Source organism: Stenotrophomonas indicatrix, assembly GCA_041545745.1.
Lineage (GTDB): Bacteria > Pseudomonadota > Gammaproteobacteria > Xanthomonadales > Xanthomonadaceae > Stenotrophomonas > Stenotrophomonas indicatrix_A.
Genome location: CP168152.1, coordinates 370,001 through 483,632, shown reverse-complemented (window position 1 = coordinate 483,632; position 113,632 = coordinate 370,001). Strand labels below are relative to the sequence as shown.

The window sequence follows — 113,632 nt, the reverse complement described above, 5'->3', positions numbered from 1 at the left end:
CGTCCATCCGCAGAAGAATCCGGCCCACGGCCCGAGCAGATCGGTGGAGAAATCGATGAAGGATTTGTACTGCAGGTTGGACAGCAGCAGCTCGCCCATCGCCCGCATCACGAAGAACAGCATCGCACCGATGATCAGGTAGACCACTACGATGGATGGGCCGGCCAGGCTGATGGTCTTGCCCGAGCCCATGAACAGGCCGGTACCGATTGCACCGCCGATGGCGATCAGTTGCAGGTGGCGGTTGGACAGGCTGCGGCGCAGGTGCTCGGGGGGCGTGGCGGGCTCGGTCATGGGCGCGGGAAGGGGCGGGGGAAGCGTTCGACGGTAGTCCTCCCGCTGCCACAACGCCAGCACCGGCCGGCCCAGACCCGTCAGCAAGTGTCACTTTCACCACAATGTGATCCATTACCGCCCTTGTCCCATTCCGTCCGGCCCGGCGCCGTGTTCATATACCGCCATCGCCCAAGGACCGGCCCCGCCCATGTGCCCAGCCCTGCACACCTCTCTGGAGCCCCGGTCATGAGCCGACTGCGGGTCATCATCGGCGGCACCGTCCTGGCCGTGTTGGCCGCTGCTCTGCCGATCGCGGTCATGGTCTATGCCACCTGGGACCGTGCCGTAAGTGTCGAGCAACAGCGACTGCATGCCATCGCCGAGCGCAGCCTGCGCCGTACCGACGTGTCCTACCAGGAAGCGCTGGCGGCATTGAAGTCCGCCGAGGCCACTGTGTTGCCGCCCTGCGGGGCCGAACACATCCAGCGCATGCAGACCCTGGTGATGACCACGCCGTCGTCCGACCAGATGGGCTACTTCGAGGGCGGCAAGCTCCGCTGCACGTCCTGGGGGCCGTTCCAGCAGGATGTGGACCAACCCACGCCGGACCACGTCACCAGCGATGGCGTCGGCATCACCGTGGACGTGCGCCCCGAGGCATCCGGCCGGCGGCCGATGCTGTCCATCATGTACGGCTCCTACGACGTGCTGGTCGACCCTCGGCGCTTCGTCGATGCCATCGTCGATCCGGACGTGCGGCTGGCCCTGGCAAGTCCGGATGGACGGCTGCTGACCCAGCAGGACGGCATGGACCCGACCCTGTTGCAGCATCTCCTGCGTGAGCCCGGCGAGGGTCTGGACCGCGACACCCTGTATGCCAGCGCGCGCAGCGGTGAATGGCTGGCAATCGCCACGGCGCCGCGTACCGCGCTGGCGGCCACCTTCCAGCAGCAGGCGTGGTTGTTCGTGCCATTGGGGCTGCTGATGGCCGCCGCCGCTGTCGGCCTGGTGATCTGGCTGTCACGACGACGGCTGTCGATGCGCGGCGAACTGCGCATCGCCATCCGTCGTCGCGAACTCTACCTGCACTACCAGCCGATCATCGAACTGGATACCGGCATCTGCGTCGGCGCCGAAGCACTGGTGCGCTGGCAGCGACCCGACGGCACGCAGGTGCGTCCGGACCTGTTCATTCCCTTGGCCGAAGAGGCCGGGATGATCGCCGCCATCACCGATCTGGTGATCGAGAACGTGGTTGCCGACATGCGTGAACTGTTGGCCGAGGATCGCAGTGCACACATCGCGATCAACCTGGCGGCCGAAGACATCAGCAGCGGGCGGGCGCTGAAGGTGATCTCCCAGCGCATGGCCGGCAGCGGCATCCTGCCGCAGCAGATCTGGCTGGAGGCCACCGAACATGGCTTCCTCGATATCGACCGTGCGCGCACCATGCTGGCGGCGGCGCGACGCGCGGGCCACAGCGTGGCCATCGATGATTTCGGTGTCGGCTATTCCAGCCTGCAGTACCTGCAGCAGCTGCCGTTGGATGCACTGAAGATCGACAAGTCCTTCATCGATGCGATCGGCACCGAGAGCGCGACCAGCCCGGTCACGCCGCACATCATCGGCATGGCCCGCGAGCTGGGCCTGTGGGTGGTGGCTGAAGGCGTGGAAACCGAAGCGCAGCTGGCCTACCTGCACAGCCAGCACGTGCAGTTCGGCCAAGGGTGGTTGTTCTCGCGGCCGTTGCCGCGCGATGAGTTCATCGCCTTCCACCGCAAGCGCCAGCAGCAGTACGGCGCAGCGCGGGAGCACATGCAGAATCCGCGCAGTGTGCCGTTCGAGCGCGAGCAGGCGGGGTAGTAGTAGTCGGCGAACGGCGCAGCCCCTCGTGGTGGGTCGCTAGGAGCGGTTTCTGGGGTTGGTCGGGCGCGGTGGATACGCGGGGGACGCCGTGAATCCATCCCTGGAGGCTTGGCCGCGGCATCCATGCCGCGGACACCCCCGCGTACCCACCGCGCCCGACCCGGGACAGATCTCTGCGGCGTTCCACCACGTAGAAGAGAAAGAAAAAGCGAAAGCGAAAGCAACAGCGGGTCGTTGCGCTCGCACGTTCTGCTCTCTGTAGTGCCGGCCGCTGGCCGGCAACCCCGGCAACCCCGTCACCGTTGGTCGATGCCTACGCCCAGGCCTTCGGCCGGGCCCACAGCCAGGCTGCACACACCGCCAGCAGCAGCAACGGCAACCAGGCCAAGTGCTGTGCGCCGCTGGCCTGCAGCATCAGGCCGCCGCCGACGCCGCCGGCGGCGATGGCCAGGTTCCAGCCGGTCACCAGCATCGATTGTGCGAGGTCGGCAGCGGCGCCGGCGCGGCGGGCCAGTGCGGTCTGGAACAGGGTTGGCACGGCGCCGAATGCTACGCCCCACAGGATCGTCACCAGCAGCAGCACGCCCGGCACGCCTGGCCACAGCAGCAGCGAAACCACCGCCATCACGAAGCCGATTACGCTGGCCCATACCAGCGCGCGCAGATGGCGGTCCACGCCCCAGCCGGCAATGGCGATACCCACGATCGCGGCGATGCCGAACGCCAGCAGCAGCCGGTCCAGCCAGCTGCCCGCGCCGGCCTGCACCGCCAACGGCTCGATGTAGGTGTACAGCACGTTGTGCGCCAGCACGTACAGCGCCATCACCAGCAGCGTGCTGCGGATGCCGGGCATGCGCCAGACCGAACCCAGCGACATGCGCCGGCCCGCGCCGGCCGCCGGCAATGCGGGCAGCGCCCAGCGCGCGTAGCCGAGCAGCAGCACCGCCAGCACGCTCATCAACGCGAACGCCCAGCGCCACCCGATCTGCTGGCCCAGCAAGGTACCTGCCGGCACCCCCAGCGACAGCGCCAGCGGCGAGCCGATCATCGCCACCGCGATCGCCCTGCCCTGCAGTTCCGGTACCACCATGCGCGCGGCATAGCCGGCCACCAGCGACCACAGCAGGCCCGCACCCACGCCTGCCAGGAAGCGCGCCACCAGGGTCAACACGTAGTCGTGGCTGAGCGCGGTCACGGTGTTGACCACCATGAAGCCGGCAATTGCCGCCAGCAGCAGCGGACGGCGCGGCAGGCGCTGGGTCAGTGCGGTCATCGGCAACGCAGCCAGTACCGAGCCCAGTGCATACACGCTCACCAGTTGCCCTGCGGCCGCATCGCTGACGCCGAGACTCTCGCCCATCGGCCTCAGCACGCCGGCGGGCAGCGTTTCGGTCAGCAGGGTGATGAAACCACCACCGGCCAAGGCCAACAGGCCACGCCACGGCAAGCGCGTTGCCTCTCCGGCCGGTGCCCCGGCGTCGATCGCGTGGCCGCTCATCGCGCCGTCTCCAGATCGGCGTATACCGCATCGCGCAGTTCATCCACGAACGCACCATGCATGCCTTCATACAGCGTGTTGGTCAGGGCGACCACGCTCAGGCCGCGCGTCGGGTCGACGAACCAGCTGTGGCCATAGGCCCCGCCCCAGCGCCATGTGCCCACGGTCTGCGGTGTGCCGCTGGCTGCGGCATCACGCAGCACGGCAAAGCCCAGGCCGAAACCCCAACCGGGCGGATCGACCGGTCCCAGCTCGCCCAGCTGAGGCGTTCCCATCTGTGCCATCACGCTGTCCGGCAGCAGCTGTGAGGCACGCGAATCGCGCAGCGCCTCCAGCACGGTCATCACCTCATCAGCGGTGCCCACCAGACCCGCGCCGGCTGACGGATATCGGTGCGGATCGGTCGCCCGCGCCAGGCTGTATTCGATGCCTACCGAGCCCTCGAACGCAGGCACCACCTCGCCCTCCTGCAACCGATGCGGCTGCGGCAGGTCACTGACATATGGCGTCGCCAAGCGGCTGCCCTCGCCGGTAGCGAACGCGGTGTCGCGCAGGCCCAGCGGCTGCGCCAGCAGCCGGTCGAACAAAGTCTGCAATGTCTCGCCTGTCGCCGCCTCGGCCACGGCGCCCGCTACATCCACGCCCAGCGAGTACAGCCACTGGCTGCCCGGTGCGAACAACAGCGGCGCCTGTGCGATGCGCTGCACGTTCTGCTGCAGCGTCACCGCGTTCGCGTCCATGCCATCGCTTACGCCCGCCTGCGCGTAAGGGCCCTCGGCATCGGCTTCCAGGAAGCGGTAGCCCAGTCCGCTGCTGTGACTGAGCAACTGGCGCAGGCTGATCGATGGTTGGCTGCCATCGGCCAGTGCCGGGCGGAACGCCGGCAACCAGCGCTGCACCGGCGTATCCAGGTCGAGCACGCCCTCGGCTACCAGACGCAGGATCACCGTGGTCAGCAGCGGTTTGCTCACCGAAGCCAGCCGGAACAGGTGGTCGCGGCGCATCGGCGTGTTCGATTCACGATCGGCCAGGCCGCTGGCGCTGGCGTGGCGCAGCACGCCATGCTCGCGAACCAGTACCACCGCACCGACCAGGCGCTGCGGATGCACGGCCTGCAGCAGCGTGCTCACCGCGGGCAGCGCCGGTGCAGTATCAACAGGGAGGGCGAGTGTCATCGGGGTGATCCGTGGGGAGAAGCCCGCCACGGTAGGCAGCTCCGGCGCCGGCAAAAAGCGGGGCGGGGCTCCGGGCATCATGGACCACAAGGTCCGTAATCGGCATGATGCCCGGAACCATTGGACCGCATCGACCCGCCAAGCACCCGCACCGCACTGTTGCACCGGCTGCGTCACCAGGCACGCCGGCCGCCACCTACCCTGCCCTCTTTCGCAGCGACCCTCCCCATGTCCGTCCTCGACAACCTGGCCAACCTGCAGACCTTCGTCCACGCCGCGGACACCCGCAGCTTCGTCGAAACCGGCCGCGTACAAGGCATCTCCGCCTCGGCCGCCGGCAAGTGCGTTGCCCGGCTTGAACATGCACTCGGCGTGCGCCTGTTCCACCGCAGCACGCGCAGCATCACCCTCACGGCCGAAGGCCAGCTGTTCCTGGCGCGCTGCCGGCGCATCCTCGACGAACGCGATGCCGCACGCACCGAACTGGCCCAGCAGCATGCAACCCCCAGCGGCACCCTGCGCATCAGCCTGCCGCTGGTGGGCGACCTTACCCTGCCGCTGATGGCCGAGTTCATGGCGGCTTACCCGGACATCCGGCTGGAGCTGGATTTCTGCGATCGCCTGGTCGATGTCATCGAAGAGGGGTTCGACGCCGTGCTGCGTGTTGGCGAACCCAGCGACTCACGCCTCACCGCACGTCGCCTCGGTGTGTTCCCACGCCGCGTGGTTGCATCGCCGGCCTACCTGCAACGGCACGGCACGCCGCACGTACCGGCCGATCTGCTGCAGCACCGCCTGCTGCATTACCGCTTCCCCAGCACCGGCAAACTCGAACCGTGGCCCATTCTCTGGCCAGGGGGCCAAGCAGCGCAGGAACTGCCGGTGCACATGGTTGCCAACACCATCGAAGCGCGGGTGGCACTGGCGCTGCGCGACGGTGGCCTGGCATTCGTGCCGGTGCATTCGGTGCGCGATGTGCTGGCCGATGGCCGGCTGGTCACGGTGCTTGATGAGCACGTACAGTCTTGCGGGACGTTCCACCTCTTGTGGCCCTCCGGCCGCCACGTACTGCCGAAGCTGCGGGTATTCATCGAGTTCTTCAGCGCACGGCTGGATACGGTGCCGTAACGCAGAGCACCGGCCGCGACCATTCAGCTCACGGCGCTATACTGCCCGCTCATTCCCCCCCAGAGGCTCGCGACCAATGCGCCAGTGATGCCGCCGTCTTCGCACTAGACGGCCCGACTCTTCCCGCCCCTGCGCGCAGGGGAGAACCAGGCATCCATGGAGGTCGCATGACTTCGCATTCCCTCACGCTCGATCGCGTGTCGTATCGGTTGGCCGATGGCCGACCGTTGTTTTCCGATCTATCCTTTTCCTTCGAACCGGTGGCCACCGGACTGGTCGGCGCCAATGGCGCCGGCAAGAGCGTGCTCGCGCGCCTGCTCGCCGGCCAGCTGTCACCCGACGATGGCCGCGTACACCGCAGTGGCCAGGTGTTCCTGTTGCCTACGCCGGGCTATCCGCCACGTGGCACGGTAGGCGAACTGGCCGGCGTAGGCGCCGAACTGGCGGCACTGGCACGTATCGAAGCAGGCAGCGTCGATGAAGCCGATTTCGCCTGCGTGGGCGACCACTGGGACCTGCGCGAACGCCTGCAGCAGCAGTGGCAGGCAATGCAGCTACCGGCCGACCTTGATCCGGCGCAGCCCGCCTCCCGGCTCAGTGGGGGCCAGTCGATGCAGGTAGCGCTGTCCGGCGCGTGGGCCAGCGGCGCGGATTGGCTGATCCTCGACGAGCCGAGCAATCATCTCGACGCCCGCCATCGCCACCAGCTGTACGCACAGCTGCAGCAGTGGCAGGGCGGCCTGCTGGCCATCAGCCACGACCGTGGTCTGCTCGCGCAGATGGCGCAGATCGTCGAACTGGATGCGCACGGCCTGCATCGTTACGGCGGATCGTGGCAGCACTATGCCGACACGCGCACCGCCGAACGCGAGGCCGCCGCCGCCCAGCTGGAGCATGCCCGTGCCCAGCATCGGCAGCAGCAACGCAGCGCGCGCGAACAGCACGAGCGCCAGCAGCAGCGGCAGGCACGTGGCAACCGCGAAGCGCGCGAGGCCAACCAGGCACCGATCCTGCTCGGTCGGCAGAAGCAGCGCGCCGAAGCCAGCCACGGCCGTGCGCAGCAGATCCAGAGCGACCGCCTGCAGGCTAGCGCGGCACAGGTGCGCGCCGCCGCTGCGGCGGTACACGTGGCACCAGAGCTGGCGTTGTTCAGTGGCGAAGGCGAGCGTGGTCAGGCCCGCCTGCTGCAGGCGCACGATCTGGTGCTGCCGCATGGCTGCAACGCGGTGCTGCGGCTGGAGATCCGGCGCGGCCAGCGCATCGCTGTAGTTGGCGACAACGGCAGCGGCAAGTCGACGCTGTTGCGCGTGCTGGCCGGCGAGCTGCCCGCAGATAGTGGACAGGTACATCGGCACGCGCCGTTGGCCCTGCTCGACCAGCAGCTGCTGAATCTGCGCAGCGAAGAGAGCATTCTCGACGCGGTGCAGGCTGCCCATCCCACGGCCGATCCGGCTGAGCTGCGCACGCGGTTGGCGTTGCTGGGCCTGGATGCACAGCGCATCCAGCGCCCGGCCAGCAGCCTCAGCGATGGAGAGCGGGTGAAAGGTGCGCTGGCCAGCGTGCTGTATGCCGACCCTGCCCCGCAGCTGCTGTTGCTGGACGAGCCGGGCAACGCGCTGGACCTGGCCGCGCTGCAGGCGCTGGAAGAGCTGCTGGCGGCATGGCCGGGGGCATTGTTGATGGTCAGCCATGACACCCACCTGCTGCAGGCCCTGCGGCCAACGCAGGTGCTGCAGGTCGGTGATGCAGGTTGGCAGTGGCGCGATGCGTTGTAGAGCGGAGCCCATGCTCGGCTCCTGCCGGCTGGCATCCACGCATGGCGTGGATCTACTGGCTGGCCGAGCATTCATCCACGCATGGCGTGGATCTACTGGCTGGCAATGCGTCCACGTCCATCGGAAGCGATGAGCTGTAGAGCCGAGCACGTGCTCGGCTCCTGCAGCCTCTCATCCACGCATGGCGTGGATCTACTGCCAGCCGAGCATTCATCCACGCATGGCGTGGATCTACTCATCCACGCTTCCACACCGGGAATACCTGCGGCATCTGCTGCCACAGCAGGGGCCCGGCCTGCAGTTCGTCGTCGTTGAGCAGGCATGCATCCAGTACCGAGCGCACCGCGCGCTCGTCCATGTGCACGCCGATCACCACCAGTTCCTGCCGGCGGTCACCCCACAGCGGGTGCCACAGGCGTGCCATCGCCGAGTGCGCTTCCGCGTCCGGGAATTCCTGTACATCGGGCAACGGTGCGCTCCAGCAGTCAGCCTGCTGCCGGGCCCAGCCCAGATCGCTGTAGGGCAGTGGCGTTGGCGGCAGCAGCGGCGTGGTGTCCTCCTGGCCGGCGCGCACACGCTCGCGCGCCGCATACCAGAAGCCCGCCGCTTGGGTGCGTGTGGCCGCGCCCACACTGTTCAACTCACCCACCCAGTCCATGCGGTTGGCCAGCCAGAACCAGCCCTTGCTGCGGATCACCCCGGGCATGCCCTGCTGCAACGTGCGCGCGAAGCGGGCCGGGTGGAACGGCCGCCGCGAGCGGTAGACGAAGCTGGCAATGCCGTACTCCTCGGTTTCCGGCGTGTGCTCGCCGCGCAGCTCCTTCACCCAACCCGGCGCCTGCTGCGCGCGATCGAAGTCGAAGCGGCCGGTATCCAGCAGCTCGGCAAGCGGTACATCGCCGAAGCGGGACAGCAGCAGCTTCGCGTCGCGGTTCAAGCCGCGCAGCACGGCCAGCGTGTCCTGCAGCACTTCATCATCGACCTGGTCCACCTTGCTGACCACGATCACATCGGCGAACTCGACCTGCTCGCACAGCAGGTCGACCACGCCGCGATCATCATCCGGCCCCGCCTGCTGGCCACGCTCGGCCAAGCGCAGTGTCGAACCGAAATCGGCCAGGAAGGCGCTGCCGTCCACCACCGTCACCATCGTGTCCAGCCGCGCGATATCGCTCAGGCTGAAACCGTGTTCATCGCGTACTGCGAAGGTGGCCGCCACCGGGATCGGCTCGCCGATCCCGGTCGATTCGATCAGCAGGTAATCGTAGCGGCCGCTGTCAGCCAGGCGCCGGACCTCCTGCAGCAGATCATCGCGCAGCGTGCAGCAGATGCAGCCGTTGCTGAACTCCACCAGCGTCTCTTCGGTGCGACGCAGCTCCGCGCCGCCATCGCGCACCAGCTGCGCATCGATGTTGACCTCGCTCATGTCGTTGACGATCACCGCCACCCGCAGGCCATCGCGGTTGCGCAGTATCTGGTTGAGCAGGGTGGTCTTGCCGGCCCCGAGGAAGCCGGAGAGCACGGTGACCGGAAGGCGACGGTCGGCGCGGGAAACAGTGTTCATGTCGGAGCGGGTTGGCTGCAGAACGGAAATGTTACTGTATAACAATTGTCGCGCAAGGAACCTCCCCCGCATGAAGTCACCCTCCGCTGCCCTGCTTGATGCCGGCGCCGTCGCCCTGTCCAGCCTGTGCCTGCTGCATTGCCTGGCCCTGCCCCTGCTGGCGGCCGCGCTGCCGCTGTTCGGCGTCTGGGCCGAAGCGGAGTGGGTACACCTGGTGTTCGTGGCCATTGCGCTGCCGATCACCGGCGTGGCCCTGTGGCGCGCCGAACGCCGCCAGCCGCTGCCTGCACTGGCGTGGCTGAGCGCGGGCACGGGCCTGGCGCTGTTGATGGCCGGGGCGCTGGCACTGCCCTCTCACGCGTGGGAGACCCCGCTGACGGTCACCGGCAGCCTGCTGCTGGCCGCCACCCACATCTGGAACGCGCGGCACCGGCACCAATAGCGCCGCAGGGGTAGTGCCGGCCGCTGGCCGGCAACCTCATGAACTCCGGAAGCAACATGCAGTTGCCGGCCAGCGGCCGGCACTACCCGGCTATTTGCCGTAACGCCGCAGCAGCTCCACCAGCACCTCGGCTTCGGCGGCCCGCTGGGCCGGGTCTTCCGCACCCACCACGTGTTCCTGCAGGTGCTCGTGCAGCAGTTCCATCAACAGGCTGTGGGCAGCGCCACGCACGGCCGCCACCTGCACCAGCACGTCGGCGCAGTCGCCTGCCTCGCTCTCGGGCGTGTTCAACGCCTGCTCCAACGCCGCCACTTGCCCGCCGATGCGACGGACCCGGGTCAGCAGCTGCTTTCGATTCCTGTGTACATGCGCCATGAGTGGATCATATACCCTATGGGGGTATCCATCCATCATTGCCGCCATGCACCTGGACGCCCTCGCCGCCGCCCGCCGCCACGAACACCGCTTCGACGACGGCAACCCGCTGGCCGAACGCAATACCCGTCGCGCGATGTGGCTCACCGTCAGCATGATGCTGGTCGAGATCGTCGGTGGGTGGTGGTTCAACTCCATGGCCGTGCTCGCCGACGGTTGGCACATGAGCTCGCACGCATTGGCGCTGGGCCTTTCGGTGTTCGCCTATCGCTGTGCACGCCGCTATGCACACGACCCGCGCTTTGCCTTCGGCACCTGGAAGATCGAGATCCTGGCCGGCTACACCAGTGCCATCGCCCTGCTTGGCGTTGCGGCGCTGATGGCCGTGCAATCGCTGGAACGGCTGTGGGTGCCCGCGCCCATCCACTACAACCAAGCCATCGCCATCGCCGCGGTCGGCCTGGGTGTGAACCTGCTGTGCGCGTGGTGGCTGCACGACAGCCCGGGCCACGCGCATCACCATCATGGCCACGGACACGACCATGGCGATCATGGGCATGACCACGATCACGGCCATTCCCACGGTCACGACCTCAATCTGCGTTCGGCCTACGTGCACGTGCTGGCCGACGCCGCCACCTCGGTGCTGGCCATCGTCGCCCTGCTGGGCGGCAAGCTGCTCGGCCTGACCTGGCTGGATCCAGTGATGGGCCTGGTCGGCGCGGTGCTGGTCACCGTATGGGCAATCGGCCTGCTGCGCGACAGCGGCCGCATCCTGCTGGACGCGCAGATGGATGCGCCGGTGGTGGCCGAGGTACGCGAAGTGATCGAGCAGGGTCCGTGGCCGGCACGCTTGGCCGACCTGCACGTGTGGCAGGTGGGGCGCGGTAAGTACGCCGTCACCGCCAGCGTGGTCACCAGTGACGCCACGCTCGATCCGGACACCGTACGTCAAGCGCTGGCGATCCACGAAGAACTGGTGCACATCACGGTGGAGATCCACCGCAGCCGCTGAGGTCAGCAGGGCGCCGGTTCTTGCCGAAAATCTGTACCGGCCATCGCCGCGAGCTGCCTACACTGGCCGCACCTGCCCCGTCGGGACATCCCATGCGCGCGCTCCGCCTGCTGCTGCCCGGTGCCCTCCTGCTGCTGGTGGCCTGTTCCGGTGACACCCAGCTGCCGTTCTCCTCCGACCCGATGCTCGGCTGCTTCGCCACCCGCCCGCGCAAGTCCGCCGAGTTCCGCATCGAAAAGGAAGGAGGCCAGTACTTCGTGTCGTTCGAGCGCGACGGCCAATGGCAGCGCGAACCCAATGCGCTGTACAAGGCCAGCCGCAGCAACATCCAGCAGTACTTCCGCGATGACGCTGACCAGATCGACAGCGCGCTGATCCGGATGGCCGGCGGCTTCGGCATCTTCCACGTCAAGGACGGCGCCACGTTGAAGGCCCGCGCACGCGACAGCGACTACATGGCGCTGCTGCTGATCGGCGCCGGGCCGGTGTATGCGGTGAAGTGCCAGTAGCGGCCAGATTGCAATTCTTCCCATGGCGTCAGCGATGCCGCTGGCACACGCTGCCGGTTTCGAGGAGGAATACCCATGCTCTCTCTCTTCTCCTGCTGGCCGCTGGCACCGCAAAGACCCAGGGTGCCTACGACGAGGTGCGTGAGACCGATGACGGCAAGGTCGTGGTGATGCGCACCTTCAACTGGGAAATCGAAGGGGAACGCGCCAAGCGTGTAACCGTGCACTGGTTGCTGCAGGAAGACGGCAGCATGCGCTACGACTTCGACTGGCAGCCAGCCGCCACCCAGGATGCCCATCGCCGTTCGTGCGCGTTGCAGGGCATGCAGCCCACACGAGGCGTCGGCATGATCTCAGGAGAAGGAACCATCCACGGATTCAGCTGCACCGACCTGCGGTAGCGCCGCGCCCATGCCCGGCTCGGCTGCACAGCGCCTGCGGTACCATGCCCTCCCCCGAGCCACCCTGCGCTACCCACCGTGCCCCATTACTCCGGCCCCCTGCTGACCCGCGACAGCGCTGACACCCTGCGCCGTGCCCATGACAAGGGCGCCACCGAATGGCAGGGCTCGCTCGATCTGGGGCGCAACGAAGCGGCGGTGCAGCTGGATGCCGAGGGTTTCACCTTCCGTGGCCAGCACTACCCGTGGCCGGGCAAGCTGAAGGACCGCACCCTGTACTACTGGGACGGCGAGGAGTTCTGCTCCATCTCCCGCTTCAGCGGCTCGCTGATCAAGCTGGTGCCGACCGAGTGGGGCGCACCGACCTTCGAGATCGACGGCATCAAGATGCTGCCGACCTCCAAGCTGTCGCCGTTCGAGGACGCGCGCCGCAAGGTCGAACTGGTCGCCCCGGCCGGCAAGATCATCCTCGATACCTGCGGTGGCCTGGGCTACTTCGCCGCGTGCGCATTGGAGGCGGGTGTCGGCCAGATCCGCTCGTTCGAAAAGAACGCCGACGTGATGTGGCTGCGCACGCTCAATCCGTGGTCGCCCGATCCTGATTCAGCCGCCGCGGGCGGTCGCCTGCACTTCAGCCACGGCGACGTCTCGCAGCAGATCGAACAGGTGGCCAGCAACAGCGTCGACGCGATCCTGCACGACCCGCCGCGCTTCGGCATCGCCGGCGAACTGTACTCGCAGGTGTTCTACGACCACTTCGCCCGCGTCATCCGCAAGGGCGGCCGTCTCTTCCACTACACCGGTGCGCCAAACAAGCTGACCAGCGGCCGCGACGTGCCCCGCGAAGTGGCCAAGCGCCTGGAAAAGGCAGGCTTCAAGGCCGAGCTGGCGCTGGACGGCGTGCTGGCCGTCAAGCGCTGAACCTCACTCGCCATCCACCTTGGCCAGCTTCATCACCCACTTCGGCACTTCCGGCTCGCCAGCATAGAATTCCTTGGGCTTGTTCTCGGCCATCGCCCAGCGGTGCAGCCAGCTCGGTCCGTAACGACCGCTGTAGCCCTCGGCACCGCGCGCATAGACCGGGTCGCGCACGGCCTCTTGCAGTGACACAAAGCGATAGCCACGACGCTTGGTGGCCGCCACCAGCTCGGCGAACGTCGCCGCGTTGAGTTCGTTGGCATGCATCAGCCACACCTGCGGCAGCGCATACCCCAGCAGCGCCAGCGACTGCTTCTCGTAGTAATTCACCTTGTTCAGCATGTACGGCACATAGCCCTTGCGCAGGCTCGCCAGCGTCGCCTCGCGCTGCGGTGAATCGGGCTGCTCGTTCATCACGTTGGCATAGGCGAAGGCCCACACCCACTCACCGTTGTCGACAGTCACCGGCGCAACGCGGTAGCCATGCTGCTTGAAGAACACGTCCATCGCCGCGCGATCTTCCGGCGTACGCCCCGCACGCAGATACGGATGACGCATCCACTGTGGCGTCTGCCCGCGTTCGGCCAACAGCGGCCGCAGTACCTGCTCGCCGTGCAGGAAATCCTGCTGGAACGCCGCTACGCCTTTGGCGTTGAGGTCCATGTGCGACCAGGTATGGTTGCCGAGTTCGTAGCCCGCATCCAGCCAGTCGCGCAGCATCTGCACCCGCGCCGGCTGCACCTGGCCATCCACTTCCAGCTTGTTTTCGTTGACGAAGCCCACCACCGGCACATCGGCATGGCGCAGCTGCGCCATCAGTGCGGCATGGCGCGCCTGCAGATCGGCCGGCACGATTTCATCCAGGCGCGCCCACGGCAGATCGTCAATGGTCACCGCGATGCGCCGATCGACTTCGGCAGCGTGGACGGTCAGGGACAGCAGCAGCAAGGGCAGTGCATGCAGCAATGAACGCATCAGGTCGGCCCTGGGAGAGAAGGTGTCCGCGACTCTAACCCAGCTTCTGGATATCGTCCCAGCCCCGCCTCCAGATTCGCCCTCACATCACAAGCATCATGAGTATCAGCGGGACAATCAACAGCGGAATGACCGCAAGATCAACGCACGTCGACGCAAGCGATGACCCATAAAGCTCAACGTGTGCCGCTCTTCTATTGCGCCAGCCGACGAAATTGGCGATTCCAAAAACAGTCAATAGCGCAGCAAACCACGGCGATACCACAACGCTCTCGACGAGTGCGCGGTGTTCAACACCATAGCGCTGGACCAAGCCGAACAGCACTCCTGCAATGCCATACAGGAACGCCGTTGATGACGTGGAAACGAGAAAGTACTTCCTGGGAATGACCGGCCCCGGCACCGAAAATCGCGCAACCACGCTCCGCACCAGAAGGTAATAGCCGTGACGGATGTAGGAAGAAGCGACTACCATCACCAGGATCAGCAGCGCCGTTTCCCACTTCACCAGGCTGTTGAGAAGGTTCATGCGGCGATAGGCTGCTATCTCGCCAAGTGTCTCATTCAGTCGTGGAACCAGTTCAGTGGCGACGCCATCAAAAAACAGGATCATGGCATAGACCCAGATGCCTGCTGCCGCAAGGGGCAGCGCGACTGTACCGAATCGCGCCGATGCATAGCTCCTGCGGCTTTCCCCTGCTACAAAGTGCAGCGGCCGGCCGAACATCGGAAACGCCAGCAGAAGCAGATACTTGGCCACGCCAGTGCTGCGTGCCCATTTCCAAAGCGTTTGAATCATTCCTGCTCCTGGTATCGCAGTTTCGTTCTCGTTGAACATCAACACGCAGACAGTCTTCTGACCTGATGCAGCACGATTGCGGCATTCCGCAGGACGCGCTACACAGCCTTTCGGGTCTGTACCCAGTTGTAGCGCAGCTGCGAGGTGGTGCGCCACAGCCACACGCCAATCACCATCGCTGCCAGCAACAGCCCACACAGGATGATGGCCAACGCGTCAGGCGCGTGCGGCGGCATCAGGTCGGCCCTGGCGAAGAGCTGCAGCAACCATTGCCGCATCGAGGACGGCAGCGCATGCCCATCCGGTGCCAGATCTGTCATGCATGCTGCAGGCAGCGTAGTGGTGATGCCCGCCCAGACATGCTCATACAGCCGCAGCATCGCACTGGCCAGCAGCAGTGCCGCCGCATGCAGGGCAAGCAGGCCCCACGCGCTGCGGCGCAGCGATGCATCCACATGGCGCAGCCAGTGCACGCAGACCAGCAGCGTACCCAGCAGGGCCAGCAGCAGCGTTGCCATCGGCAACCAGCACAGCGGCTGCCAGTCATCCAATGCGTCGGCACGCGCCAGCAGGTGCTCGGCCACGTGCAGGCGCGCGGCCGGATCGGTGCCGCCGCAGGCCAAAGACAGTGGCTCCAGCAGCAGATCCACGCGGTGGTGGAAGTACCCTGCGGCCAGGCCAACCGACAGCAGCGCCACCACCTGCAGCAGGAACAGCATCAGGCCAGCGCCGAAGAAGCGCCCCAGGCGGGCAGTGAAGGCAGTCATCGGTGTATCCCCAGCGAGTGACGCGCATGCTAGCCAAGCCAACGGCCGCTGTCGGCTGGCAGATGCGACATGACCCTGGAGGATGCGCGATCATGTCCACTCCTTCAGGAGAGTTGGCGATGGTAGGGCTGTATCTACTCGTGCGTACCCTGCTGCCGGTTCTGCTTGGCGGGCTGGTTGCGATGCTCGGCGCACGCGTGATCAATGCGCGGCTGGCCCGCCTTCCGCCGCGCGTGATTGCACTGCCGGATGAGAGCCTGCTGCCCAGCCCCGCAGCACAGCGACGTTATCGCCGCATGCGTCGGCGCAGACCGCGCCTGCAACACTTCACCCAGCCGCCCAAGGTGCCGCGCAGTTGGGTCCTGCTCGCAGCAATGGCGTTCATCGGCACGGTGGGCCTGACCGTCTACCTGATGCCCGATGGCGCCCGCTTCCAGGTGCTGGTCGAGAGCACCTTGGGATATCCCTCTACCGTCATCGAGGTCCGCGCGCCCATGCAGCAGCAGCTGCACCTGCTGGACGCCTGCGCACCTGTGCTGCATCACACTGTCCGCCCCATCACCATGCGCTACCGCAGAACCCGCACCGGCAATCCGGTCGAGGTGCACGGGGTACTGCCGGTGCAAGTGCGGCACCGGGGCACGCTGCTGCAGGTGGCCACGGCGCAGCCGGTGGATGCGGCCCTGCTGCGCGATGCCCTGCACCAGTGCAGCGCATCGTCCAACGTTACGCTGACGATACAGCCGCGCACCGTCGCGCCGTGGCGGGAATGGGGTTGGCAGCCCCTTCCAGCACGCCTCACCAATCAGCGTCTCAACCGCGCGGCAGCTTCGCCGCCCACATGTTGTCCACCAGGTTCGGGTAACGGCGCCCACGCTCTTCCGCCCGCCGCCGCGCCGCCGCCTTCTGCCACTCCGTGAGCGGCTGCATCTTCTGGCCCTTGGGGTTGGGCTTCTTCCAGGGCGGGGTGCGGGCGGAGGGCATGTGCTGATGATGCTGTAGTCGGTGTTATTTCTTCAGGAATTCCAGCAGGGCCAGATTGAAGTCATCGGCGTGGCTGGTGTTGCAGCCATGCGGCGCATTCCTCAGCACCACCACCTCGCTGCCGGCGATGGCCGCGTGCGTGCGCTGGCCAGAGCCCTCGAACGGCACCGTGGCGTCGCTGTCACCGTGCAGCACCAGCGTCGGCACCGTCACCTTCTTCAGGTCGGCACGGAAATCGGTGGTGGCGAACGCCTTCATGCAGCCCAGCGCAGCGGTCTGGTCAGATTGATGAGCGAGTGCGATGGCGGCCTGGCGCTCGTCCTCGGTGACCATCAGCTTGCCGTCGGCACTGAAGAAATCACGCGTGAAGCCATCAAAGAACGCTTCCCGGTCTCTCTCCAGCCCCTGGCGCATCTCATCGGCCTTGTCCTGGGTCAGCGGCCCGTCCGGGTTGTCCGCGCCCTTCAACAGGTACGGCGGCACGGCCGCAGCGAACACCACGCTGTGCAGGCGGTCCTCACCATGGTTGGCGATGTAGCGCGCCACTTCGCCACCGCCCATCGAGAAGCCGACCAACGTGATATCGCGCAGGTCACGCTCGTCGATCAGGCCGGCCAGATCAGCGGCCAGAGTGTCGTACTCGTAGCCATCGGTGGGCTTTTCCGAGCGACCGAAACCGCGGCGGTCGTAACTGATCACGCGGTAGCCGGCATCCCTCAGCAATGGCACCTGGGCCTTCCATGATTCGGCCGACAACGGCCAGCCGTGGATCAGGATCACCGGCCGGCCGGTGCCGCCGGTGTCTTCAACGTGCAGGCGGACAGAGGTGGTAGGCATGGGCGCTCCCGTGGGAAATGAGGAACCCAGCCTAGGCACCCGCAAGGGAGCCGCCCGTGATGGAATCAGCTCAGGCCATGACATCGCGTACACGGGCACCGGGCTCCATCGGTTCGCACCCGCCAGTGCGGCATTGGTCGGACCCTGCCCCCGTTTCGTCAGCGACCGCTTACGGCGAGACAGCCCCCGTGCCAGTCTGCGCCGGTCCTCAACGGAGCCACGCCATGCTGCTCGCCCTGCCCCTGCTCGCCGCCGCAGTCGCCGGCACCTCCGCCGCCAGCGACACCCTGCGCGAGCAGATCCGCGCGGCCGACACGCAGCTGTTCGCCGCGGCGTTCGATGCCTGCGATGCCGACAAGGCCGCCGCGATGAGCACCGAAGACATGGAGTTCTTCCATGACAAGGACGGCAAGTCCGCCAACAGCCGCGAGGACTTCCGCCGCAGCGTGGCCAACCTGTGCGACAACGCGCGCAAGGGAGGCTGGCACCTGCGGCGTGAGCTGGTGGAGAGCTCATTGCAGGTCTTTCCGCTGCAGGACGATCGCGCCCTGGAAATGGGCGATCACCGCTTCCATGAGCGCGGCACCGATGGCGTTGAACGCTGGACCGGCCAGGCCCGTTTCATCCAGGTCTGGCGCCGGGTGAACGGTCAATGGCAGGCCGAGCGCGTGATCAGTTACGACCACCGTCCGGCGGACAAGTGATCGTCAGCGTCACAACTTCCGCTCAGTCGCGCAGATTGCTGGCGCGCGTCAGCATCCAGCAGCCGTAGCGGCGCGCGAAGGTGTAGGTATCTCGCTCGGTGTCGCTGCCGAACGTCACGCGCTGCCCGTTGTCATCGATCGGCTCGACGTGCGTGGGTGCGTTGTAGGTACCGGCGCGCATGCGCTCCAGTGCCGCCGGATCGCGGCTGACCGGTGAAGGCACGAACAGATCGAACGCGGCCAGGTGGCGGTAGCTGAAACGTTTCAACCGCGTGGCACCCTGCTCCAGCGTGACGTGCGTGGGCGCCAGCCCCTTGTGGTCGTCACGCACGGTGTGCATGGCCACCTCGTACTCCAGGGGGTCGGAGGTGTAGCGCAGGCGCACCCGGTCGTCGGCGGGGTCGGCGAAGCGTTGCAGGAAACGCGTGAAGTCCTGCGAAGGGCAAGCCGGATCGTCCGCCGCCACGGGCGTATCAGCCACTGCAATACCTGCGCAGACCCATAGCCCCACGCCCAGCAGCAACCGCACGGCCGCCTGTCCCCGTATCCGGATTGTCTCCCCGCGCACTGCCTTCTCCCTCGATCCCATTGCACCGGACGCCATCCCCTGCGTCGCCGGGCAACAGGCTAGCAACAAGCGGTTACCGGCGCAGCCCGCGACCGATTTACACTGGCACTATCTGGCCACACGGTAGCGGCCACACGGAGCCCCCAATGACCCCTGACGATTCCCTTCACCAGCAGATCCGCCAGAACGTGGCCGCACTGGACGAGAAGCACGGCCGCGCGTTCGACGCCACCAGCGAGAACGTGGCCGCCAGCCTGGCCGTCAAGGCCCGCGAACAGGGCCTGGAACGCGCCGACCACGTGGTGGTGAGCAATGCCACGTCCCAGCACCCGGCCGGGCACAACATCTTCGTGGTGCAGGGCGACCCGGCCAACCCGGCGCACCTGCGGGCGATGCTGCCGACCGCCGTGGCCGCGCAGACGCCGGCCGAGGAGTCGCTGCAGAAACTCGGGTTGGGTGGACAGCAGCCGGTGCAGGCTGAGCAGCAGACGCTGGATGCACAGGCGCAGGATCAGGATCAGGATCAGGATCAGGATCTGCAGCAGCAGCAGAATCCTGCGCATCGGATGGGGTGAACACCGCCAGGCGTCGATGCCATTGACGCCTTTGTGGCATGGGCCGATATCAGCCCATTCGCGGCTGGGCCTGCTGCGTCTGCTGCTGCAGTTGGTCTTCCTGCGCGACACGGCTGGACTCGCGACCCTGATGCTGCACGCTGGCTTGCTGGTACACCTCTTCAACCGTGCCCTGCTGGGCATCGGCCAGCGAAAGGCGTTGGCGGTTCGCTGCGGGATCCGGTGAGGCGTTGTCGCCCATGCGCTGCAGGAAGACGTAGCCGGGCGAATCCACAGCGCCGCCACTGCTGAAGGCCACCTGCAAGGTATCGCGTTCGGTGTAGCCGCCCTGCACTGCCAATCGCGTCAGGTGGCCCGCCAAGAGCTCGGGCTGCTGTCCCGGCGGCAGCCCTTGGCGCTCGGCGGCGTCGCCCAGCGCCGCGCGCACCCGCTGGTCGAGCGGATGCAAAGCGTCGCCCGGCACGCGTGCGTCGGCCAAACGCTCGCTGCTGCGCTCACCGATGTCGTCGTTCTCGCTCAGCAGGCGATGCTTCCACCTACGATCGGGCATCGGGTTGATTTTCGTACGATTGAGATCACTGTCGGGGAACGGCGGATCGATGCTGTCGACGCCGTGGATGTTACGCAGCGGACGATAACCGTCCTTGCCCCCACCCTTCATCTCCAGAGGAATGCGGACGTCCGGAAGAAGCTGGCCGGCGGGACCTCCCAGTGCATTCACGTCGATGCTTCTTTTCCGCTCGATGCCCGCGTGGTTCAGCGCTTCCCAGGTGAAGTCCACGCAGTTGTTGCGGACATCCTGGTAGTGCTTGCTGAAGCCGAACTTCTCCGGATCCGAGCCGAAGGCCTCGAGCTTCCTGTACTGCGCTTCGCTGATCTCGAGGGTGCGGGTGTGTCGTGGGTCCTTATAGACATCTGCGTCATCCGGCATGATGTCACCGGGCCCGTTGATGCTTCCGTGTACCTTGGGCGCGAACCCGAAACTCTTCGCTGGCTCGCCTGATGCATGCAGGACATAAAACATATGACCTGGAGAGGATGTCTGCGGAACACCGTCAAGGGCCTCCTGTAGACCGGTCTTCGGGTCCATCAGAGGCGTGCCAGGTGCGGCGATGACGATCTCTACGGTATAGCGGGGCTTATCCATAAGGTGGCTCTTTCAGTTCCTTCCAAGGGTGAGATGCTGACTACTTTCCAACCGGGCGGGCGGCGTGGACCTTCAAACGAGCCGAATAGTGCTTCAACTCGGCGCTGGGCTGAACCGTGCGCACATCCAGCCGGTAACGGGCATCAAGATCCAACGGCAGGGCAACGATGCTCCATCGATACTGGCCACCGCTGCCCGCGCTCAACGCTGCATAGCGCCAGACAGTGGAGGTGTGCCATGCAGGAAGCGGCTTCCCCGCGTTAAGCGCGAGTGCCTGGTAGCTGTCATGGGTGGGAACGTCCTGCCAGGCACCTGCGCCCCATCGCTGCAGTGACACCTCAAAGGGAATATTCAACTTGCGCATGTCCGGTTCGCCGTTCTCGCGCCCACCTTGCCGTTGCACCTCAAGCTCCAGCGCATAGGTGCGGCCTGGATCGAAATTGCGCGCATTCGCTTCGAACTCGAACCGTACCTCCTGGCCCAGCTGATCCACAGCGATCGGCTGCGTGAGGTCCAGCGGCTCGGGTGGGACAGGATCACGGCTGGAACAGGCGCCCAGCACGGAGCTCAAGATGATCAACAGGCCGACGCGCAGCCAGCGATGGATACACAGCATGATTCAGACCCTTTGGCTCCCTGCCATGGGCTTCAACCCTAGCGGGTTGGCGGTCGGCACTGCAACCGGGCAAAGAAAAAGGCAGGGCAAAAGCCCTGCCTTCTTCACGCGTCAGGACGCCGGGCGTGGCCCAGCGTCATCGCATCACAGCTGAATCCGCGCCACGCTCTCTTCCGAGCCCTTGGCGTCCTTCTCACCGTTCTTGATGCTCACGTACAGCACGTTGTTCTTCGCATCCAGCGCCAGGCTGTTCGGGTGCGTCGGCACGGCGTAGGTGGCCACCTTCTGGTAGCTGTCGCTGTTGTACGCGGTCACCGTACCGGCTTCGCGGTTGGTCACGTACAGGCGCTTGCGCGGTGCATCCAGCAGGATGCCCAACGGGCCGGCATCGGTCGGGATGCTGGCCAGTTCCTTGCCATTGCTGCGGTCGAGCACCAGCACGCGCTGGCCCGGATGCTTGCTGACCAGCCCGCTGCTCTTGGCCTGGTAGCCACGCAGCATTTCCGAGCCCTGGTCGGTCACGAACAGTCGCTTGCCGGCCGGATCCAGCGCGATGTTCATCGGCTGCTCGGCGGCGATCTTGTACTGGGCCTCCACCTTGTTGGAGTCGGTGCCGACCACCACCAGATCGGCCAGCAGATTGCTGGTGTACACGCGCTTGTTGGCGGCATCCAGCGCCAGGCCCGGCGCCTTGGCATTGCCCAGGCCCGGAATGGTGTTGAGCACCTTCAGGGTGTTGGTATCGATCACGAACAGCACGCTGCTCACATCCGGCTGGCTGCTGTGGCCGGTCACGTACAGGCGGTTGGCGGCACTGTCGACCACCAGCTCGCGCAGGTCGTGGGTGTAGGCGGCCTTGCCGTCCTTGCCGGTCTTCTTCTCCATCAGCTGCACGGTGCCGATGGCCTTGTTCTGTGCGGTGTCGACCACGGTCACCGACAGGTCCACGGTGTTGCCCACGTACAGGCGGTTGTGGGCGTCGTCCAGCACCACGCCGAACGCCTTGCGCTCCAGCGGGATGCGGGTTTCCACGGCGAGCGTAGTGGGGTTCAGGCGCAGCACCTGGGCCGGGCCACCGTCATCGCCGAAGCCGCCGGACGAGGCAACGAACACCGCGTTCTGCTTGGGGCTGTAAGCCAGCTCGTACAGACCCTGGGCGACGGCCTGGCGCTGCACGGCGGCGGCAGGGCTGGTGGCGGTGGCGGCGTCAGCGGCGAAGGCGGTCGGAGCACCGAGGCTCAGCGAAACGGCGACGGCCAGCGCGGCCGAACGGAAAAGGGAATTGCGGATCATGCGAGCGTCCTTCAATGGGCACGGAGGGTGTCCTGGCTCGCGGGGCCGTTCTTCGACGGCCCGGTCCCGCATCTGTCTGCGCGGGGTGGGCTGGCTGGGTAGCGGGAGAATGGTAGCAGGTGGGGACCGTGGCGTCCGCCTGGGGATGCATGGCGGACGCGCTGTTCGGTGCTGCGCACCTAGACCAGGCGCGGGGCGTGCGTCTGGGCCAGCGGCTGCTCTTCCTGTTGCCGCTGGGCATCCCGCTGCGGCTGCGCAAGCGCCAGTTGCTCGATGCGCTCGAAGGAGGCCACCGCCGGCGTCTGCGCGGCGATGTCAGCCGGCAGGCTGGCGCGCTGATGCGCCGGGTCGCTGCGGTCGCCCTGCACGATGAAGAGGTTGGGCGCTGCATCGCCACGGCGTTCGCCGAGCAGCACGTCGTCTACGCGGGCGAACTGCTGCTCTTTGGAGAGTGCGAGAAGGCTGGCGCTGACGTTGCCCGTGTCTGCGCCGAAGGCATTCATGGCAACCACGCGCTCGTGGATCTGATTCAGTCGGGGATTGTCGGCGTGGTTGGGGTCGCCCGGCGTACCGGTCCAGGCCAAGACATCTGCACGGGCGGGATCATTGATGTCCGTGGACCACCGCTGTATCGCATTGGTCTGCACGGGCATCGGCTTCCATTCTTCCCGGTCCAGCTCGCTGCCTTTCACTTGTGGCCGGATGCTCTGCACCGGTCCGATGTTGTCCAGCACCTTCAACGTACCTTCGTACGTCTTGAACTCACCGAAAATGGTGTTGCCGTGAATACCGGCGTGGTTCAAGGCGCCCCAGGCGAAGTCCACGCAGGAGTTGGAGGCAAGGTTGTAGTTCTTTGCATCGAAGCCGTGCTTCTCGGGATCTTTGGCGAACTCGACGATCTTGTTGTACTGCTCCTGCGTAATCTCGATGGTGCGTTGATAACGTGGGTTTTCATACGTACGCAGATCGTAATCAACAACCTTCCCGAGATCGTTGTTGCCGGGAATTGGCGTTCGGGTGTAGCCGAAGCTCTGCCGCGGCTCAGCGGAGCCCACTCGATCAAGCGACAGGAACATGTGCCCGACATCGGAGACGCCAACCTGCTTCCGTTCATCATTTTCCAAGGCCACCAAGGGCGTACCTGGCGCGGCCAGGTGGACCGTCAAGGTGATTCGTGCAGCAGAGTCCTTTTGCATGCTTACTTCCCGCGTTGTTGGTAACCAACCATCAATTCAATCTGAAGCCCTTCCAGATCAGGGCGATCCTCCAGCAGATCAATCCGGAGACGATATCGGCCTCGCTCCCCGAGACCGACGCTTCCCCACTGCAGTTCGCTGTAGCTCAGTCGCTGGGAAAATAGTCCCGCTTCGGCCAATGTACTCACTGCAACATCCGATCCCCAAAGCCGTTCACCCACAATGTCCGTAGACAGCTTCATCTGGCTGCGCCCGTCGTCGGAAACTCTCCACAACGGAATGGGTTCGGGCGATGAGGCACCCAGCCGCTCCAGTTGCACACGTGCCTTGAGTCCGTCGCGCTGAATGCGGTCGGTCACCGCACGAGCCTCTGCGGGCTCTTCCCCCTCGCTTCTGAGGCCGATAACCAACGTTGGACTGGCAGGCGGCTCCGGCTTTGGCGCCTCAAAGGTCACATCCACGATGCGCCCCGCCTTGTCCAATCGCACGCCGCGCGTGAAAGGCACCACGGTACGAGCATCAGCCTCGGCCCGGGTCAGCAGCTTCGGCACTTCAGCTGGCGGTGAGGCGCTGCCGCAGCCCACCAGCAAGGCAAGCGCCGCAGACGCAACAACCGCACGCACCGTCCGCATCATTGCTCCTTCAACCGCAGCGAATCGGCCACGTCGGTCTGCGCCGCCACTTCGGTGGCGATGCTCGCGCGGCGGTGCCCCGGGTCATCGCGGTCACCCTGCACAATGAAGATGCTCTCGGCCTCGTGGCTGCTCTTGGTCGGCCGGCTGAGCAGCACGTGGTCCACGCGGGACAGGTTGTTCTGCTTGGCCAGCACCAGCAGGCTGGCGCTGATGCGCTGGCTGGTGTCGTCGAAGGTGCGCCCGTGTGCGGCGTCCAGCTCGGCCACCTTCTGGATCAGCTGCGCGAACAGCCGGTGGTCCGGGTGCGAGGGATCCAGCAGCGTGCCCGCCACTTCCATCGGGCTGGGCGGCGGCTCGTGGCTCGGTCGACCGCCTTCGCGGTGTAGCTCGGCCTCGCGTTCGGGCATCGGGTGATGCTGTTCGCCATTCAGCTCGCTGGCCGGGAACGGCGCAGCAATGCACTGGATCTCCGGCAGGTTGAACAGCACCGCGAACTCGCCCAGGTCGCTGCCACCGTCCAACGGTGCCGGCTGCGAATGCAGGCCGGCGTAGTGCAACGCGGCCCAGACGAAATCGCTGCAGCGGTTGATGGTGGCCGGGCGATCGACATCGAACTCGAACTCGGCCGGCTCCTCGGCGAAATCGCGCAGGCAGCCGTAGTGCTCCTCGCTGATTTCCAGGGTGCGGCTGTAATACGGGTCGCGGTGCTCGTCGGCGTCGTCGTGCACGACCTCGGCGTACTGCACACCGGCAGCGGCATCACCGGGCGGCGGGCGCGGCGGTGCGAAGCCGTAGCTGTGTGCTTCCTCGCCGGCGGTGGTCTGGAAATACATGTGGCCGCGCGGCGAGCTGCCGCCGCTGTTCAGCGGGGTGCCGGGCGCGGCCAGAAAGAGGGTTACCGTGTAGCGTGTTGCTTGCTCCATGCCTGCTCAGCCTTGTTGGGTACTGCGGTCCTGGCCGGATGATCGCATAGGTGGGTTCACGGGCAGGTGGAGAGAAAAGCAGCACAGGGGCCGAAGCCCCCGAAACTGTGATCTACCATGCAGTACTCGGCCTGGGTCAACCCATTTGCATGGGCGCCCGGCTCTGTTCCAGCACGGGCTCCTGCTGTACCGCCAAGGCACGTTCCTGCTGGCTTTGCGAAATCTGCTCGACCTTGGCGAACGACTGCTCCACTGGCGTTCGGGCTGCTTCCTCTGCCGTCATAGAGGCTCGCACATGCGCAGGATCGTTGAGCTCGCCCTGCACGACGAATAGACGCTGTGCTGAGCCATCAGCGGGGGTATTGCCCAGTACAACATGATCGACGCGCTCCAGCCCATTTTCCTCGGCGGTGGCCAGCAACCCCACCGAGATGCGCTCACTAGTTCCGTCGTAGGCCCGACCGTGCCTCTCATCAATGCCCGCTACGCCCTTGCGGATGGTGTCGAGCATCTCGCGATCGTTGCCTGGCAATTGCTCATCGCTGATGAGGCGTTGCTTCAGGGTTCGGTCCGGCATCTTGTTGTAATGCTCGATGTTCAACTCACTATCGGGAAACGGTGCGCGGATGCTGCGGATGTACTCGACATTGGTGAGCGGCTTGAGTCCGCCTTGGAAATCCTTGTCCTGCATGAAAAGCGCATTGGTGCGATGGAGCCCCGCGTGATTCAGCGCGCCCCAGGTGAAATCAATGCAGCTGTTGTTGAGCCCGTGATACTCCGTATTGAACCCGTGCTTGTCCGGCGCGGCACCAAATTCCTTGAGCTTTTCGTACTGATCTTTCGAGATTTCGAGCGTTCGTTGGTAGAAGGGATTCTGGTACTCCCGCGCGTCAGAGTCGTAAACCTTGCCGGGGCCGGTCGTCGCCCCGTGCTCCTTCGGCGCAAAGCCATAGCTGATGCTCTCACGGCCATTATCCACTGTGTAATAGACGTGGCCTGCGGTAGATGTTCCGCCCTCCAACAGCGGGGTTCCTGGCGCCGCAACGTAAATTGTCACGCGATATCGTTCGTCCATGAAAGGCTCCTATTTCGACTTATGCTTGTAGGCGACCATCAATTCTGCCGGGATCGGCGCGAGATGCACTGGTGGGTCAAGTAACTCCACACTCAGGCGGTACCTGCCCGGAGAGAGGTTCTGGCCCCATGCCATCGCCAGTTGCTTGTAGTGCCCCTGCGGATTGGACAGACCTGCCGCTTCGAGTGAGGTGTCGTCCACGTCATCAAGCCAGACCGTTGAAACGCGTCCATCAACGTTGATCGGCACGAGAGTGGCAGCCCTTCCTGGCTGCTGCTCAACACGGACGAGTGGAGCACTTGCCTCACTCATTTCCCCGAGCTGAGTGAGGTGCACGCGTGCAGGCAGACCAGCGCTTCGAATCATCAAGGCCCGCTCCTGCGCTACGGCGCCATCTTCCCCACTTACGCGGACGGCAACCAGGAGCGTTGGCGCGGCGTTTCTACCGGGCGGCTCCAGATTGAACTCTACGACCATGGGCTCAGCCATTGACGTCAAAGTAAGCGGCCTGACAAGCGGCACGTTGTTTTGTGCAGCACTGGAAGACGTCTCAGATCGCGGTGGGGAAGTCTGTGCCTGGCAAGCGCTCAGCAGAAGAAAAGCCAAGCATGCTCCCGCTCTCAGCATCCGTCGTCCCATCGCCCGTCCTCGCGTCAGCTTTGATTGATAGGTGTGTTTTCACCAGGCCTTCTTATACACCCAGGCCTAAAAGCAATCTACGACGACTGTCACTACAGAGCGGACAGTTACCGCCGGGCCCGCAGTAAGTCGAATTCACATCCCATGTCTTGAGACGCACTTCAGCCATCCTCCCCTCCCCACTGGAGGATGACCATTACCAAGATCCACCCCACATGGCTGGACGCCTTCGACAAGGAGCTCCTCCACCTGTTCGCCATCGACCACCGCGATGCTGGCATGGATGAGTACCTGCTGGGCTGCTACGCAGACCTGCCGCCGCGCGAGGCGGCGCTGGCGTTCGGCAGCGACTACGACCTGGAGCGCGACGATGCGCTGTGGCCACGACCGGGATTGGCGCCTCAGATCGAGCGGTGACGTATTCGCCACTCTTTGCATCGCGGCCCCGATAGCGAGCTGTCGCAATTGGGACAGCACCACACCGAAACCGTGCAGCGTGATGCCCATACGCGTGACGGCTTAACATCGCTCGAAAGCCCTGCGCTGCAGGAGATGTGCCGCTTCCGTGCTATGCGACAATGCCGTAAGCGTCAGCATTTGCAGCCTCAGTAAGCTGCGACTTCTTGGCATTTGGCATCTGTGCGGGTACACCTTGGAATGCCACCGAAAAAGGGTGGCGCGGGTGTCGAAAGCCCGTTCAGTAACCATGTGTTTTACGCTTGTCAGCCGGCGTCACCTCTGTGTGGCGCCGGCTGGCAATCCGTTCGCGTTCCATGGCGGGCGGTGCGTGGGGGTCTTCGGACCCACCGGCTTGGTTACTGTCCGGCTTTCGAACCACGCATCGTCCGCCGCCTCTATCGGTGGCGCTGCTGTCTGTCTTGTACGGAGCATTGCCATGAACGCATCGGAATTCCGTCCCCTGCACGCGCAGTACGATCCGGCCAACGCCGAGCCGGAGCACGAACTGTCCGCCGATCCCAACGCCTTCGTCGCCACGCTGCGGCGCATTGGGGCGGGGGCAGCCTCAGATGGCCAGCCTTGGCCGGAGCGACATCAACTGCCTGGGCGCTGTCTTGAACTGGCGGACGCGGACTGCGCTCTGGCGGGCCTGCGTGTGGTGCAGGAGGTGTTGCTGGCAGCGGAGCGCACGCGGCACAACGGAGCACCGGAGGAGTACCTGGGGGATCGGGTGATGGAAGGGCTGATGATGGCGTGCGTGGGGTTGACTGCGCAGGTTGTTGAGCGGTTGCAAGTGCGGGAGTAGCCCGGTTGGGCTCGGCCCTCTGCCGCCAAGCTGCGGGCCGTTGACGCGTTGTCGCGGCTCAATCGCTTTGTCGTCTCTCCCTATCTGTAGAGCTTCCAATGAAGCCTGTGATCTATGGCGTTGTCCTGCTGGCGGCGCTTTCTGCTGCGATCGCCAGCCGTCATCTACCCAAGGCTGGCCTGGCACCGGGGGCGTTTCGGAAGGTGTCCGACGCTGAGTTTGCTGTCATGCGCGAAGAAGCCGTTCGACTTGTGCGCGGGGGCGTGGTGCAGGACGCGGGGTACCCAAGAGAGAGGTACTTCGAGGTCAGCTGTGACGACACCCCCGTGATGCTGGTGGACAACTCGTTGGAGCAGCTTGTGATTGTGATGTATGCGGGCAGGGAGATTGATGTTTCCTGCGTTGAGCCGATGCTGTCGCATTGGAGTCCGCGAATTGTGCCGGAGTAACTGGTGAGTGGAATCGATGCCGAGATGTTGGCGCCTAGAACCCATCGAGGAAGCAGCTATCTGCCTCCGCCTTTGCAAGCAGAAATAATCCCTTTGTCTAGATGTGCGAACCGGATGATTCGGACCCTCATGAATCTAGAAGAATCGGGGCCTCTAGCGACACGGGGCATAAATTGGTTAATGAGGAAGTGGCGCTCGCTCGAGCGTGTGATGAGGGCATTCGGCATCGTGCGAACCTGACAGCGAGGGTTACGCTCCCAGGATGACCGTGACTATACCCGCACCCGAAAGGACGCGCCCCATGAATGAGATAGTGGACCAGGAAATACCGCAACAGGCGCACACTGAAAACTGAGCATAGCGCACTTACTGCACATGGTTGACGCGCCAGATACTCTGGTCGCCAAGACTGGCAAGTCAGCTTAAGCGAAACCTTTGGAAACAGCTCGCTTAAATGCCTCTTGGAGCTTCTCAAGTCGGAATCCGCGAGGCGCGAAATCAGACGCTATTGCCGCCCACTCAACGACACTGGCCTCACCTTCTGTAAGTGCACCTTCGACCCCGTTCCAAGCTTGGAGGCGCTTCCAGGTCCCGTCCTGCCAAAGCTCTCTCGCGTGATCCCTCCAAGGGCGCCGCACACGTCGGTCATTGCTAGCGGGCACAGCCCACGCAAGGAACTCCGGCGAGAGCTCAACATTGCTCTCCTTGACACGCACCCAGCACGCCTCCCTCTTCACCCACTCAGTCACAAGCCGGTTGCGAACCTGTTCTTCGGGAATTTCCATGAGCAATGGCAGCACCTTGCGCGCAACACGCATTGCCTCTTCAACGAGCTTTTTCGGAGCTCGCTGCCCCCTCCAGACCTCGCGATAGTTAGGCTGCAAGCCCGCATCAAAAAGCCTAGAGCTCATCAATGCGACCGTGTACGAGGTGAGAGGTCTAACAATGGAACCTGGATACCAGTCTTGGCCGGGAATGGCGGCATCGATTGCGCGAATGATAATCGCCCGACCGACGAGCCGCTGAAAGTAATTCTCATCGAACAGTGCGGGATCCTTGTTCCACGCCTGCATGACGACCCTGCCAAAATTACCAATGTTTTTTTGGGCACCCTGACTTACGTAATGCGGACTCCCATCGAAAGTTGAATCAAAGCGAGCAACGTCCGTCTTCGTCAGAACCTGCTTCTTGGGATTTAGAATTTGCCAGAACTTTGCCTCGAGGGGCTTCTTCCTCTTCAGCTCAACCTTATAGCTACCCGCCGTACGCTCGAAGTACCAGTAGGTATTACCCTCGCCCGGCGCACTTGGCGGCGCAAGGGTTTGACGAGATATAGTCTCAATCCGTTTGAAGTACGCGTGACCGGCAAAAAGATCGGACGCCGATACCGCATTCTGCGCGTTCGCGAAACGAGCGATGTTGTGAACAGAGTCTTCAAAGCCATCCTCAGGAAGCTGGGAGAGCTTCATTTGGACCCTTACTCGCGAGAGGTCGACACCCGCTTTGCTGGCCCAATACAGAGACGCGGTCGTCTGCCCTCCATTCACAATCTGCAGGCCCTTGACGCCAGCGATCTCCAATGCACCTCCGACCAATCGGCTTGATAACTCTGACACGGTAACAGTTAGCCCGTTGTTGTAGGCAAAGAACATACCAGGCTCGACCTTCAGAGTTTCCCTAATTCCCTTATTTACCTTTCGACCATCCCCTAGAAATGCTCGAACGTTCTGCTCCAGAATCCGCCCACCGAAGCGGTCATAAAGACTAGCGAGAATGGAGCCAGGTAGAACGCACATGTACGATTCATACCTCGCCTCGTCATCCATGCCGGCCTTAAGAGCTGGAATTCCCTGCCCGTACTCTGATGGGAAGTCGATCAGAATTTCCTCTCGCCCACTCGTTGAAGCGTCCATACGAGCAAGTCTTGCGATATCCCAAAGGTGCAACTCGACCTTTTGGGGGCCAAGTGACAACTCCGGCATCCTCCCAATGGACGAGCCTAGTGGACGATCCGATATCAAGTAGATGCAAGCCTTGGTCATCTCTCCAGTTGTCGTAAAGGAGAAGATCTCATTACATACGGCGTGAGCTGCATGACTTTCATCCCAAGAGCTTGCGAGGGCTTCATGTGCACTCCCCTCCAAGAACTTGAAGGCAGCCGTAACTGCCCGCCTTGCTTCATCAGTGAGAATCGGCTCCGGCACTTCGTCACCGGAGAAGATGGCTACGACGAGATTGAGAACCCCATCAACCGGGGAGAAGCTGTAGGCATCCAACTGCACAGCCGAACCACGAGACATCTTTCCCGATACCCGGCAGACGTTGTACTCAGTGAACTCCTCCCCAACTTCTAAGATCGCGCAAGCGCGATCGACAAACCTCGTCGAGGTGTAGCCCATCCCAGCGGCTTGCTCAGCGCCAATCTCGCCAAGCAGCGCAGAGCGAAATGAAGTCACCTCTTCATCCATGATCACCATTGTCCGTCTCCCATCTAGTGCAAAATTGTCTCAATAGGTACGACGAAGGAAGTTAGTGACGACAGATCTAGAACGTAGCTAGCCCTCACTACTCGCGAGTCGATTTCCGACCTCAGAATTCTCGGGAATCCCTCTCCAACTGAGTAGCTAGAGATCCCCGAAACACGGTATTTGATAGCATTGTATACATCGTTTCGCAGGTAGCCGCGCTTGAGTAGCGCGACCTCCAAGCGATCCTCCATGGTCAAGCTATGAGCTCTTGCCACACCCAAAACGTCAGCGCACACCTCATTAAGGGATCTCGCAGACTCACCATGCGCCTCAGCCAGCTCGATAGTCACCAAGAACAAAGCCAGTTGGCTAGCTTGTAGTTGCTCTAGTGATGATATTTGCACGTGTGGGCGGGACCCGGATGATCTTGTCTTGATCTCAAGGATCATTCGTTCTAGTGCGAAGTCTTGCGGGTGATCATCGGGCGCCACCCACGAAGAGATTGCCGCCTCTACACCAACCGAGAGCATCAAACGTTCAAGCATCACTAGCTCTCCTATCAGTCCCCTGACTTCATGCGCGTCCATCGCATCGGTCCGCGCCCGGCTCATCAGTAGGTGCCAGTGCTCCAAACGTCGGAAGAAGCGCCGTGCTGCATCGTCTTGCGAGCCGCCGATACATGAGTAGGCAATGACATCCCTGCACAGCGTCAGAAAGACATCTTGGTCACCCGGCCGTCTGAGAAACATGCGGACCTCTGGAATGTCATCATCGGACGCAGTGGAAATATCCACGCCCCGTAGGCTAGGCAAGTCCCTTGGCATCCAAGCAGGTGCCACGCCCCGGAGAACCAAGCCAAGCGCCCCTCCTTGGGCACGAGCCCAGTAGTAGTCTAGAGGATGCTCTTGGGCAATGCGCCTACCTACAATTCTGTCAGAAGTTCCGCTGAGCGAAGACCAAGGATTCTCAATCATCTACTAGAACCTCTTCATCTTCATACTCATCTTCCGGCGACCCGAACAGCTCCCTGTACGCAATCAAGTTGGCGGTGTAGAACACCAACTTATCTCTCTCACCCACGGCCAAACCCGGGAAGCTTAGTCCGTAGGCGGCGTGAATCTGATCACCATCTTCCACAGCTTTAAAGAGATGGAGGATAAGAAGGGGCCGTGATCGCTGCGCCCTGTAGATGTGGTCCGGTACGTTGCTCGACTTCCCCTGATGCGCTTCCAGCGCCGCTGCCACTTGTGGGTCACTCAGTCCAGCTCGCTCAATACCTCGCGAGGCAACTCGTCGCTTCGTTCCAGATACAAGCAACGCCCTCTCGAACCGCTGGGTTTTACCTATCGTCACGGCACGGCTTTGAAGCCCAATTGTCAGACCGTGAACTTCAACTTCTGATGCTTCGGACTTAGAACTTGAAACCAGAACGACGTCCCAGCTAGAAAGATCTCTCTCTCGTATGTACTCGATCAGAGGGGCGCGCTGCATATCCAGCTGACCTGGATGTACGCCAAAGCTCGATATGAAGTCCAAGACACGCTCGGATCTCACGCCAGTGAATAGATGACTAGGAAGCGCGCCTCTGCCATGGGGCAGTGGAACGCAACCGTCCGACATCATTTTCGCAATGGCATCTTCAACTGCAGCGACGTTCGCCGTTCGCGCTGAATCCGTCGCAATAATGACTGAGGTCTCAACCATCTTTCCAGAAAGTGACACCTCACGGACAATCTGCTCGGTATTTTGCATCTTGTTTCGCGCTGTCACCATTAGCGTTCCAGGATGGCTGCGAACTGCAAAACCGAAGTCCATCGGAGTCAGCCCATTGAGCTCCATCCTTCTAATCTCGTCCCTCAGTTCCTCAGTCGCATCTGCGATGAATCCGTACCAGTCCGCAGCTTCCTTCTTGAGAAACAGACGGCAAAGGTCCTTGTATCCATCTCGATAGCCGAACCATCGCCCCATCTGCAAAAGTGTGTCGTACATCTGGGTATTTCGAAGGAAGTAGCTGATCGTAAGACCTTCCAAGGTGAATCCACGGGAGAGCGAGTTTCCACCCACTGCAATGACGTTGAGCCCGCTCTCGCCATGCGCTCGGTAATCGAGCTTTCCGGATGACTTGGAGGCATTAACCTCGATCACCACCATGCCGGCGGCAGCCTTATGCAGCTGCGCCTGCACGCCGGTCCAGTCCTCATCCCCACCAGCATAGAACTTCCTCCAAGTAGCATGAAGCGAGCGGATGAAGGGATCTCTGAGGGCAGAAGTTTCTGGCAAGGCGAAACGGTTTTGAATGGCGGACTGCAGCTCGATCAGATAGCTCGATATATTTCTTGCCACTTCACTCTGAACTCCTGTGAAGCGCGACACATTCACAAGCATCGAGTGGTGCTTACTGGCCTGCCCCCGGAGAACCCGAATCGCCTTTGACAGCACAAAGCAACCGATAGCCTCGATCAGACTCGGGTGCAGCCCTTCAACGCGCCAGTCAATCTTGTGGGATAGAGGCAGCCATTCGTCGGTCCTTTCCAAGTCTACGGTCAGTCCAGCGGAACCTTCGCCAAAGAAGGAGTGGGGGCCAACATAGTTAGTTGCCGCCTCCAGCCCCACAACAAAATCTCGCGGGAAAAGGTCCTTGCCTTGAAGAGCGCTCTCAACATCAGGATCAATGAAGATATTGGCGAACGGAGTAGCCGTATAGCCAACATACGCATTTCGGGTCGACAAGCCTAATAGGTCTCGGATAAGACGATTGATCGTCTTGGGCGCATTGGGGTCCTTCGAAGTATCTACAGACGCATTGTCGGCCTCGTCATCAATCACGAGCATCGGAAGCGTGAGGCCGCCCTGAGAAGCACTTGTACCGCGGATCCAGTCGATCAAGTTGTTCAGAATGGAGGGATGCTTCTTAATGACAAGAATGACAGGCTCGCTACTATTCTGAAGTGGATTCCCCCAGCCGTCCGCCCTAGCCCGACTGAAATCGTGCGCACGACTTGTGAAGGCGCTTGCGGTAAAGCTAGGATTGAAGTTACCAACTCCAACGCGGTCGGCATTGACTTGGCGACTGAGTATCTGATCGCTGTCTCGCCCGACAAATCCTGAATCGACGCGCTCCTGTGTCTGAGATCGAAGATTATTATGGACACCGGCGATTAGTACGATGACCCTATACCCGGCATCTGCCGCCTTATTGATCACTCCAAGGTAGTTGGCCGTCTTTCCGCTCTGCACATGACCAACCACCAAGCCTCGACGAGACCAAGTGCCATCAATCTTGGGGTCACCGGCCAAGTCAACAATTGTGTCTGTTACGCCTGCAATTGCATTAACGACAGTCTCCGACATGCCGCCGGCAATCAGGTAGTCCCGATAGCGCTTCCAGTATCGGAAATCAATCTGATGGGCGCGACCAAGCAACCACGGCTTGTGTCCAGGGGCTTGGATCGTATGTGAGGGTCCAAGTACTACCTCAAACTCTCGTTCGATCTGCTTGGAGATCTGGACTACCTCCGCCTCGGAGAGGCTTGGTGATATGAACGGAAGCGCGGCAATCCCGCTAACAACCTCAAGAATTTCAGGTGGACTGCGCGCCGCGCGCTGCGCCATCGCCGCCCGAGAAAGCGTCAAAACTTGGTCGTAACTCATAGCCCTGTCCTTAGTCTTCGATTATTCGCAACAGCCCTAGCGCGCGCCGGGCATCTCGCTGACCTGCGAAGACCGGAGTCGCCAGAATGACTTCCGCGATTGAGCGCGGAAGGGTGTTCTTCCCGGGAACGATCGCCTCTACATAGGTCGCCAATAGCTGCGCAAGTTCCGCATCGCTAAGCACTTGCTGACTTATAGCCTTGGGAGAGGACGCAATGTCAGAGAAAACAGATTCCAACGGAAGCGTCGCTTCAATGGCAAGCAGTGCAGTGTCGACATCACCCCGTGAGCCAGCCGCCTGACGAAGAGCTTCGATGATGGGGTGGTCGCGACGAACTTCGTATCGCACAGCACCTCTTTCTTCCACTCTTTGCCACAAAGGTAGACCCGAACCAGCTGCCTGACGACGTCCTCTATACGTGTATGGCCTTCGGGCAGTCTCAGTCATGCGCTCTATCAACGGCCTTAAACGCCGCCGAACGACCGATGGGAGCCGCATCCGCGATTTCCGAACGTCTATGCTCCACTCCGAGTCAAGCGATGTAGGCACGTCCACTTGGACCCGGAGCAGCTTTGTAAGCTCGGATTTACGCACAAGACCTAACCACGTCCCGCCAGCTATTAGGCGCCCAGCGCGATAGACGTAAAGGCCCTGCGTTTCAGTTAGACTCGATCCTAGCTCAATCGCGCTCATCTGCTCAGGGCTGAGATGCTGATGATGAGGCAGTGTGAACGCTTGAACGGTCACGGCGGAGCCAGCCATTCTGATTATCTCGGTTTCATGCGCGTCAGATGAAGGAGATATGTGCTGCGCAAAGGGATCGGCAGCCAGGACAGGCGAACCATTGAGACGCAGTGACACTGCGCCAGACACTGCCCCCTCCTTCTGCTGTGCGAGGAATCGGTGGAACGTAAGTGCCAAGTGCGATCTCGCATTTGCGAACAGATCGTTCAAGGCAACAAGAGCATCATCAGAGCTGTTTTCGAATGGATCGAGGCGGTCCAGACCCTGCCAGACCACCAAGGTTCCTGTCGAGGGGAGCAAGTTGATCATTGGGATCGCTTCAATCTCCTCTGGCTCCAACACCTTCAGAAGCCACTGATCCTTCTTAAGCACCAAGTCGAGGTCCCAACTCCGAGCAGCGAGATCGCCGTCCACTCTTGAGGCTACGGTAAGTCGCCTGCACTGGCTGAAGGATGCGGTCTTCAGCCCAAGACCAAAGCGCCCCAAGTCTGTTGCTGCCCTGACATCGCGGGGGCTTCTACTGCCATGCTGCATGGCAGCTGTCAACTCAGAAGACCGCATTCCACGGCCGTCGTCCAATATCGCCAGGAATGGCGATCCGTCAGCATGAATATCGTTGAATATCTCAACTATCCTCGCGCCAGCGGAGATACTATTATCAACGATATCCGCAAGGGCACTCTCGAACGAGTACCCGATATCCCGCATTGATTCCAATAGTCTCGCTGCACTGGGCTCCACCCATATGTGCCCCGGAAGCAAATCATTCATTACCCGTCCTTAGCAATCCTGCCTGCGCACACTTAGCGTCTGACCTAGCAGCTGCGGCCATCCAACAGCAGTCAGACTATAGCCTATGCCATGACGCTTCCTGCACCATTCGTGGCCAAATTCGATTATTCCTACGTCGCTCGCTGCGTCGGATTATTGACTCTTACCGGGAACGGCAAGATGGGAACTCGACTCTGCAGACAGAGCCGGGTCAATTCGTCAGCTCTAACGGAGCATGAGCTTCCCATCGCAAGCTCCTGAGTTGCTTCGATTTCCCCGCTTCAGAACTTGAAAAACTCGTGATTGCATGCGATCCTGGCACCGCAGAAGCGGTGCAAGATGCACCGCCAATTACATTGTGAACCAGCATGCGGATCCCTGTTGTAGATGTGTTTGCGGGCCCTGGCGGCTTGGGCGAGGGCTTCTCCGCCTACATGGCCAAGGGCAGACCGAGACACCAGCCCTTCAAGATTGCGATCTCTGCTGAGATGGAAGCGAACGCAGCGAGAACTCTTCGTCTGCGAGCGTTCTATCGCCAATTCCCTGTGGGGAAGGCCCCCATCAGCTATTACGACTACGTGGCCGGCCGGGTAGCCCAACCATGGACCGAAAAGACTAGGCATGAGTGGCTTGCTGCTGGCGAGGAGGCCAAGCAACTTCAGCTCGGAGTTGCTGAAGATGACCGCGTGCTGCATGACCATATTCGCAAGGTGGCGACTGGGCCCGATCCTTGGATTCTAATTGGAGGCCCTCCTTGCCAAGCATATTCTTTGGTGGGCCGTGCGCGCAATCGTGGCGTTGCTGGCTATAGGGCCGAAGATGACCACCGACACTTCCTCTACAAGCATTATCTCAAGATCATCAAGGATCATCGCCCCGCAGCGTTTGTTATGGAGAACGTGAAGGGCATCCTTTCGTCAAGGGTCGGGGGCGAGCTGATGTTCCCGAAGATTCTCGATGATCTCCGCGCTCCCGGCGGGAAGAACGGCCCCCGATATAACGTCATTCCGCTGGTAAAGAGCGGCGACACTGATCTTTTCGACGATGAGGATGGGCGCAAGTACATTCTCAGGGCGGAAGAGCTGGGGGTACCTCAGGCTCGCCACAGGGTTGTACTGCTTGGCGTGGCCGAAGACATCAACCTCACTCGCGCAAGGTGGATGATTGCATCTAACGACGAGGTGCACCTTGATTCGGTCATTAAAGGCTTACCAAGATTGAGAAGCGGCGTGACTGATGTCGACGTAGACGACTGGTCATCTGAGGCTAAGGAGATCCTTCTACATGCGGCCTCCCTTACAGATGACATCCGTGTCTCAGGAGAGCTTCGTCAGCAAGCCCTGCGCGTACCTAGGACTGATTTCGGGTCCGGCGGAAGATCGATGCCGAGAACCGCGGGGTGCAACAAAGTGCCTTCTCACTTGGAGAACTGGCTCATTGATCCGAGACTCGGCCACTTGCTGAACCACGAGGTTCGACAGCATATGTGGATGGATCTCGTTCGATATGGTTATGCATCAGCGTTCACGTTAGCCCACGAGCGGTCACCGCGAGGCTCATCCGAATTCCCAGAGTCCATCCATCCGGATCACGCGAACTGGATGACAGGAAAATTTGTAGATCGTTTCAAGGTTCAGAGGTGGGATGCTCCGAGCTCGACGGTGACTAGCCACCTGCAGAAGGATGGACATTACTTCATTCATCCGGATCCCACACAACTCAGAAGCATCTCTGTCCGAGAGGCGGCGAGACTACAGACCTTCCCGGACAATTACTTCTTTGAGGGTGCGCGGGGAGCACAGTTCCGCCAAGTCGGCAACGCTGTTCCACCATGGATGGCGAACCAGATTGCGGATGTGGTTTACTCGATTTTGGGACACTGATCTGCCGAGAACTCTGCGCGCCTCACACAAGACTTCAGAAATGTCGAAAGCCCGGCTAGAGTCGGCCCAGGCTGTAGCCTGAGGCTGCATTCCCACACCACCGCAATTCGCCAGCCATCCCTCATAAGCACTTGGGCTTGGCGCTCGTCTCTTGCACGATTTTCTTCAAGCTTATGTAGCCAGAACTCAGGTCGCGTGGTTGGCAAAGTGGCAAAGCGGCATCCCTGATGCATATGCCAAAAGCAGCCATGAACGAAGATGACCGCCCGGTATTTAGGCAATGTCAGGTCGGGTCTTCCAGGCAGATCGCGCCTGTGGAGCACGTACCGAAAGCCACTCCGATGTAAGTATCTTCGAACCACCAATTCGGGCTTTGTGTTCTTTCCCTTGATCCCTGACATCATCTTAGAACGAATGGCGGCATCTACTATGTCTACCATTGCTCGGGCCCTCCACAGCGCAACGGACAACATAGAGAGTCATCAATAAAAAAGGGGCGGTCAAGCCGCCCCTCTTCTTCAACGCTATTTAATCAAACCCCAACAGGATTAGCCTTCTCCGGATCAATCTTGTACTGCTTGATCGCCCGGGCCACATCCTTAGCCGTCATCTTCCCGTCCTTCGCCAGCGCCGCAATCGCGGCATGCGCGATGTAGTACCGGTCAACCTCGAAGAACCGACGCAGGTTCGCACGCGTATCCGAACGACCGAAACCATCGGTACCCAGCACCGTGTACGACATCGGCACGAACGCGCGGATCTGGTCCGCATACGCACGCACATAGTCGGTGGCGGCAATTGCCGGGCCCTGGCGGCCTTCCAGCAGCTCGGTCACATAGGCCTTGCGCTGCTCACCTTCCGGATGCAGGCGGTTGGCACGTTCCACGTCGAAACCATCGCGACGCAGTTCGTTGAAGCTCGGGCAGCTCCAGATATCGGCGGTCACGCCGAAGTCCTTGTCCAACAGCTCGGCTGCGGCAATGGCTTCGCGCAGGATGGTGCCCGAACCCAGCAGCTGCACGCGCAGCTCGCCCTTCTTCGGCTTGCCGGCGTCGGTCAGCAGGTACATGCCCTTGACGATGCCTTCGGCCGCGCCTTCCGGCATTTCCGGGTGGGTGTAGTTCTCGTTCATCAGGGTGACGTAGTAGTACTCGTCAATCTGATCTTCCATCATCGCCTTGGTGCCGTGCTGCAGGATCACCGTCACTTCGAAGCCGAAGGTCGGGTCGTAGCTGCGCACGTTCGGAATGCCACCGGCCACCAGATGGCTGAAGCCATCTTCGTGCTGCAGGCCTTCACCGTTCAGCGTGGTGCGGCCGGCGGTACCACCCAGCAGGAAGCCGCGGGTACGCATGTCGGCAGCCTGCCAGGCGATGTCGCCCACGCGCTGGAAGCCGAACATCGAGTAGTAGATGTAGAACGGCAGCATCGGCACGTTGCTGACCGAGTAGCTGGTACCGGCGGCCATCCACGAGCTGATCGCACCCGGCTCGCTGATGCCCTGCTGCAGCACCTGGCCGCTCTGGTCTTCGCGGTAGAACATCAGCTGGTCGGCGTCGACCGGCTTGTACTTCTGGCCGAACGGCGCGTAGATGCCGATCTGGCGGAACAGGCCTTCCATACCGAAGGTACGGGCTTCGTCGGCCACGATCGGCACGATGTGCGGGCCCAGTTCCTTGTCGCGCAGGGTGATGTTCAGGCTCTGCACGAAGGCCATGGTGGTGGAGTAGCTGCGCTCGCCGCTGCTCTTCAGCAGGCGCTCGTAGCTTTCCAGCTTCGGTGCATTGAAGCTCTTTTCGGCCTTGCGGCGGCGCTGCGGCAGGTAACCACCCAGCGACGCACGGCGTTCCTGCAGGTACTGCACTTCCGGCGAATCCGGGCCCGGGTGGTAGAACGGCACCTGGCCGTCGGCCAGCTGCGCGTCGGTCACCGGAATGTTGAAGCGGTCGCGGAAGTGGCGCACCGCTTCGTCGTCCAGCTTCTTGGTCTGGTGGGTCGGGTTCAGTGCCTCACCGGCGCTGCCCATACCGTAGCCCTTGACCGTCTTGGCCAGGATCACGGTCGGCATGCCCTTGGTGTTCACGGCCTGGTGGTAGGCGGCGTACACCTTGTGCGGGTCGTGGCCGCCACGGTTGAGGCGCCAGATGTCGTCGTCGGACAGACCGGCCACCATCGCAGCGGTTTCCGGGTACTTGCCGAAGAAATGCTCGCGGGTATACGCACCGCCGAAGGCCTTGCAGTTCTGGTATTCGCCGTCGACGGTTTCCATCATCAGCTTCTTCAGGACGCCATTGGTGTCCTTGGCCAGCAGGGCATCCCAGTAACCGCCCCACAGCAGCTTGATGACATTCCAGCCGCCGCCACGGAACACGCCTTCCAGTTCCTGGATGATCTTGCCGTTGCCGCGCACCGGGCCGTCCAGGCGCTGCAGGTTGCAGTTCACCACGAAGATCAGGTTGTCCAGGCCTTCACGGCCGGCAAGCGCGATGGCACCCAGGGTTTCCGGCTCGTCGCTCTCGCCGTCGCCGATGAAGCACCACACCTTGCGGTCGGACTTCTCGATCAGGCCACGGTTTTCCAGGTAGCGCATGAACTGCGCCTGGTAGATGGCGGCCAGCGGGCCCAGGCCCATCGACACGGTCGGGGTCTGCCAGTATTCCGGCATCAGCCACGGGTGCGGGTACGACGACAGGCCGCCGCCGTCCACTTCCATGCGGAACTTGTCCAGCTGCTCTTCGCTGATGCGGCCTTCCAGGAAGGAACGCGCGTAGATGCCTGGGGCGCTGTGGCCCTGGATGAACAGCAGGTCGCCCGGGTGGTTTTCGCTGGGGGCGCGCCAGAAGTGGTTGAAGCCCACGTCGTACAGCGTTGCGCCGGAGGCGAACGAGGCGATGTGGCCGCCCAGGTCACCCGGCTTGCGGTTGGCGCGCACCACGGTGGCCATCGCGTTCCAGCGGATGATCGAACGGATGCGCCATTCCAGTTCGGCGTTGCCCGGGCTCTTGGCCTCCAGCTGCGGCTCGATGGTGTTGACGTATTCGGTAGTGGGAGAGAACGGCAGATAGGCACCCGAACGACGGGTCAGTTCCACCATGCCTTCCAGCAGCTGATGCGCGCGCTCGGGGCCCTCGACATCAATAACGGCCTTCAACGACTCGATCCACTCCTGGGTTTCCACAGGATTCGGGTCGTTGTTCAGCACCTCGTTCAACCAGTTCATTAGCGCTCCCATTACCGCACGCACGCGCGCGACTGTTGATAGATTTCTAGACCGCAAAGTGTAGCGCACCAAGGGCTTTCGTCACTTGGCTACGCTGGCGTATGGAGGCAGGCCACCCATGTCTGCAAGGCCTGTCCCGGGACGTCCACCAGCGGGACAAAGCGCTGCTGCAGGCCGCTGTGGCTGCCTGCAAGGGCTGCGCCAGCTGTCGCCATTGGCCTGCTGCGCCCATGCGCAGGACGCAGTGTTACTGCCATGGATGACCGTTGTGGGGCAAGGCCGGCGCCGTGTCGGCGTTGTCTGACGGGGCGCCGCTGAACCCGCGACAACGTGTCGCGCGCGCCTCTCGACGCGGACGGGGCAGCTGCGCACGGTTGGCGGCGAGCAGGCCCCTTCCCGCGGTTCGCCGCTCGTCTGCTGCGCCCCTGCCGGGGCGGAAACCCGCAGTGCCGTTGCGTGGCCCGATACGGATGTCAGGCCGCGCAACGGTGGCTTGCGCTGCGCGTAGCCCTGCGCTGATCCCTTGCGGTAGCTTGCTGCGTGGCCCGATCGGGCAAGCATTCTGGCCGAAACCATGCTTGTCGGGTCCGGCTTATCGATATATCGTTTGCGGCACACGTTACCGATATATCGAAATGGGCCGATCCCCCTCCCCCAGGAACCGCACCGACGATGCCGCGGTACCCCGCCGCAACGGCCAGCCGCGCGTGCTCAGCCGTGGCGACCTGCGCCTATTGGTGCTGGCGCTGATCGGCGAGCAGCCGCGCCACGGCTACGAATTGATGCAGCACATCAGCACCATGTTCATGCAGGCCTACACGCCCAGCGCCGGCACCATGTACCCGCTGCTGGCCAGCTTCGAGCAGGCTGGCTGGGTGGCGTCGGAAGAGGTGGACGGCCGCCGTGTGTTCCGCATCACCACTGCGGGCGAGTTCGAGCTGAAGGTGCAGCGCACCCAGGTGCGATTGGCGCAGCGACGCGCGTTCGACCGCGCCCGCGAGATCACCAAGGCCTCGCTGCCGGCACCGCTGGCCGCTGCGCTGCGCGAGTTCAAGCTGGCGCTGGTGCACCACCACGGACGCTGGGCCGAGGGCGAAGCCGAGCAGGTGGCCGCGCTGCTGTCGCGCGCGTCGGCGCTGATGAACGGCCAGGCCGGCAACGTGTCCCCTCCCTTTTCTACGACCCAGCCAGACTGAATCCAGCCAGGTCTTCCCCCATGCCGCGCGCCTCCGCGCGACCTTCTGACAGGTACCCCCATGACCGAACATCACAACTCGCGCCTGCGCCTGGATGTGCGCTTCCGTGAACTGACCGTGCTCCGCACCGAGACTGTCACCCCGCACATGCGCCGCATCGTGCTGGGCGGCGACGACCTGGCCGGCTTCGATTCGCCCGGCGCCGACGACCACATCAAGCTGTTCTTCCCCAACGCCAGCGGTGAAATGGTGCTGCCGGTGCTGACCGCCGAAGGGCGCAGCTACCCGGATGGCAAGCAGCCTTCGCCGGCACGCGACTACACCCCACGCTGGTGGGACCACGAAACCGGCGAACTGGCCATCGACTTCGTACTGCACGACCAGGGCATCGCCGGGCCGTGGGCCGAGCGCGCACAGGCCGGCGACACGCTGGTGATCGGCGGCCCACGCGGCTCGTTCGTGGTGGCCGACAGCTATGACGCCTACGTGCTGATTGGCGATGAGACCGCGCTGCCGGCCATCGCCCGCTGGCTGGACGTGCTGCCCGAAGGCGCGCAGGTGCAGGCCTACATCGAAGTGGCCGACGAGGACGAGCGCCAGGATCTGCCGCAGTACGAGAACGTGCGCATCCACTGGCTGGAGCGCAACGGCTTCCCGGCGGCCAGCAGCACGCTGCTGGAAGACATGCTGACCGACTTCGAGGCGCCGGACGGCGATACGTTCTACTGGATCGCCACCGAATCGCGCCGCGCACGGATGATGCGCAAGTTCATCGAAGGCCACCTGGGCGTGCCGCGCGACTGGATCCGCTCGACCGGTTACTGGAAGGCGCACCCGGACGAACAGGACGGCGATTGACCGCAAAACGGTAGGTGCGGACCGTTGGTCCGCACGCTCTTCTACGGGTAGTGCCGGCCGCTGGCCGGCAACCTCATGAACCTACCGACCACGCGCGGGCAATGCCGGCCGCTGCAATGACCACATCTGGTAGTGCCGGCCGCTGGCCGGCAACCTCATGACCCTTCGGCAGCATCCTGCAGTTGCCGGCCAGCGGCCGGCACTACCACGCCGGGCGCAGCCCCACCCTTCCACCCGAACCGGTGCGCGGCCCATATCTCCAGCGCCACCAGCAGCACGATGAGCGCCAGCGGCAGCAGCAACCCCAGGTACACACCCGGCATCATGCCGTTGATCTGCGCCTTCACCAGCCGCAACACGCCGCGCGTATGCAGCAGCTCGTCGATGCGCATGGTCAACGCCTCGCGCACCATCTTCGGCTCCAAGCCGACCGTGCCGGCCTTGTCGATCAGCGTGTCTTCCACCATCGCGCGCAGCATCCCGGCGCGCACTTTGCCGATCACCCAGCCCACGCCGCGCGCCATCGGCCCGTCACCCAGCCGCTCCACGCCGGGCAGCGGATGCTCGCGCAGGTAGATCGCGGCAAGCGAATCGGCAACATCACCCACCGTGCCCTGGCTCTGCAGTGCGGCACGCATGCGCTCGTCTTCCAGCGAGGCGGTGAAGCCACTGCTCCAGCCTTCCACCATCGTCTGCAGGTGCGGCTGGAAGTGATCGAGCTGCTTGAACAGCGCGCGGTGCGCACCGGCGGTGACGCCCAGCTGCAGGCCGAAGAACGCGACCAGCAACGGCAGCAGCACCACATACGAGGCCAGCAGCCCATGGTGCCAACGCCGCTGCCGCCGCAGCCAACCGCGTCGATGCAGCCAGCGCCAGCCGAGGATGCCCAGCGCCAGCCCCAGCAGGGTGCCCAGCACGCTGCCGCCGATCAGATCGAGCACGCTCAGGCCGGTCCAGAATTCGCCAAGCCAGTACTGCGCTTCCTGCATGGTGCTGCCTTCCGTGGTTCAGTGCGGCCGCCATGGTAACCGCGACCCCATGCGACAATCGCGCTCCTTTCCTGCACCAACGAGGCCCCACGTGGGCAAACTGACCCTGAGCGGCGTGGACACGCTGCGTACCCGCCTGGCCGACGACAGCGCCTGCGACGCAGTGCTGTCCGCCTTCGCCGACCCGGCAGCGGCGCGCGTACCGCTGCGTGAGCTGGTCGAGGCACAGCACCGCTACCTGCAGGCCGAACACGAAGTGGCACAGGTGGCCGACATCCTGCGCCGCGACCAGAAGTACGCGCCGGTCGGTCGCCCGTCGGTGCATATCGTGCAGCTGCGCAAGCAGCAGGCGTCCACCAGGCAGGCGGCACTGATCGCCCGCCAGGTGGTGGCACAGGCCGCGCAGACGTTCGTGCGTGCGAGCGGGTTGGTGGTGAAAGCCAAGCAGAGCCCGAGCGAAGCGTCAGCCGCGTGGCTGGGTACGCTGCGCTGAGCGCGCGTGCCCGGTAGTGGCCAACCTTGGTTGGCCTGCGGAGTGCTCGTGCGCCAACCGAGGTTGGCACCTACCGGGTAGTGCCGGCCGCTGGCCGGCAACCTCGGGTAGTTGGATGCATGCAGTTGCCGGCCAGCGGCCGGCACTACCAGGTGACCGGGGCGATCGGGCGACCCGGCGGTTGAACGATCGGGCAACCCGGCAACCGGGCGTGGATGCCGCCCAAAAAAGAAGGCCCGCTTTTCAGCGGGCCTTCTGCCTTCTCACGACGAGTGAGCGGGATGTTGCATCAAGCAGCCGGCTTCTCGCCGGTGGCTTCGGTGGTGATGCGGATCTTCACTTCATCGCTGACGTTCGGGGCGTAGGCGCCGACGCCGAAATCGCTGCGCTTGATGGTGGTGGTGGCATCGAAGCCGGCGGCCGGAACCTTGGCCATCGGGTGCTCGCCGCCGCCGTTGACGGTCACATCCAGGGTCACCGGCTTGGTGATGTCCTTGATGGTCAGATCGCCGGTGACAGTCAGCTTGTTGGTGCCGGCCGATTCGACCTTGGTGCTCTTGAAGCTGGCAGCCGGGAACTTGGCAGCGTCGAAGAAGTCGGCGCTCTTCAGATGCTCGTCGAACTTGGCGGTGAAGCTGTTCAGGCCGCTCAGCGGCAGCTTCACTTCCACGGTGGACTTGGTCACGTCGGTGGCGTCGTACACCAGGGTGCCTTCGGCGTTGCCGAAGTGCGCGCTCGGGTTGGAGAAGCCGAAGTGGCTCCACTGCGCCAGCACGTCGGTGTGGGTCGGGTCGAGCTTGTAGGTGCCCGAGGCGATGGTGATGGCGGCAGCGGCCGGGGCGGCAGCAGCGGCATCGGCAGCCGGGGTGGTGGCAGCCTGCTCGGTGGTGGCCGGGGCAGCAGCATCAGCCGCCGGGGCGGCGGTGTCGGCCGGCTTGGAGCAGGCGGCGATGGCCAGGGTCAGGGCCAGCGGCAGCAGCAGTTTACGGGTGGCGCTCATCTCAGGAACTCTCCGGATCGTAGGGTGGGAACACAGTGCAGCAATGGCCCGCCACGGCGGGCGGGCCCGAAACCGATACAGCGACTTACGCGATGCGCGCCGCTTCGTCGAAGGACAGACGCGGCAGACGGGGGAACAGGCCCGAATCGTCACCGTACCCCAGGTTGACCAGGAAATTCGACTTGATGCTGGTGCCGGCGAAGAAGGCTTCATCGACCTTGGCGTTGTCGAAGCCGGACATCGGGCCGGCATCCAGGCCCAGCGCGCGTGCGGCCAGGATCAGGTAGGCGCCCTGCAGGCTGCCGTTGCGGAACGCGCCTTCGTGGCGGCCTTCGCGCGGGCCGTCGAACCAGGCCTTGGCGTCGGTGTGCGGGAACAGGTACGGCAGCTTCTCGTGGAAATCCTGGTCGAAGGCCACGATGACGGTGACCGGGGCGGCCAGGGTCTTGTTGTGGTTGCCTTCGGACAGGGCCGGTGCCAGCTTGGCCTTGGCTTCGGCCGACTTCACGAACACGAAGCGCGCCGGGCTGCCGTTGGCGGCGGTCGGGCCCCACTTCAGCAGGTCGTACAGGGCGTGCAGCTGGGCGTCTTCGACCGGCTTGTCGAGGAAGGCGTTCTGGGTACGGGCAGTGCGGAACAACTGGTCCAGTGCAGCAGCGTCGAGCGCGTGGGACATCGTGGATCTCCAGGGCGGCTAAGGTCAGTGCCCGCGGGCGGCGCGGGGCGAAACGTCGATCCGCAGTGTAGAGTGTCGCGACTGTTGCAACACCCAGCAGGATTGAAACGAATTAATGCCAATGGTGAAACGATCGAGCACGCCATGGACGGTCACCGATGGCCGTGCCGGTAATGTCCGCCAGGCGGTCGCGCTGGCGACGGCGCTGCGCCTGGGCAGCCACCGGCCCCTGGTTCTGCAACCCCGCGCCCCGTGGCGCTGGCTGTCACCGCGGCGCTTGCCCGGAGATGTGAATGGCTACGGCGAGGCGTTCGCGTCCCTCGCTGTCGAGGCGCCCGCGCTGGCGATCGGCTGTGGCCGCCAAGCCGCCGGCGCGCTGCGCGTGCTGCGCGCGCGCGGCAGCCAGGTGGTGCAGATCCTCGACCCGCGCATCGGCTCCCGCCACTGGGACGTGGTGGTGGTGCCCGAGCATGACGCCCTGCGCGGCAGCAACGTGCTGACCCTGATCGGCAGCCTGAACCCGGTGGACGATGACTGGCTGGCCTGGGGCCGCGCCGCGTTCGCCAGCTTCAGCACCCTGCCCGGCCCGCGCACCGCGCTGCTGGTGGGCGGCCCGACGCCGCTGGCACCGTGGGATGAGACCGCGATGGTCCACGTGTTCCAGGCGTTGGCCGAACAGATCCGCAGCGAGGGTGGCAGCCTGCTGGCAACCACTTCGCGACGCACGCCGCCGGCGCTGGCCGAGATCCTGAGGGCGAAGTTCGCCGACCTGCCACATGTGATCTGGGGCGATGGCGGCGATGGCGTGAACCCGTATGCCGGTCTGCTCGGCTGGGCCAACCGGGTGGTGGTGTCGCCCGATTCGGTGAACCTGCTGTCCGAGGCCAGCGCCACGCGCATGCCGGTGATGGTGGCCCTGGCCGATACCGCGCAGGGACGGCTGGCGCGCTTCCAACAGCAGCTGCGCGAGCGCGGGCGCCTGCAGCCACGCTGGCTGGACTGGCAGTACGACCGCACCGAACCACTGCGCGAGACCACGCGGATTGCTGCCGAGGTCAAAGCACGCCTCACCTTGGGGTAGTGCCGGCCAACGGCCGGCAACCAGGTGCACGTGGCCGAAGATCATGTGGTTACCGGCCAGCGGCCGGCACGACCCACTCCCCGTGGAGCGCTGATTCCAGCGATGCGGGTATGATCGGCGCGCGGGCCTGCCCGCCTCTGGAGCGGTATACATGGAACGTCTGCATCGCCTGCGCTGCGCCCTGCTGCCGTTGATGAGCCTGCTGGCCACCACGCCGGCATGGGCCGACAGCGGCACCTGCGTAGAGCGCTACCCCAGCGTGGCCGCACAGGCGGCGATGTTCGATGTGGCCTGGACCACCGCCGAGCGCCTGGATGCGCTGCCCGACGTGGACGTGGTGATTGCCGCGCGTGGCGGCCAGGACCTGAGCCGCTACGGCCTGCGCCACAGCCACCTGGCCTTCCTGCTGCGCGAGGACGACGGCCGCTGGCGTGCGATGCACCTGCTCAACCGCTGCAAGACCGACAGCTCGCAGCTGTACCGCGAGGGCCTGGGCAATTTCGTCGGTGAAAGCGGCACCCATACCGATCTGCGCATCGGCGTGCCGCCGCCGGCGTTGCAGTTGGCACTTAAACGGATGCTGGCAGCGCCGGCGATCCAGCCCAAGGCACTGCACGAATCGAACTACAACGTCGTGGCCTATCCGTTCGCCACCGACTTCCAGAATTCCAATCAGTGGATCCTGGAAGTACTGGCCGCCGCGATGGCGCAGGCCGAAGGCGGCCCGGTCATCGTCAAGCGCGAACAGGCGCAGCAGTGGCTGCGCGCGCAGAAGTACCAGCCCAGCGTGCTGCATATCGGCCTGGGCAAGCGCGTGGGTGCGCGCTTGTTCGTGGCCAACGCCACCACCACCGACCACCCCGCCAGCGAACGCGTTTCCGGCAACTACTCGGTGGTGACGGTGGAATCGGTATTCGACTTCCTGCACCAGCGCAGCCAGCTGCAGCAGGAACTGACCATTGCGCACGCGACAGGCGAAAGCACTGCCGCCGCTGCGCCCTGACCCGGCAAGGAGAAGATGATGCGCAACCTGCAGTTTTCCGCGTTGGCCGTGCTTCTGTGCGGCAGCCTGTTGTCCGCAGCGCCGGCACATGCCGAGCGCCGCATCGTGATCATCCAGAACAGCGTGCCCGAAGGGCCGAGCCTGGAGATGTCTGCACCGATGGTGGAACTGGCCCGCGCAGCGGCGGCCAAGGAAACCGCAGATGCCGGCCTGCCGCCGGGCCAGGGCGCACCGGTGAAGCTGCCGCAGATGCAGGTCAGCGCCATCTCCACCACCGTCGATGGCCGCCGCGAGGTGCTGCTGCAGGATGCCAACAACCCGCAGAACACCGCGTCCATGCAATGGCCCAAGCGCCCCGGTGACCCGGCCGTGCAGTTCAACGTGGGCCAGACGGTGAATTTCGAACCCGCCGAATCGGGCAACGGCTGGCGGGTGAACGACAACCAGGGCCGGCCGCTGGAATACCTGCCCGAGGCCACCGGCCCGCGCGACATTTTCGATACGCAGCGCTGAGCCGCTGCTTCTCTTCCCGACCAGGAGGTCACCATGCTTCGTTCCCTGCGCGTCCCCGCCGCCGCCCTGCTGTTGTCTGCCCTGACGGTGCCGACCGTGCACGCCGGTGCCGCCCCGCACCTCAACAGTGGGCAGGCCAGCGTGCTGGTCACTTCGTTGATCGTGGTATCGGTTCCGCTGGCCACCTCGATGGGCCTGGCTGCGCTGTCCAAGGCGCCGTTCAAGGCCAGCGAGCGCAATGGCAAGGTTGCCGAGCGCACCCCGGCGGTGCCGCTGCCGCCGATGGAAGTGAAGCAGGTGGCGACCACCGCCGCCGGCGAGCGCCAGGTGCATCTGCAGGTACCGGACAAGGCCGACCAGACCGCCACCCTGCAGTGGCCCGCGATTGAGGGTGAAGACCCGGTGGCCGGCTTCGTGGTCGGCCAGCAGGTGCGCTTCGATCCGACCGATGCAGGTGCCGGTTGGACAGTGAAGAACAGCGACGGCAAGGCTCTGGCCTATGTGCCCACGGCCTATGCCGCCGGCGACGCGCTGAGCGAACTGCTGTAAAGCTGAACGGCCGTTTTTGGCGCTGCGGCGGGCCGGGCGGATAATGGGCGATCCCCTTTTTCCCCGGCTCGCCATGTCCGTGCGTCCTGCGCCTGTTTTTGCCCCGTTGACCGCCCGCGCCCTGGTGCTGGCGGTGCTGGCCATGGGCGCGGTGGTGCTGCTGTCCAACGTGCTGGTGCAGTACCCCATCAATGACTGGCTGACCTGGGGTGCTTTCAGCTACCCGGTGGCGTTTCTGGTCAGCAACCTGATCAACCGCCGCTTCGGCCCGGGCCCGGCCCGCCGCGTGGCGTGGATCGGTTTTGCGGTGGCGGTGCTGCTGTCGGTGTGGGTGGCCACGCCGCGCATTGCGATCGCCTCGTGCTCGGCCTTCATCGTTGCCCAGCTGCTGGACATCACCGTGTTCGACCGCCTGCGCCGTGGCAGTTGGTGGCGCGCGCCGATGGTGGCCACCACCTGCAGCGCCACGGTGGATACCACCATCTTCTGGTCGATCGCCTTCGCCGGCTCCACCCTGCCGTGGCTGAGCTGGGCGGCGGGCGACCTGGCGGTGAAGCTGGCGATCGGTGTGTGCCTGCTGGCCCCGTTCCGCGCGCTGCTGTGGAAGATGGCGCCGCTGCGTACAGCGGGCTGACCGCCGTTGTCCTGGTAGGTGCCAACCTTGGTTGGCACGATCCGTCAGCGTTCATGGCGCCGGCAACAGCGTGCCAACCAAGGTTGGCACCTACCAACAGCAAGCCATCGCACGGTGAATGCCAACAGCAAACCTTCGCCCGGTAGTTGCCAACCTTGGTTGGCATCCACACCACCTGCATTCAGGCGAACGGCAGGTCCGCGGCGATGCACGCGGCGCTGACCGCCGCACACGCATCTTCGATGGCCGGCGTCGTTGGCGCCAACCGCGGCCTTCGATCCAGTGTGCAGGCCAGCCCTACTTCCAGCAGCGTCGCATGCGCGCCATGCAGCGCCTGTGCGGTAGCTTCCGGCAGGAACCCCGCCGCTGCCAACGCGTCGATCAACGCCGGCGTGGCACGCGGCTGCAGCAATGCAGGTATCTGCGCACTGCATGCCAGCACACCGGTCTGCAGCAGGAATTCCAGGTCGACCACGCCGCCTGCGCCCTGCTTCAGGTCGAGCCGGGCGGCATCGCTGCGGTCCAGTTCGGTGCGCATGCGCCCGCGCATCTTCAGTACATCGGCATACAGCGTTGCGCGATCACGTTCGCGGCCCAGCGTCTGCGCACGTACCTGTTCGAAATCCTGCAGCAGGCTGGAATCGCCGGCCACGCCGCGCGCGCGCACCAGCGCCTGGTGTTCCCAGGTCCATGCACGATCGCGCTGGTACTCGGTGTAACTGGTCAGCGAAGACACCAGCGAGCCCTTGCCACCATCCGGACGCAGCCGCACGTCGATGTCGTACAGGCGGCCGGCGGCGGTGACCGCAGCCAGCAGCGCCATCACCTTCTGGGCCAGGCGCGCATACCAGCGGCCCGGCTCCAGCGGGCGCGCGCCATCGCTGGCTTCCACGCCCGGCGGGTGATCGTGCAGGAACACCAGGTCCAGATCCGAGCCGAAGCCCAGCTCCAGGCCGCCCAGGCTGCCGTACCCGATGATTGCAAAGCGACCGCCGGCAATCACGCCGTGTGCGGCCTGCATATCAGCCTCGGCCATCGCCAGCACGGTGACCACCACCGCCTGCGCCAGTTCGGCCAGTTGCCGAGTGCTGTCGACCGCGCCCTGGCGCCCGTCCAGCGTGGCCATCGCCATACGGAAACTGAGGGCGAGGCGCGTTTCGTTGAGCCAGCGCAGCGCCGATTCGGGATCTTCAACCGTCAGCACCTGCTGGCATTCGGCCAGCATGCCGGCCGCATCGGGCATCGGCCCGGACACGCGCACGTCCAGCAGCTCGTCCAGCAGCAGCGGATACGCGGCCAGGCGTTCGGCCAGCAGCGCGCTGCGTGCAAGCACGTCGACCAGGCGCGCGAGCGCGCTGGGTTGTTCGTCCAGCAGCGCCAGGTAGCTGGTACGGCGCAGTACTGCCTGCAGCAGGCCGAGCACGCGCTTGAGTGCGGCGTCGGGCTGCGGTGAACGGGTGGCGGCGTGCAGCAGTGCCGGCAGTACGCGATCCAGGCGCGCGCGCGCGGCATCGGACAGCGACTTCACCCCTGTGCCCTGGGCGAAATCACGCAGTGACTGGTCGGCACCATTGGCGTCGAGGAAACCGGCCTCGGCCAGCAGCGGTGCATTGCTGCCCTCGGGCAGGCTGCGCCAGTAGTTGGCCAGCGCATCCGGTGCTGCCTGGCCCTTGCGTGGGGCCAGCAATGCGGCGAACTCGGTACTGACGCGCTGCTGCTGCACGGCCAATGCAGCGCGCAGCGCATCCCAATCGGCATAGCCGAGGCCGACGGCAATGCGTTCGCGATCCAGCACATCGCTGGGCAGCACATGGGTCTGTGCATCGCGCAGCATCTGCAGGCGGTTTTCCAGCCGGCGCAGGAACAGATAGGCCTCGCGCAGTGCGGCGCCATCATCGCTGGCGATCTGCCCGGCAGCGACCAGCGCATCCAGCGCGACCAGCAACCGCCGCTCACGCAGCGCCGGCTCGCGGCCACCACGAATGAGCTGCAGCGCCTGGCACAGGAATTCGATTTCGCGGATGCCACCGGCGCCACGCTTGATGTCGTCGTGCATCTCGCGGCGCGCGACTTCGGCGGTGATCGCCGCTTTCATTTCGCGCAGGCCATCAAGCGCGGTGAAGTCCAGGTAGCGGCGGTACACGAACGGTCGCAGGGTCTGCAGCCAGGCCTCGCCAGCGGCGATATCGCCAGCCACCGCGCGCGCCTTCAACCACGCATAGCGCTCCCAGTCGCGGCCTTCGCGCTGGAAGTACTGATCCATTGCCGCCAATGACAGCGCCACACGGCCGGCGCTGCCGAACGGACGCAGGCGCAGGTCGACGCGATGGCTGAAGCCGTCGACGGTGGTTTCATCCAGCAGCTTGGCCAGGCGCTGGCCGAGCCGGGCGAAATACTCCTCGGCCGCCAGCGCGCGCGGGCCGTCGGATTCACCGCCCTGCACGTAGGCGTAGACCAGATCGACATCGGAACTGAAGTTGAGCTCGCCACCACCCAGCTTGCCCAGCCCGAACACCACCAGCTGCTGCGGTTGGCCGTGGTCATCGAGGATCACTCCATGGCGCAGGGCGAACTCCTGCTGCAGGGCGTCCAGCGCCAGCCGCAGGCAATCCTCGGCCAGCGCGGTGGCACCGGCGAGGGTCTGTGGCACGTCGTCCAGCCCGGCCAGGTCGCGCCAGATCAAGCGGGTCGACATTGCCGTGCGCCAGCGCCGCAGTTGTGCCGGCCAGTCGCTGGGCTGCAGCGGATCGAGCACAGGCGCCGGCAGCGGCGGACAGCCCGGCGCGGACAACTGCGCCAACAGGCCGGGCTGGCGCACCAGGGTGTCCATGGCGAAGTCGCTGCTGACCGCCAGCTGCACCAGCAGCGGCTGCAGCTCGACCGGAATGGGCTCGGGCACGGCCTGGGCCAGGCGCGCCAGTGCGCGGTCGACGAGGGGCTGCAGAGGGGCGGGCAATTCGGCGGGGGCGAAGGTCATGCCCTGATTCTCGCGGGGTCGGATCCCTTTGCCAACGGCGAAGGGCTCTGACCCGTTGCCGTGGCCTGTGGGGTCAGAGCCTTTTGCCCTTGGCGAAAGGATCCGACCCCGGCACCGCGCATTCATCTTGGGCGGCAGGCAATAAAAAAGCCCGCTTGCAGCGAACTGCCAGCGGGCTCTGCTCCCTCCCCCACGTCGGGATGCAGGGCCATCGTGCGGTGTACGAAAGTACTTTGCACGCTGCACTGCAAAACAAAACCGGTGGGTATGGGAGAGGCGTTGCCGGAAACACCATTCCACGAAGGTAGAACCCCCCGTACGGCAGGGGATGGCCGATAATCGGGATTCCCCCCAGAAACGCTGTCGTCATGACTGTTGATCGCATCGCCAACGCGCGTCTTCGTGACCGCGTGGTCTCCGCCGAGGCCGCAGCCGCGCTGATCCAGCCCGGTGAAACCGTGGCCATGAGCGGCTTTACCGGCTCCGGTTACCCCAAGGCCGTTCCCGTTGAACTGGCCCGCCGCATCGAATCGGTGCATGCCCAGGGCCTGCCCTTCCAGATCAGCCTGATGACCGGTGCCTCCACTGCGCCGGAACTCGATGGCGCGCTGGCCAAGGCCGATGGCATCGCCATGCGCATGCCGTTCCAGAGCGACCCGGATGCGCGCAACCGCATCAACGAGGGCAAGCTGGATTACATCGACATCCACCTCAGCCACGTCGCCCAGCACGTCTGGTTCGGCTTCTACGGCGAGATCGATACCGCCGTGGTCGAGGTCTCGGCCATCCGCGAGGATGGCTCGCTGGTGCCGTCCACCTCGGTGGGCAACAACAAGACCTGGCTGGACCTGGCCAAGAAGGTGATCATCGAGGTCAACGAGTGGCAGCCGGCCGGCGTCGACGGCATGCATGACATCTACTACGGCACCGCGCTGCCGCCGCACCGCAAGCCGATTCCGCTGGTCAATGCCAACGACCGCATCGGCGAGAACGCGCTACGCTGCGACCCGGACAAGATCGTGGCCGTGGTGCGCACCAATGGCCCGGACCGCAACAGCCCGTTCAGCCCGATCGATGCGACCAGCGAACAGATCGCCGCGCACCTGATCGAGTTCCTGCAGCACGAAGTGAAGCGTGGCCGCCTGCCGGCCAACCTGCTGCCGCTGCAGTCGGGCGTGGGCAACATCCCCAACGCGGTGCTGGCCGGCCTGGCCAAAAGTGGTTTCCGCGATCTGGCGGCGTTCACCGAGGTGATCCAGGACGGCATGCTCGACCTGCTGCGCGACGGCGTGCTGAGCTATGCCTCATGCACCGGTTTCGCGCTGAGCCCGCAGGCCAACGAGACGTTCAAGGAAAACATCGATTTCTACCGCGAGCGCATCATCATGCGCACGCAGGAAATCTCCAACCATCCCGAGCTGGTGCGCCGCCTCGGCTGCATCGGCATGAACGGCATGATCGAAGTGGACCTCTACGGCAACGTCAATTCGACGCACGTGATGGGCACGCGGATCATGAACGGCATCGGCGGTTCGGGCGACTTCGCGCGCAATGGTTTCCTGTCCGCGTTCCTCAGCCCGTCGACAGCGAAGAACGGCACCATTTCGGCGATCGTGCCGATGGCCAGCCACGTCGACCACACCGAGCACGACGTGTCGGTGATCGTGACCGAACAGGGCCTGGCCGATCTGCGTGGCCTGACCCCGCGCAAGCGCGCGCAGGTGCTGATCGACAACTGCGCGCACCCGGATTTCCGCGCGCAGCTGCAGGACTACTTCGACCGCGCCAGCCGCGAGAGTTACGGCAAGCACACTCCACACCTGCTGCCGGAGGCGCTGTCGTGGCACCAGCGGTGGCTGGATACCGGCACGATGAAGGGCTGATTGCGTTCGGGGTCAGAGCCCTTTTCGGCCGAAAAGGGCTCTGACCCCAGGTACGGACATCGGTTCGCCGGGCATGGCCCGGCGGATGTGGCGTATCAGCTGCGCAGCGCCGCCAGCGATTCGGCCTGGAGGCGCTCGTAGATCTCGAACTCATCATTCACCGCCGCGCCCATCGCCTGCTCGAAGGCTTCGCGATTGGCATGTGCGGCGTACGCGCGCTGCTCGCCACCGCCCAGGTTCGACTGGAAGATGCCCGCGGCGCTGACCGGCAGGAAGTCCTCGTAGACGATCGGATCGGCCGTGGCCAGGCCCGCTGCAACCAGCACTTCGGCTGGCAGGTCGGCCACGCGCTCCGGCGCGGCGCGGCCCGCGTCGGTCAGCTGGTAGCGGTAGTAGCCCAGGCCTTCCTGGCGCAGGGTGTCGTGGTCATCCGGGAAGCTGGCGAACACCGCCTGCAGGCGCTGGCCGTAGTCACCACCGGTGCTGCCGGCGCCGCCGGCATCGCGCGCCTGCGTCAGCAGCTGGTCGTACAGCGCGCGGCCCTTGGCGGTCAGTGCCAGGCCGCGCTGCTCGATCTCGCCGAAGCGCGCGGTATGGGTGCCGGCGTCGCCACCCTCGTTGTCCGGGAAGTGCACGGCCTCTTCCAATGCCTTGAAGCTGGTCTGCCGCAGCAGGATCGGGCAGGCGCGACGCGGTGGGCCCTCGATCACCGCCTTGGCGGCCATGCCGTGCTCGATCATCGCCGCCTGTGCAGCGTCGATGTCCAGCGTGCGCGGGGTCAGGTGGTTGATGTGCGGGCCACGGAAGCTGACCACGTCGGCCACCAGCCGGTGCGCCTTGTGCAGGGCGTGGTAGGTCGGCAGATCGACGGTGGCGTCGCCATGCCAGCGGAAGGTTTCCAGTGACTGTTCGACGAAGCGCTCGGCATCGGCTTGGGTCAGGCCACCCTCGCGCTCGGCCTGGTCGATCAGCGCCAGCGCGTCGTCGGTGAAGATGCGGCGACGAGCGAGGATCTCGGCCGACTGCGCACGCAGCACCTCGTCTTCGATCAGCTCCAGGCGCAGCAGCGAGGTGAACACGCGGAACGGGTTCAACGCCAGCGCAGCGCCGGTCAGCGGGCGGAACGCGGTGGAATGCACCGGCACGCCGGCCACCGACAGATCGTAGTAGCCCACCGGGTACATGCCCATCACCGCGAACAGGCGGCGCAGGGTCGCCAGTTCCTGCGGGGTGCCGACGCGGATCGCGCCATGGCGTTCTTCATCCAGGCGGGCACGCTCGTCATTGCGCAGCAACTGCGCGGCCAGCGCCGGGTCCTGCGCCAGGACCTGCGTGTTGATCCGCTCCACCAGCTCCACCAGCGTGCCGTACAGCGGCACTTCGGTGCGGTACATGCGGGACATGGCCTGGGCGAACAGGCGGCGGATCACATCAGGCGAAACGAAAGAGGCGCTCATCAGTCACTCGATTACGGGAACGGGGAACGGGGAACGGCGAGAAGCCGTATTGTCGCCGGAGTGCGCGGCCGCGGCGATACGCAGAGCAGCATGACCTGGAATCGGTAGTGCCGGCCGCTGGCCGGCAACCTCTGTGCATCGGCGATGTGCAGTTGCCGGCCAGCGGCCGGCGCTACCGTTTCAACTGGCGCTTCAGCGTGGCATCCAGGGTGATCGGCCTGTCCCAGTGCTCGTAACTGGCCACGATGGCGTGGCGCACGGCGCGGTAGTGCAGGTTCTGCGGCTTGGCCGGCATCCGCTTCACCACCGCCTCCCAGCCGCCCTCGGGGTCCTGGCTGAAGGCGCGCACGCTGTCGCGGCAGGTCTGGCCACTGGCCTTGGCCCAGAAGCAGGCGAAGTAGATGTCGCCGGCCTGCCACTGGTGGGTGGTAGCCAGCGCGGCGATGTAGCCGCGCGGTACACCGGCGTAGCGCGATACCTCGTCGAGGAAGGCATCGGGGTAGCGCTCGGCGTAGTGGTTGATATCGGCCAGCTGGGTGTCGACCCAGGCATCGCCGGTATCCACCTCGTAGGTCGCCGAACGTTCGGCGGTCTGCTGGGCCAGCACGATGGCCGGCGCCAGCAGCAGGGACAACAGCAGCGCGCGCAGTGGCAGTTTCATGACCCGATTCTGCCGCAGCCGCCGCGCCCTGTCAGGTCGCGGCAGCGGCCTTGGCTTCGATCGTCGCCAGCGCGGCCGGCCAGTCCCAGGCGGTATCGGCGTTGACCATGCGCGGTTCGTCGTCGGCCACGCCGTGCTGGGTCTCATGCGCCCAGGTCACCGCGTATGGGGTGTGGATACCCCAGCCGCCGAGGGTGATCACCGGTTCGATGTCCGAGCGCAGCGAATTGCCGACCATCACGAACTGCTGCATCGGCAGGTCGAACTCGGCCAGCACGCGGGCATACGTTTCCGGGTCCTTCTCGGACACGATCTCGATGCGCGGAAACAGGTCGGACAGCGCCGCCACCTTGATCTTGGCTTCCTGGTGGAACAGGTCGCCCTTGGTGATCAGCACCACCGGGTACTGCGCGGCGATGGCCGCCACCGACTCGCGTACGCCGTCGATCAGTTCAACCGGATGGCGCAGGGTGTCGTGGCCAATATCAAGGATGCGCTGGATGTCCTTGGCCTCGATACGCTGCGAGGTGATCTCGATGGCCGCTTCGATCATCGACAGCGTCATGCTCTTCACCCCGTAGCCGAACACGCCGAGGTGGCGCTGCTGCACTTCCAGCAGGTGGCGGGCGGTCTGGGTGTCATGGACGTCGATGTAGCGCGACAGCAGGTCCAGGTAATCCTGCTCGGCCTTGCGGTAGTAGTCCTCGCTCTTCCACAGCGTATCGTCACCGTCAAAACCGACCAGGCCGATGGCGCGCGAGGGCGCAGGCGTGGAGGTGTTCATCGCCCTAGGATACAGGCGCGGAGATGACGAAAAAAACCCGGGTGGCCGAAGCCACCCGGGTTGCCCATGCACCGGTTGTCCCGAATCAACCGTGGATCAGCGGCCCTGGCCTGCGGCCGTGCCACCCGCGCCGGCACCGGCCTGCTGGGCAGCCACGTAGGCCTTGTACTCATCGGCGCTCAGTTCGCCGTCCTTGTTGCTGTCAGCCTGGTCGAACACCTGTGCAAGGCCCGCATTCACCTGCGACTCGCTCTTGCTGATGGTGCCGTTGCCATCGGTATCGATGCTGGCCCAGGTCTGGCCACCGCCGTTGGCCTGCGCCGACGCCGCTGCGGCCGCACCGGTCGCCTGGTCGGCCGCCTGGCCTGCCTGTGTCGCCGCCTGCTGGGCCTGCGCCGCTTCGTTCTGTGCATGCGCGGCCTGCTGCTTGGCCGTCTGTGCCATCGCCGGGATGGCCAACACGCTGCCGGCGGCGACGATCAGGGCGATCAGGGGCTTGCGGTTGCGAATAGTCATCTGGGGTGTCTCCTGAAGGGTGGTAGTGCGCGGTCGTTGTTTCCGCACGGCACCTACCCTGCCACCGCATTTCTGAATCGATTTTGCGCCGCGATCGACGCGAACACGCACGGTTAACCACTCACGCAGACGCATGCTTTAGCGCGGTGGTTAGTGCGAAGTGAGCAGGGAGTAAGACGAGCATTCAGCGCTACCTGATTTAACCGGCAGCAAACGAAAAACCTGCGTCAGTCGACGGTTTTTTCCGATGACCGCGAACTGAACAACACCCATCCCAATGCAACACCGGAGAGCGCACCGGCAATCTCCAGCACCACGCGACTGCCCAGTTCGTTCGGATCGTGGATGGTGGACAGGAACAGGCGCGCATACAGCGGCGACTCCAGCCGCACGATGCCCATGTAGAACAGCTTCCAGGCATCGATGCCGGCGGAGATGATCACCGCGATGACGCACGACCAGCCGATCGCATGGCCCACGGTCCAGTGCAGCAGCCGGCACAGGTGGTGCCACAGGAAATACACCAGCAGGCCGACCAGCAAGGCGATGAGGCCCGCTTCGAGCGTACCGAGCAGGCCGAAATGCAGGGGAAGGTTCATCGGGTGGGGACGCAGGAGAAGGCGGCCAGTGTAAGGGTATCGGCAGGGCTGCGCCCTGGAACGCGCCATCGCATGCGCGCTGTCGCTCCCACGCTTCGCTGCGCGAACCGCGGGCCCCACTTGCCAGCTCCCAGACTCCCGCCGCTTCGCGGCCGCCCCCTGACTCAGGGGGCTCTGCCCCAGACGAGTACCGGCGGCTTCAATAGATCCACGCCATGCGTGGATGGATCTCCATCGAAATCGAATATTTCGACAATTGAACGAAGATCATCCACGCATGGCGTGGATCTACGTGTCGACCAAGGTCGACACCCACCACAAGGCCGACACCCACCAACAGCAGGCCATGCCATCCCGACAGATCGCGAAAATCTGTCGAAGGCGGGGTGGGTCCGGTTGCGGGGGTGTCCGCGGCATGGATGCCGCGGCCAAGCCTACAGGGACGTATTTACGGCGTCCCCCGCAACCGGACCCACCCCGCCATCCCACGGAATGCCAGCTTCTGCTGTTGCTGTTGCTCGCGCAGTGGCCTCGGCGGGTGCAGGGCGCAGCCCTGCCGACACCCCCTACCGCACTGGCACGTCGTAGGCGGTACCGGCATCCGGCTCGGGTTGCATCGTGTAGTGCCACCACTCCTGCGCATAGTTGGTGAAACCACGTCGTGCCATCGCCTGCACCAGCTGCTGGCGGTTGGCGTTCTGTGCATCACTCAAACCCGGCGCCTGCGTATGCGCGCGTGGGCCGAAGAAATCGAAGTCGGTGCCCATGTCCGTCGGCGTACAGCGTCCGCTGCGACAATCCAGCAGGCCGAGATCCACGGTGGCACCGCGGCTGTGGCCGGAACGCTCGGCGATGTAGCCGTCGCTCAGCAGCTGCGGCTTGTCCAGATCCGGATACTGCAGTGGCTTGCGCGACTGTTCCTGCGGATCGTTCACCCAAGCCATGAACGCCTGCACCGCGCGCACCGGGCGATAGCAATCGTAGAGGCGCAGCGCAAAACCCTGCGCGCGCAGGTCGGCCTCCACATCGGCCAAGGCCTTTGCCACCGGCGCCAGCAGGTAGCATGCAGGCGCCTCATAGCCGGGCACGGGCGCAGCGGTGAAGTTGTTGCCACCGGCATAGCGGATGTCCATCTCGATGCGCGGCGACAACGTGCGGATCTCCACCAATCCCGCCGCAGCGGCGTCGGTGGCGGGCGAAATGCGTGGCGGCTCAGCGGCGTGGGCCGCCGGTGCCAGGGCAATCGCCAGTACGAGTGAAATGCAGGTCCTGGAAGTCATAGCTGAAGTCGATCTCCGGATCGATGGCGCGCAGCTCCAGCGTCGGCGTGTCTGCACCGGGATTCAGCCACGCCTGCGCCGAGGGTTCCAGCGTATCCCACTGCAACAGCCAGCGCCCTTCCAGCTGCTTCACTGTTGCGTGCAACGCGGGCGACTTGTCCACGCTGAAGCGCAGGCCGTTCGCGGTGGGACACAGCGAGGCAGGGCCCAGCCAGGGATCGCGGTAGCGTCCCTGCCATTGCGCCAGATCGGTGGCAGCCGCCGGTTGCGCAGCCCTGGTGGAGGGCGCACGACTCCCCGTGGCAGCACGCATGGCTCGATCGGCCGCCAGCTCCGCCAGGTAGTACGCGGCAGGGTGTGCGTCTTCCGGCGCGGTGAACTGTTTCAGCGTCGACTGCATCAACGCGGTACGGGCCTCTTCGCCCTCGCCGTTGATCAGCATCACCACACCGGCCTTGCGATCCGGCAGCAGCGCCAGCGAGGAATACATGCCCGACAACGTACCGGTATGTGCAACCTTCCACTGCCCGTCCATGTCCGACACCCGCCACCCCAGCCCATAGCCGTAGAAACGGGCGTTCTCCCAGTCGCGTTGGCGTTCGCCCCACGGCATCGGCATGTGCAGCGTCCACAGCATGCGGCGTTGCTCGGCGCCCAACCACGCCGGTGCCAGCGACGGGTCCAGCAGCACCTGCATCCAGCGCGTCATGTCGCGCAGCGAACAGCGGATGCCACCGGCCGCCATCGACGTCAGATCGGGGCTTTGCGTTCCATCACCACCGACCACCACGTTGCGGCCATCGCGCCACGCATGCGGTTGGGCGACATTGCCGACCTGCTTCACCGACCACGCGCCTACCTGGCAACGGGTCATCCCCAGCGGTTCAAACACCTGCTCGCGCATCAGCTGGTCATAGGGCTTGCCACCGGCGGCCGCAGCCACCTCACCGGCCACCACGTACATCAGGTTGTCGTAGGCGTAGCCGCTGCGGAAGCTGGTGACCGGCTTCAGGTGTGCCAGCCCGGCGATGACATCGGCGCGGGTGAAGGCATTGGGTTCGGGCCATAGCATCAGGTCGCCGGCACCCAGGCCGAGGCCGCTGTTGTGGATCAGCAGATCGCGTACCTGCAGGTGTTCGCCCACCCATGGGTCATGCATGCGGAACGCCGGCAGATGGCGCTGCACCGGATCATCCCAGCGCAGCTTTCCCTGCTCCACCAGCGTGGCCAGCAGCGCGGCGGTCATCGCCTTGCTGTTGGAGGCGATCTTGAACAGCGTGTCCTCGTCGATGCGGCCGCCGTCACCGCGTGCACCTTCGGTATGGCGATAGACCACCTGGCCATCCTCGACCACCGCCATCGCCATCCCCGGCAGGTGCTCGTGCTGGACCACAAAGGCGGCATCGGCGTCCAGGCGTGCGGTGTCCACCGCATGCGCAGCGGGACCGACCAGTGCTGCGGTCAGTAGCAACAGACGATGCAAGGCAGTCTCCGTCAGGCGTCGGCAGTCATCAAACCACGCCGCCCCGCAGGGCGGCGCGCAGATGCGTCCTCAATAGTTCCAGGTCACCGTCAGCTGCGCATAGCGCGGCGACTGGAAACCGGTGCCGTAGCCATACATCGTGTTCGGCGTGCCGATGCTGTCCTGCGGTTCGTAGTCCTGGTCCACGGTGACCACGCGCTGCTGGTTGAGCACGTTGTATACCGCCAGCTTCAGGCGCAGGTCGGTGGGAATCGGCACCTTGTAGGAAACGCTCACGTCCAGGTCGTAGGTCCACGGCGTACGGCCATCGCCACCGCGCGGCGAATGCACGAACACACGTTCAGAGGGCACCGTCGACTGGCAGTTGGACACGCACACGTAGTAGCTGTGGAAATCGGTATCGTCGAACGGATTGCCGGCGCCGAAGCGGGTGATCGGGCTGCCCGACTGCACGCCCAGGGTGGCCGCCACGCTGAGGTTCTCGGTCAGCGCGTAGCTGCCGCGGAACTTGAACTGATGGCGGCGATCATTGGCCAGGTAGCCATAACCGCGGTAGTTGACCCAAGGATTGTCGAAGTTCTCGGTGCGGCCGGCGTCGGCAAAGTCGGTATCGGAGTTGACCGGACCTTCCGCATTGCCGCGGCCGTAAGCCAGCGTATACGAGGCATTGAAGCCCCACTTGCCATCCCACGCACGGTCGACCTGCAGTTCCAGCGCCTTGTAGTCGCGCTTGGGCTTCACCCAGCCGCGTTGGCCCACGTAATTGCCGTCGTCGTCATACAGCGCCCAGCCTTCCTTTGAGGTGTCGATGTCGATCCAGCCATCGTTGCTGCCATCGCAATTGGTATCGCCCCACACCGTGTTGGTGCGCCCCGGATTGCCCATGATCCACACGCCGTCAATCGCACCGCACTGGCCGGTGGCGGTGATGTTCATGTCATCGATGGCATTGCTCAGGCGCCGGTACGTAACGCTGGCGGCGACCGACCACGATTCACTCAGCATGTGCTGGAAGCCGAGGATCGCCTCATCCTGGTAGACCGGGTCCATGTCCCGGTTCACCTCGGCGCGCAGGTCCGGCACGCTGCCATCGCCCTGCGAATTGTCGACCGGGCCGATCTGCCCACCCAGGTTCGGGATGTTGTTGGCGGCCCCGGTGTAGCCCAGGAATTCGTACCAGGTGCGCTCATCGAGGAAGCCGCCAGCCTGTTTGATGTTGATGACATTGGCCACCGGCAGGTAGTAGCGGCCCAGGTTGCCGAACACCTTGGTGGTGCCGTCACCGCGCACGTCCCATGAGAAGCCCAGGCGCGGGGCGATCATGTTGTCGATCTTGATGTAGCTGTCGCCGTCGCCGCCCTTGTTGTCGAAGCTCTCCACGCGTGCGCCGATGTTGAGCAGGAAGTTCGGGGTGACCTGCCAATTGTCTTCCAGGTAGTACGCCGAGTTGATGGTTTCGAACGAGCCAGCCACTTCATAGCGGCGGGTGCGTGCCACCAGGCCACTGGCAGGTACGGTACCGCCATTGAGCGGGCTGCCCGGATTCCGGTAATAGATGTCATAACGCAGCCCACCGGGACCGGGATAGGCACGCTCGTAGTCGGAGGTGTTCTCTTCGCGGTCCAGGCCGAAGCGCAGCAGGTGGTTGCCGAGCGACCATTCGAAGTCGGCGCGTGCAGCCTTGCGCGTATCCAGCGCCGCTTCCAGCTGCGAACTGCTGGTGCAGCTGCGGTCACCCTGAAGGTTCGGTGGCACGCCCTGGGCCGCGGTACGGTTGTCGAACACGCGGTTGCAGTTCTCGTCCATCAGAGAGCTCTGCACGCGGTTGCGCTTGTTCTCACCGTACATCAGCTTCATGGTCAGATCGTTGTTGACCTGCCAGCTGTAGGTACCAGACCAGTTCTTTCCGCCCACCGTGTTGACGATCTGGTTGCTGCGTTCGCCATCGATGTCGCCGCCGTCGTAGTCGTAGCGGTAGACGTCTGTGAGGGTCTTGTTCTTGTCGGAGAAGCCGAACAGCGACAGCATCTGGTTGTCGGTGATCTGCCAATCCAGCTTGCCGCCCCAGAAGGGCTCATCGGCCTTGCCCTGGCTGAGGAACGTGCCGGCGTCATTGGTCGAGGTCGGACGATAGTCGCGTGCCTCGTACATGCCGAAGAAGAACAGCTTGTCCTGCACCAGCGCACCGGAAGCGAACACATTCAGTGCACTGCGCGAATAGTCGTCGCGACGGGCGGAGATGTAGCGGCTGCCTTTGCCGTCATAGCGATCGCGCGCCTGCGACTGCCAAGCACGCGGCTCGAACACCAGTTCCGCACCGGCCTTGAAGTCGTTGCTGCCCGAGCGGGTGACCGCATTGATGACACCACCGGTGCTGCGCCCGAACTCCACCGAGTAGCCGCCGGTCTTGACCTGGAATTCCTGGTAGAACGCGAACGGCACCGACGAGAAGCCAACCCGATTATAGAAATCGGTGACGTTCAGGCCATTGATGTAGACGGTGTTTTCGGCCACCGACGAGCCACCGAAGGAAATGCCCTGTCCGCCCAGCGAGCCCTTGCCTTTCACCGCACCCGGCGCCAGCAGCGCCACTGCGGTGATGTCACGGTCCACCGGCAGTCGCGACAGTTCTTCGCGGGTGATGTTGGTGGCCGACTCGGTGGACTTCACGTCCACCATCGACACCACCTGCGGCGCGCGCACTTCCACGGTGCCCAGCGTGCTGACCGCTCCCAGCGGCACGTTCACCGTGGTTGCGCTGCCCAGGCTGACCGTGACCTGGCCGACGCGGCTGGCAGCACCGCCTGGCAGGCTTACCTCCATGTCATAGGTGCCGACCGGCAGCAACGGGATGCGATAGCTGCCCTTGCTGTCGGCCTGTACCGATCGCACGAAACCGGTGGCGGGATTGCGGACCGTGACCGTGGCGCCGGCAGGCACCTGCCCCGCATCGCTGGTCAGGCGACCGACGACCGCGCCGTCCTGTGCGAATGCGCTGGGTGCCAGCGTTGCCAGACACGTACCGAGGGCGACGCACAAGGCCGCCCGCTTGATGATGTAAGCCTTCATCCCCTGCTCTCTCCTGCAAGAATTGAATGGTGGTGGGGTGGTGTGTCGCGCTAGCGTTGCCCGGCTGGCAGTACCCGCCACTGGAAGTCATAGCTCCATTGGTCGAAGTACAGGTTGCCGCCTGACCACTCGGCCTCGCCACGCTGCGAGTCGACCGTTTCCGAGCGGTAGTGCTGTTTGGCCGGCACGAACGCCAAGCCGAAATCGTCGTTGAAGGCGATGCGGTAGCCATCGAGGCCACCCAGGTAGAAGTCACGCAGCGCGGGCGTGTCGCTGGCCAGCGCGCCGGTGGTAACATCCATCGGCAGCCAGCCATACGGCGCCAGGTAGACCTGGCCCCAGTCGTGCAGGTTGTTGTAGCCGCTGCCATCGTCGGAGAACACCATGCCCGACTGCCAGCGCGCGGGAATGCCGTTCATGCGCAGCAGGGCGATCAGCAGCAGGGTCTGCTGCCCGCAATCAGCGTGACCGGCGCGCAGCGCGTAGTCACTGATGTTGCTGAGGGTCGAGTACTCGCGTGCACCAGCCCACGGAATGCGGTCGACGGCGGCGAACAGCTTGCGTACCACTTCATATGGGCGTATCTCGCCCTGCAGCACCTGATCGGAGAACAGCTTCAACGCCGGGGTGAAGCGCACGTGCGGAAGCTGCTCGGCCAGATAGGGCTTCAGTGCGGGATCATTCGGCGTAGCCTGCACCTTCGTCGGATCGATGGCGATGTGGCGCGCGAAGATCGTCACTGCATAGCGGATTTCAAAGTGCGTCGGCTGCCCAGCCACCGCCTTGGCTTCCAGGTAGGCGGTGCGCTGCTGGGTGCTGGCCGGGGCGATGCGCGCCTTGCCCGGCGAACTGGCAATCCACTGCACGCGCTCCTGCTGGCCGGCAATCTCGCGCGGGTACGGAATCCATGCACGTACGGTTTCGCCGGCCGGCACGGCATCCGCTTTCACCGTCAGCGACTGGGTGAATTCGATGCGCTGCGGCAACACGGATGCCTTGCCGCTCTGTTCGGCGGCAGCAACCACACGCGTGTGATGTGCATTGAGCACTTCATTCGGGCCGGGCGGTGGCATCGGTGCATCGGCTCGGCGCCGCGCACGCGCCTCGTCGCTGAGCAGGAACAGGTTGGAGGGCGCGCGCTTGAAGTACCAGCGTGTGCCGTCGATATCGTAGTGCTCGATCAGGCCCTGCTGGTCCCAGCGTGCGAATTCCTCGTCGGTCAGGTCGGGAATCCAGCGGCGAACGGCGGCCTTGGCTGCGGCTTCGTCGAGGCTGAAATCCAGTTGGATGCGGCGCATGCGCTCGTACTGGAAGTCGGCGGGCGGAGGCACGCCGTCTGCGGCGAACGTCGCATCGACATCCCTGAAATGACCGCTGTCGACCAGATCGATCAGCCGCGTTTCCTGCTCACGATCGATGGCACTGCGCTGATCTGCAGCCCCTGCCGAGCACGCCCACAGCAGCAGCGCGGCACCAAGGCCGGCAGCGGCAGGCAGAGACGGTTTGCGAACGGCAGGATCCACAGCGACACTTCCCAAGCGCGGGTGGTAACGGCTGTGTAACACGGGCCGGGGGACCGGTCAATAATTTATTCTTGCTTTCGAAGCCAAAAGGAATAAATATTCCAACAGGCATTCGAGGAGGGTGTGCAGCGCATGATCCTGGCTTCCCGCGAACCGCGTCGGCACTGGCCGCACCGGTTGACCTTGGCACTGGCCCTGGGCCTGCTGGGCGCATCCGCATTCACCCAGGCGGCCACGCCAGCACCCGACCCCGGCGCCCCGCTGCCCTACGTGATCGGCCTGCATGAGGCCTACCTCACCCCGGACTACTGGGGCGCACGGCTGGACAACGCCGACGCACCGATCCTGGACCGCGCGCAGATCAATGCGCAGAACGCGCGGATGCGCGCCCAGGACAGCCACATCCAGGACATCGCCACGCTGCCCGCACAGCTCAGCGCCACGCAGGTGCGCGACAGCATCGTCGCGCTTTCGAGCTGGCCCAAGCGGGCGCTGTATGACCAGAAGGGCCAAGCCATCGCCCCCGGCCTGCGGGCTGCAATCGAAGCCAACCTCGGCCTCGACGCGGTTCCTGCGCAGGTCGCACCGTCGTACGGGCTGGTGGTGAAGCGCGCTGCGCTGCGCACCTTCCCCACCCGCCAGCGTGTTTTCAGCACGGTCGGCGACACCGACATCGACCGCTTCCAGGAGTCGGCACTGTTCCCGGGTGACAAGGTTGCCGTCGTCCACCGCAGCACCGACGGCCGCTGGCTGTTCGTGCACAGCGAGCGCTACAGCGCATGGATCGAAGCCGATGCGGTGGCCAGCGGTGACAAGGCCACGGTGCTCGGCTACGGCGCGAAGGGCCCGTACCGCATCGTCACCGCTGCCACAGCGCACACCGCCTACACACCCGAAGAACCGCGCGTATCGCGCCTGCAGCTGGACATGGGCGTGCGCCTGCCGGTGTTGGCCGACTGGCCCTCCGCCGAACCGGTGAACGGGCAACAGGCGCACGCCTCGTGGGTGGTGCAGCTGCCGGTGCGCGAGGCCGATGGCCGCCTGAAGCTGATGCCGGCGCTGCTGCCGCGCTCGCAGGACACCGCCGCCGACTACCTGCCACTGACCCCGCGCCTGCTGTTGCAGCAATCGTTCAAGTTCCTCGGCGAGCGCTACGGTTGGGGCCACGACTACGACACCCGCGATTGCAGTGGATTCGTATCGGAGATCTATCGCAGCTTCGGCGTACTGTTGCCGCGCAATACCAGCGCACAGGCGATCAGCCCGGCGCTGGACCGCCTGCCGTTCACCAGCAAGGACGGCAAGGCCGTGCGCGACCGTGCCGTCACCGATCTGCAGGTGGGCGATCTGGTCTACATCCCCGGCCACGTGATGATGGCCATCGGCCACGTCGACGGTCGCACCTGGGTGATCCACGATACCGCGGGCGGCAGCTGGTTCGGCGCCGACGGCAAGCGTGTGCAGGCCCATCTCAATGGCGTATCGGTCACGCCGCTGGAGCCGATGATGGCCAGCGACAGCGTCCGCTACATCGACCGCATCACCAACATCCAACGCCTGCGTGCCAAGAATCCCTGAATGAAGATCACCGCCATCGAACTCGGCATGCTGCGCGTGCCGCTGAAAACACCGTTCAAGACCGCGTTGCGTACCGTGGAGACCGTGGAAGACGTGGTGGTGCTGATCCGCACCGACACCGGCCACACCGGCTACGGCGAGGCACCGGCCACTGCGGTGATCACCGGTGACACCCACGGCTCTATCATCGAAGCGATCCGCCACTTCATCGCCCCGCGCCTGATCGGTCAGGAGGTGGTCAACCTCAACCGCCTGTGCACGCTGGTGCAGACCGCGATGGAGCGCAACACCAGCGCCAAGGCGGCGGTGGAAATCGCGCTCTACGATCTGTGGGCGCAGCTGCATGGCGCGCCGCTGTACCAGATGCTGGGTGGCGGCGACCCGGTGATCACCACCGACATCACCATCAGCGTGGACTACATCGACAAGATGGTGGCCGATTCGCTGTCGGCGATCGAACGCGGCTTCGAGTCGCTGAAGATCAAGGTCGGCAAGGACATCGGCGTGGACATCGAGCGGGTCAAGGCGATCCATGCCGCCGTGGAGGGCCGTGCACTGCTGCGCCTGGACGCCAACCAGGGCTGGACCGCCAAGCAGGCCGTGCATGCGATGCGCACGCTGGAAGAAGCAGGCGTGGTGCTGGAGCTGCTGGAACAACCAGTCAAGGCCGCCGACATCAGCGGCCTGAAGTATGTCACCGACCGGGTCAACACTCCGGTGATGGCCGACGAGAGCGTGTTCAGCCCCAGCCAGGTGATGGACCTGATCCAGCAGCGCGCCGCCGACATCATCAACATCAAGCTGATGAAGACCGGCGGCCTGTCCAACGCGATCCGCATTGCCGACATCGCCGGCATCTACGGCGTGCCGTGCATGATCGGCTGCATGATCGAGTCGAGCATCAGCGTGGCCGCGGCAGTACATCTGGCGGTAGCCAAGAGCGATGTGATCACCAAGGTCGACCTGGATGGCCCATCGTTGGGGCAGTTCGATCCGGTCAGCGGCGGGGTGCGCTTCAACGAGTCGGAGATCAGCATCAGCGACGTGCCGGGGCTGGGTATCACCGAAGTGCGGGGGTTGGAGATGCTCGGTTGATCGTTGAAACAACGATCGCCGCCATCAGTAGATCCACGCCATGCGTGGATGCCCTTGCCCTTGCTTTTGCCCTACCCCGCACCCCCTTCGCGGCTGGCGCGCGCGCGATCTGTCCGGGGTCGGGCGGGTGGGGTTTGCTGGGGTGTCCGCCGCATGGATGCGGCGGCCAAGCCTACACGGACGTACTTGCTGCGTCCGCCGCAAATCCCACCCGCCCGCCCCACTCCATGACAAGCTCTACGCGACCAAACGCAACGCGCCTACACATGCCCGGACGCCCCGCATGCCGCCCCTGCTGAAAATCCGCACCGAGCGCGGGCAGATGTCGGCCATCGAACGCCGCATCGCCGACTTCATCCTCGACAACGCCCACCTGCTGCGCGATTACTCCTCGCAGCAGCTGGCCAGTGCCCTGGGCATCAGCCAGTCCAGCGTGGTCAAGTTCAGCCAGAAGCTCGGCTTCAAGGGCTACCCGGACCTGAAGTACTCCATCGGCGAGGACGTCGCCCGCGCCGGTGCCGACCCGCAGCAGGCGCCGGCCGCACCGGACATCAACGATGACTACCTGCGCCTGGGTGACGCCCTGCGCCGCAGCAAGGCGCAGGCCGAGGAAGAGACCCGCCAGGCCAACCCGCGCGAGGAGATCGAGCGCATCGTGCAGCTGCTCGACGGCGCGCCCAAGCTGTTTGTCCACGGCCTGGGTGACGACGGTCTGTACGCACGCGAATTCGCCATGCGGCTGTCGCTGCTCGGCCTGCTGGTGGTGCCGCATACCGATCCGATCCTGATGCTGGCCAACCTGTCCGCCGCACGCCCGGGCGACGTGCTGCTGATGTTCTCCGAGTTCGGCAAGTTGCCGCAGCTTTCGCAGCTGTCGCGCCAGTTCCAGGACATGGGCGGCAAGGTGGTGTCGATCACCCGTCACACCGCCAATCCCCTGCGCGCGCACGCCGATGCGGCGCTGGTGGTATGCGCGCACGATCGCGCGCCGCAGGTGGCGCAGCTGCTGTACCGTAGCGCCATGCACGCCCTGCTCGATTTCCTGTTCGTGCTCCTCTGCCACGCCAATCCGGATCGCCAGCAGCAGCTGGCGGTGAACCTGGAACGGATCGATCATCTGCTGGATTCCTGACCGGAGCGCCCGATGAACCTGCTGCTGGCCCGCCTTGCATCCGCCGCGCTGCTGCTCGTGGCGGCCGTCACTGTCCATGCCGCCCCGTTGGATGAGGCTCGCCAACTGATCGTCGTCACCAGCGAAAACTGGGACAGCACGCAGGGGCAGCTGCAGGCCTTCGTGCGCGACGGCAAGCAATGGCGCAAGCACGGCCAGGCCTTCCCGGTGGCGCTGGGCCGCACCGGTAGTGCCTGGGGCCTGGGCCTGCATACTGCCCAGGCCGATGGCCCGCAGAAACAGGAAGGCGACGGCCGCAGTCCGGCCGGTGTGTTCGCGCTGGGCAGCGCGTTCGGTTATGCCGTCACCCGGCCCGGAACGGCGATGACCTACCAGCCGATGAGCAGCACCAGCTACTGCATGGACGTACCGGCATCGCCGTTCTACAACCGCATCGTCGATGCAAAGAAGGTTGGCAGTGCCGCCATCACCGGCTCCACCGAACCGATGCGGCTGGACCTGCACAACAAGGGCGACGTGCGTTACCAGGAAGGCTTCGTGATCGCGCACAACCCGGATAACCAGCCCGGCAAGGGCAGCTGCATCTTTGCCCATCTGTGGCGCCAGCCCGGCGAGGCCACCGCTGGCTGTACCGCGATGCCACAGGCGCGCATGCAGGCATTGCTGGACTGGCTGCGCCCGCAGGACACGCCGCGTTTCGTGCTGTTGCCACGCGCCGAATACCAACGCCTGCAGGCGCAGTGGAAACTGCCCGCGCTTGAAGGAGCCGCACGTTGAGCACCGCCGACGAACCACAACTGCAACGCGCGGTCAGCCGCTGGCAGATCGTCGGACTGTCGATCAACGATGTGGTCGGCAGCGGCATCTACCTGCTGCCGGCGGCCACGGTCGCCCTGCTCGGGCCCTTCAGCCTGTGGGGCGTAGTCGCCGCCGGCATCGTCGTCGCCCTGCTGGTGCTGTGCTACGCGCAGGCGGCCAGCTATTTCGATGAACCCGGTGGCAGCTACCTGTACGCGCGCGAAGCCTTCGGCCGCTTTGCCGGTTTCGAGATCGGCTGGATGATCTGGCTGACCCGCATCAGCTCTGCCGCAGCGCTCAGCAATGCGCTGGCCGATGCCGTGGCGCGGTTCTGGCCATGGGCAGGTGCCGGCATGGGCCGCATCGCGATCATCGTGGTCTCGCTCGCTTTCCTGACCGGGGTGAACATCATCGGCGTCCGTTCGGCCGCCCGTACCGGCATCGTGCTGGTGATCGGCAAGATGCTGCCGCTGCTGTTGTTCGTGGCCATCGGCGCGTTCTATATCGACCCGCAGCTCGCCTTCTCCGGCCAGCGCCCGGACCCGCACGACCTGCAGCGCATGGGCGAGGCAGCGCTGTTGCTGTTGTATGCCTATGCCGGCTTCGAGAACATCCCGGCCGCAGCCGGTGAATACCGCAACCCACGCCGCGACATTCCCTTCGCACTGATCACCATGATCGTCACCGTCACCGTGATCTACGCGGCGGTGCAGATCGTGGCGCAGGGCACGTTGCCCGGCCTGGCCAGCTCGGCCACACCGCTGGCTGACGCCGCCTCCAGCTTCGGCGGCGAGGCGCTGGCGCTGATCCTCACCGTGGGCGCGACCATCTCCATCCTCGGCACCAACAGCAACACGATGATGATGGGCCCGCGCTTCCTGTTCGCCCTGGCACGCGATGGCTACGGCCCGAAGGTGCTGGCGCAGGTGCACCCGCGCTTCCGCACCCCGGCTGCAGCGATCTTCTGCCAGGGCCTGATCGCCCTTGGCCTGGCGCTGTCCGGGTCGTTCGTGCAGCTGGCGCTGTTGTCGATGACCACGCGCCTGTTCGCCTACATCGGTACTGCAGCAGCGGTGCTGGTGCTGGCCAAGCGCTATGCGGACCGCCCCGGTGCGCTGAAGCTGCCCGGTGGCCCGTTGATTCCGGTGCTGGCCCTGCTGCTGTGCGTGGCCCTGTTCGCCAGTGCCAGCTGGCAGAACATCGCTGCGGCGCTGGTCGCCTTCGCTGTTGGCGCGGTCATCTACAAGCTGCCGCGCAGGGACGCCGGCGCCGATTGACCTGCCGATCACGCTGCCGGCCCGATGCGTTAACCGGCAAATGGGCACGATCAGGCTTCGTCACTACGGAGCCTCCTGCCCATGAGCCCTGATTACCAGATCCCCGGCCGCGTGCCGGAAGACGGCACACCCCGCCAGGCCGTTTCGGACTATTGGCGCGACCGCTATACCAGCGAACCGTACTACGACAACCAGCTGTTCTTCGACGATTACGAGCCGGCCTACCAGATCGGCCACACCGCGCGCGCGCAGGACATGATCCGCGCGTACGAGGAGGTGGAAGGCGAGCTGGAAACGCGGTGGGCGAAAGAACGCGGCAAGAGCCGCCTGGAATGGGCGCAGGCGCGCAAGGCCGTGCGTCGCGGCTGGGAAGAAGCGGTCAACCTGGACCCGCGCCGGGATCGCAGCGCATAACAGCGTCCTGTAGAGCCGAGCACATGCTCGGCTCTACCTCTGTCCGTCAATCCTGTTCCGGCAGCGGCGGAATCGACGAAGCGCGCTTGGGCTCGGCCGCATTCGCGGCAATCAGGTCGCGGGTATTCTTCTGCACCGCCACCGCGCCAAACAACGACAGCGCGAACGCCATGCCATAGAAGCCCTTTTCGCTCAGCACCAGGGTGGCGTTCCACAGACCGACCAGCAGCAGCAACAGCGCCGACAGCAGCGCGAACCAGCACAGTGCGTAGTACAGGCCGCTCACCGGAATGCTCTCGACGCGGTCGCGCACACTCTTCTGCAGCGATACCGCCGCGAACAGGCCGAACAGCAGCAGGGTCAGGTAATAGCCCTTTTCGTTCAGCGGCATTTCGGCATTGAACAGGCCTACAAGGTAGGCCACCGCGCCCAGCAGCAGGGCCACCCACGAGGCGGCGATGAAGGCGGGCGAGGGTCGATGGATGAGGGGTGCGTTCATTGCAGTTCCTTGGCAGACAGGCGGGCATGCTTTGCCCGGGCGAGAACACCCTAGACGATCCGCGCCATGCCGCACAGGGGGTAGCAGGACCTTCGGGCCACGACCGTCACCCCGCCGGTGGTATACAAGGGAGAGCCTGGCCATCCGCATCCCCTTCCGCTGGAGATACCCATGACCCGCACACCCCTGCTGCTCGCACTCGGCCTGCTGCCGATCCTCGCCACCACCGCCTGCAATGCGGCCGGTCCTGATGCGACAGGTCAGAAGGCCCCGGCAACCGCCGCGACCGCCAACGACCAACGCCCTTTCACCGCCATCGAGGTCAGCCGTTTCAACCAGCCGTGGGCGATGACCTTCCTGCCCGACGGCAGCCTGCTGGTGACCGAAAAGCGCGGCAAGCTGCAGCACCTCGACCTGGCCAGTGGCCAGAAGCATGAGATCACCGGTGTCCCCAAGGTCGCTTACGGCGGCCAGGGCGGTTTCGGTGACGTGATCCTGCATCCGGATTTCGCCCGCAACCACCTGGTCTACGTCAGCTACGCCGAGGAAGGCACGCTGGATACGCGCGGCGCGGCCGTGGCCCGTGCCACCCTTGCCCTCGACGCCAACGGCGGCGGCCAGCTGAAAGACCTGAAGGTGATCTGGCGGCAGACGCCGAAGGTCAGTGGCGAAGGCCACTACGGCCACCGCCTGGCCTTCGGCCCGGACGGCAAGCTGTGGATCAGTTCCAGCGAACGGCAGAAGTTCGACCCGGCGCAGGACATGAGCGGCAACCTGGGCAAGATCATCCGTCTCAACGACGACGGCAGCCTGCCGGCCGACAATCCTTTCGCCTCGCAGGGCGGTGTGGCCGCACAGGTATGGTCGCTGGGGCACCGCAATGTGCTGGGCATCGCCTTCGATGCCAACGGCAAGCTGTGGGCGCAGGAAATGGGACCGGCCGGCGGCGACGAGCTGAACCTGATCGTGCGCGGTGCCAACTACGGCTACCCGATCGTGTCCAACGGCGACCACTACGATGGCCGTCCGATTCCCGACCACGACACCCGACCGGAATTCGCTGCTCCGAAGGTGACCTGGAACCCGGTGATTTCCCCGGCCGGCCTGATGTTCTACAGCGGCAACCTGTTCCCGCAATGGAAGGGCAGCGCCTTCATCGGCGGCCTGTCGTCCACCTCGCTGGTGCGGGTTGCCTTCGACGGCGACAGCGCGCGCGAGGCCGAACGCTTCAACATGGGCGAGCGTATCCGCGAAGTGGAACAGGGCCCGGACGGCGCGCTGTGGCTGCTGGAAGACGGCAGCAAGGCACGGCTGCTGAAGCTCACGCCGAAGGCCTGATTGGCCGGGTTGCCGGCCAGCGGCCGGCACTACCGAACTGCAACGGCCCCGCATGCGGGGCCGTCTGCTTTCATTGGATGGTGATGACCTTCACTTCGGTGCGCGTGCAGGCCTTGTCCAGGCACTGGCCGTTCAACCAGACCTGGCCATCGCCGATCATCACGCCCTGCTGGTTGACGAACACCGTGCCGAAGTCCTGCGCGGACACCGCCTTGACCACCGCCGGGGTGATGATCTTTTCGTAGTTGCGCTGGAATTCACCGGGCCCGGTGATCTTCTTGCCGCCACTGATGTTCAGTGGGAAGCGCACTTCTTCAACCACGGCTGGACGATCGCCGGCGACCACAGCGGTCTTGAAGGCGTTGAATACCTTTTCATACTGCGCCGCATCGCCGAGCAGCGTCTCGATGCGCGCGCGGGCGTCGTCTGCTGCCACAGGTGCTGCGGGGTTGGCAGCATCAGCCGGCGTCGCAGCCGCATCCTTGGCGTGCTCCGCCGCAGCCTGTGGCGCGGCAACGGCATCGGGCGTGGTGCTGGCGGCCGCCTCGGCCGGCGTCGCACCGGTCATCGGCGGTGGCGCATCGGCAGCGGGCTCGGGCGGCGATGCCGGCTGCGAGCACGCTGCCAGCAACAGGACAGGAACAAGGTAAGCCATCGTGCGCATGCGCGGTCTCCATCGAAACAGGAACGCCGATGGTAGCCCCGGGCCAGTGAGGACAACAAAAAAAGGGGACGGAGGGGATTAAGTCGTTTGTGTCATAAACGACTTAATCCCCTCCGTCCCCTTTTTCTGCGATCAGGCGTTCAGCAGCTCGAACTGCACCGCCTCACCGGCCATCGACGAGGCACACACCCACACGTCGAACAGGCCCGGCTCGGCACGCAGCACGCCGTCGCGGCCGGTGAATGCCAGCTGCTCGCGGGTCAGGGTGAACACCACCTCGGCCGATTCGCCCGGCTGCAGGGCCACCTTGCGGAAGTCCTTCAGCTCGCGCACCGGTCGCACGCGACTGGCCACGCGGTCGTGGATGTACAGCTGCACCACTTCCTCGCCAGCCACGTTGCCGGTGTTGGTCAGCGTGGTGGTCAGGGTCAGGGTGTCGTCCCAGCCGACGCGCGCACTGCTCAGCTGCGGCACGCCGTAGGCGAAGGTGGTGTAGCCGATGCCATGGCCGAACGGGTACAACGGCTCGTTCGGAATCTCGCGCCAGCGGGCCTTGAATTCCGACATCGTCGGCAGTTCCGGCCGACCGGTACGCGGGTGGTTGTAGAAATACGGCTGCTGGCCGGACACCTGCGGGAAGCTGACCGGCAGGCGGCCGGACGGGCTGTAGTCGCCGAACAGCACATCAGCCACGGCATGGCCGGTCTGCGTGCCCAGGTACCAGGTGATGGCCACGGCATGCGCATTGCGCACTGCGCCCTGCAGTGCCAGCGCGCGACCATTGCGCAGCAGCACCACCAGCGGCTTGCCGGTCATCGCCACCGCTTCGGCCAGCGCCTGCTGTGCCGGCGGCAGGGTGATCTCCACGCGCGACTGCGCCTCACCGCTGTAACGCTGCGGCTCGCCCAGCGCCAGCACCACCACGTCGGCACGCAGCGCAGCCGCCACGGCCGCTTCGGTGCCGCCAGCAATGGCGGCTTCCAGTTCGCAACCCGGCACCACTTCCAGCAGCGACTCGTCGCCGATGGCCGCGCGCACGCCGGTTTCCAGGTCCACATAACGCTGCTTGTCGCCGAACAGCGTCCAGCAGCCTTCAATGTTGTCGCGGTCCTGCACGAACGGGCCGATCAGCGCGATCTTCTGCCCGCACTTCTGCAGCGGCAGCACGTTGTCGCGGTTGTTCAACAGCACGATCGAACGGCGTGCGGCGTCGCGCGACAATGCGTCATGCGCGGCGATATGCGAGGTGTCGGCTTCGCGCGCCGGGTCCAGCGAACGGTACGGGTCGTCGAACAGGCCGATGGCTTCCTTCACCCACAGGATGCGGCGCACGCCTTCATCCAGCACGCTCATCGGCACGTCGCCACTCTCCACCAGGCCCGGCAGGTGCTCAGCGTAGAAACCGCTCTGCATGCTCAGGTCCAGCCCGGCGGTGAATGCCTTGGCGGTGGCGTCGCGGTCGTCGGCGGCATAGCCGTGCGCGACCAGCTCCATGTCGGCGGTGTAATCGGAAATCACCACGCCCGGGAAGTTCCATTCACCGCGCAGGATGTCGGTCAGCAGCTCGGCGTTGGCGCTGGCCGGCACGCCGTTGATGTCGTTGAACGAGGACATCACGGTGATCGCGCCAGCGTCGAAGGCGGCCTTGAACGGCGGCAGGTGCACGTCGCGCAGGGTCTGCGGCGAGATGTCCACCATGTTGTATTCCATGCCGGCCATCACCGCGCCGTAGGCGGCGAAGTGCTTGGGCGTGGCCAGCAGCGAATCGGCCGCGCGCAGGTCGCTGCCCTGGAAGCCACGCACGCGGGCGGCGGCGAACGCACAGCCCAGCACCACGTCCTCACCGGCACCTTCGGCGCCACGGCCCCAGCGCTGGTCGCGGGCGATGTCCACGGCAGGCGCATAGGTCCAGTGCAGGCCGGCAGCGGTGGCTTCAACCGCGGTGGCGCGCGCGGTGCGCTCGGCCAGGTCCGGCTCGAAGCTGGCTGCTTCGCCCAGCGGAATCGGGAACACGGTGCGCATGCCGTGGATGACGTCGGCAGCAAGGATCACCGGGATGCCGAGGCGGCTCTCCTCGGTGGCGACCTGCTGGATGCGGCGGCCGAGCTCGGCGCCGACACCGTTGAACAGCGAGCCGACCTTGCCCTCGCGCACCTGCTGCAGCACCTGGTCGGCATTGCGCACGTTGGCTTCCGGGTTCACGTCCGGGGCGAACGGGCGGACCATGTCCGCGAAGACACCCAGCTGGCCGACTTTTTCCTCGACGGTCATCTGGGCAATGAGGGATTCGATGCGATCGGAGGCCACCGGCAGTCCTTGATGAAAACGTTTACAAGCCCGGCATTCTAGCGATCCCGGACGATTTGGCGAGAGGTTTCGTCATTCAGTTTCAGCCACCAGCCGGATCCGTACAGTCCGGCCGGGGGCATCGCAGCTTACTCCGAGCCGGCCAACCGGCGCTGCCCGGCCATCAACATGGCGTCGCTGGACGCTTGGAACACCCGCAGGCCAAAGGCCGGCAGGATCGCCAGCAGGTGGTCGAAGATGTCCGACTGCACCGCCTCGTACTCGCCCCAGGCTGTGCTGCGGGTGAAGCAGTACAGCTCCAGCGGCAGGCCTTCGGTGGTCGGCTGCAGCTGGCGCACCAGCAGGGTCATGTCGGTGTGGATGCCCGGGTGGCTGGCCAGGTAGCGCTCCACGTACGCCCGGAACGTGCCCAGGTTGGTCACCCGGCGGCTGTTGACCTCGGCCACGCCCTGCTCGCGCAGGCGTCCGTTCCACTGGCCCAGCTCCTGCTGCTTCCCGCGCAGGTAGTCGCCCAGCAGAGCGAACTGGCCAAGGAAGGCCAAGTCGTCCTCTTCCATGAAGCGCACGCTGTGCTGGTCCAGGTACAGCGCGCGCTTGATCCGGCGGCCCCCCGCTTCCTGCATGCCCCGCCAGTTCTTGAACGACTCGGTCACCAGCTTCTTGGTCGGGATGGTGGTGATGGTCTTGTCGAAGTTCTGCACGGTGACGGTATGCAGGGCGATATCGATGACATCGCCGTCGGCGTTCTGGCTCGGCATCTCGATCCAGTCGCCGATGCGCACGCGGCCATCGCCACTGATCTGCACGCTGGCCACCAGTGACAGGATGGTGTCCTGGAAGATCAGCATCAGCACCGCGGTTGCCGCGCCGAGGCCGGTGACCAGTGGTCCCAGCGCGACTCCCAGCAGGGTGGCGACGATGGACAGGCCCGCGGCCACGAACACCACGATCTTGACCACCTGCAGGTAGCCCTTGATCGGCTTGTTGCGTGCATCGGGCTTGCGCTCGTACAGGCTGTTGGCCGCATCCAGCGCATGCGAGAACGCCATCGACACAGTCAGTACCGCCCACACGATGCACAGCTTGATGATGACGTTGACCAGGCCTGGCGGCAGATCAGGGATTAGGGCGATGCCCGAGGCGATCACCTGGCTGGGCACCACGTTGGACAGGCGCGCGATGACCCGCATCAGGTGGCTGCCACGCCCGGACTCGGCGCCCGGCAGGCGCTGCAGCAGGCGTCGCAGGCCGCGCACCAGGATGCGCTTGGTCACCCAGTTGGCCAGCCCGGCTGCGATCAGCAGAGCCGAGATCATCAACGCCAGGTAGGCGCCAGGATAGGGTTCCAGTGTGTTCTGCAGCTGTTCCAGCCACTGTACCGCCACCACTGCGTCCACCATCGGTTGTCTCCTTCTTCATTGCAGTTGAGGTTGCCGGCCAGCGGCCGGCACTACTGGGTCAGTCCCGCGAGCGTTCGATGATCACGCCGACCGCGCGCGCGCCGCGCACCGCACCGGGCTTGCTCAGCTTCAGGCGCAGCCACTTCACGTCGAACTCGTCCAGCACGATCTGCGCGCAGCGCTCGGCCAGCGTCTCCACCAGGCCGAACTCCGATTCGCGCACGAACTGCTCCAGGCGCTTGCTGACCGCCTTGTAGTTCAGGGTATGGGCAATGTCATCGCTGGCCGCCGGACGACGGTTGTCGAAGCCCATCTCCAGATCGAACACCAGGTCCTGGCGGATCCGCCGCTCCCAATCGTAGATGCCGATCAGGGCGTCGATCATCAGCCCCTCGATGAAAACCTTGTCCATTGCGGTTACCAGCCGGAAAACAGGCGGTCATGGTAACGGGACGGCGGTGAGCCTGCCCGGAACGGGCGACGGGTCGCCGGGCATTCACAAGGGCTGGAAAAGACAAAGGGCCCTGCTAGCGGGGCCCTTTGGTACCTCTCAACGTCCTCGGGGGGAGCTGGAATCCAGCCGCGAGTCCCGAAGCACACGCTGCGAAGGATGAAGGTCATTCCCCCAGTCGTCCAGAGGCATTCACGACATTCCGGGAAAGTCCGAATGCCGTTGGGATTTCTGCCAGGCAAGCGGATGGCATTGCCCGATATCACCTGTTCGGCTTCCGGCGCACGCTGGTGATCCACAACGTGATGCCGCCGCCAATGAAAGAGCAGAGGATTCTGCAAGCAGCACTATCCCGACCACGCTGGGCAACCTACAAACGCATCGCAGACCGTCATTCCCTGGATGCGACCTCGCTGTATGTCTGGAACATGCAGATGTGTGGCGCTTTGCTATCGCCGCTTCACATCTGTGAAATCGTCATCCGCAACGCAGTCGCCGCAGCACTGGCGCATGCCTATGGTCCTCGCTGGCCATGGCATCCAGCATTGCTGCAGCGCATGCCCGCCGATGGCGCGCTGTCGGCGCTGCAGGACCTGCACAGGCGATCGAATCAGCAGATGAACACGCCAGAGATCATCGCCAACCTTCGATTCGCATTCTGGCAGCACCTCTTTACACGACGCTTTGAGGGGCCCCTGTGGACGCGAAGCCTGAAGATCGCTCTGCCCAATGCTCCACAGAACACTGTCGGCATCGTCCGCACCACCATCCATGCCGACCTCGACCGCATCCGCCACCTGCGCAACCGCATCGCCCACCACGAACCGATCCTTGAACGCGACATCGGTGCCGACCTGGCCGCGATCGGACGGCTGATCCACGCGCGTTGCCCGCACACCCTGGGCTGGCTGCAGCGCCATGAACGGGCGACGACGGTGCTGGCGGCCTCGCCACTGGTTGGCAAACGCTCATGACGTTGCCGGCCAGCGGCCGGCATCACAGGAACAGGCCCGGCTCAGACGGCCGGCAGCGTCGCCATGTCCCAGCGCGGGGTGACGTCCACCTTCGGCGGGCTGTGCTGACCGGCCAGCAGGCGCAGCGCGCCGGCGAAAGCGATCATCGCGCCGTTGTCGGTGCACAGCGCCGGCCGTGGGAAACAGGCCCGCCCGCCGAGGCGCTCGGCCATCTGCTGCAGGCGTGCGCGCAGGCGCTTGTTGGCGCCGACGCCGCCGGCCACCACGATCACATTGGTGCCAGCCGCTTCCAGCGCGCGCTCGCACTTGATGGACAGGGTCTCGACCACGGCGTCTTCAAAGCCACGGGCGATGTCGGCGCGGGTCTGCTCGCTCTGGTCACTGTCGCGCCAAGCCATCAGGACCTGGGTCTTCAGGCCGGAGAAGCTGAAATCCAGGCCCGGGCGATCGGTCATCGGCCGCGTGAAGCGGTAGACGCCCGGCGTGCCCTGCTCAGCCAGCGCGGCCAACTGCGGCCCGCCCGGGTACGGCAGGCCCATCATCTTGGCGGTCTTGTCGAAGGCTTCACCGGCCGCGTCGTCCAGGGTTTCGCCCAGCAGGCGGTACTGGCCGATGGCATCGACGGCCACCAGCTGGGTATGGCCGCCGGACACCAGCAGGGCCACGAACGGGGCCTGCGGCGGGTCGTCTTCCATCAGCGGCGCCAGCAGATGGCCTTCCATGTGGTGCACGCCCACGGCGGGAACCTCCAGCGCCCAGGCCAGCGACCGGGCCACGCCGGCGCCCACCAGCAGTGCCCCAACCAGGCCGGGACCGGCGGTATAGGCCACTCCATCAATGTCATTCACGCCGAGCCCGGCCTCGGCCAGCGTCTGCCGCACCAGCGGCAGCAGCTTGCGCACGTGGTCACGGCTGGCCAGCTCAGGCACCACACCGCCGTACTCGGCGTGCAGGGCGATCTGGCTGTAGACCGCATGGGCGCGCAGGGCCGCGCTGCCGGACAGGTCGGTGTCATACACCGCCACGCCGGTCTCATCACAGGAAGATTCGATGCCAAGGACTCGCATGCCTGCTATTATGACGCCCCTGCCAACCCCTCGGGGGAACTGGCAGGTCTCACTGCAATCCAATAACCTGCCCCTATTCAGGATTTGCGGCTTGCAGTTTGTTTATTCGCCACTATAATGTGCGGCTCGCCGGGCGTGACCCGGTTCTACTGTGTCCCGGAGATTCCATGCCCAGCGTCAAAGTCCGCGAGAACGAACCCTTTGAGTTTGCTCTTCGCCGCTTCAAGCGCACTTGCGAAAAGGCCGGTGTGCTGGCCGAAACCCGCAAGCGCGAGTTCTACGAAAAGCCGACCCAGGAGCGCAAGCGCAAAGCCGCCGCTGCTGTGAAGCGTCAGCTGCGCCGCTCGTCGCGCGACGTCACCAAGCGTCAGCGCCTGTACTGATCGGACGCATCTTCATTGCGGTGGGCATTCCCTGCCGCGATGGAGTCGAAGCCGGCACGCGCGAGCGTCGCCGGCTTTTTGCGTTTCCGGGCCCGGGCATCCGCCCAGCCCCACTACCACCACGAGGTTCGTCATGAGCATGAAGCAGCAGCTCACCGAAGACATGAAGGCCGCCATGAAGGGCGGCGAGAAGCACAAGCTGGGCGTCATCCGCCTGATCAACGCGGCCATCAAGCAGAAGGAAGTCGACGAGCGCATCGAGCTCGACGACACCGCCGTGATCGCCGTGCTCGACAAGATGGTCAAGCAGCGCAAGGATTCGGTCAGCCAGTTTGAAGCGGCCAGCCGCGAAGACCTGGCGGCAATCGAGCGCGCCGAAATCGTGGTGATCGAAGCCTACCTGCCGGCCAAGATGGGCGAAGCCGAGATCGTCGCGGCGATCCAGGCGGCCATTGTCGAAACCGGCGCCAGCAGCGCGGCCGACATGGGCAAGCTGATGGGCGCGCTGAAGCCCAAGCTCGCCGGCCAGGCCGACATGGGCCTGGTGTCCAAGCTGGTCAAGCAGCAGCTGGCGTAAGCCGGCACCTGGGGTCTGATCCCTTCCGCATCGCGGAAGGGCTCTGCCCCCATCGCAGCACACCGGCGTTTCACTACTCCTTCGACCTCCGGCTGCTACAACATTCCCATGGTCGAGCAATCCAACGCCCCCACCGACACGCGTCCCCACGGCATCCCCGCACGGCTTCGTCACTACGCCGATCGTCTGCAGGACAGCTTCCCGATGGCGGTGGCCAAGCGCTTCGTCGAGATCGACGTGCTGACCCAGGCCGCTTCGGTCTCTTTCTATGCATTGCTGTCGATGGCGCCGCTGCTGGTACTGCTGCTGTGGCTGACCGCCTCGTTGTATCCACCAGCGCAGCAGGCACTGATCGGGCAGATCGGCTCGGTGGCCGGCAGCAGCGTGGCCAGCGTCGCCGACACCGTGCTGCACAACGCCAACAGCCAGCCCAGCGTTGGTTCGCTGGCCGGGGTCTGGAGCACGTTGCTGTTGTTCGTCGGCGCCACCGCCGTGTTCGCGCAGCTGCAGAACGCGCTGAACCGGATCTTCCATACCAGCGGGCAACGCCTGGACGGAATCAAGGCCTGGTTGCGCAAGCGCGTGTTCTCTTTCGGCGTGGTGCTGGCACTGGGCTTCCTGCTGATCCTGTCGATGACCGCCACCACCGCACTGCAGGTGGTGTTCGCGCAGCTGCCCTCGGTGCTGCCCGCAATCGGTTATCTGACATCGCTGCTGCTGTACACGCTGGCCTTCGCCTTCCTGTACCACTACCTGCCCGATCGGCGCGTGGCCTGGCGCCAGGCATTCATCGGCGGCGCCATCACCTCGTTGCTGTTTACCCTCGGCCGTTATGGCATCGGCGTCTACATCAGCACCGTTGCCCCCGGCAGCGCCTACGGCTCGATGGGTGCACTGGTGATTTCGCTGGTCTGGATCTACTACGCCACTGCCGTGTTCTTCGTCGGTGCCTTGATGACCGCGGTGATCGACGAACGCCAGTACGCACGTGCACGCCTGGCCAGCGCCGATGTGGCCCCACAGGAAACCGGCCCGGCCGCCGCCAGCGAGTAAACTAGGGGACCTGCCGCCCCCGCAGCGCGCCCTGGCGGCCGCGCCCTGTCCTGTTGCCCATGGCCCGTATCCCCGACGCATTCATCGACGACCTGCTGGCCCGCTCCGACATCGTCGAGGTGGTGGGCAGCCGCGTGCCGCTGAAGCGCCAGGGCAAGGAGTACGCCGCACGCTGCCCGTTCCATGACGAACGCTCTGCCTCGTTCACCGTCTCGCCGACCAAGCAGTTCTATCACTGCTTTGGCTGCGGCGCGCACGGCACCGCGATCAGCTTCCTGATGAACTACGACCGCCTCGAGTTCCTCGACGCGGTGGATGAACTGGCCAAGCGCGCCGGCATGGAAGTGCCGCGCAGCGAGAACCCGCGCAGTGCGCAGCAGCAGGATGACAGCCGCGAGCTGTACTCGGCGCTGGACGCGGCAACCAAGTTCTTCCAGAAAAACCTGGAAGGCAGCGAGAAGGCCCGCAGCTATCTCGACGGCCGCGGCGTGGACGAAGAGAACCGCGCGCGCTTCCAGATCGGCTATGCGCCTGATGGCTACAGTGGCCTGCGCGATGCGCTGGGCAAGGACGAGCGGCGGATGAAGCTGCTCGACCGCGCCGGCCTGTTCTCCAAGAACGACCGCGGCCACGTCTACGACAAGTTCCGCGATCGGGTGATGTTCCCGATCTTCGACCGCCGTGGCCGGGTGATCGCCTTCGGCGGGCGCGTGTTCGAGAAGGACGACGGCCCCAAATACCTCAACTCGCCCGAGACCGCGCTGTTCCACAAGGGCCGCGAGCTGTACGGCCTGTGGCAGGTGCGCCAGGCCAACCAGAAGATCGAGCGCTTGATCGTGGTCGAGGGCTACATGGACGTGGTCTCGTTGTTCCAGTTCGGCGTCACCCAAGCGGTGGCGACGCTGGGCACGGCGACCACGCCGGACCATGCCGAGCTGCTGTTCCGCAACGCGCCGGACGTGTTCTTCTGCTTCGATGGCGACGCCGCCGGCCGCCGCGCCGGCTGGAAGGCGCTGGAATCGGTGCTGCCACGCATGAAGGACGGCCGCCAGGCCTTCTTCCTGTTCCTGCCCGATGGCGAAGACCCGGACAGCATCGTGCGCAAGGAAGGCGCCGAGGCTTTCGACGAGCGCCTGAAGCAGGCCACGCCGCTGTCGCAGTTCTTCTTCGACGAGCTGACCCGCGAGATCAACCTGGGCACGCTGGACGGCAAGGCACGGCTGGCCGAGCGCGCCAAGCCGATGCTCGCGCAGATTCCCGACGGCGCGTTCGGCGACCTGATGAAACAGCAGCTGGGACAGCTGACTGGCCTGGGCGGCAACGCGCAGGCGGGGCGACCATCGATGCCGCAACGCGCCGCAACGCGCATGATCCAGCCGGCGGCCAAGCGCAGCCTGGTGCGCGGCGCGATCGCCGTGCTGCTGCAGCAGCCGTCACTGGCCCTGACCCTGGGTGGAAAGCATCACTTCCAGGGCCTGCGCCTGCCGGGCGTGGAGTTGCTGCTGGAACTGCTGGGGCTGGTCGAACAACGCCCGGACATCAGTACCGGCGCCCTGCTGGAGCATTTCGACGGTCGCGAGGAACAGGCCTCGCTGCACACCTTGGCCGCGCAGACGCTGGCAGGCGATGAAGCGATGTGGACGGTGGAACTGCATGACGCTGTCGGGCAGCTGGAGAAGCAGCTGCTGTTCCAGCGGATCGACGACCTTAACGCCAAGCAGCGACAACAGGGTCTGGACGATACTGACAAGTACGAGATGCGCGAGCTGCTGAAGGCACGCGCCAATCTGCGCCTGTAGCGGCAGAACACAGCCCCGGAGAGACCATGCTGCTGCGCCTGACCTGCCTGCTGTTGTTGTCGCTCTGCCCGGTTCTGCCGGCCTGGGCTGCAGACCCCGCCCTTGCTGAAGTCCGCCCTGGCCTGTATGCCGGCGGCCAGCCCACGGCCGCGCAACTGCGCGAACTGGCTGCACAGGGCGTGCGCACGGTGATCGACCTGCGCCAGCCCGATGAAGACCGCGGCTTCGATGAAACACGCGAGGCCGAAGCGCTGGGCCTGCGCTATGTACGCATTCCGGTGGCCGGCGCCGAGGGCCTGGATGCTGCCAACGTGCGCGCCGTGCACCAGGCCCTGCGGCAGAGCCAGGGGCCGGTGCTGCTGCACTGCGCCTCCGGCAACCGCGCCGGTGCCGTGCTCGGTCTGGTCAACGCACACTACGAACACGCCAGCCCGGAACAGGCACTGCAACTGGGCCAGCGCGCCGGCCTGAAGTCGCTGGAAGCGGCCACCCGCGAGCGTCTGGCGATTCCTTCTCCCACCCCCTGATTCCCGGGGTAATCCCCCCGCACCGAGGAGCCTATCCACCATGACCCGCTGGTGGTCGCGCCTGCGACCGGACAACTTCACCCTCGCCCTGCTGTGCACCGTCGGCCTGGCGTCGCTGCTGCCGATGAAAGGCGCCGCCGCCCTGGTGCTCGACGATGTCACCACCGTCGCCATCGCCGCGCTGTTCTTCCTGCACGGCGCACGCCTGCCGCGCGAATCGATCATCGGCGGCATGCTGCACTGGCGCCTGCACCTGACGATCCTCGCCTGCACCTTCATCCTGTTCCCGCTGCTGGGGCTGTTGTTCAAGCCGTTGTCGGGCTGGCTGCTGACGCCCGAGCTGTACCTGGGCGTGCTGTTCCTGTGCACCCTGCCGTCCACCGTGCAGTCGTCCATCGCGTTCACCTCGATGGCGCGCGGCAACGTGCCGGCGGCCGTGTGCAGTGCCTCGCTGTCGAGCATCCTCGGTGTGTTCCTGACGCCCCTGTTGCTGACCGCGCTGGCCGGTACCTCCGGCGGCGTGCACGACCCGCTGCATGCCATCGGCGGCATCATGCTGCAGCTGCTGGTGCCGTTCGTGGCCGGCCACCTGCTGCGCCCATGGATCGCCGGCTGGGTGGAGAAGCAGCGCGCGCTGCTGCGCTACACCGACCAGGCCACCATCCTGCTGGTGGTGTACTCCGCGTTCGGCGAAGCGGTCACTGAAGGACTGTGGAGCAAGACCCCCCTGCTCTCGCTGTTCGCGGTAGCGGTGGTGGCAGCGGTACTGCTGGGCATCGCCATGCCGCTGATCACCTTCATCGCGCGCCGCCTGCGCTTCAACCGCGAAGACGAGATCGCCATCGTGTTCTGCGGCTCGAAGAAGAGCCTGGCCACCGGCGTTCCGATCGCCAAGGTGCTGTTCGCTGGCGGCAGTCTCGGCGCGATCGTGCTGCCGGTGATGATCTACCACCAGATCCAGCTGATCGTCTGCGGCGTGATCGCCCAGCGCTACGCCAAGCGCGCGCCCTGACCTGCGGAACAACCATCCACGCATGGCGTGGATCTACTGTGGCGCTGAGCCTACAAAAGTAGATCCACGCCATGCGTGTATTCACCGATCCACCAACGTGCCGACGCTCAGCTGCGGCATCCACACCCACAGGTCGTACTGCCGCCCGGCATCGGTATCGACCTCCGGTGCACGCGCAGGTCGCTCGAGCAGAGCCAACGCCTTGCAACGGTCCATGCACCCCCAGAAATGGCCGCGCAGGGCTTCCAGCCGCACGCTGTAAATGTCCAGGTCACGCAGCGCCGACGCCATCGGTTGCGTCTGCATTTCCGGCGGCGCATCGGCCGGCCGCTGCAGCATGGCGTGGACATTGCCAGTCAGGACGACCATGCGTGCGTCATCCGGCAGGCGCCGGTACAGGCGCCGCAGCTCCGCCGCCATGCGATCGTCGCGCGCTTGGCTACCGCCATCACTGTTGTTGACGTCATAGCCGACCACCTCGATGGCGCGACCCTGCGCCTTCAGCGCGCGCAGGCCTTCGATCAGCGACAGCATGTCGCGACTGCGGCGGCCATCGTGCTGATCATCGCGCACGGTCCAGAACGCACGGCCGTGCACGTGTTGGCGTGCCATCGCCCCGCCATCGGAATCCAGATAGTCACGCAGTGTGGTGTTCTCACCGCGCGGCAGCTCCAACGCCAGCACGACCGGGCCGTTACGGCTGTAGTCGTCCACCAGTCGGCGCACCAGCAGCGGTATCTCGCGGGTACCATGGAATTCGCCCAGCACCAGAACGCGGTGGTCTCCGGCATGCTGGCGGATCTGCATGACAGCGTCGTCGGCGCGCGCGCTCGTCGCCATGCCCAGCGCCAGCAGCAGCGCGGCGGTCCAGCGGAAGATCGAATGCATCCGTGCTCCTTCCTTTCCTTGGGGTCAGGAACAGCAATGGCGACGCGGCAACGGCAGTTCAAGTAGATCCACGCCATGCGTGGATGCCTCAGCCCATCACAACCAGGGCAGGATCCAGTGATCCACCAGCAGGAAGGCGAACAGCGCCATCAGGTAGACGATGGAGTAGCTGAACATCTTCATCGAGAACAGTTCATCGGGCGGGTTGAGCATGCGCCAGGCGTACCAGAGGAACACGGCGTTGAGCACGATCGCCCCGCCCAGGTAGAACGCGCCGCTCATGCCGACCAGGTAAGGCAGCAGGCAGACCAGTGCCAGCACCACCGAGTACGCCATGATCTGCTTGCGCGTGTGCACCACGCCATGGGTGACCGGCAGCATCGGGATTTCCGCCTTGGCGTAGTCCTCGCGACGGAAGATCGCCAGTGCCCAGAAGTGCGGCGGCGTCCAGATGAAGATGATCAGCACCAGCAGCGACGAGTACGCCCAGTCCGACGAACCCTGCATGCCGGTCACCGCCGCCCACCCCAGCATCGGCGGCATCGCACCGGCCAGACCACCGATGACGATGTTCTGCGAGGTCGCTCGTTTCAGGTAGACGGTGTAGATCACCGCATAACCGATCAGCGAAGCGAAGGTCAGCACCGCGGTGATCCAGTTCACCCATACCACCAGGATCGCCATCGACAGCACGATCAGCACGCTGGCGAACACCAGCACCTGCCATGGCTTGACCTTGCCCACCACCAACGGTCGCCACGAGGTGCGCGCCATCTGCGCGTCGATGTGCGCATCCAGCAGCTGGTTGATGGCCGCAGCTGCCGACGCCGCAAGCCAGATGCCGAGGAAGCCGAGCACGCCGGCACGCACCTGCTCCCAGCTGGGCACGCCCGGGATGGCCAGGACCATGCCGACCAGGGCGGTGAAGACGATGAGAGCGACGACCTTGGGTTTGGTCAGGTCCCAATACTGGCGATAGTTGGAAAACATGGAATCAGTCCGGGGCACGCAGGCGGGCCAGCAGGCTGACCAATACAAACAACAGGGCAACGGCAACGCCGTTGTGCGCCACTGCCACTTCCAGCGGCAGTGCAAGCTTCACATTGAGGATGCCGAGGGTGACCTGCAGCACCAGCAGCGCGACCAGGGCCGAGGCCCAGCCACGCATGCTCGGCAGCCGGAACAGGCGCAGGCCCAGCCACAGCATGTAGACGGCAACGACAATCGCGAACAGGCGATGGGCCATCTGGATGGCGATGCGCGAGGCACCGTCGAGCACGCCGCCTTCGTAGTCCACACCAATGCCGCGCCACAGGGTGAAGCCCTCGGCGAAGTTGTGCTGCGGCCACCACTGGTTGGCGCAGCGCGGGAAGTTGTCCAGCGAGGCGCTGCCACCGCCGCAGGCCAGTGCCGCATAGTTGGCACTGACCCAGCCGCCGAGCGCGATCTGGGTGACCAGCACCGCCACACCGATGCGCAGCAGCCACTTCAGCTTCGGCGCCTCGGCCAAGGTGATCGGCATATGCGTGGCACGCCAGGCCATCCACACCAGCAGGCCGAACATCAGCATGCCGCCCAGCAGATGGCCCATCACCACGATCGGCTTGAGCAGCAGGGTCACCGTCCACATGCCCAGCAGGGCCTGGAAGATCACCACCGCCAGCGTCAGCAGCGCAGCGCGCGCCAGGTCGATGTTGCTCCAGCGCAGCGCCGCGATCAGCAGGATGGCCTCGCCGATCAGCGCCAGCGCGCTGGCGGTTCCATGCCAACCCATCATGTACAGCGGTATGCCCGCGGCCACCAGCACGCAGGCGGTGACCACCGCCGTGCTTCCGAAACGACGCTTGCGCGTGGCCAACAGCGCCAGGGTCAGGATCTCGATGCCGAGCGCACCCGCCAGGAAGCGGTGCACCTGCTCACGCCAGGCCTTGTGCGTTTCCAGCGGACGGATTTCCGCCGCCGGATGCCCGATGGTCTCTTCCACGTGCTGCGGCCAGGTGGCCTGCCCATAGCAGGTCGGCCAGTCCGGGCAGCTCAGGCCGGCATCGGACAGGCGCACGAAGGCGCCGAACATGATCGTGCTCGCGGTCATGATCATGGCGAACCACGCCAGGCGGTGGAAATTGCGGTGCAGCGCCGGACGCGCGGAAAGGCTCATCAAACGGGACTCACTTCAGTTTCAGCAACGTGGCCATGTCCTTGCGCAGGCCTCCGAGATCGCTCCCGGGGGCATGACGCATGATCACGAAGCCGTTCGGATCGATCACGTAGACCGGCAGACCCGCCGGATCATCGACGTCGGGCAGCGCCGCGCGCAGGGCTGGCGACGGGGCCAGCGGCCGCAGCGCGGGCAGCGAGGCGATCGACGCCGGTGGTGTTCCCAGCCACAGGATTTCGACATTATCGGCGTTATGGCCGAACAGCTGCCACACCTTGCCCAGTCCCTGCGACAAAGTGACGCACTGCGCGTCGCAGGCACCAGCCGGTGCCACCAGCAGGCGCCATGTGCGTGCGTCGGGGTTCCAAGGGTAGGACGCGCCATTGGCCAGCGTCGGCGGTTGCTGGCGCAGATCCACCGGCGGCTTCAGCAATTGACCACTGTTGCGATGCGCGGTCGGCTGCCAGCCGGAGAAACGCAGGATGGCGGCCAGCGCCATCGCCCCGAAGAAAACGGCGAACAGCAGCACCAGGGTCCGGCGGCCATTGCCGCGCGCCTGCGGGGAGGTAGCAGTGTTCATGCGGGGCATTTTCTCATGGTTGGGAAAGGGATGCCGGCCAGCGGCCGGTACTACCGGGCAACGGGCCGCTTCCTGCGCCATTCCAATACCAGCGCCACCATCAGCACGGTCAGCGCCAGCCCGAACCACTGCACGGCGTAACCCAGGTGGCGCTGCGGCGGCAGCGTGTTCGGCAGCAGGTCGAGATCGCGCTCATCGCCGAACGGCAACGCCGGATCCAGCCGCAGCACGCGCTCGGGCAACGACGGCAGGCCCAGCGCGGCGGCCAGGCCATCGGCGGGAAGGCGACTGGCCAGCCAGCGCCCTGCAACATCGGTGGAGGTGAACGCCGGCCCCAGCGCCAGCCCGGCCGAGGGGGGCGGCGCCAACAGGCCACGCACGTCCACCGGCGACGGCGGTACTGGCACCACCGGCAACGTGCGGTCCGGTGGCAGTGCGCGCCAGCCCAGGTCCACCAGCAACACGCTGCCCGCATCGCTGCGGAATGGACGATAGATCTTCACTCCAGCGCGGCCGTGGCGGGTCTGGTTGTCCAGCAGCACCACACCGGGCAGGAAGCGACCGTGATCGACCACGCCATGCAGCGCCCCCTGTGCGGCCAGCGCCTGCGCCAGCGGCATCGCCTGCGCCACGGCCGGGCCCTGTGCATCCAGCAACGCCTGTTTGGCGTGCATCCGCTGCAGCTGCCACAGGCCAAGCACAGTGAATCCGGCCATTGCCAGCAACGTCATCAGCCACCCGATCAGGCGCGTGTGCTGGCGCATCATGACAAGTCAGCGCAAACGCGGTCAGATAGGCACATCCACCCTGCCCTCGAGCCGCGCATGAGTGATTCGCTGAAGACCCTGCTGGTAATCGCGTTTCTGATCGTCATCGTCTGGAATCTGGGCGCCGGCCTGTATTACCTGCTGGTGGACCGCGGCCAGACCAAGCGCACGGTCAATGCACTGACCCGCCGCATCGGAGTGTCGGTGGCGTTGATCGTACTGGTGATGGTGTGCATCTACATGGGCTGGATCAAACCGCACGGCATCGGCAACTGACGCCACATCAGACCAGGCAGCGCCGGCGGCTGAGGCTGCCGACGCCTGCGCGGTCAAAGCACGTAGACGAACAGGAACAGCATCAGCCACACCACGTCGACGAAGTGCCAGTACCACGCGGCCGCTTCGAAAGCGAAATGGTTGTCGCGGGTGAAGTGTCCCTTCGCCGACCGCAGCCACATCACGATCAGCATGATTGTTCCCAGCAGCACGTGTGCGCCGTGGAAGCCGGTCAGCATGAAGAAGGTGGAACCGTAGATGCCCGAGCCGAGCGTCAGGTTCAGTTCCTTGTAGGCGTGGATGTACTCCTCGGCCTGCAGGGTGAGAAAGCCGAGGCCGAGCAGTACGGTCAGGCCCAGCCAGATCAGCAGCTGGCGGCGGTTGCCCGCCTTCAGCGCATGATGGGCGATGGTCAGGGTCACGCCCGAGGTCAACAGGATCAGCGTATTGATCAGCGGCAGGCCCCAGGCCGGGATCGTCTGGAACGCGCCACCGATCGCTGCCGGGCCATTGGTCGGCCAGCCGGCCGAGTAGCCCTGCCACAGCAGCTCGTTGGTCATCACCCCGCGCCCTTCGCCGCTCAACCACGACAGGCCGAGGTGGCGCGTGTAGAACAGCGCACCGAAGAAGGCACCGAAGAACATCACTTCGGAGAAGATGAACCAGACCATCCCCATCCGGAACGAACCGTCCACCTGCCGGTTGTAGTTGCCGGCCTGCGACTCGCGCACCACGTCGCTGAACCACCAGAACAGGGTCAGCACCAGCATCGCCACGCCGATGTGGAAGGTCCAGCGGCCCCAGCTGGCGTCGTTGAGCCAGCTGGCCACGCCGACCATGGTCACCATCATCGCGATGGAACCGACGAACGGCCATTTGCTCTGGGCCGGGACGAAGTACACGTTGGCGTCGGTAGGTGTCTGGGCCATGGTCGGTATCCGGGTCAGGGAGCAGCGTGGGCGCCTTCCGAGGTGGCGGCCGGAGCCAGCCGATCGGACAACGCATCGTTGCGGTAGAAGGTGTAGGACAAGGTGATCGTCCGGATTTCCGGCGGCAGGTCCGGATCGACGATGAAGCGCACCGGCATGTCGCGCGTCTCGCCGGCCTGCAGGGTCTGCGCGGTGAAGCAGAAGCACTCGGTCTTGCTGAAGAATCCGGACGCGCGCGCCGGTGCCACTGAAGGCACCGCGCTGCCGACCACCGCCTGCTGGCTGTCGTTGCGGGCGAAGTACAGCGCCTCGTTGAGCTCGCCAGGCACCACATCCATGGTCAGCTGCTCGGGATGGAACGACCACGGCAGCCGCGAATTGACCCCGCCATCGAACTCCACCCGCACGGTGCGCTTGCCACTGGCGGCACCGGTACTGGCTTCGCTGCCCGGGCCACGCTCCAGGCGCACGCCGAATACCTTCTCGCAGGCGATGCGATACAGCGGCACCAGCGAAAACGTCAGCAGGAACACCACCACCGCAACGCCGATCAGGCGCGGCAGGCCGGCGCTGCGTGACGGAGTGGTGGCCGGCGTTTCGCTCATCGACCGATCACGCCGCTGAGGATGAAGCCGACGTAGACCAGCACGGCGATCGCGCCCACCCACAGCGCGGTGCGCTTGGCGCGCTGACGCTGCTGCTCGATGCCGTGGATCTGGCTGTCGCTCTGGTAGAGCCGATCGCTGGTCGGCTGCGCTTGACCGGACGACACGCTGTCAGCCGAGCGTGGCTCGGCTCTGGCGGCAATGATCGGGCTCTCGTTATGCATGCACCACCTCAATGACCGATATCGTCGTGGGCCAGGTCACCCGGGCGTATGGTCGGCGGCGTGGTGAAGGTGTGCGCCGGTGCCGGCGACGGCAGCGTCCACTCCAGGCCACGCGCACCTTCCCAGGAGCGCGCCTCGGCCTTCTCGCCATTGCGCAGCGAGGACAGCAGGATCGCGGCCATCATGAACGGCGTGGCGAACATGCCGAACGCACCGATCGAACTGATCAGGTTCCAGTCGGCGAACGCCACCGAGTAATCGGGGATGCGCCGCGGCATGCCGGCCAGGCCGAGGAAGTGCTGCGGGAAGAACAGCAGGTTGACGAACACGATCGACCACCAGAAGTGCACCTTGGCCCACTTCTCGCTGTACATGCGCCCGGTCCACTTCGGCCACCAGTAGTACACCGCCGCGATCAGCGCGAACACCGCGCCGGTCACCAGCACGTAGTGGAAGTGGGCGACCACGAAGTAGGTGTCGTGGTACTGGAAGTCGGCGGCCACGATCGCCAGCATCAGGCCGGAGAACCCGCCGATGGTGAACAGGATGACGAACGCCACCGACCACAGCATGGGGGCTTCGAAGGTGAGCGAACCGCGCCACATCGTGCTGACCCAGTTGAACACCTTCACCCCGGTCGGGATCGAGATCAGCATGGTGGCGAACATGAAGTAGATCTCACCACCCAGCGGCATGCCCACGGTGAACATGTGGTGGGCCCAGACGATGAATGACAGGAACGCGATCGCCGCGGTGGCGTAGACCATCGCCTGGTAGCCGAACAGCGGCTTGCGGCTGAAGGTCGGAATGATCTCGCTGACCACGCCGAAGGCGGGCAGGATCATGATGTAGACCTCGGGATGGCCGAAGAACCAGAAGATGTGCTGGAACATCACCGGGTCACCACCACCGGCCGCATTGAAGAAGCTGGTGCCGAAGAACTTGTCGGTCAGCAGCATCGTCACCGCACCTGCCAGCACCGGCATCACCGCGATCAGCAGGAACGCAGTGATCAGCCAGGCCCAGCAGAAGATCGGCATCTTCAGCAGGTCGATGCCGGGCGCGCGCATGTTCAGCACCGTAGCGATGATGTTGATCGCGCCCATGATCGAACTGATGCCGGCCACGTGGATGGCGAACACGGTGAACGCCACGTTGTAGCCGCCCTGCAGCGACAGCGGCGGGTACAGCGTCCAGCCACCGGCCGGCGCACCACCGGGCAGCAGGAAGGTCAGCAGCAGCAGGCTGAAGGCCACCGGCAACAGCCAGAACGACCAGTTGTTCATGCGCGGCAGCGCCATGTCCGGCGCGCCGATCTGCAGCGGGATCATCCAGTTGGCCAGGCCGACGAAGGCCGGCATCACCCCGCCGAAGATCATCACCAGCGCATGCACGGTGGTCAGCTGGTTGAAGATTTCCGGACGGATGTACTGGATGCCGGGCTGGGCCAGTTCCAGCCGGATCAGCACGCTCATGAACGCGCCGATGACGAACATGATGAAGCTGAAACCCAGGTACAGCGTGCCGATGTCCTTGTGGTTGGTCGAGAAGAACCAACGCTCGAAGAAGCTCTGCGGGTGATGGTGATCGTCGTGCCCAACTGCCGAGTGCGCCATTGCAAAACACCTCTCAGGATCGGTTGTCGCCGCGGCCGCGACACGGCCGCGGACAGTTACATCAGGCTCCGCTGGCCGCCGCGGCAGGCGCGTTGCCGGCCTCGGCGGCGGCCGGTGCTGCCGGCTGCGCCGGCGATTCACTGGCAGGCGCGGTGGGTTCGGCGGGCGCGGCAGGCGTCGCGGGTGCAGGCGCCGGTTTGCGCTGCGCCAGCCACTGCTTGAACTCTTCCTTGGACACCGCCTCGACCACGATCGGCATGAAGCCATGGTCCTTGCCGCACAGCTCCGCGCACTGGCCGCGGTAGACACCGGGCTGCTCGATGCTGGTCCAGGCTTCGTTGATGAAGCCGGGAATCGCGTCCTGCTTCCAGCCCAGCGCCGGCACCCACCAGGCGTGGATCACATCGTCGGAGGTGATGACGAAGCGCACCTTGGTGTCCACCGGCAGTACCAGCCGGTTGTCGACATCCAGCAGGTAGTGCGGATGGCTCTCGCGGGTCGGCACCTTGCCACTCTGCCGCATGCGGTCGGACTCACGGTCCAGGCGGCTGGTGAAGGTCACGTTCTCGCCCAGGTACTCGTACTTCCACATCCACTGGTAGCCGGTGACCTTCACCGTCATCTCGGCATCGCGGGTGTCGTACATCTTGATCAGGTTGGCCGTGGCCGGCCACGCCATCACCACCAGGATGATCACCGGGATCACGGTCCAGATGACCTCGGCCTTGGTGTTGTGGCTGAAGGTAGCGGCGACCGCGCCCTTGGACTTGCGGAACTTGAACATCGCGTAGGCCATGGCGCCGAACACGATCACGCCGATCACCGTACAGACGATCAGCGAGAGGTTGTTCGATTCCCAGGCCAGGCGTGAGGTCTGGGTCACCCCCTTGCCCATGTTCAACTGCCACGGCTTTGGATCGGCCGCCTGGGCCAGCGCCGTCCCCGGCATCGACAGCAGGGCCCCCATCGCGGCGGCCATTGCAACGCACTTCGTGCCCCACCCTCTGCTTTGCTTCATTGCCTAGACCCTTAGCGTCGTCGGTTGCCGCCATCGCTGGCGGCGAGCAAATCTTCAAGCGTTTCAACAAGCGTTTGACGTTCGGCCGGCGCGAGAAAACTCCCCACCTCCACCTGCCGGCCGCTGGATGCCAGCCGGACCCTCTGGTCGTCGGTGAGCAGGCGCACCCAATGCGGATGAGCCCGGAACACCGGCGATCCACCGGGCACGGGGATGACCTCCACGCACGCCGGCACTACCCGGATCTCCTCCTGCCGTTCACCGCTGCGCCACAACGCGCGCAACGCAGCTGCCAGCAACAGGCTGTACAGCAGCGCGAACAGGGGGGCGAATGCGTTCCCGGCCACCCACCCGAAGGCGGACACCAGCCACATCACTCCCGACAACACAGCAAACAACAGGACGAACTGCCGGGCATCGAGCGCCCGTGGGGGACGCAGTCGCAGCTGCGTACCTGACCCATCCGGAGCTGTAAGCACCTCGATCATGTCGCAACCGCGTTCCTGCCGCGGGAAACGTCTTGATGGTAGCCCTGCCCTCTCACCGGTAGCAAGGGTGCATTCACACTTTTTCCGATGCTGCAACACAGCATGAGCCCAACGGCACGAATGACGAATTCGGCACAAATTGCCTCAACTTTGCTGAACACGCTGAATCCACCACTGCTAGGGGCTATCAGCATTCATGAAGGTGGCTGCGCGGGCCTTCCTGAAGTCGAAAAAATGATTAAAATCGCCAAGTTTTCCACTGGCCGGACCGGCATGAACGCACCTTCCTCTCCCATTGCCGCTAGCGACGCTCCGCGTCCCTCGGCGCTGCTGTCGCCGGAACTGCCGGCGCCCCCCAACCCGTTCCGCCAGGCCATCACCGATGCCTGGCTGAAGGACGAGGCCAGCCATGTGCGCGAACTGCTGGAGCAGGCACGCCTGCCGGCCGACGAGCAGGCCAAGGTGCAGGCGCTGGCCGCCGACCTGGTCGCCCGCGTGCGCGTGCGCGCCAAGGACCAGGGCGCGATCGAAGCCTTCATGCGCCAGTACGACCTGGGCAGCGAGGAAGGCGTGCTGCTGATGTGCGTGGCTGAGGCGCTGCTGCGCATTCCGGACCAGGAGACCGCCGACAAGCTGATCCGCGACAAGCTGGCCGATGCCGACTGGGAAAAGCACTTGGGCGGCAGCGACTCGGTGCTGGTCAACGCCTCCACCTGGGGCCTGATGCTGACCGGCAAGCTGGTGCAGATGAATGACGCCACCCGCGCCGATGCGCCCAGCGCGTTCAAGCGCCTGGTCGGCCGCGTCGGTGAGCCGGTGGTACGCCTGGCCGTGCGCCAGGCGATGAAGATCATGGGCCACCAGTTCGTCATGGGCCGCACCATCAGCGAAGCGCTGGCACGCTCGCACAAGGGCGACAGCGCCAGCTACCGCTACTCGTTCGACATGCTCGGCGAAGGCGCGCTGACCATGAAGGACGCCCTGCGTTACCTGGAAGACTATCGTCGTGCGATCCACGCTATCGGTGGTGACCACAAGGCGCGTGGCGGCCGTGCCGATGGCGACGTCAACAACGCGCCGGGCATCTCGATCAAGCTGTCGGCGCTGTACCCGCGTTACGAGCACGCCAAGCGCGCGCGCGTGCTGAAGGACCTAGTGCCCGGCGTGCTGGAACTGGCGCAGCTGGCCAAGAGCTACGGCATCGGCTGCACCGTCGACGCCGAAGAGTCCGATCGCCTGGAGCTGTCGCTGGACATCATCGAGCAGGTGTTCGGCGACGCCTCGCTGTCCGGCTGGGATGGCTTCGGCGTGGTCGTGCAGGCCTACCAGAAGCGTACGCCGTACACGATCGACCACCTGGCCGACATGGCGCGCCGCGCCGGTCGCCGCCTGCAGGTGCGCCTGGTCAAGGGCGCCTACTGGGACGCCGAGATCAAGCGCGCACAGATCGAAGGCTACCCGGGCTACCCGGTGTTCACCCGCAAGCAGAACACCGACGTGTCCTACCTGGCCTGTGCCAAGCGTCTGTTTACCCATGCCGACGCGATCTACCCGATGTTCGCCACGCACAACGCGCACACCATCGCCGCAGTGCGCAGCATCGCCAACGGCGGCGTGTACGAGCACCAGAAGCTGCACGGCATGGGCGACGACCTGTATGCCGAAGTGGTGCCGGCCGATCGCCTTGGCCTGCCCTGCCGCGTGTACGCCCCGGTCGGCTCGCATGAGGACCTGCTGCCGTACCTGGTGCGTCGCCTGCTGGAAAACGGCGCCAACTCCAGCTTCGTCAACCGCATCACCGACGAGCGCGTGCCGATCGCCGACCTGGTCCGCGATCCGGTCGAGATGGTGTCCTCGTTCGAATCGGGCACTCACTCTGCAATCGCGCATCCCAAGATCCCGCTGCCGGTTGACCTGCTGCGCAGCCAGAACCACGACAGGAAGAACTCCATGGGCGCCAACCTCGCCAACGACAACGAACTGCGCGCCCTGGCCGAGCAGCTCAACGCTGCAGTGAAGCCCTGGCAGGCCGCGCCGCTGGTGCCGGGCGCGAACCCGACCGGCGCCTCGCTGCCGGTGACCAACCCGGCCGACACCCGCGAAGTGGTCGGCCAGTGGCAGGCCGCCGATGCCGCCACCGTGCAGAAGGCGCTGGCCAATGCCGTGGCCGCGCAGCCGGCCTGGAACCGCACCCCGGCCGCCAGCCGCGCCGCCATCCTCGAGCACGCCGCCGACCAGCTGGAAGTGCGCATGCCCGAATTCATGGCGCTGTGCGTGAAGGAAGCCGGCAAGAGCCTGCCCGACGGCATCGCCGAAGTACGCGAAGCGGTGGACTTCCTGCGCTATTACGCCAAGCAGGCGCGCGAGCAGTTCAGCCACGCCGAGAAGCTGCCCAGCCCGACCGGTGAATCCAACGAACTGCAGCTGCATGGCCGCGGCGTGTTCGTCTGCATCAGTCCGTGGAACTTCCCGCTGGCGATCTTCCTGGGCCAGGTGGCTGCCGCACTGGCCGCCGGCAACAGCGTGATCGCCAAGCCGGCCGAGCAGACCAACCTGATCGGCTACTACGCAGTGAAGCTGCTGCACGATGCCGGCGTGCCGGCTGACGTGGTGCAGTACCTGCCGGGCGATGGCGCCACCGTCGGTGCCGCGCTGACCGCCGACCCGCGCGTGGCCGGTGTGGCCTTCACCGGCTCCACCGACACCGCCCGTGCGATCAACCGCGCGATGGCTGCACGCGATGCCGCCATCGGCGTGCTGATCGCCGAGACCGGCGGCCAGAACGCCTTCATCGCCGACTCCTCGGCGCTGCCGGAACAGCTGGTCAAGGACGCGATCGGTTCGGCCTTCACCTCCGCCGGCCAGCGCTGCTCGGCCGCGCGCGTGCTGTTCGTGCAGGACGACATCGCCGACAAGGTGATGACAATGCTGGCCGGTGCGATGAAGGAACTGAAGGTCGGCAACTCCGGCCTGCTGTCCACCGACGTCGGCCCGGTGATCGACGCCGATGCACTGAAGATCCTGCAGGACCACGCCGTGCGCATGGACCGCGAAGCGCGCCTGATCGCTGCGGCCGAACTGTCCGCCGAAGCGGCCAACGGCACCTTCTTCGCACCGCGTGCGTACGAACTGAAGGATCTGGGCCAGCTGCAGAAGGAAATCTTCGGGCCGGTGCTGCACGTGATCCGCTGGAAGGGCGACCAGCTCGATGCGGTGATCGACCAGATCAACGCCACCGGCTACGGCCTGACCCTGGGCGTGCATTCGCGCATCGACGAGACCGTGGACCGCATCAGCAATGGCGTCCATGTCGGCAACGTCTACGTCAACCGCAACCAGATCGGTGCGGTGGTCGGCGTGCAGCCGTTCGGCGGCCAGGGCCTGTCCGGCACCGGCCCCAAGGCCGGCGGCCCGCACTACCTGCTGCGCTTCGCCACCGAGAAGACGGTGACGGTGAACACCACCGCCGCCGGCGGCAACGCCTCGCTGCTGACCCTGGGCGACTGATTCCAGGCGTCATGCGGTAAACGAAAAACCCCGCGAAAGCGGGGTTTTTTTGTGCATTGCCGGTAGCGCCGGGCCATGCCCGGCGACGATCACGCCGCCACGCTGAACCGGTTGTCCGCCCGCTTCACCAGCTCACTCCGCACCCGCGCAATCCGCGTTTCCAGATCGCCTTCCAGCAGCACATAGGCCATCCCATGCGCCTGCAACTGCTGCAGATGCCACGCGTGCTGCTGTATGCGGAATTCCTGCCCTACCCGCGTCCCATCCTGCTCGAACGGGATATCCGGCGCACACAGGAACAGCAGGTCGTACGCACGCGCGGCGGCCCGCTGCAGCGGTTCGGGCGCTGTGTCGAACATCCAACCGCTGTAGCCCAGCGTCACCAACGGCGTGGTATCGCAGAACAGCCAACGATGCGCGTGCTGCGCGGCCTGGTCCTCGTGCTGCGGCTGGGTCGCAGCGATAAGCAGCAGATCCTGCGCCTGCAGCTCGCCGCCCTGCTGCTCCCACAACGTGCGCCCGAACTCCGGCACCCATGCCGTGCCCTGGCGTTCGGCCAGCACCCGCGCCAAGGTGCTCTTGCCAGTCGACTCACCGCCGATGAACGCCACGCGTTGCACATGTTCGGCATACACCGCCGGACTCAGGCTGTGCCGATGCACATGCGGATCGGCGCGCAACTGGGTACCGCAGGCCTGCTCGATATCGAGGGTGCGATCCAGGCGCTCATGGCGTACCGGCGTGCCGAAGTGTGCAGCCAGTGCCTGCGCGAAGCCGTCACCATAGTCTTCACCGGTAAACACCGCCTGCACCGGTCCGCCGAACAGCGTCATGCACAGCCATGCGGTGAACGCGCGCTGCAGCTGCTCGTCGTCCTTGTCCTGCGGCAGCGCACGTACGAGTACGCTCTGTTGCCTGCACAACGCCGCCAGCCGTGCATCATCCAGCACCGCCACCGTCGCCTGCGGGAAGCGCTCGCGCAGCCAGCGCTCGCGGCGCTCTGCGCTGTAGCCGGGGAAGCCCGGTTGCGACCAGCCGATCACCAGCAGTTGCGTGCAGCGGGTAGAGGCAAATTCGATCAGGCGCTCGTGGCCGAGGTGCAGCGGGCAGAACTTGCCGACCACCAGGCCCCGCGCAGCGCGCTCAGACAACAACGTCGGCCGCCCTGGCCTCATCCCGCATCAGGTGCCGCCAGTGGCGCAAAGCCACCAGTGCGTTGATCCAGAAGCCCACGTACAGGATCGACGTCAGATGCAGGCCACGGCTGTAGTACAGCGGCACCGCGATGGTGTTGACCAGCAGCCACACCCACCACGATTCCAGCTTGCGCCGCATCATCAGGATCTGCGCGATCACACTCAGCACCAGCACCGCCGAATCGATATACGGCGCATAGGCGTTTGTCAGCCGGGTCAGCATCCAGCCGTAGCCGAAGGTCGCCAGCACCGCCAACGGCAGCAGCCAGCCCCACGCGCGTGCAGGCAAGCGGCTGATCGGCAGCGGCGCGCCATGGTCGCCACGCAGCCATTGCCACCAGCCGAACACGCTGATGACCATGAAGAAGAACTGCAGCACCATGTCCGCGTACAGGTGCGAGCGCTCGAACACGGCAGCGAACAGCGCACAGCCGACGATACCCAGCCACCACGTATGCACGTTGTTGCGGCCGGCCAGCAGGATCGAGCCGGCAACGGCGATGTTGGCGGCCAACTCCAGCTGGAAGTTCGGGTCGGACAGGTTCATCGCGCTATTGTCGCGTAGATCCGCGCCCTGCGGGATTGCGCCAGTAGATCCACGCCATGCGTGGATGGAAATCAAGGCCGCACGCGCACCAGCAGCCGCTGGCTCTCTCCGCTTCCCCAGCGTCCTGGCTGCAGGCCGGTTGAAGAGAGCAACGGCGCGAGCCAGTCAGGCGGGACGATGTCCCAGATCACACCATCGAACGGATACGGCCATGGTGTTCCCTGGGGATTCGGCGAATGCAGGAACAGCGCACTCTGACCGGTATCCGGCGCCAGCGTCACCCAACACTGCACATCCTCCCGCTCGCTCGTCACAGCCCGCTCGAGCAGCCGCAGCAGTCCTGCGGCAACGGCGATGCGATCGCTGACATGGCGATTGCCGCGCCCCATCCAGTCAAGATGCGTGTGCCAGTAGTCGAACCATTCCGACGCCAGCACGCGATCCAGAATTGCGTTCGCCTTGACCTCTTCCGCAGCCCAATAGCGGGTCATCTTCTTCAGGTATCGGCGATCGGCCATGAGACCATTGTCGCAGTAGATCCACGCCATGCGTGGATGCAGATCCCCGGAAAAAAGAAGCCCCGCTTACGCGGGGCCTCCTTCGTACTGCTTCAGGCAATCGCCGGAATCAGAACTTGTACTGCATCGACGCAGCCAACACGTCGCCGGTGACCTTGTACTTGCCGGTCACGGTGTTGGCCGTAGCCGAGGTCGAGGAGACATCCGGATCCGTGGTAAACAGATGGGTATAGCCCACGCTGTATTCCATCTTGTCCGATGCGGCGTAGGTCAGGCCCAGCGACAGCCACTTGCGGGTGGTATCCGGCACGCGCACATCGCGGTGGGCATCGGTGGTCGGGGTCTGGTCATAGGCGAGGCCACCGCGCAGGGTCAGCTTCTCGTTCAAACGGTAATCGGTACCGATCGACACGAAAGTGGTGTCGCGGTAGTGGAACGGCAGCACGCTGTCCGGCTGGTTGGAGTCGTAATCGACGACGACCTGGTCGAACTTGCTCCACGCCGTGCGCGTGACTTCGGCCATGATCTGCCACTGGTCGTTCACACGGTGGGTGAAGCCGACAGTGGCACTGGCCGGCAGGGTGATGGTGGCGCGACCGTTGCTGTCGATGAAGGTGCCCGGAGCGGCACCCGCCAGGAAGGCGGCCGCGTTCTGCGGGATGGTGAAGTCAGCCTTGCCGTCATTGATCTTGTGCTCGACTTCCGAGCGGTAGCTGAAGGCGATGTTGGTGCCTTCCACCGGGGTGACGGTCATGCCCAGGGTGTAGCCGAAGGACACTTCGTCACCCTTGATGCGCAGGTAGCCATCGGCGGTACCCGGCGAGAAGCCGAGCTGGGCGGCCTGCCGGGCAGCGGCCTGCGAAGCGGCAGCAGCCTGGGCCTGTGTGCCACCGGCCGCCAGCACGCGCGCGGCAGCGGTACGCTGGGCGGTTGCATTGATGGCGGTGCCGGTATCGACGGCGCTGGTCAGGTCGACATTCAGGCGTTCGGCGAACACCGACGCACCGAACGACAGGTACGGGTTGACGTCATAGGAGAACGCAGCACCCAGGTCGACGGCCTGCAGTTCGGTCTTGACGCCGTTGTAGCGGCCAACCCAGTCGCGGTCGTATTCGGTCTTGAAGCCGAACGGCACGGTCAGCGATACGCCGAAATGCATGTTGTCGTTTTCGCCGAACGGGACGTGGAAGTAGGCTGCCGGAACCGGGGCGATCATGCCGGCATCGCCGCCGTTGCCGCCCGAAATCGGTGCGCCGTTGCCGTAACGGCCTTCGCCGCGGAACTTGGCACCGAAGCTGATGGCACTGACATCGCCCTGCACCATGGTGCCGTCGAGCAGGCGCATGGAGGCCGGGTTGGTGGCGATGACCGAGGCGTCGCCTTCGGTCGAGGTGGAACCGGCGAAAGCGCGGCCCAGACCCTTGGCGCTGTTTTCCTTCAGCTGGAAGGCGGCGGCATTGGCGTCGGCGGCGGCCAGCGCACCGGCAACGCCGACGGCCAGCAGGGTCAGTCGTGCAATGGTGGAAGCGGTTTGCATCGTAGTTCTCTCTCCGGTAAGCGGTGATGGTGCTCTAAGTGCGCCTGCGCCCGTCAGGCCGGATGGCCCTTCGAAGCGCGCCGGATTCCCCTCCCGACATACGACGCCGTATGCGAGTATTACCCAGAGCCGTTAATGAAACAATAACAGCGCTGGGGCTTTCTTCGTCGCAAAAGCTGAACAGGCTCCCTCCCCGCCAAAAGCGCCCGCACGCTAGGCTAGTGCCATGTTCGTCTCCCTCCCATCACGCAAGAAGGCGACTCTTCGCTGGGCGACACCCGTGCTGTTTGCGGCACTGTGGCTGGCATTCCTGTGGTCGATCTCGCGCCCGGACGACGCCCGCGGAAGCCTGTGGCTGGACTGGGGCGCCCTGTCCACGGGCCTGACCCACCCGCTGGACTGGTGGGCGACGCTGCAGGACGGCAGCGTGCTGCGCCTGTTCACCGCCCTGTTCCTGCACGCCGACTGGTCGCACCTGCTGGGCAACCTGGTGTTCCTGCTGATCTTCGGCCTGCCGGCCGAGCGGGTGCTGGGCCCGTGGCGGTTGCTGCTGCTGTTCCTGGTGGGCGGGGCGATCTCGAACCTGGTCGCGATCTACACCATGGGCAGCCCGGACCAGATCATCATCGGCGCCAGTGGCGCGGTGTCGGCAATGATCGGCGCCTATCTGGCGCTGTTCCCGGGCGCGCGCCTGGGCGTGGTGATTCCGCTGGGGCTGTTCCTGGAGTTCGTACGCGCCCCGGCCTATCTGCTGATCGGTGTGTGGGCGGCGCTGCAGGTGGTTTTCGCCTACATCGGCCCGACCTTCGGCATGGTCGCCTGGTGGGCGCACATCGGCGGCTTCGTGTTCGGCGTGGTGTACGGCATGTACGTGCGCGCGGCGATCGCACGGCGACTACGCAAGCGGCACGGGTTCTGAGTCCCGGGTAGTGCCGGCCGCTGGCCGGCTTCACGCTCACCCGCTCGTCCGTAGCGTCGAGCGCGCTCGACGGCTTCATTGATATGGATCTGCTCCGTCCGCGATGATGCCGGAAACGTCACTCGCGACTGACCACCAGGGTGTTGTGGTGGGTATCAAACAGCAGCGTAGCGCCGCCATCCAGCACCAGGAAGTACTCGAAGAACGGTAGCTCGCTGAGCAAAGGAATCACCTCGCCAGGCCGCAGTGCCCACACCGGCCAAGGCGATGCACGTTCGTCTGACGCCACCAAACAGATTTCCCCGCGCACGTCCGCCAACAGCACGCTGAGGCGGGAAAGGCCTTCTTCACTGCCCTCATATTGAATCTCACGATCCATCAAGGGCGCACCCGCCCATCAGAAGATGCGGCGGGAATCGATCCCATGGCGTACGGCCAGAGAGTTCAGCAGGAGGGCAGCCCGATCCGTCGGAAATGGTCCGCGTTCAAGCAGATCGCTGATCGCGGTGGCGAGGGTCGAATCGTCCATCGATCGATTCTATCGGGCGACACATGTGGCCGTGCCGCCTCCCTGATGTACGTAGCTTCGCCGGGCATGGCCCGGCGCTACGGTCAGGGCTTGGCTGGGGCTGGGACAGGCTTCGCTTCCGGCTTTGCTTCTGGCTTTGCTTCAGCCTTGGGCTCCGCCTTCGGTGCAGGCTTGGCGGCGGCCTTTGCTGCCTTGTCCGCTGCGGCCTTCGCGGCTTCTGCCTTCAAGCGCGCCGCCACCGAACCCGGGTTCTTCAGTTCGGCCAGTGCATCGTTGATCGGGCCATCGCCCGGCAACACGGCGCCTGCGTGGTAGCCCTCGGTGCCTTCCTCGTCACCGCGCAGGTGGCCCGGCAGGGTCGCTTCGCTGTAATCACTCAGGCTGGCCGGCAATGCCTCATCTTCCGGGCGCGGCGCTGCCTTCAGTTCCACTTCCGGCACGATACCGGTGGCCTGGATCGATTTACCGCTGGGTGTGTAGTAGCGCGCCGTGGTCAGCTTCACCGAATCGCCGTTGTCCAGCGGCAGCACGGTCTGCACCGAGCCCTTGCCGAAGGTGCGACTGCCGATCACGCGCGCGCGCTTGTTGTCGCGCAGTGCGCCGGCCAGCACTTCCGATGCACTGGCCGAACCGGCATCGACCAGCACCACCACCGGCGCGCCCTTCAGCAGGTCGCCCGGGGTTGCGTCGAAGCGTGCATCGCTGATGCTGATGCGGCCGCGGGTGCTGACGATGTTGCCCTTGTCGAGCAGATCATCGGCCACCTGCACGGCAGCGGTCAGCAGACCACCCGGATTGCTGCGAAGATCCAGCACCAGCCCCTTCAGGTTGCCGCCGGACTGCTTCTGCAGCTGCTGCAGGTGCTTCTGGAAATCAGAGCCGGTGTCGGCCTGGAACGTGCTCAGACGGATGTAGCCGTAACCCGGCTCCAGCAGGCGGCTGCGCACGCTGGTCACGCGGATCGTCTGCCGGGTCAGGCTGACGTCGAAGGGCTTGGGCTTGCCGTCGCGGACGATGGTCAGCACCACCTTGCTGCCGGCCGGGCCACGCAGCGGTTCGCTGGCATCGATCGCGCTGATCGGCTTGCCATCGATGGCGATGATCAGGTCGCCGGCGAGGATGCCGGCCTTTGCCGCCGGAGTGTCGTCGATCGGCGAGATCACCTTCATGCTGGCGTTGTCCGGCTGCTGCTGCAGCTCCACGCCGATGCCTTCGTAGGCGCCATTGGCCTGTTCGTCGAACGCCTCGGCATCTTCCTTGTTGAAGTAGGTGCTGTGCGGATCGAGGTCGAGCAGCAGGCCGCGCACAGCCGACTGCATCAGCTTGTTGTCATCGACCGGATCGACGTAGGCCGCACGCACCGCGTTGTAGACGGCCACGAAGCGCCGGATGTCATCCAGCGGCACCTTCGAGGTCACCGCCTCCTCGCTGCTCGCCGCCTTCCCGGGAGTTTCCTTCAACGGGATGGGGGCGGTCTGCTGAGCCCAGGACAGGGCCGGCAACAGAGCCAGCAAGAGGGTGGCGGTACGGGCTGCGCGCATGGATCACTCCTGTCGACGATGGCATCGTGCCCAAGGCACATGCACCGATTATGCGCGAAGCGTGGCTAAATTCCCGTTGAATCCGGCCTCGTGCGGCCAGCCGGAATTCAGCGCCGCTGCAGCCAGCTGTCCGGATTGACCGGTTGCCCACCACGGCGCAGCTCGAAGTACAGCGCCGTCACGCCCTGGCCACCGGAGTTGCCGACCTTGGCCACCGCGTCGCCACGGCTGACCCGCGCGCCGGCGTCCTTCAGCAGGGTGTCATTGTGGGCGTACAGGCTCATGTAGCCATTGCCATGGTCGACGATCAGGATCATGCCGTAGCCGGTCATCCAATCGGAGAACACCACGGTGCCGTCGGCCACGGCGGTGACGGTGCTTCCGGCAGGTGCGCCGATCAACACGCCGCTGCTGGTGCGGCCATCCGGCAGCTTGCCGCCATAGCGGGCCAGCAGATTGCCCGACAGTGGCCAACCCAGGCCACCGACCTTCGGCGCTGGCGCCGAGGCAACGGCCGGGGGAACCTTGGTCGGTGGCGGCGGTGGCCGGCCAGCCGCAGCCGCCTGACGGGCCGCGCGCTCGGCGGCGGCTTTTTCGGCGGCGGCCTTGCGTGCGGCGGCACGGCGCTCGGCCTCGGCACGGGCCGCAGCAGCGCGCAGGTTGGCCAGCAGGGTTTCCAGCGCCTTGGCATCCTGGCCCAGTGCCTGTTCCTTCTCGCGCTTGTCCTTGAAGCGTTCTTCCAGCGAAGCCACGGTCTGCGCGCGCTCGCGACGGTCCGACGCGAGTGTGGCGATCTGCTGTTTCTGGTCGCGATGGACGCCCTGCAGCTGCTGTTGACGCTGAGCGATCTGCGCCTGCAGTGTCTCCAGTTCCTTCAGGTCGGCCGTCAACGTGGTGATGCGCTGTGCACGCTCGCGCTGCAGGTAGCGGTGATAGGCCAGCGCACGGTTGGCATCGGCCACCGTGTCCTGCGAAAGCAGCAGCTTCAGCGGGGCGTGATTGCCGAGCTGGTAGGCCGCGCGCAACAGGCCTGCCAACTCATGATTCTGTTTGGCCAGGTTGGATTGCAGTGCATTGCGCCGCTGTTCGGCCTGCGCCAGCGCCTGGGTCTGCTCACGCAGTGCCGCCTCGGTCTGGGCCAACGTACGACCACTGCGCGCGACTTTTTCATCGGCCTCGCGCAACTGCTGCGACGCCTGTCCGCGCTGGCCCTCGATCTGCCGGCGCTCCTGCGCCACGCCCTTCAGTTCGGTGCGCAGCTTCTGCAGCTTGCGCTCGGCCTCACGGGCCGAAGAGGTCTGCGCCACACCCGGCATGGGCAACGCAAGGGCAAGCGCCATGCCCAGCAACAGGCAACGTCCACCGCGCAGGGTGGCGATGTGATGCCGGCGTGAGGGGAAGACGTTGTTACGCAAGGGCTTTCCAGTGACTTCAGGCAGATGCGGAGACGTTCGGGGAATGGTGACATCTCCGCACGCGGCCTGCCAGCCGCACAACAACGAGGTTCCCATGAAAGCTCTCTCCATTCCGCTGCTGTTGGGCATTGCGCTGGCCAGTGGCCCGGCCTGGGCCCAGGCAGACGTCAGCAAGGTCAATGGCAGCATCAGCGCCGATCCGGGCCAGCGCTACGGCAAGCTGGACACCGTCAATGGCGGCATCCGTGTCGGAGAAGGCGTGGAAACCGGCAGCATCGACACCGTCAACGGCGGCGTCAAGGTCGCCGATCGTGCCCGCACCGGCAGCATCGAGACCGTCAACGGCGGCGTCCGCCTGGGTCGCGAAGTGACGGCCCACGGCAATGTCAGCACAGTCAACGGCAGCATCTTCGCCGACCAGGGCAGCCAGATCGAAGGCGGCGTGGAAACCGTCAATGGTGGCATCGGCCTGGTCGGCAGCCGTGTGCGCAAGGACGTGGAGACGGTCAACGGTGACATCACCATCGGCATCGGCTCGCAGGTCGGCGGCGGCGTGCATGTGCGCAAGCCGAACTTCAGTGTCTCGCTGACGGCCAGTCGCAAGCCGCGGGTCATCATCGGCCCGAATGCCGTGGTCAACGGCAGCCTGCTGTTCGAGCGTGAAGTGGTGCTGTACGTCCACCGCAGTGCACGCATCGGCCCGGTCACCGGCGCCGATCCAATTCCCTTCGATACCGATACCGCCCCGGCCGACTGAGCCTGCGGCTTGGGCGATACTCACCGATACCGGTCGCGCTTGCTGCGCGGTCGTCCCTTGTGTTTCCAGGAACCGATGATGCCCCGCAAACTCCTCCTGTGCCTGGCCGCCGCGGCCGCACTCAGTGCCTGCAAAGGCGAAGACACCCCGGCTCCGGCGCCCGGCGCCGACAGCGCCGCCAAGCCGGCCACGCATACCTTCTCAGCCGCGATCAACACGGCCGACTTCGCCGAGATGGTGAAGACCCTGGCCTCTGACGAGTTCGAAGGCCGCTCGCCCGGCAGCAAGGGTGAAGAACTGACCATCAACTACATCCGCGACCAGATGCAACGCATCGGCCTGCAACCCGGCAACGGCGACAGCTGGTTCCAGGACGTGCCGATGACCGAGACCACGGCCGATGAATCGACCGTGCTCACCCTCACCCAGGGCGGCAAGACCCGCGAGCTGAAGTTCGGCACCGACATGGTGGTGGGCACCCGTACCGGCCAGACAGAAGTGAAGGTCGATGCCAGCGACCTCGTCTTCGTCGGCTACGGCGTGGATGCACCGGAGCAGAAGTGGAATGATTACGCCGGCCAGGACTGGAAGGGCAAGACGGTGGTCATGTTCGTCAACGACCCGGGCTTCCATGTCGATGATGAAAAGCTGTTCGACGGCAAGCGCATGACCTACTACGGCCGCTGGACCTACAAGTTCGAGGAAGCTGCGCGCAAGGGAGCTGCTGCCGCGCTGATCGTCCATGACACCGCGGGCGCTTCGTACGGCTGGGACGTGGTGAAGAATTCCTGGGCCGGCCCGCAGTACGACCTGCCGGCCAAGGACGATGCAGAGCCGCGCCTGCCGGTACAGGGCTGGTTGAGCGCCGACGCGGCCAAGGCCCTGTTCGCCGGCGCCGGGCTGGATCTGGACCAGGCCTACAAGGACGCCAGCAAGCCCGGTTTCAAACCGGTACCACTGAAGGCAACCGCGTCGGTGGACCTGAAGAGCAAGGTCGCGCAGAAGCAGTCGCGCAACGTGGTGGGTGTGCTGCCTGGCAGCAAGCGCGCCGATGAGGCCGTGCTGTACATGGCGCACTGGGACCACCTCGGCAAGCACGAGGGCGAACGGGGCGACAACATCTACAACGGTGCCGTCGACAACGCGACCGGCGTGGCCGGCATTCTTGAGGTGGCCGAAGCGATGGCCCATCAGGAACCGAAGCCGGAACGTTCGGTGGTGTTCCTGGCGGTGACCCTGGAAGAATCCGGCCTGTTGGGTTCGAAGTACTACGTCGCCCACCCGACCTTCCCGCTGGACAAGATCGCCGGTGTCATCAACATCGACGCGATGTCGGTGGCCGGTCGTGCCAAGGACGTGACGGTGACCGGCTTCGGCAGTTCCGAGCTGGAAGACATCCTCAAGCCGCTGGCCGCAGCCCAGGAGCGCACCCTGCACGGCGAGACCTCGGTGCAGAGCGGCTTCTACTTCCGTTCGGATCACTTCAACTTCGCCAAGGCAGGTGTGCCGGCGCTGTATGCCGACGGCGGCGAGGACCTGCGCGACGGCGGCGTCGAGGCGGGCCGCAAGGCGGCCGCCGACTACGGTTCCACCCGCTACCACGGCCCGAAGGATGAGTATGACCCGGCCACCTGGAAGCTGGATGGCACGGTCGAGGACCTGCAGCTGATGTACGGCGTCGGCAAGGAACTGGCCGGCGGCGATCGTTGGCCCAACTGGTACGAAGGCAATCCGTTCAAGGCTGCCCGCGACACGATGATGAAGGCCAAGGTACCGGCCGCTGCGGCGAAGTAAGTCCCCCTGCCGTTGAGCTGTACACAAAGCGGCGCCCCTTGGGGCGCCGCTTTTTTATGTTCGGGTGCAGACCATCTGCGTGATGCTGGGCGCCGGTAGTGCCGGCCGCTGGCCGGCAACCACGTGCAGCCGCGTGATGTTCATGAGGTTGCCGGCCAGCGGCCGGCACTACCCTTGCTTTCTCGCGCACAAAGAAAAACCCCGCTGCATGAGCAGCGGGGTTTTTGGGTATGAACCCTGGCGATGACCTACTCTCGCATGGCTTAGGCCACACTACCATCGGCGCAGCTACGTTTCACTTCCGAGTTCGGGATGGGATCGGGTGGTTCCATAGCGCTAATTTCACCAGGGAGACGGTTGCAGCAGCGCTTGCAGCGCCAGCTCGCGTACTTGCCCTTGGGGCGGAAGGAACTCAAAAAAGCAGAGCCTTCACTTAATAGAGAAAAACCCCGCTGCATGAGCAGCGGGGTTTTCGGGGTATAAACCCTGGCGATGACCTACTCTCGCATGGCTTAGGCCACACTACCATCGGCGCAGCTACGTTTCACTTCCGAGTTCGGGATGGGATCGGGTGGTTCCATAGCGCTAATTTCACCAGGGAGGCGGTTGGAGTGTCGCTTGGACGTCGTGTCTTTGCAGGGAGCGGGCATGGTGATGCCGGCATTGCAAAGAGACGCGCCTGAGCGCCTGCCTCTCGTTTGGTCTTGTGACGTAGCGTGCACCTGGATCTATCGACATGTCATGTCGGCCAAGGCAACTTGAGGTTATATGGTCAAGCCTCTCGGATCATTAGTATCAGTTAGCTCAATACATTGCTGTACTTACACACCTGACCTATCAACCACGTAGTCTACATGGTTCCTTCAGGGGGCTTGTGCCCCGGGAGATCTCATCTTGAGGCGCGCTTCCCGCTTAGATGCTTTCAGCGGTTATCGCTTCCGAACATAGCTACCCGGCAATGCCACTGGCGTGACAACCGGAACACCAGAGGTTCGTCCACTCCGGTCCTCTCGTACTAGGAGCAGCCCCTCTCAAATCTCCAACGCCCATGGCAGATAGGGACCGAACTGTCTCACGACGTTCTGAACCCAGCTCGCGTACCACTTTAAATGGCGAACAGCCATACCCTTGGGACCGACTACAGCCCCAGGATGTGATGAGCCGACATCGAGGTGCCAAACACCGCCGTCGATATGAACTCTTGGGCGGTATCAGCCTGTTATCCCCGGAGTACCTTTTATCCGTTGAGCGATGGCCCTTCCATACAGAACCACCGGATCACTAAGTCCTAGTTTCCTACCTGCTTGATCCGTCGATCTTGCAGTCAAGCACGCTTATGCCTTTGCACACAGTGCGCGATGTCCGACCGCGCTGAGCGTACCTTCGAGCTCCTCCGTTACTCTTTAGGAGGAGACCGCCCCAGTCAAACTACCCACCATACACGGTCCCCGATCCAGATAATGGACCCAGGTTAGAACGTCAAGCACGACAGGGTGGTATTTCAAGGATGGCTCCACTGCAGCTAGCGCCACAGTTTCATAGCCTCCCACCTATCCTACACAGACGAACTCAACGTTCAGTGTAAAGCTATAGTAAAGGTTCACGGGGTCTTTCCGTCTTGCCACGGGAACGCTGCATCTTCACAGCGATTTCAATTTCACTGAGTCTCGGGTGGAGACAGCGCCGCTGTCGTTACGCCATTCGTGCAGGTCGGAACTTACCCGACAAGGAATTTCGCTACCTTAGGACCGTTATAGTTACGGCCGCCGTTTACTGGGGCTTCGATCAAGAGCTTCGCCTTGCGGCTGACCCCATCAATTAACCTTCCAGCACCGGGCAGGCGTCACACCCTATACGTCCACTTTCGTGTTTGCAGAGTGCTGTGTTTTTGATAAACAGTCGCAGCGGCCTGGTTACTGCGACCCTCTTCAGCTATAGCTCGCACGAGCCACCAAAAAGGGTGCACCTTCTCCCGAAGTTACGGTGCCATGTTGCCTAGTTCCTTCACCCGAGTTCTCTCAAGCGCCTGAGAATTCTCATCCTACCCACCTGTGTCGGTTTACGGTACGGTCTGCGTAAGCTGAAGCTTAGGAGCTTTTCCTGGAAGCGTGGTATCAGCAACTTCGCCATAAAGGCTCGTCTCGGTGCTCGGTCTTGAAGGATCCCGGATTTGCCAAAGATCCAAACCTACCGCCTTTCCCCGGGACAACCAACGCCCGGTATGCCTAACCTTCTCCGTCCCTCCATCGCACTTACGCGAGGTGCAGGAATATTAACCTGCTTCCCATCGACTACGACTTTCGTCCTCGCCTTAGGGGCCGACTCACCCTGCGCCGATTAACGTTGCGCAAGGAAACCTTGGGCTTTCGGCGTGCGGGTTTTTCACCCGCATTATCGTTACTCATGTCAGCATTCGCACTTCCGATACCTCCAGCAGACTTCTCAATCCACCTTCAACGGCTTACGGAACGCTCCTCTACCGCGTACATATAAATATGCACACCCCAAGCTTCGGTTCACTGCTTAGCCCCGTTAAATCTTCCCCGCAGACCGACTCGACCAGTGAGCTATTACGCTTTCTTTAAAGGGTGGCTGCTTCTAAGCCAACCTCCTGGCTGTCTGTGCCTTTCCACATGGTTTTCCACTTAGCAGTGAATTTGGGACCTTAGCTGTGGGTCTGGGTTGTTTCCCTTTTCACGACGGACGTTAGCACCCGCCGTGTGTCTCCCATACAGTCCGTCTCGGTATTCGGAGTTTGCAATGGTTTGGTAAGTCGCGATGACCCCCTAGCCATAACAGTGCTCTACCCCCGAGAGGATACATATGAGGCGCTACCTAAATAGCTTTCGAGGAGAACCAGCTATCTCCGGGTTCGATTAGCTTTTCACTCCTAATCACAGCTCATCCCCGTCTTTTGCAACAGACGTGGGTTCGGGCCTCCAGTACCTGTTACGGCACCTTCACCCTGGCCATGACTAGATCACCCGGTTTCGGGTCTACTGCCCGCGACTATGCGCCCTTATCAGACTCGGTTTCCCTTCGCCTCCCCTATACGGTTAAGCTTGCCACGAACAGTAAGTCGCTGACCCATTATACAAAAGGTACGCAGTCACCCCTTGCGAGGCTCC

105 protein-coding genes and 3 rRNA genes (2 of these 108 cut by a window edge) are annotated in these 113,632 nt (G+C 64.8%); 43 read left to right on the top strand and 65 right to left on the bottom strand.

The window, feature by feature from the left end; genetic code table 11:
• Positions 1-294, bottom strand: the beginning of a protein-coding gene (gene cycA, locus ACEF39_RS02190; RefSeq protein ID WP_500286812.1) for a D-serine/D-alanine/glycine transporter. Its footprint begins 1,080 nt before the window's first position; only the first 294 of its 1,374 coding nucleotides appear in the window; the start codon lies at positions 292-294; its stop codon lies beyond the left edge, outside the window.
• Positions 295-522: 228 nt separating this feature from the next.
• Here cycA and ACEF39_RS02185 point away from each other — a divergent pair, with 228 nt between their 5' ends.
• Positions 523-2,139, top strand: a complete 1,617-nt coding sequence (locus ACEF39_RS02185; RefSeq protein ID WP_500286811.1) for an EAL domain-containing protein — start codon at positions 523-525, stop codon at positions 2,137-2,139.
• A gap of 316 nt (positions 2,140-2,455) precedes the next feature.
• On the opposite strand, the gene ACEF39_RS02180 is transcribed toward ACEF39_RS02185, so the two are convergent.
• Both ACEF39_RS02180 and ACEF39_RS02175 read right to left on the bottom strand, forming a co-directional pair.
• Positions 2,456-3,640, bottom strand: coding sequence for an MFS transporter (locus ACEF39_RS02180; RefSeq protein ID WP_500286810.1), 1,185 nt, complete (start codon positions 3,638-3,640; stop codon positions 2,456-2,458).
• The gene (locus tag ACEF39_RS02175) at positions 3,637-4,815 is read right to left on the bottom strand and encodes a serine hydrolase domain-containing protein (protein ID WP_500286809.1); all 1,179 of its coding nucleotides are present in this window, start codon (positions 4,813-4,815) and stop codon (positions 3,637-3,639) included. The genes ACEF39_RS02180 and ACEF39_RS02175 overlap by 4 nt, the downstream gene beginning before the upstream one ends.
• 228 nt (positions 4,816-5,043) lie before the next feature.
• Here ACEF39_RS02175 and ACEF39_RS02170 point away from each other — a divergent pair, with 228 nt between their 5' ends.
• Together ACEF39_RS02170 and ACEF39_RS02165 are read left to right on the top strand one after the other, a co-directional pair.
• Positions 5,044-5,943 carry a LysR family transcriptional regulator gene (locus ACEF39_RS02170; protein WP_500286808.1) on the top strand — a complete coding sequence of 300 codons (900 nt, stop codon included), beginning with the start codon at positions 5,044-5,046 and terminating at the stop codon, positions 5,941-5,943.
• Positions 5,944-6,110: 167 nt separating this feature from the next.
• Positions 6,111-7,718, top strand: a complete 1,608-nt coding sequence (locus ACEF39_RS02165; protein WP_500286807.1) for an ATP-binding cassette domain-containing protein — start codon at positions 6,111-6,113, stop codon at positions 7,716-7,718.
• Positions 7,719-7,953: 235 nt separating this feature from the next.
• Here the strand turns inward: ACEF39_RS02165 and ACEF39_RS02160 are convergent, their stop codons facing one another.
• On the bottom strand, positions 7,954-9,282 hold the full coding sequence (locus ACEF39_RS02160; RefSeq protein ID WP_500286806.1) for a GTP-binding protein: 1,329 nt from the start codon (positions 9,280-9,282) through the stop codon (positions 7,954-7,956).
• 70 nt (positions 9,283-9,352) lie between these two features.
• Between ACEF39_RS02160 and ACEF39_RS02155 the strand changes: the two genes are divergently transcribed.
• Positions 9,353-9,724, top strand: coding sequence for a MerC domain-containing protein (locus ACEF39_RS02155; RefSeq protein ID WP_500286805.1), 372 nt, complete (start codon positions 9,353-9,355; stop codon positions 9,722-9,724).
• Positions 9,725-9,814: 90 nt separating this feature from the next.
• Here the strand turns inward: ACEF39_RS02155 and ACEF39_RS02150 are convergent, their stop codons facing one another.
• Positions 9,815-10,099: a metal/formaldehyde-sensitive transcriptional repressor gene (locus ACEF39_RS02150; RefSeq protein WP_100459978.1), complete on the bottom strand. Its 285-nt coding sequence runs from the start codon at positions 10,097-10,099 to the stop codon at positions 9,815-9,817.
• Between the two features lie 46 nt (positions 10,100-10,145).
• On the opposite strand from ACEF39_RS02150, the gene dmeF reads away from it, so the two are divergent.
• The 4 genes from dmeF to ACEF39_RS02130 all read left to right on the top strand — a co-directional run bounded on the left by dmeF (position 10,146) and on the right by ACEF39_RS02130 (position 12,945).
• Complete coding sequence (dmeF, locus tag ACEF39_RS02145) at positions 10,146-11,114, top strand: CDF family Co(II)/Ni(II) efflux transporter DmeF (protein ID WP_500286804.1); 969 nt, start codon at positions 10,146-10,148, stop codon at positions 11,112-11,114.
• Positions 11,115-11,206: 92 nt separating this feature from the next.
• Positions 11,207-11,623, top strand: coding sequence for a hypothetical protein (locus ACEF39_RS02140; RefSeq protein WP_500286803.1), 417 nt, complete (start codon positions 11,207-11,209; stop codon positions 11,621-11,623).
• 137 nt (positions 11,624-11,760) lie between these two features.
• Entirely contained in the window at positions 11,761-12,024 is a 264-nt protein-coding gene (locus ACEF39_RS02135) for a hypothetical protein (RefSeq protein ID WP_500286802.1), read from the top strand.
• A gap of 78 nt (positions 12,025-12,102) precedes the next feature.
• Entirely contained in the window at positions 12,103-12,945 is an 843-nt protein-coding gene (locus ACEF39_RS02130; RefSeq protein WP_500286801.1) for a class I SAM-dependent methyltransferase, read from the top strand.
• Positions 12,946-12,948: 3 nt separating this feature from the next.
• On the opposite strand, the gene ACEF39_RS02125 is transcribed toward ACEF39_RS02130, so the two are convergent.
• The 3 genes from ACEF39_RS02125 to ACEF39_RS02115 all read right to left on the bottom strand — a co-directional run bounded on the left by ACEF39_RS02125 (position 12,949) and on the right by ACEF39_RS02115 (position 15,483).
• Positions 12,949-13,917: a polysaccharide deacetylase family protein gene (locus ACEF39_RS02125; protein ID WP_500286800.1), complete on the bottom strand. Its 969-nt coding sequence runs from the start codon at positions 13,915-13,917 to the stop codon at positions 12,949-12,951.
• Between the two features lie 82 nt (positions 13,918-13,999).
• Entirely contained in the window at positions 14,000-14,761 is a 762-nt protein-coding gene (locus ACEF39_RS02120) for a hypothetical protein (RefSeq protein WP_500286799.1), read from the bottom strand.
• Positions 14,762-14,814: 53 nt separating this feature from the next.
• Entirely contained in the window at positions 14,815-15,483 is a 669-nt protein-coding gene (locus ACEF39_RS02115) for a hypothetical protein (RefSeq protein WP_500286798.1), read from the bottom strand.
• Positions 15,484-15,602: 119 nt separating this feature from the next.
• Here ACEF39_RS02115 and ACEF39_RS02110 point away from each other — a divergent pair, with 119 nt between their 5' ends.
• A complete protein-coding gene (locus ACEF39_RS02110; protein ID WP_500286797.1) occupies positions 15,603-16,403 on the top strand; it encodes a hypothetical protein in 801 nt (266 codons plus the stop codon).
• A gap of 88 nt (positions 16,404-16,491) precedes the next feature.
• Here ACEF39_RS02110 and ACEF39_RS02105 read toward each other — a convergent pair whose 3' ends face one another.
• Positions 16,492-17,304, bottom strand: a complete 813-nt coding sequence (locus ACEF39_RS02105) for an alpha/beta fold hydrolase (RefSeq protein WP_500286796.1) — start codon at positions 17,302-17,304, stop codon at positions 16,492-16,494.
• Between the two features lie 224 nt (positions 17,305-17,528).
• Here ACEF39_RS02105 and ACEF39_RS02100 point away from each other — a divergent pair, with 224 nt between their 5' ends.
• Positions 17,529-18,008 (top strand): DUF4440 domain-containing protein, encoded by a 480-nt coding sequence (locus ACEF39_RS02100; RefSeq protein WP_500286795.1) that lies wholly within the window; start codon positions 17,529-17,531, stop codon positions 18,006-18,008.
• Positions 18,009-18,030: 22 nt separating this feature from the next.
• On the opposite strand, the gene ACEF39_RS02095 is transcribed toward ACEF39_RS02100, so the two are convergent.
• Positions 18,031-18,489, bottom strand: a complete 459-nt coding sequence (locus ACEF39_RS02095) for a hypothetical protein (RefSeq protein ID WP_500286794.1) — start codon at positions 18,487-18,489, stop codon at positions 18,031-18,033.
• Positions 18,490-18,722: 233 nt separating this feature from the next.
• On the opposite strand from ACEF39_RS02095, the gene ACEF39_RS02090 reads away from it, so the two are divergent.
• Positions 18,723-19,151, top strand: a complete 429-nt coding sequence (locus tag ACEF39_RS02090; RefSeq protein WP_500286793.1) for an XVIPCD domain-containing protein — start codon at positions 18,723-18,725, stop codon at positions 19,149-19,151.
• Positions 19,152-19,200: 49 nt separating this feature from the next.
• Here ACEF39_RS02090 and ACEF39_RS02085 read toward each other — a convergent pair whose 3' ends face one another.
• From ACEF39_RS02085 to ACEF39_RS02050, 8 genes are all read right to left on the bottom strand, one after another.
• Positions 19,201-20,298, bottom strand: a complete 1,098-nt coding sequence (locus ACEF39_RS02085; RefSeq protein ID WP_500286792.1) for an XVIPCD domain-containing protein — start codon at positions 20,296-20,298, stop codon at positions 19,201-19,203.
• A gap of 40 nt (positions 20,299-20,338) precedes the next feature.
• Positions 20,339-20,791: a hypothetical protein gene (locus ACEF39_RS02080; RefSeq protein ID WP_500286791.1), complete on the bottom strand. Its 453-nt coding sequence runs from the start codon at positions 20,789-20,791 to the stop codon at positions 20,339-20,341.
• A 267-nt stretch (positions 20,792-21,058) separates the two neighbouring features.
• Positions 21,059-22,207: a YncE family protein gene (locus tag ACEF39_RS02075; RefSeq protein ID WP_500286790.1), complete on the bottom strand. Its 1,149-nt coding sequence runs from the start codon at positions 22,205-22,207 to the stop codon at positions 21,059-21,061.
• A gap of 179 nt (positions 22,208-22,386) precedes the next feature.
• Positions 22,387-23,403, bottom strand: a complete 1,017-nt coding sequence (locus ACEF39_RS02070; protein ID WP_500286789.1) for an XVIPCD domain-containing protein — start codon at positions 23,401-23,403, stop codon at positions 22,387-22,389.
• Between the two features lie 2 nt (positions 23,404-23,405).
• Complete coding sequence (locus ACEF39_RS02065) at positions 23,406-24,035, bottom strand: hypothetical protein (RefSeq protein ID WP_500286788.1); 630 nt, start codon at positions 24,033-24,035, stop codon at positions 23,406-23,408.
• Entirely contained in the window at positions 24,035-24,961 is a 927-nt protein-coding gene (locus ACEF39_RS02060; RefSeq protein ID WP_500286787.1) for an XVIPCD domain-containing protein, read from the bottom strand. Before ACEF39_RS02060 ends, ACEF39_RS02065 begins: the two co-directional genes overlap by 1 nt.
• A gap of 136 nt (positions 24,962-25,097) precedes the next feature.
• Positions 25,098-26,036, bottom strand: a complete 939-nt coding sequence (locus tag ACEF39_RS02055) for an XVIPCD domain-containing protein (RefSeq protein ID WP_500286786.1) — start codon at positions 26,034-26,036, stop codon at positions 25,098-25,100.
• Positions 26,037-26,045: 9 nt separating this feature from the next.
• Positions 26,046-26,285, bottom strand: a complete 240-nt coding sequence (locus ACEF39_RS02050) for a hypothetical protein (protein WP_500286785.1) — start codon at positions 26,283-26,285, stop codon at positions 26,046-26,048.
• Positions 26,286-26,864: 579 nt separating this feature from the next.
• On the opposite strand from ACEF39_RS02050, the gene ACEF39_RS02045 reads away from it, so the two are divergent.
• From ACEF39_RS02045 to ACEF39_RS02035, 3 genes are all read left to right on the top strand, one after another.
• On the top strand, positions 26,865-27,092 hold the full coding sequence (locus ACEF39_RS02045) for a hypothetical protein (protein WP_500286784.1): 228 nt from the start codon (positions 26,865-26,867) through the stop codon (positions 27,090-27,092).
• A 478-nt stretch (positions 27,093-27,570) separates the two neighbouring features.
• Entirely contained in the window at positions 27,571-27,939 is a 369-nt protein-coding gene (locus ACEF39_RS02040; RefSeq protein WP_500286783.1) for a hypothetical protein, read from the top strand.
• Positions 27,940-28,037: 98 nt separating this feature from the next.
• A complete protein-coding gene (locus ACEF39_RS02035) occupies positions 28,038-28,388 on the top strand; it encodes a hypothetical protein (protein WP_500286782.1) in 351 nt (116 codons plus the stop codon).
• A gap of 422 nt (positions 28,389-28,810) precedes the next feature.
• On the opposite strand, the gene ACEF39_RS02030 is transcribed toward ACEF39_RS02035, so the two are convergent.
• Genes ACEF39_RS02030 through ACEF39_RS02015 form a run of 4 tightly spaced genes read right to left on the bottom strand, consistent with a single transcriptional unit; the run spans position 28,811 to position 36,023 of the window.
• Positions 28,811-30,865, bottom strand: coding sequence for an AIPR family protein (locus ACEF39_RS02030; RefSeq protein ID WP_500286781.1), 2,055 nt, complete (start codon positions 30,863-30,865; stop codon positions 28,811-28,813).
• A gap of 14 nt (positions 30,866-30,879) precedes the next feature.
• Positions 30,880-31,830 (bottom strand): PD-(D/E)XK motif protein, encoded by a 951-nt coding sequence (locus tag ACEF39_RS02025; protein ID WP_500286780.1) that lies wholly within the window; start codon positions 31,828-31,830, stop codon positions 30,880-30,882.
• Positions 31,823-34,507 carry a Z1 domain-containing protein gene (locus tag ACEF39_RS02020; RefSeq protein WP_500286779.1) on the bottom strand — a complete coding sequence of 895 codons (2,685 nt, stop codon included), beginning with the start codon at positions 34,505-34,507 and terminating at the stop codon, positions 31,823-31,825. Before ACEF39_RS02020 ends, ACEF39_RS02025 begins: the two co-directional genes overlap by 8 nt.
• Positions 34,508-34,517: 10 nt before the next feature.
• Positions 34,518-36,023: an ATP-binding protein gene (locus tag ACEF39_RS02015; RefSeq protein WP_500286778.1), complete on the bottom strand. Its 1,506-nt coding sequence runs from the start codon at positions 36,021-36,023 to the stop codon at positions 34,518-34,520.
• Positions 36,024-36,391: 368 nt separating this feature from the next.
• Between ACEF39_RS02015 and ACEF39_RS02010 the strand changes: the two genes are divergently transcribed.
• A complete protein-coding gene (locus tag ACEF39_RS02010; RefSeq protein WP_500286777.1) occupies positions 36,392-37,906 on the top strand; it encodes a DNA cytosine methyltransferase in 1,515 nt (504 codons plus the stop codon).
• Here the strand turns inward: ACEF39_RS02010 and ACEF39_RS02005 are convergent.
• Both ACEF39_RS02005 and aceE read right to left on the bottom strand, forming a co-directional pair.
• Positions 37,885-38,307: a very short patch repair endonuclease gene (locus tag ACEF39_RS02005; RefSeq protein ID WP_500287952.1), complete on the bottom strand. Its 423-nt coding sequence runs from the start codon at positions 38,305-38,307 to the stop codon at positions 37,885-37,887. The genes ACEF39_RS02010 and ACEF39_RS02005 overlap by 22 nt on opposite strands.
• Positions 38,308-38,438: 131 nt before the next feature.
• A complete protein-coding gene (gene aceE, locus ACEF39_RS02000) occupies positions 38,439-41,126 on the bottom strand; it encodes a pyruvate dehydrogenase (acetyl-transferring), homodimeric type (RefSeq protein ID WP_032975588.1) in 2,688 nt (895 codons plus the stop codon).
• Between the two features lie 635 nt (positions 41,127-41,761).
• Here aceE and ACEF39_RS01995 point away from each other — a divergent pair.
• Both ACEF39_RS01995 and ACEF39_RS01990 read left to right on the top strand, forming a co-directional pair.
• Positions 41,762-42,322 (top strand): PadR family transcriptional regulator, encoded by a 561-nt coding sequence (locus tag ACEF39_RS01995; RefSeq protein WP_500286776.1) that lies wholly within the window; start codon positions 41,762-41,764, stop codon positions 42,320-42,322.
• 60 nt (positions 42,323-42,382) lie between these two features.
• Positions 42,383-43,180, top strand: coding sequence for a siderophore-interacting protein (locus ACEF39_RS01990; protein WP_478034359.1), 798 nt, complete (start codon positions 42,383-42,385; stop codon positions 43,178-43,180).
• Positions 43,181-43,335: 155 nt separating this feature from the next.
• On the opposite strand, the gene ACEF39_RS01985 is transcribed toward ACEF39_RS01990, so the two are convergent.
• The gene (locus ACEF39_RS01985) at positions 43,336-44,169 is read right to left on the bottom strand and encodes a hypothetical protein (protein ID WP_500286775.1); all 834 of its coding nucleotides are present in this window, start codon (positions 44,167-44,169) and stop codon (positions 43,336-43,338) included.
• Positions 44,170-44,260: 91 nt separating this feature from the next.
• Here ACEF39_RS01985 and ACEF39_RS01980 point away from each other — a divergent pair, with 91 nt between their 5' ends.
• Entirely contained in the window at positions 44,261-44,662 is a 402-nt protein-coding gene (locus tag ACEF39_RS01980; protein WP_251473070.1) for a hypothetical protein, read from the top strand.
• Positions 44,663-44,951: 289 nt separating this feature from the next.
• On the opposite strand, the gene ACEF39_RS01975 is transcribed toward ACEF39_RS01980, so the two are convergent.
• Both ACEF39_RS01975 and ACEF39_RS01970 read right to left on the bottom strand, forming a co-directional pair.
• Positions 44,952-45,662, bottom strand: coding sequence for a YceI family protein (locus tag ACEF39_RS01975; RefSeq protein WP_089238300.1), 711 nt, complete (start codon positions 45,660-45,662; stop codon positions 44,952-44,954).
• Between the two features lie 85 nt (positions 45,663-45,747).
• The gene (locus ACEF39_RS01970) at positions 45,748-46,338 is read right to left on the bottom strand and encodes a malonic semialdehyde reductase (protein WP_025878215.1); all 591 of its coding nucleotides are present in this window, start codon (positions 46,336-46,338) and stop codon (positions 45,748-45,750) included.
• Positions 46,339-46,459: 121 nt separating this feature from the next.
• Between ACEF39_RS01970 and ACEF39_RS01965 the strand changes: the two genes are divergently transcribed.
• The 5 genes from ACEF39_RS01965 (at position 46,460) to ACEF39_RS01945 (ending at position 50,118) form a co-directional block, all read left to right on the top strand.
• Positions 46,460-47,419, top strand: coding sequence for a mitochondrial fission ELM1 family protein (locus ACEF39_RS01965; RefSeq protein ID WP_500286774.1), 960 nt, complete (start codon positions 46,460-46,462; stop codon positions 47,417-47,419).
• 151 nt (positions 47,420-47,570) lie between these two features.
• Positions 47,571-48,422 carry a DUF2145 domain-containing protein gene (locus tag ACEF39_RS01960; RefSeq protein ID WP_500286773.1) on the top strand — a complete coding sequence of 284 codons (852 nt, stop codon included), beginning with the start codon at positions 47,571-47,573 and terminating at the stop codon, positions 48,420-48,422.
• 18 nt (positions 48,423-48,440) lie between these two features.
• On the top strand, positions 48,441-48,935 hold the full coding sequence (locus tag ACEF39_RS01955) for a hypothetical protein (protein WP_500286772.1): 495 nt from the start codon (positions 48,441-48,443) through the stop codon (positions 48,933-48,935).
• 33 nt (positions 48,936-48,968) lie between these two features.
• The gene (locus tag ACEF39_RS01950) at positions 48,969-49,484 is read left to right on the top strand and encodes a hypothetical protein (RefSeq protein ID WP_500286771.1); all 516 of its coding nucleotides are present in this window, start codon (positions 48,969-48,971) and stop codon (positions 49,482-49,484) included.
• 73 nt (positions 49,485-49,557) lie between these two features.
• The gene (locus ACEF39_RS01945) at positions 49,558-50,118 is read left to right on the top strand and encodes a queuosine precursor transporter (RefSeq protein ID WP_500286770.1); all 561 of its coding nucleotides are present in this window, start codon (positions 49,558-49,560) and stop codon (positions 50,116-50,118) included.
• A gap of 181 nt (positions 50,119-50,299) precedes the next feature.
• Here the strand turns inward: ACEF39_RS01945 and glnE are convergent, their stop codons facing one another.
• Complete coding sequence (gene glnE / locus ACEF39_RS01940) at positions 50,300-53,095, bottom strand: bifunctional [glutamate--ammonia ligase]-adenylyl-L-tyrosine phosphorylase/[glutamate--ammonia-ligase] adenylyltransferase (RefSeq protein ID WP_500286769.1); 2,796 nt, start codon at positions 53,093-53,095, stop codon at positions 50,300-50,302.
• Between the two features lie 368 nt (positions 53,096-53,463).
• Here glnE and scpC point away from each other — a divergent pair, with 368 nt between their 5' ends.
• Complete coding sequence (gene scpC, locus ACEF39_RS01935) at positions 53,464-54,978, top strand: succinyl-CoA:acetate CoA-transferase ScpC (protein WP_500286768.1); 1,515 nt, start codon at positions 53,464-53,466, stop codon at positions 54,976-54,978.
• A 95-nt stretch (positions 54,979-55,073) separates the two neighbouring features.
• On the opposite strand, the gene hglS is transcribed toward scpC, so the two are convergent.
• The 9 genes from hglS to ACEF39_RS01890 all read right to left on the bottom strand — a co-directional run bounded on the left by hglS (position 55,074) and on the right by ACEF39_RS01890 (position 66,350).
• Positions 55,074-56,435: a 2-oxoadipate dioxygenase/decarboxylase HglS gene (gene hglS / locus ACEF39_RS01930; protein WP_500286767.1), complete on the bottom strand. Its 1,362-nt coding sequence runs from the start codon at positions 56,433-56,435 to the stop codon at positions 55,074-55,076.
• Between the two features lie 172 nt (positions 56,436-56,607).
• Positions 56,608-57,096 carry a hypothetical protein gene (locus tag ACEF39_RS01925; protein WP_230112600.1) on the bottom strand — a complete coding sequence of 163 codons (489 nt, stop codon included), beginning with the start codon at positions 57,094-57,096 and terminating at the stop codon, positions 56,608-56,610.
• Positions 57,097-57,127: 31 nt separating this feature from the next.
• Positions 57,128-57,880 carry an HAD family hydrolase gene (locus tag ACEF39_RS01920; protein WP_165376089.1) on the bottom strand — a complete coding sequence of 251 codons (753 nt, stop codon included), beginning with the start codon at positions 57,878-57,880 and terminating at the stop codon, positions 57,128-57,130.
• Between the two features lie 96 nt (positions 57,881-57,976).
• Positions 57,977-58,396, bottom strand: coding sequence for an EF-hand domain-containing protein (locus ACEF39_RS01915; RefSeq protein WP_500286766.1), 420 nt, complete (start codon positions 58,394-58,396; stop codon positions 57,977-57,979).
• A gap of 227 nt (positions 58,397-58,623) precedes the next feature.
• Positions 58,624-58,995 (bottom strand): hypothetical protein, encoded by a 372-nt coding sequence (locus ACEF39_RS01910; RefSeq protein ID WP_025878234.1) that lies wholly within the window; start codon positions 58,993-58,995, stop codon positions 58,624-58,626.
• Positions 58,996-59,561: 566 nt separating this feature from the next.
• Positions 59,562-60,275, bottom strand: a complete 714-nt coding sequence (locus ACEF39_RS01905; protein ID WP_500286765.1) for a M15 family metallopeptidase — start codon at positions 60,273-60,275, stop codon at positions 59,562-59,564.
• A complete protein-coding gene (locus ACEF39_RS01900) occupies positions 60,208-61,758 on the bottom strand; it encodes a serine hydrolase domain-containing protein (protein ID WP_500286764.1) in 1,551 nt (516 codons plus the stop codon). Before ACEF39_RS01900 ends, ACEF39_RS01905 begins: the two co-directional genes overlap by 68 nt.
• A 69-nt stretch (positions 61,759-61,827) precedes the next feature.
• Positions 61,828-64,827, bottom strand: coding sequence for a TonB-dependent receptor (locus tag ACEF39_RS01895; RefSeq protein ID WP_500286763.1), 3,000 nt, complete (start codon positions 64,825-64,827; stop codon positions 61,828-61,830).
• A gap of 50 nt (positions 64,828-64,877) precedes the next feature.
• Positions 64,878-66,350: a transglutaminase-like domain-containing protein gene (locus ACEF39_RS01890; RefSeq protein WP_500286762.1), complete on the bottom strand. Its 1,473-nt coding sequence runs from the start codon at positions 66,348-66,350 to the stop codon at positions 64,878-64,880.
• Positions 66,351-66,482: 132 nt separating this feature from the next.
• Here ACEF39_RS01890 and ACEF39_RS01885 point away from each other — a divergent pair, with 132 nt between their 5' ends.
• From ACEF39_RS01885 to ACEF39_RS01860, 6 genes are all read left to right on the top strand, one after another.
• Complete coding sequence (locus ACEF39_RS01885; protein ID WP_500286761.1) at positions 66,483-67,928, top strand: SH3 domain-containing protein; 1,446 nt, start codon at positions 66,483-66,485, stop codon at positions 67,926-67,928.
• On the top strand, positions 67,929-69,023 hold the full coding sequence (locus ACEF39_RS01880; RefSeq protein WP_089238266.1) for a dipeptide epimerase: 1,095 nt from the start codon (positions 67,929-67,931) through the stop codon (positions 69,021-69,023).
• Between the two features lie 283 nt (positions 69,024-69,306).
• Complete coding sequence (locus ACEF39_RS01875; protein WP_500286760.1) at positions 69,307-70,155, top strand: MurR/RpiR family transcriptional regulator; 849 nt, start codon at positions 69,307-69,309, stop codon at positions 70,153-70,155.
• Between the two features lie 12 nt (positions 70,156-70,167).
• Positions 70,168-70,932, top strand: a complete 765-nt coding sequence (locus ACEF39_RS01870; protein ID WP_205406178.1) for a L,D-transpeptidase family protein — start codon at positions 70,168-70,170, stop codon at positions 70,930-70,932.
• Positions 70,929-72,230, top strand: coding sequence for an APC family permease (locus tag ACEF39_RS01865; protein ID WP_500286759.1), 1,302 nt, complete (start codon positions 70,929-70,931; stop codon positions 72,228-72,230). Before ACEF39_RS01870 ends, ACEF39_RS01865 begins: the two co-directional genes overlap by 4 nt.
• An 81-nt stretch (positions 72,231-72,311) precedes the next feature.
• Positions 72,312-72,644, top strand: a complete 333-nt coding sequence (locus tag ACEF39_RS01860) for a hypothetical protein (protein WP_500286758.1) — start codon at positions 72,312-72,314, stop codon at positions 72,642-72,644.
• 46 nt (positions 72,645-72,690) lie between these two features.
• On the opposite strand, the gene yiaA is transcribed toward ACEF39_RS01860, so the two are convergent.
• Positions 72,691-73,143 carry an inner membrane protein YiaA gene (yiaA, locus tag ACEF39_RS01855; RefSeq protein WP_099821353.1) on the bottom strand — a complete coding sequence of 151 codons (453 nt, stop codon included), beginning with the start codon at positions 73,141-73,143 and terminating at the stop codon, positions 72,691-72,693.
• A 171-nt stretch (positions 73,144-73,314) separates the two neighbouring features.
• Here yiaA and ACEF39_RS01850 point away from each other — a divergent pair, with 171 nt between their 5' ends.
• Entirely contained in the window at positions 73,315-74,481 is a 1,167-nt protein-coding gene (locus tag ACEF39_RS01850) for a PQQ-dependent sugar dehydrogenase (RefSeq protein ID WP_500286757.1), read from the top strand.
• A 70-nt stretch (positions 74,482-74,551) separates the two neighbouring features.
• On the opposite strand, the gene ACEF39_RS01845 is transcribed toward ACEF39_RS01850, so the two are convergent.
• From ACEF39_RS01845 to folB, 4 genes are all read right to left on the bottom strand, one after another.
• Positions 74,552-75,145 (bottom strand): hypothetical protein, encoded by a 594-nt coding sequence (locus ACEF39_RS01845; RefSeq protein ID WP_500286756.1) that lies wholly within the window; start codon positions 75,143-75,145, stop codon positions 74,552-74,554.
• A gap of 132 nt (positions 75,146-75,277) precedes the next feature.
• Entirely contained in the window at positions 75,278-77,452 is a 2,175-nt protein-coding gene (locus tag ACEF39_RS01840; RefSeq protein ID WP_500286755.1) for a glycoside hydrolase family 3 N-terminal domain-containing protein, read from the bottom strand.
• Positions 77,453-77,580: 128 nt separating this feature from the next.
• On the bottom strand, positions 77,581-78,852 hold the full coding sequence (locus ACEF39_RS01835) for a mechanosensitive ion channel family protein (RefSeq protein WP_500286754.1): 1,272 nt from the start codon (positions 78,850-78,852) through the stop codon (positions 77,581-77,583).
• Between the two features lie 58 nt (positions 78,853-78,910).
• Entirely contained in the window at positions 78,911-79,264 is a 354-nt protein-coding gene (gene folB, locus ACEF39_RS01830; RefSeq protein ID WP_500286753.1) for a dihydroneopterin aldolase, read from the bottom strand.
• Between the two features lie 329 nt (positions 79,265-79,593).
• Here folB and ACEF39_RS01825 point away from each other — a divergent pair, with 329 nt between their 5' ends.
• A complete protein-coding gene (locus tag ACEF39_RS01825; RefSeq protein WP_500286752.1) occupies positions 79,594-80,277 on the top strand; it encodes a hypothetical protein in 684 nt (227 codons plus the stop codon).
• Positions 80,278-80,318: 41 nt separating this feature from the next.
• On the opposite strand, the gene tsaD is transcribed toward ACEF39_RS01825, so the two are convergent.
• Entirely contained in the window at positions 80,319-81,344 is a 1,026-nt protein-coding gene (gene tsaD / locus ACEF39_RS01820) for a tRNA (adenosine(37)-N6)-threonylcarbamoyltransferase complex transferase subunit TsaD (RefSeq protein WP_500286751.1), read from the bottom strand.
• A gap of 167 nt (positions 81,345-81,511) precedes the next feature.
• Between tsaD and rpsU the strand changes: the two genes are divergently transcribed.
• The 6 genes from rpsU to ACEF39_RS01790 all read left to right on the top strand — a co-directional run bounded on the left by rpsU (position 81,512) and on the right by ACEF39_RS01790 (position 86,695).
• Positions 81,512-81,727, top strand: a complete 216-nt coding sequence (rpsU, locus tag ACEF39_RS01815) for a 30S ribosomal protein S21 (RefSeq protein ID WP_002808376.1) — start codon at positions 81,512-81,514, stop codon at positions 81,725-81,727.
• Between the two features lie 133 nt (positions 81,728-81,860).
• Positions 81,861-82,304 carry a GatB/YqeY domain-containing protein gene (locus tag ACEF39_RS01810; RefSeq protein WP_500286750.1) on the top strand — a complete coding sequence of 148 codons (444 nt, stop codon included), beginning with the start codon at positions 81,861-81,863 and terminating at the stop codon, positions 82,302-82,304.
• 108 nt (positions 82,305-82,412) lie between these two features.
• Positions 82,413-83,357 (top strand): YihY/virulence factor BrkB family protein, encoded by a 945-nt coding sequence (locus tag ACEF39_RS01805; RefSeq protein ID WP_180167645.1) that lies wholly within the window; start codon positions 82,413-82,415, stop codon positions 83,355-83,357.
• Positions 83,358-83,416: 59 nt separating this feature from the next.
• Positions 83,417-85,156 carry a DNA primase gene (gene dnaG, locus ACEF39_RS01800; protein ID WP_500286749.1) on the top strand — a complete coding sequence of 580 codons (1,740 nt, stop codon included), beginning with the start codon at positions 83,417-83,419 and terminating at the stop codon, positions 85,154-85,156.
• A 26-nt stretch (positions 85,157-85,182) separates the two neighbouring features.
• Entirely contained in the window at positions 85,183-85,683 is a 501-nt protein-coding gene (locus ACEF39_RS01795) for a protein tyrosine phosphatase family protein (RefSeq protein ID WP_500286748.1), read from the top strand.
• 40 nt (positions 85,684-85,723) lie between these two features.
• Positions 85,724-86,695 carry a bile acid:sodium symporter family protein gene (locus ACEF39_RS01790; protein WP_099782541.1) on the top strand — a complete coding sequence of 324 codons (972 nt, stop codon included), beginning with the start codon at positions 85,724-85,726 and terminating at the stop codon, positions 86,693-86,695.
• Positions 86,696-86,776: 81 nt separating this feature from the next.
• On the opposite strand, the gene ACEF39_RS01785 is transcribed toward ACEF39_RS01790, so the two are convergent.
• The 5 genes from ACEF39_RS01785 to ACEF39_RS01765 form a co-directional block, all read right to left on the bottom strand.
• Complete coding sequence (locus ACEF39_RS01785; protein ID WP_500286747.1) at positions 86,777-87,583, bottom strand: calcium-binding protein; 807 nt, start codon at positions 87,581-87,583, stop codon at positions 86,777-86,779.
• Between the two features lie 96 nt (positions 87,584-87,679).
• Positions 87,680-88,573 carry a heme o synthase gene (gene cyoE, locus ACEF39_RS01780; protein ID WP_500286746.1) on the bottom strand — a complete coding sequence of 298 codons (894 nt, stop codon included), beginning with the start codon at positions 88,571-88,573 and terminating at the stop codon, positions 87,680-87,682.
• A 4-nt stretch (positions 88,574-88,577) separates the two neighbouring features.
• Positions 88,578-89,741 (bottom strand): COX15/CtaA family protein, encoded by a 1,164-nt coding sequence (locus ACEF39_RS01775; RefSeq protein WP_100461549.1) that lies wholly within the window; start codon positions 89,739-89,741, stop codon positions 88,578-88,580.
• Between the two features lie 10 nt (positions 89,742-89,751).
• Positions 89,752-90,321, bottom strand: a complete 570-nt coding sequence (locus ACEF39_RS01770) for a redox-active disulfide-containing membrane protein (protein ID WP_500286745.1) — start codon at positions 90,319-90,321, stop codon at positions 89,752-89,754.
• A gap of 50 nt (positions 90,322-90,371) precedes the next feature.
• Entirely contained in the window at positions 90,372-91,088 is a 717-nt protein-coding gene (locus ACEF39_RS01765; RefSeq protein WP_500286744.1) for an SURF1 family protein, read from the bottom strand.
• A gap of 57 nt (positions 91,089-91,145) precedes the next feature.
• Here ACEF39_RS01765 and ACEF39_RS01760 point away from each other — a divergent pair, with 57 nt between their 5' ends.
• Positions 91,146-91,364 (top strand): twin transmembrane helix small protein, encoded by a 219-nt coding sequence (locus ACEF39_RS01760; RefSeq protein ID WP_500286743.1) that lies wholly within the window; start codon positions 91,146-91,148, stop codon positions 91,362-91,364.
• Positions 91,365-91,417: 53 nt separating this feature from the next.
• Here ACEF39_RS01760 and ACEF39_RS01755 read toward each other — a convergent pair whose 3' ends face one another.
• The 6 genes from ACEF39_RS01755 to ACEF39_RS01730 all read right to left on the bottom strand — a co-directional run bounded on the left by ACEF39_RS01755 (position 91,418) and on the right by ACEF39_RS01730 (position 96,244).
• The gene (locus ACEF39_RS01755) at positions 91,418-92,293 is read right to left on the bottom strand and encodes a cytochrome c oxidase subunit 3 (protein ID WP_500286742.1); all 876 of its coding nucleotides are present in this window, start codon (positions 92,291-92,293) and stop codon (positions 91,418-91,420) included.
• A gap of 14 nt (positions 92,294-92,307) precedes the next feature.
• Positions 92,308-92,898, bottom strand: coding sequence for a cytochrome c oxidase assembly protein (locus tag ACEF39_RS01750; RefSeq protein WP_500286741.1), 591 nt, complete (start codon positions 92,896-92,898; stop codon positions 92,308-92,310).
• Positions 92,895-93,122, bottom strand: coding sequence for a hypothetical protein (locus ACEF39_RS01745; RefSeq protein WP_500286740.1), 228 nt, complete (start codon positions 93,120-93,122; stop codon positions 92,895-92,897). Before ACEF39_RS01745 ends, ACEF39_RS01750 begins: the two co-directional genes overlap by 4 nt.
• Positions 93,123-93,130: 8 nt before the next feature.
• Positions 93,131-94,738: a cytochrome c oxidase subunit I gene (gene ctaD, locus ACEF39_RS01740; protein WP_025878294.1), complete on the bottom strand. Its 1,608-nt coding sequence runs from the start codon at positions 94,736-94,738 to the stop codon at positions 93,131-93,133.
• 61 nt (positions 94,739-94,799) lie between these two features.
• Positions 94,800-95,756: a cytochrome c oxidase subunit II gene (gene coxB, locus ACEF39_RS01735; RefSeq protein WP_180167640.1), complete on the bottom strand. Its 957-nt coding sequence runs from the start codon at positions 95,754-95,756 to the stop codon at positions 94,800-94,802.
• Between the two features lie 11 nt (positions 95,757-95,767).
• Positions 95,768-96,244, bottom strand: a complete 477-nt coding sequence (locus tag ACEF39_RS01730) for a DUF2244 domain-containing protein (protein ID WP_025878297.1) — start codon at positions 96,242-96,244, stop codon at positions 95,768-95,770.
• A gap of 273 nt (positions 96,245-96,517) precedes the next feature.
• Here ACEF39_RS01730 and putA point away from each other — a divergent pair, with 273 nt between their 5' ends.
• On the top strand, positions 96,518-99,751 hold the full coding sequence (gene putA / locus ACEF39_RS01725) for a bifunctional proline dehydrogenase/L-glutamate gamma-semialdehyde dehydrogenase PutA (protein ID WP_500286739.1): 3,234 nt from the start codon (positions 96,518-96,520) through the stop codon (positions 99,749-99,751).
• A gap of 89 nt (positions 99,752-99,840) precedes the next feature.
• Here putA and ACEF39_RS01720 read toward each other — a convergent pair whose 3' ends face one another.
• From ACEF39_RS01720 to ACEF39_RS01705, 4 genes are all read right to left on the bottom strand, one after another.
• On the bottom strand, positions 99,841-100,902 hold the full coding sequence (locus ACEF39_RS01720) for an AAA family ATPase (RefSeq protein WP_500286738.1): 1,062 nt from the start codon (positions 100,900-100,902) through the stop codon (positions 99,841-99,843).
• Positions 100,895-101,494, bottom strand: a complete 600-nt coding sequence (gene pnuC, locus ACEF39_RS01715) for a nicotinamide riboside transporter PnuC (protein WP_500286737.1) — start codon at positions 101,492-101,494, stop codon at positions 100,895-100,897. The genes ACEF39_RS01720 and pnuC overlap by 8 nt, the downstream gene beginning before the upstream one ends.
• 71 nt (positions 101,495-101,565) lie before the next feature.
• Positions 101,566-102,042, bottom strand: a complete 477-nt coding sequence (locus ACEF39_RS01710; protein ID WP_500286736.1) for a hypothetical protein — start codon at positions 102,040-102,042, stop codon at positions 101,566-101,568.
• Positions 102,043-102,121: 79 nt separating this feature from the next.
• Positions 102,122-103,549: an outer membrane protein transport protein gene (locus ACEF39_RS01705; RefSeq protein WP_500286735.1), complete on the bottom strand. Its 1,428-nt coding sequence runs from the start codon at positions 103,547-103,549 to the stop codon at positions 102,122-102,124.
• Between the two features lie 226 nt (positions 103,550-103,775).
• Here ACEF39_RS01705 and ACEF39_RS01700 point away from each other — a divergent pair, with 226 nt between their 5' ends.
• Positions 103,776-104,468 (top strand): rhomboid family intramembrane serine protease, encoded by a 693-nt coding sequence (locus tag ACEF39_RS01700; protein ID WP_500286734.1) that lies wholly within the window; start codon positions 103,776-103,778, stop codon positions 104,466-104,468.
• Between the two features lie 118 nt (positions 104,469-104,586).
• Here the strand turns inward: ACEF39_RS01700 and ACEF39_RS01695 are convergent, their stop codons facing one another.
• The 4 genes from ACEF39_RS01695 to ACEF39_RS01680 all read right to left on the bottom strand — a co-directional run bounded on the left by ACEF39_RS01695 (position 104,587) and on the right by ACEF39_RS01680 (position 107,878).
• On the bottom strand, positions 104,587-104,847 hold the full coding sequence (locus ACEF39_RS01695; protein ID WP_500286733.1) for a hypothetical protein: 261 nt from the start codon (positions 104,845-104,847) through the stop codon (positions 104,587-104,589).
• A gap of 18 nt (positions 104,848-104,865) precedes the next feature.
• On the bottom strand, positions 104,866-104,997 hold the full coding sequence (locus ACEF39_RS01690) for a hypothetical protein (RefSeq protein WP_500286732.1): 132 nt from the start codon (positions 104,995-104,997) through the stop codon (positions 104,866-104,868).
• Between the two features lie 83 nt (positions 104,998-105,080).
• Complete coding sequence (locus ACEF39_RS01685; RefSeq protein ID WP_500286731.1) at positions 105,081-106,538, bottom strand: S41 family peptidase; 1,458 nt, start codon at positions 106,536-106,538, stop codon at positions 105,081-105,083.
• Positions 106,539-106,645: 107 nt separating this feature from the next.
• Positions 106,646-107,878, bottom strand: coding sequence for a murein hydrolase activator EnvC family protein (locus ACEF39_RS01680; protein ID WP_500287951.1), 1,233 nt, complete (start codon positions 107,876-107,878; stop codon positions 106,646-106,648).
• 169 nt (positions 107,879-108,047) lie between these two features.
• Between ACEF39_RS01680 and ACEF39_RS01675 the strand changes: the two genes are divergently transcribed.
• Together ACEF39_RS01675 and ACEF39_RS01670 are read left to right on the top strand one after the other, a co-directional pair.
• A complete protein-coding gene (locus ACEF39_RS01675; protein WP_500286730.1) occupies positions 108,048-108,710 on the top strand; it encodes a DUF4097 family beta strand repeat-containing protein in 663 nt (220 codons plus the stop codon).
• 78 nt (positions 108,711-108,788) lie between these two features.
• The gene (locus ACEF39_RS01670) at positions 108,789-110,504 is read left to right on the top strand and encodes a M28 family metallopeptidase (RefSeq protein WP_500286729.1); all 1,716 of its coding nucleotides are present in this window, start codon (positions 108,789-108,791) and stop codon (positions 110,502-110,504) included.
• 235 nt (positions 110,505-110,739) lie between these two features.
• Here the strand turns inward: ACEF39_RS01670 and rrf (ACEF39_RS01665) are convergent.
• The 3 genes from rrf (ACEF39_RS01665) to ACEF39_RS01655 form a co-directional block, all read right to left on the bottom strand.
• Positions 110,740-110,854 (bottom strand): 5S ribosomal RNA (rrf, locus tag ACEF39_RS01665).
• Positions 110,855-110,988: 134 nt separating this feature from the next.
• Positions 110,989-111,103 (bottom strand): 5S ribosomal RNA (gene rrf, locus ACEF39_RS01660).
• Positions 111,104-111,272: 169 nt separating this feature from the next.
• Positions 111,273-113,632, bottom strand: a 23S ribosomal RNA gene (locus ACEF39_RS01655) (it continues 521 nt past the right edge of the window).

Coding starts and splice junctions, on each gene's coding strand:
- ACEF39_RS01995 (WP_500286776.1), top strand. CDS start 41,762: ATGGGCCGATCCCCCTCCCCCAGGAACCGCACCGACGATGCCGCGGTA.
- tsaD (WP_500286751.1), bottom strand. CDS start 81,344: ATGCGAGTCCTTGGCATCGAATCTTCCTGTGATGAGACCGGCGTGGCG.
- ACEF39_RS01915 (WP_500286766.1), bottom strand. CDS start 58,396: ATGACTATTCGCAACCGCAAGCCCCTGATCGCCCTGATCGTCGCCGCC.
- ACEF39_RS01860 (WP_500286758.1), top strand. CDS start 72,312: ATGAGCCCTGATTACCAGATCCCCGGCCGCGTGCCGGAAGACGGCACA.
- ACEF39_RS01760 (WP_500286743.1), top strand. CDS start 91,146: ATGAGTGATTCGCTGAAGACCCTGCTGGTAATCGCGTTTCTGATCGTC.
- ACEF39_RS01700 (WP_500286734.1), top strand. CDS start 103,776: ATGTTCGTCTCCCTCCCATCACGCAAGAAGGCGACTCTTCGCTGGGCG.
- cyoE (WP_500286746.1), bottom strand. CDS start 88,573: ATGTTTTCCAACTATCGCCAGTATTGGGACCTGACCAAACCCAAGGTC.
- ACEF39_RS02105 (WP_500286796.1), bottom strand. CDS start 17,304: ATGCCTACCACCTCTGTCCGCCTGCACGTTGAAGACACCGGCGGCACC.
- ACEF39_RS01705 (WP_500286735.1), bottom strand. CDS start 103,549: ATGCAAACCGCTTCCACCATTGCACGACTGACCCTGCTGGCCGTCGGC.
- ACEF39_RS02065 (WP_500286788.1), bottom strand. CDS start 24,035: ATGCGGACGGTGCGTGCGGTTGTTGCGTCTGCGGCGCTTGCCTTGCTG.
- ACEF39_RS01680 (WP_500287951.1), bottom strand. CDS start 107,878: ATGGCGCTTGCCCTTGCGTTGCCCATGCCGGGTGTGGCGCAGACCTCT.
- ACEF39_RS01765 (WP_500286744.1), bottom strand. CDS start 91,088: ATGATGCGCCAGCACACGCGCCTGATCGGGTGGCTGATGACGTTGCTG.
- ACEF39_RS01685 (WP_500286731.1), bottom strand. CDS start 106,538: ATGCGCGCAGCCCGTACCGCCACCCTCTTGCTGGCTCTGTTGCCGGCC.
- ACEF39_RS01690 (WP_500286732.1), bottom strand. CDS start 104,997: ATGGACGATTCGACCCTCGCCACCGCGATCAGCGATCTGCTTGAACGC.
- ACEF39_RS01985 (WP_500286775.1), bottom strand. CDS start 44,169: ATGCAGGAAGCGCAGTACTGGCTTGGCGAATTCTGGACCGGCCTGAGC.
- ACEF39_RS02015 (WP_500286778.1), bottom strand. CDS start 36,023: ATGAATGATTTGCTTCCGGGGCACATATGGGTGGAGCCCAGTGCAGCG.
- ACEF39_RS02055 (WP_500286786.1), bottom strand. CDS start 26,036: ATGGACGAACGATATCGCGTGACAATTTACGTTGCGGCGCCAGGAACC.
- glnE (WP_500286769.1), bottom strand. CDS start 53,095: ATGACCTTCGCCCCCGCCGAATTGCCCGCCCCTCTGCAGCCCCTCGTC.
- ACEF39_RS02025 (WP_500286780.1), bottom strand. CDS start 31,830: ATGATTGAGAATCCTTGGTCTTCGCTCAGCGGAACTTCTGACAGAATT.
- ACEF39_RS02060 (WP_500286787.1), bottom strand. CDS start 24,961: ATGGAGCAAGCAACACGCTACACGGTAACCCTCTTTCTGGCCGCGCCC.
- ACEF39_RS02165 (WP_500286807.1), top strand. CDS start 6,111: ATGACTTCGCATTCCCTCACGCTCGATCGCGTGTCGTATCGGTTGGCC.
- folB (WP_500286753.1), bottom strand. CDS start 79,264: ATGGACAAGGTTTTCATCGAGGGGCTGATGATCGACGCCCTGATCGGC.
- ACEF39_RS01845 (WP_500286756.1), bottom strand. CDS start 75,145: ATGCGCACGATGGCTTACCTTGTTCCTGTCCTGTTGCTGGCAGCGTGC.
- ACEF39_RS02030 (WP_500286781.1), bottom strand. CDS start 30,865: ATGGTGATCATGGATGAAGAGGTGACTTCATTTCGCTCTGCGCTGCTT.
- yiaA (WP_099821353.1), bottom strand. CDS start 73,143: ATGAACGCACCCCTCATCCATCGACCCTCGCCCGCCTTCATCGCCGCC.
- ACEF39_RS01965 (WP_500286774.1), top strand. CDS start 46,460: ATGGTGAAACGATCGAGCACGCCATGGACGGTCACCGATGGCCGTGCC.
- ACEF39_RS01755 (WP_500286742.1), bottom strand. CDS start 92,293: ATGGCCCAGACACCTACCGACGCCAACGTGTACTTCGTCCCGGCCCAG.
- ACEF39_RS01945 (WP_500286770.1), top strand. CDS start 49,558: ATGTCCGTGCGTCCTGCGCCTGTTTTTGCCCCGTTGACCGCCCGCGCC.
- ACEF39_RS02155 (WP_500286805.1), top strand. CDS start 9,353: ATGAAGTCACCCTCCGCTGCCCTGCTTGATGCCGGCGCCGTCGCCCTG.
- ACEF39_RS01795 (WP_500286748.1), top strand. CDS start 85,183: ATGCTGCTGCGCCTGACCTGCCTGCTGTTGTTGTCGCTCTGCCCGGTT.
- ACEF39_RS02150 (WP_100459978.1), bottom strand. CDS start 10,099: ATGGCGCATGTACACAGGAATCGAAAGCAGCTGCTGACCCGGGTCCGT.
- ACEF39_RS02160 (WP_500286806.1), bottom strand. CDS start 9,282: ATGAACACTGTTTCCCGCGCCGACCGTCGCCTTCCGGTCACCGTGCTC.
- ACEF39_RS01955 (WP_500286772.1), top strand. CDS start 48,441: ATGCGCAACCTGCAGTTTTCCGCGTTGGCCGTGCTTCTGTGCGGCAGC.
- ACEF39_RS01885 (WP_500286761.1), top strand. CDS start 66,483: ATGATCCTGGCTTCCCGCGAACCGCGTCGGCACTGGCCGCACCGGTTG.
- ACEF39_RS01785 (WP_500286747.1), bottom strand. CDS start 87,583: ATGCATTCGATCTTCCGCTGGACCGCCGCGCTGCTGCTGGCGCTGGGC.
- ACEF39_RS02115 (WP_500286798.1), bottom strand. CDS start 15,483: ATGACTGCCTTCACTGCCCGCCTGGGGCGCTTCTTCGGCGCTGGCCTG.
- ACEF39_RS01950 (WP_500286771.1), top strand. CDS start 48,969: ATGCTTCGTTCCCTGCGCGTCCCCGCCGCCGCCCTGCTGTTGTCTGCC.
- ACEF39_RS02170 (WP_500286808.1), top strand. CDS start 5,044: ATGTCCGTCCTCGACAACCTGGCCAACCTGCAGACCTTCGTCCACGCC.
- ACEF39_RS02175 (WP_500286809.1), bottom strand. CDS start 4,815: ATGACACTCGCCCTCCCTGTTGATACTGCACCGGCGCTGCCCGCGGTG.
- ACEF39_RS02085 (WP_500286792.1), bottom strand. CDS start 20,298: ATGGATAAGCCCCGCTATACCGTAGAGATCGTCATCGCCGCACCTGGC.
- putA (WP_500286739.1), top strand. CDS start 96,518: ATGAACGCACCTTCCTCTCCCATTGCCGCTAGCGACGCTCCGCGTCCC.
- ACEF39_RS01805 (WP_180167645.1), top strand. CDS start 82,413: ATGGTCGAGCAATCCAACGCCCCCACCGACACGCGTCCCCACGGCATC.
- ACEF39_RS01870 (WP_205406178.1), top strand. CDS start 70,168: ATGAACCTGCTGCTGGCCCGCCTTGCATCCGCCGCGCTGCTGCTCGTG.
- ACEF39_RS02110 (WP_500286797.1), top strand. CDS start 15,603: ATGGTAGGGCTGTATCTACTCGTGCGTACCCTGCTGCCGGTTCTGCTT.
- ACEF39_RS01990 (WP_478034359.1), top strand. CDS start 42,383: ATGACCGAACATCACAACTCGCGCCTGCGCCTGGATGTGCGCTTCCGT.
- ACEF39_RS01790 (WP_099782541.1), top strand. CDS start 85,724: ATGACCCGCTGGTGGTCGCGCCTGCGACCGGACAACTTCACCCTCGCC.
- aceE (WP_032975588.1), bottom strand. CDS start 41,126: ATGAACTGGTTGAACGAGGTGCTGAACAACGACCCGAATCCTGTGGAA.
- ACEF39_RS01975 (WP_089238300.1), bottom strand. CDS start 45,662: ATGAGCGCCACCCGTAAACTGCTGCTGCCGCTGGCCCTGACCCTGGCC.
- ACEF39_RS01770 (WP_500286745.1), bottom strand. CDS start 90,321: ATGAACACTGCTACCTCCCCGCAGGCGCGCGGCAATGGCCGCCGGACC.
- ACEF39_RS02020 (WP_500286779.1), bottom strand. CDS start 34,507: ATGAGTTACGACCAAGTTTTGACGCTTTCTCGGGCGGCGATGGCGCAG.
- hglS (WP_500286767.1), bottom strand. CDS start 56,435: ATGAGCGCCTCTTTCGTTTCGCCTGATGTGATCCGCCGCCTGTTCGCC.
- pnuC (WP_500286737.1), bottom strand. CDS start 101,494: ATGAACCTGTCCGACCCGAACTTCCAGCTGGAGTTGGCCGCCAACATC.
- ACEF39_RS01875 (WP_500286760.1), top strand. CDS start 69,307: ATGCCGCCCCTGCTGAAAATCCGCACCGAGCGCGGGCAGATGTCGGCC.
- ACEF39_RS01730 (WP_025878297.1), bottom strand. CDS start 96,244: ATGATCGAGGTGCTTACAGCTCCGGATGGGTCAGGTACGCAGCTGCGA.
- ACEF39_RS02125 (WP_500286800.1), bottom strand. CDS start 13,917: ATGCGTTCATTGCTGCATGCACTGCCCTTGCTGCTGCTGTCCCTGACC.
- ACEF39_RS01925 (WP_230112600.1), bottom strand. CDS start 57,096: ATGAAACTGCCACTGCGCGCGCTGCTGTTGTCCCTGCTGCTGGCGCCG.
- ACEF39_RS02010 (WP_500286777.1), top strand. CDS start 36,392: ATGCGGATCCCTGTTGTAGATGTGTTTGCGGGCCCTGGCGGCTTGGGC.
- ACEF39_RS01710 (WP_500286736.1), bottom strand. CDS start 102,042: ATGGCGTGGATCTACTGCGACAATGGTCTCATGGCCGATCGCCGATAC.
- ACEF39_RS01970 (WP_025878215.1), bottom strand. CDS start 46,338: ATGTCCCACGCGCTCGACGCTGCTGCACTGGACCAGTTGTTCCGCACT.
- ACEF39_RS01920 (WP_165376089.1), bottom strand. CDS start 57,880: ATGAACACCTCCACGCCTGCGCCCTCGCGCGCCATCGGCCTGGTCGGT.
- ACEF39_RS01895 (WP_500286763.1), bottom strand. CDS start 64,827: ATGAAGGCTTACATCATCAAGCGGGCGGCCTTGTGCGTCGCCCTCGGT.
- ACEF39_RS01850 (WP_500286757.1), top strand. CDS start 73,315: ATGACCCGCACACCCCTGCTGCTCGCACTCGGCCTGCTGCCGATCCTC.
- ACEF39_RS01905 (WP_500286765.1), bottom strand. CDS start 60,275: ATGACTTCCAGGACCTGCATTTCACTCGTACTGGCGATTGCCCTGGCA.
- ACEF39_RS01675 (WP_500286730.1), top strand. CDS start 108,048: ATGAAAGCTCTCTCCATTCCGCTGCTGTTGGGCATTGCGCTGGCCAGT.
- ACEF39_RS01910 (WP_025878234.1), bottom strand. CDS start 58,995: ATGAACCTTCCCCTGCATTTCGGCCTGCTCGGTACGCTCGAAGCGGGC.
- coxB (WP_180167640.1), bottom strand. CDS start 95,756: ATGAAGCAAAGCAGAGGGTGGGGCACGAAGTGCGTTGCAATGGCCGCC.
- ACEF39_RS01775 (WP_100461549.1), bottom strand. CDS start 89,741: ATGAGCCTTTCCGCGCGTCCGGCGCTGCACCGCAATTTCCACCGCCTG.
- dmeF (WP_500286804.1), top strand. CDS start 10,146: ATGCACCTGGACGCCCTCGCCGCCGCCCGCCGCCACGAACACCGCTTC.
- ACEF39_RS02100 (WP_500286795.1), top strand. CDS start 17,529: ATGCTGCTCGCCCTGCCCCTGCTCGCCGCCGCAGTCGCCGGCACCTCC.
- ACEF39_RS02070 (WP_500286789.1), bottom strand. CDS start 23,403: ATGCAAAAGGACTCTGCTGCACGAATCACCTTGACGGTCCACCTGGCC.
- ACEF39_RS01835 (WP_500286754.1), bottom strand. CDS start 78,852: ATGGTGGACGCAGTGGTGGCGGTACAGTGGCTGGAACAGCTGCAGAAC.
- scpC (WP_500286768.1), top strand. CDS start 53,464: ATGACTGTTGATCGCATCGCCAACGCGCGTCTTCGTGACCGCGTGGTC.
- ACEF39_RS02075 (WP_500286790.1), bottom strand. CDS start 22,207: ATGATCCGCAATTCCCTTTTCCGTTCGGCCGCGCTGGCCGTCGCCGTT.
- ACEF39_RS02045 (WP_500286784.1), top strand. CDS start 26,865: ATGACCATTACCAAGATCCACCCCACATGGCTGGACGCCTTCGACAAG.
- ACEF39_RS01695 (WP_500286733.1), bottom strand. CDS start 104,847: ATGGATCGTGAGATTCAATATGAGGGCAGTGAAGAAGGCCTTTCCCGC.
- ACEF39_RS01750 (WP_500286741.1), bottom strand. CDS start 92,898: ATGAGCGAAACGCCGGCCACCACTCCGTCACGCAGCGCCGGCCTGCCG.
- dnaG (WP_500286749.1), top strand. CDS start 83,417: ATGGCCCGTATCCCCGACGCATTCATCGACGACCTGCTGGCCCGCTCC.
- ACEF39_RS02035 (WP_500286782.1), top strand. CDS start 28,038: ATGAAGCCTGTGATCTATGGCGTTGTCCTGCTGGCGGCGCTTTCTGCT.
- ACEF39_RS01880 (WP_089238266.1), top strand. CDS start 67,929: ATGAAGATCACCGCCATCGAACTCGGCATGCTGCGCGTGCCGCTGAAA.
- ACEF39_RS01960 (WP_500286773.1), top strand. CDS start 47,571: ATGGAACGTCTGCATCGCCTGCGCTGCGCCCTGCTGCCGTTGATGAGC.
- ctaD (WP_025878294.1), bottom strand. CDS start 94,738: ATGGCGCACTCGGCAGTTGGGCACGACGATCACCATCACCCGCAGAGC.
- ACEF39_RS01810 (WP_500286750.1), top strand. CDS start 81,861: ATGAGCATGAAGCAGCAGCTCACCGAAGACATGAAGGCCGCCATGAAG.
- rpsU (WP_002808376.1), top strand. CDS start 81,512: ATGCCCAGCGTCAAAGTCCGCGAGAACGAACCCTTTGAGTTTGCTCTT.
- ACEF39_RS01745 (WP_500286740.1), bottom strand. CDS start 93,122: ATGCATAACGAGAGCCCGATCATTGCCGCCAGAGCCGAGCCACGCTCG.
- ACEF39_RS01670 (WP_500286729.1), top strand. CDS start 108,789: ATGCCCCGCAAACTCCTCCTGTGCCTGGCCGCCGCGGCCGCACTCAGT.
- ACEF39_RS02090 (WP_500286793.1), top strand. CDS start 18,723: ATGACCCCTGACGATTCCCTTCACCAGCAGATCCGCCAGAACGTGGCC.
- ACEF39_RS02005 (WP_500287952.1), bottom strand. CDS start 38,307: ATGTCAGGGATCAAGGGAAAGAACACAAAGCCCGAATTGGTGGTTCGA.
- ACEF39_RS02140 (WP_500286803.1), top strand. CDS start 11,207: ATGCGCGCGCTCCGCCTGCTGCTGCCCGGTGCCCTCCTGCTGCTGGTG.
- ACEF39_RS02040 (WP_500286783.1), top strand. CDS start 27,571: ATGAACGCATCGGAATTCCGTCCCCTGCACGCGCAGTACGATCCGGCC.
- ACEF39_RS02185 (WP_500286811.1), top strand. CDS start 523: ATGAGCCGACTGCGGGTCATCATCGGCGGCACCGTCCTGGCCGTGTTG.
- ACEF39_RS02180 (WP_500286810.1), bottom strand. CDS start 3,640: ATGAGCGGCCACGCGATCGACGCCGGGGCACCGGCCGGAGAGGCAACG.